Below are 112,054 nucleotides of genomic sequence, written 5' to 3'. Positions count from 1 at the left end.
CACCAACCTCACCATGGCGCTGACGTCGAAGAACATGCCGTACAAGAACGGCTTCGGGCCGTTCGCGCCCGAGGTGTACCGCGTGCCGGTGGCCTACGGCTACCGCTGGCCGACCGGCGCCGAGAACGCCGGCCCGGAGGCCGCCGCCCAGGCGATCGACCAGATCAGCAAGCAGGTCGGCGCGGACAACGTGGCCGCCATCATCATCGAGCCGGTGCTCGGCGAGGGCGGCTTCATCGAGCCCGCCAAGGGCTTCCTGCCCGCGATCCGCCAGTTCGCCGCCGACAACGGCATCGTCTTCGTCGCCGACGAGATCCAGTCCGGCTTCTGCCGCACCGGCCAGTGGTTCGCCTGCGAGGACGAGGGCATCGTCCCGGACCTCATCACGACGGCCAAGGGCATCGCCGGCGGTCTGCCGCTGGCCGCCGTCACCGGCCGCGCCGAGATCATGGACGCCGCGCACGCCGGCGGCCTGGGCGGCACCTACGGCGGCAACCCGGTCGCCTGCGCCGGCGCGCTCGGCTCGATCGAGACGATGAAGGAGCTGGACCTCAACGCCAAGGCGAAGAACATCGAGGCGATCATGAAGGCCCGCCTCGGTGCCATGGCGGAGAAGTTCGAGATCATCGGCGACGTCCGCGGCCGCGGCGCGATGATCGCCATCGAGCTGGTCAAGGACCGCGCCACCAAGGAGCCCCACCCGGAGGCGACCGGCGCGCTCGCCAAGGCCTGCCACGCCGAGGGTCTGCTGGTCCTGACCTGTGGCACCTACGGCAACGTCCTCCGCTTCCTGCCCCCGCTGGTGATCGGCGAGGACCTGCTGAACGAGGGCCTCGACATCATCGAGCAGGCCTTCTCCCGCATCTGAGCCGCCCGCTCGCGCGTCCCGCTCCCGTCGGGCGGGGCGCGCGCCGCGATTCCGCTCCGCAGGCGCGGGTCGCAGAGCGTGTGAAGAAGGTGTGCGAGGTGGATGACAGCGGGCTCCGCGCCCTGTCCTCCGCCCGGCCGCTGCCGTAGGTTCTACCCGGATGAGATACACCCCGCCCGCAGGGGACTGTGGGTGACACCAGGCCGCGGCCTCCCCAGCTTCGACCTGGTCGTGCCCTCGCGCACACCGCCGGAACCCCAGGGCTCCGGATCTCCACACCGATCGGACGGTCGCCCGCCCCAAACCCCCCGGGGCGCGCGGCGTTCCGGTCCGGTCGGCCGCCCCGGAACCACCCCCCCTGTTCCGGGGCGGCCGACCCCCTCCACGCCCCTCGCCGCCCGCGTGACGACTCCGCGGGACCGGGGGGGCGTTCGTGCCCGTGGCAGGCTGGGGGCCATGCCGATCCCCGCGCACCAGGACCGCGCCGAGCCCGCCGTACGGAGCGGGCGGACGCGGCCGGGCCTGCCCGCCCTCCTGCTCGGCCTGCCCGCCGCGCTCTTCGCCCTGATCACCTGGCAGGTCGTCGCCGACGGCCCGCTCGTCGGGGTGGACGAGGACGTCAGCCGTGCGCTGATCCGCCCGGACCGGCTCTCCGAGGTCCTGGCCGACCTGGGCAACGTCCAGGTCGCCGTCCCGGTCCTGGCCGCCGCCCTCGGGTACGTCGTCCTGCGCACCCGCGGCGACGGGCGGCGGTGGGCGGCGGTGGCCGCGGCGGCCCTGCTGATGGCCCTGGTCCCGGCGCTGATCGTGCCGCTCAAGGAACTCACCGACCGCCCGGGCACCCCGGCCGTCCCGCCCGGCACCGGCTACTACCCCTCGGGCCACACCGGCACGGCCGCCGTCGCCTACGGGTCGGCCGCCCTGCTGCTCCTCCCCCGGCTGGCCACCCCGCTCGCGCGCCGCGCCCTGGCCGGGGTCTGCGCCGTCCTGGTGCTCGGCGCGAGCTACGGCCTGGTCCGCCGCGGCTACCACTGGCCCCTGGACGTGGTGGCCAGCTGGTGCCTGTGCGCGGTGCTGCTGTCGTCGCTGTGGCTGTTCCTGAGGAGCGGGCCCGGCCCGGAACGCGACCGGGCACCCTCCTAGTCACCGCTCTCCGTCGCCAGCCCCGCGGCCGCCTCGTGCATCGCCAGCTCCAGCAGGGCGGGGTCCGTCAGCAGGCCCGTGCCGTCCGGCGGGACCAGCCAGCGCACCCCGCCCGGCGAGGCACGGCCCGGGTACGGCACGACGATCCAGGTGCCGGCGCCCGCCGTGCGGATGCCCGTGCCCAGCCAGCGGGCCGCCGTCCCCGGCGGCACGAAGAAGCCCATGCGCGCGTCGCCGAAGTCCACGAGCACGGGACCGGGCCGGTCCAGGATGCGGCTGAGCACGTCCAGCGTCGCGTACCCGAGGTCGCCGGGCAGGATCAGCACGTCCCAGGCGCTGCCGGCCGGGAGCAGTGCGACACCCAGCGGGTTGCGCTCCCACTCCCAGCGGCAGGCGTCGGGGTCCGGTGCCACGGACACGAGCCATTCGACCGCCGTCTTCGCCCCTGTCATCGAAGAAGTCCCCCTTCTCTCTCGTGCGCCTCGCGGACGAGACGGCACGTCACGAGGGAGAAGGGGGACTCCCGGGGGTCATTACGCGGGTTCCGGCACCTCGTTGGAGTGAACCGGCTCACACGCCTGTCAGCTGTCGAAGCCGAGCCCCAACCGGTCCATCGTCCGCAACCACAGGTTGCGCCGGCCGCCCTGCGCGTCCGCCCGCGCCAGGGACCACTTGGTGAGGGCGATGCCGGTCCAGGCGAACGGCTCGGGCGGGAACGGCAGCGGCTTCCTGCGGACCATCTCCAGCTCGGTCCGCTCGGTGCGCTGCCCGGCCAGCAGGTCCAGCATCACCTCGGCACCGAACCGGGTGGCGCCGACCCCGAGCCCGGTGTACCCGGCCGCGTAGGCCACCTTGCCCCGGTGGGCGGTGCCGAAGAACGCCGAGAAGCGGGAGCAGGTGTCGATCGCGCCACCCCAGGCGTGGGAGAAGCGCACCCCCTCCAGCTGCGGGAAGCAGGTGAAGAAGTGCCCGGCGAGCTTGGCGTAGGTCTCGGGCCGGTCGTCGTACTCGGCACGGACCCGGCCGCCGTAGGGGTAGATCGCGTCGTAGCCGCCCCACAGGACGCGGTTGTCGGCGGACAAACGGAAGTAGTGGAACTGGTTGGCGCTGTCGCCGAGGCCCTGGCGGTTCTTCCAGCCGATCGAGGCCAGCTGGTCGGCGGTCAGCGGCTCGGTCATCAGCGCGTAGTCGTAGACCGGGACGGTGTAGGAGCGGACCCGTCTGACCAGGTTCGGGAAGATGTTGGTGCCGAGGGCGACCCGGCGGGCGCGGACCCGGCCGTAGGGCGTGCGTACGGCCATGCCCGCGCCGAAGGGCTTGAGGTCGAGCGCGGGCGTGTTCTCGTACACGCGCACGCCCAGCTCCCGGCACGCCCGCTTCAGGCCCCAGGCGAGCTTGGCGGGGTTCAGCATGGCCACGCCCCGGCGGTCCCACAGTCCGGCCCGGAAGGTGGGTGAGTCCACCTGCTCCCGCACGGCGTCGGCGTCCAGGAACTCGACGCCCTCGGCCAGCCCGAGACGGGTCGTCTCCTCGTGCCACTCGCGCAGTTCCCGGGCCTGGTACGGCTCGGTGGCGACGTCGATCTCGCCGGTGCGCTCGAAGTCGCAGTCGATGCCGTGCCGGGCGACCGCGGCCTCGATGTCGTCGAGGTTGCGCTCGCCCAGCTGCTGGAGCCGGTGGATCTCGTCGGGCCAGCGGGTCAGGCCGTTGGGCAGCCCGTGGGTCAGGGATGCGGCGCAGAACCCGCCGTTGCGGCCGGAGGCGGCCCACCCCACCTCGCGGCCCTCCACCAGCACCACGTCGCGCTGCGGGTCGCGCTCCTTGGCGACCAGCGCGGTCCACAGTCCGCTGTACCCGCCGCCGACGACCAGCAGGTCGCAGGTCTCGGAGGTGGTGAGGGCGGGTTCGGGACGGGGCCGGCCGGGGTCGTCCAGCCAGTACGGGACCGGCTGGGCGTCGGACAGCGAGCGGGTGAACCGGTTCATGGCTCCAGCGGCCATGATGTCAACTCCCTACGGTTATGCCTTCTGCCTGTTGCGACGGTTTCCGACCACCATGGAGACCAGCACGAACAGGACGGCGACGACGAACATCGTCGTGCCGATGACATTGATCTGGACGGGCGTTCCGCGCTGGGCCGACCCCCACACGAACATGGGGAAGGTGACGGTCGAGCCGGCGTTGAAGTTCGTGATGATGAAGTCGTCGAAGGACAGGGCGAAGGCGAGCAGCGCGCCCGCCGCGATGCCGGGCGCCGCGATCGGCAGGGTGACCCGGACGAAGGTCTGGAACGGGCCGGCGTACAGGTCCCGCGCGGCCTCCTCCAGCTTCGGGTCCATCGACATCACCCGCGCCTTGACGGCCGTGACCACGAAGCTCAGGCAGAACATGATGTGCGCGATGAGGATCGTCCAGAAGCCCAGCTGGGCGCCCAGGTTGAGGAACAGGGTGAGCAGCGAGGCGGCCATGACGACCTCGGGCATCGCCATCGGCAGGAAGATCAGCGAGTTCACGGCCCCGCGGGCCCGGAAACGGTAGCGGACCAGGGCGAAGGCGATCAGGGTGCCCAGGAGGGTGGCCCCCAGCGTCGCCCAGAGGGCGATCTGCAGGCTCAGGGACAGCGAGCCGCACAGTCCGGAGACGCCGCACGGGTCCTTCCAGGCGTCCAGGGAGAACTGCTGCCACTCGTAGTTGAAGCGGCCCTTGGGCTTGTTGAAGGAGAAGACGGTGACGACGACGTTCGGCAGGAGCAGATAGCCGAGGGTCAGAAGTCCCGCGATGACGACGAGGTTTCTCTTGAGCCAGTTGACGAAGGGCATTTAGACCAGATCCTCCGTCCCGGACCTGCGGATGTAGAGGGTGACCATGAGGAGGATGGCCGCCATGAGGATGAAGGAGAGCGCGGCTGCCGTCGGGTAGTCGAGCACCCTGAGGAACTGCGTCTGGATGACGTTGCCGACCATGCGGGTGTCGGTCGAGCCGAGCAGGTCGGCGTTGACGTAGTCGCCGGCCGCCGGGATGAAGGTCAGCAGCGTGCCGGAGACGACGCCCGGCATCGACAGCGGGAAGGTGACCTTGCGGAAGGTCGTCCAGGGCCGGGCGTACAGGTCACCGGCCGCCTCGTGCAGCCGGCCGTCGATGCGCTCCAGCGAGGTGTACAGCGGCAGGATCATGAACGGCAGGAAGTTGTACGTCAGACCGCACACCACCGCCAGCGGCGTGGCCAGCACGCGGTCGCCCGCGGTCATGCCGAGCCAGGTGGTGACGTCCAGCACGTGCAGGGTGTTGAGCGCGCCGACGACCGGACCGCCGTCGGCGAGGATCGTCTTCCAGGCCAGGGTGCGGATCAGGAAGCTGGTGAAGAACGGCGCGATCACCAGGATCATGATCAGGTTCTTCCAGCGGCCCGCGCGGAAGGCGATCAGATAGGCCAGCGGGTAGCCGAGCAGCAGGCACAGGATCGTGGCCGTGCCCGCGTAGAGCACCGAGCGGACGAACTGCGGCCAGTACGCGGACAGCGCGTCCCAGTAGGTCGCGAAGTGCCAGGTGACCTTGTAGCCCTGCTCCAGGGAGCCCGTCTGCACGGACGTGGAGGCCTGGTAGATCATCGGCAGCGCGAAGAAGACGACCAGCCACAGGATGCCGGGCAGCAGCAGCCAGTAGGGCGTCCAGCGCCCCCGGCGCTTGCGCGGCTTCGAGGGGGGCGCCTCGGGTGCGAGCGGTGGCGGCGCCTCGGTGAGTGTGCTCATCAGACCGCCTCTTCCACTCCGGCCTCGGCGTCCTGGGCGGCGTCCAGGCCGAAGGTGTGCGCCGGGTTCCAGTGCAGGACGACCTCGGTGCCGGGCACCAGGCGGGGGTCGCGGTCGATGTTCTGGGCGTAGACCTCGAAGTCGGAGCAGACCGGGCTGTCGACGACGTACTGGGTCGAGACGCCGATGAAGCTGGAGTCGGCGATGCGGCCGGTGATGCGGTTGCGGCCCTCGGGGATCTCGCCGGCGTCGTCCGCGTGGGTGAGGGATATCTTCTCCGGTCGGACGCCGACCAGCACCTTGCCGCCGGTGCCCGCGGGCGCCGTACATCGGCTCTCGGGCAGCACGAGCTTGCCGCCGCCCGCCCGCAGCACGATCTCGTCCCCGCTCCTGGAGTCGACCTCGGCCTCGATGAAGTTGGAGGTGCCGAGGAAGTTGGCGACGAAGGTGGTGCGCGGGTTCTCGTACAGCTCGGCCGGGGAGCCGAGTTGCTCGACGCGGCCCCCGTTCATCACGGCGACGGTGTCGGCCATGGTCATGGCCTCCTCCTGGTCGTGCGTGACGTGGACGAAGGTGATGCCGACCTCGGTCTGGATGCGCTTGAGCTCCAGCTGCATCTGGCGGCGCAGTTTCAGGTCGAGGGCGCCCAGCGGCTCGTCGAGGAGCAGCACCTGCGGGTGGTTGATCAGCGCGCGGGCGACGGCGACGCGCTGCTGCTGGCCGCCGGAGAGCTGGTGCGGCTTCTTGCGGGCCTGCTCGCCGAGCTGCACCAGCTCCAGCATCTCGTCGACCTGCTTCTTCACCGACTTCAGGCCGCGGCGGCGCAGTCCGAAGGCCACGTTTTCGAAGATGTCCAGGTGCGGGAAGAGGGCGTAGGACTGGAAGACCGTGTTGACCGGGCGCTTGTAGGGGGGCAGCGAGGTGACGTCCTGGTCGCCGAGGTGGACCGTGCCGGCGGAGGGTTCCTCCAGGCCGGCGATCATGCGCAGGGTGGTGGTCTTGCCGCAGCCGGACGCGCCGAGCAGGGCGAAGAACGAGCCCTGGGGCACGGTCAGGTCGAGCGGGTGGACGGCCGTGAAGGAGCCGTAGTTCTTGGCGATGCCGGTGAGGCGGACGTCGCCGCTGGGGTCTTTCTTGTTCGTCATGGTGGTCACGCCCCCGTCAGCTTCGCGAACTTGGCTTCGAACTCGGTCTCTTCCTTCGCGCTCAGCGAGCGGAAGGCGCGGGACTTGGCGGCCATCGCCTTGTCGGGGAGGATCAGCGGGTTGTCGGCCGCGTCCTCGTCGATCTTGGCCAGTTCGGGCTTCACGCCGTCGACCGGGCACACGTAGTTGATGTACGCGGCGAGTTCGGCGGCCGGCTTCGGCTCGTAGTAGAAGTCGATGAGCCGTTCGGCGTTCGTCTTGTGGCGGGCCTTGTTGGGGATCAGCAGGTTGTCGGTGGACGTCATGTAGCCGCTGTCCGGGATGAGGAAGTCGATGTCGGGGCTGTCCGCCTTGAGCTGGACGACGTCCCCGGCCCAGGCGACGCAGGCGGCGAAGTCGCCGCTGGTCAGGTCCGAGGTGTAGTCGTTGCCGGTGAAGCGGCGGATCTGGCCCTTGTCGACGGCCTTCTGCAGCCGGGCGATGGCGGCGTCGTAGTCGTCGGCGGTGAAGTCGGCCGGGTCCTTGCCCATGTCGAGCAGGGTCATGCCGACGCTGTCGCGCATCTCCGACAGGAAGCCGACGCGCCCCTTGAGCTTGGGGTTGTCGAGCAGGTCGGAGATCGACGTCACCTCGACGCCGTCCAGGGCCTTCTTGTTGTATGCGATGACGGTCGAGATGCCCTGCCAGACGTACGAGTAGGCGCGGCCCGGGTCCCAGTCGGGGTTGCGGAACTGGGCGGACAGGTTGGCGTAGGCGTTCGGCAGGTTGCTCGCGTCGAGCTTCTGCACCCAGCCCAGGCGGATGAGGCGGGCGGCCAGCCAGTCGGTGAGGACGATCAGGTCGCGGCCGGTGTCCTGGCCCGCGGCGAGCTGCGGCTTGATCTTGCCGAAGAACTCGTTGTTGTCGTTGATGTCCTCGCTGTACTTGACCTTGATGCCGGTGCGCTCGGCGAACCGGTCCAGCGTCGGGTGGCGCTTGCCGCTGTCGTCGACGTCCATGTACTCGGTCCAGTTGGAGAAGTTCACCGTCTTCTCCTTGGCCGAGCGGTCCTCGGCGGGGACGCCGCCCTGCGACTGACCCGCCGCCGGGATCCCGCAGGCGCTCAGCGTTCCCAGTCCGCCGATCGCCAGCGCGCCGCCCGTGGAGGCGCGCAGCAGTGACCGCCGGGTGAGGGCGGCCCTGCCGTTGGTGAGACTGCGCCGCGCGGCGGCCACTTGGGCCGCGGACAGGCGGTCGGGCTCGTACTGCTCCATGCGCGTGGTGCCCTTTCGAGGGGTGGGCGGCCGTTGGTCGGGCGGCCTGAGTGTGCGGCTATCGGTCCCCGAAGACGGTGCGGTGCCAGTCCTTGGCGGCCACCGCGGTGTTGTCGAACATGACGTGCTTGATCTGGGTGTACTCCTCGAAGGAGTACGCGGACATGTCCTTGCCGTAGCCGGAGGACTTGTAGCCCCCGTGCGGCATCTCGCTGATGATCGGGATGTGGTCGTTGACCCACACGCAGCCCGCCTTGATCTCGCGTGTGGCCCGGTTGGCCCGGTACACGTCCCGGCTCCACGCGGAGGCGGCGAGTCCGTAGGGGGTGTCGTTGGCGAGGGCGAGGCCCTCGTCGTCGGTGTCGAAGGGCAGCACCACCAGGACCGGCCCGAAGATCTCCGACTGGACGACCTCGCTGTCCTGGGCGGCGTCCGCGATCAGGGTGGGCCGGTAGTAGGCGCCCTTGGCGAGCTCGCCCCCGGGGGCCTCGCCGCCGGTGACCACGCGCGCGTAGGCCCGGGCACGGTCGACGAAGCCCGCGACCCGGTCGCGCTGCACGTGCGAGATCAGGGGGCCGAGGTCGGTGCCGGCGGCGAAGGGGTCGCCGAGCCGGACCGTCTCCATGAGCGCCGCCGTCCGCTGCACGAAGGCGTCGTACAGCGGCCGCTGCACGTACGCGCGCGTGGCGGCCGTGCAGTCCTGCCCGGTGTTGATGAGGGAGCCGGCGACCGCGCCCTGGGCGGCGGCCTCCAGGTCGGCGTCGTCGAACACCACGAAGGGCGCCTTGCCGCCCAGCTCCAGGTGCAGGCGCTTGACGGTGGCGGTGGCGACCTCGGCGACGCGCTTGCCGACGGCGGTGGAACCGGTGAAGGAGGTCATCGCCACGTCGGGGTGGCCGACAAGGTGCTCACCGGCCTCCCTGCCGGTGCCGGTGACGATGTTGATCACACCGTCGGGGATCCCCGCGTCGGTGGCCGCCTGCGCGAAGAGCAGGGAGGTCAGCGGGGTGAGTTCGGCGGGCTTGAGCACGATCGTGTTGCCCGCGGCGATCGCCGGGAGGATCTTCCAGGCGGCCATCTGCAGGGGATAGTTCCACGGGGCGATCGACCCGACGACGCCGATGGGCTCGCGCCGGACGTAGGACGTGTGGTCCCCCGAGTACTCGCCGGCGGACTGCCCCTGCAGGTGCCGTGCGGCCCCGGCGAAGAAGGCCGTGTTGTCGACGGTGCCCGGGACGTCGAACTCGCGGGTGAGCTTCAGCGGCTTGCCGCACTGGAGCGACTCCGCGCGGGCGAAGTCCTCGGCCCGGTCGGCCAGGACCGCCGCGAAGCGGTGCAGCGCGTCGGACCGCTCGCCGGGGGTGGCTCCCGCCCAGCCCGGGAAGGCCGCCTTGGCGGCCGCCACCGCCCGGTCGACGTCGGCCGTCCCCGCCAGCTCGTAGGTGAGGACCTCCTCGCCCGACGCCGGGTCGACGACGGCGTGCGTGCGGCCGGAGGTGCCCGGGGTCAGGCGTCCGGCGATGAACTGCGCGCCCTGCGCGAAGCGCTCCTCGGCCGGAAATCGGTCCGGGGTGGCAGTGCCCGGATTGTGCATGTCGCTCTCCTCCGTGTCCCCGTGAGGGGGCCGGCGTGGCTCAGGCTCGATTTGAGTGCCGATCCTGACAGAGGGATGGCACGCCAACAAGTGATTCCGTTGTTGATTTTTGGTTACGCGACGGAATCTGTCGACCAGGTGTCGAGTCCGCCGGGAAAAGGCAGGACGCTGTGTCCGTGGTGCGTGCCAGACTCGCGTGCATGAAGCAGATCACGGGGGCGCTCGACACGCAGGAGGCGCTGATCAGGGCGCTCGACGCCGGGACCAGGGTGAAGTACCTGCTCTTCTGGGGACACCGTCCGCGTCCGGACGGCCGGCTCGGCCCGAGCTGCCTGAGCCAGTGGTGGCCGTCGCCGTTCACGGTGGACGGCGTGGAGTACGCGACGGCCGAGCACTGGACGATGGCCGCCAAGGCCCGCCTGTTCGGGGACGAGGAAGCCGAGCGCGCCGCGCTGGGCGCCGGGCACCCCGCCGAGGCGAAGAAGGCCGGGCGGCTGGTGCGGGGCTTCGACGAGGCCGTATGGGCGCGCGAGCGGTTCCGGATCGTCGTGGAGGGCAGCGTCCACAAGTTCGCGTCCCGTCCCGAGCTGCGGGGATTCCTGCTGGGCACGGGTGACCGGGTGCTGGTGGAGGCGAGCCCCGTGGACCGGGTGTGGGGCATCGGCCTGGCCGCGGACGTCGACGGGGCGCTGGATCCGCGGCGGTGGCGGGGGCCGAACCTCCTGGGTTTCGCGCTGATGCAGGCGCGCGAGCGGCTGCGCTCCGCCGGGGCATGAGTCAGGGGCCGGTCCGCGGACCGGCCCCCTCACACGGCGGGGGTGCCGCTCAGGCGGCGGCGCCGATCCCGCCCATGATGCTCGCGAAGAGCAGGAAGCCCAGCAGGGGCAGGATCACCGTGGCGATGATGCCGCAGACGAGGCCGGCGGTCGCCGCCCCCTTGTTGGTGGCCTCGCCGCGGGTGGCCTTCCCGCGGCCGATCGCGCCGAAGATGATCGCCAGGATGCCCAGGATCACGCCGAAGAACCACAGCAGGAAGGTCACGCTGCACACCACGCCGATGATGCCCAGCACCAGACCCGTGGTTCCCATGCCGTTGCTCGGCTGCACGGGCATCGCGTAGCCGGGCGCCTGCGGGTAGCCCACGGGCGGGGCCGCCGGGTAGCCGGGGCCGCCCTGCGGGTAGCCGTAGCCCGGGCCGGTCTGCTGCTGCGGGAAGCCGTAGCCGGGGGCCGGCTGCTGCGGGGGCCCGGACGGCGGGCCGAAGCCACCGGGGGCGGGATTGGCGTTGGACATGGACGATCTCCCCTCCGTTGTCAGACCAGGGAATCGTAGTGGCGAAGTCCCGCCCGGCGCGCGGAAGTTCAGCGCTGGAAGGGGGCGGTGGCCGCGGGCACCCCGGCGCCGTAGTAGGGGTCGTCGTACGACTCCTCGCTGTTGATCGCGGCCGTGATGCCGACGGCGATCAGCACGATCACGGCGATGCCGAGGATGATGCCGATGATGCCCATGATCAGCCCGGCCTGGGCCTGCCCGTGATTGGTGGCCAGGCCGGCCTCGGCGCGCTTGCGGCCCTTGATGCCGAAGACGATCGCGAGGATGCCGGTGACCAGGGAGACCACGCCGTACAGGCAGAACAGGGTGCAGGAGACGATGCCGAGCACCATCGCGGCGACGCCCATGCCGTTCTGCGGAGCCGGGGGCATGCCGGGCCAGCCGTACCCGGACTGGCCGTAGCCGGACTGGGTGTGGCCGGACTGGCCGTACGCCGACGGGTCGGGGTAGCCGTAGCCCCCGGTGGTGCCCGGGCCGGTGGGGGCGACGGGCGGCGGCGGGACCGCGCCCGTGCCGGAGGTGTCGTACCGGGGCGTGCCCGCGGGCGGGGTGAAGCCGGGCATCGAGGTGACCGTGGCCTGGTCGTGCACGGAGCCGGGCCCCTGGGCGGGCGGCTGCGCGGGCGGCTGGTTCTTGTCGAGGGACGGCTTGCTCTCCGGGGGCGCCCACGGGTCGTGGCCGCCGCCCCCGCCGGGCTGCGTCGGGTCCGTCATCTGTGCATCCCCCCTGGGTCGATCGTCCCGCCATGCTACGGGCCGCCCGGCGCGGGCCCCAGGGCGGGTGCGCAGCGGTCCGCCGCCGGGTCCGCGCACCCCTCGGGGGCGCGGCGCCACCGCCTAGGATGACGTCCGAGTCACCGATCAGCCGATCACCCGCGCCCGCCCGCGCCCCGCGCCGGCAGGGACGCCGTTCCGGGAGGAACCCTTGACCGAGCACCTCGTCGATCCCCAGGCCCCGCGCGACCTCACGGCCTTCGTCGCCGGACTGCCCAAGGCCGAACTGCACGTGCACCACGTCGGCTCCGCCTCCCCCCGGATCGTGTCCGAACTGGCCGCCCGGCACCCCGACTCGAAGGTCCCGACCGACCCCGGTGCCCTGGCCGAGTACTTCACCTTCACCGACTTCGCCCACTTCATCGAGGTGTACCTGTCGGTCGTCGACCTGATCCGCACCCCGGAGGACGTCCGGCTGCTGACCTACGAGGTGGCGCGGGACCTGGCCCGGCAGCAGGTGCGGTACGCGGAGCTGACCATCACCCCGTTCTCCTCCACGCGCCGCGGGATCGACGAACGGGCCTTCATGGAGGCGATCGAGGACGCCCGCAAGGCGGCCGAGGCGGAGTTCGGGACCGTGCTGCGCTGGTGCTTCGACATCCCCGGCGAGGCGGGGCCGGCGGCCGCCGAGGAGACGACCCGGCTGGCGACCGACGACCGGCTGCGCCCGGAGGGCCTGGTCTCCTTCGGCCTGGGCGGCCCCGAGATCGGCGTGCCACGACCGCAGTTCAAGCCCTACTTCGACCGGGCGATCGCGGCCGGTCTGCACTCGGTGCCGCACGCGGGCGAGACCACCGGCCCGGAGACGGTGTGGGACGCGCTGACACACCTGCGCGCCGAGCGCATCGGCCATGGCACGAGTGCGGCCCGGGACCCGGAGCTGCTCGCCCACCTCGCCGAGCACCGCATCCCGCTGGAGGTGTGCCCGACCTCGAACATCGCCACCCGCGCGGTCGCCGCCCTCGACGAGCACCCCGTGAAGGAGTTCGTGCGGGCGGGCGTCGTCGTCACGGTGAACTCCGACGACCCGCCCATGTTCGGCACCGACCTCGACAACGAGTACGCGGTCGCCGCCCGGCTCCTCGACCTCGACGAGCGGGGCCTGGCAGAGCTCGCGAAGAACGCCGTCGAGGCGTCCTTCCTGGACGCGGCGGGCAAGGCCCGCATCACCGGCGAGATCGACACCTACACCGCGCAGTGGCTCACCCGGTGACGCCCGCACCGCTCGCCGTCGCGCACCGGGGGGACCCCTACCGGGTCCGCGAGAACACCGTCGCCTCCCTGCGCTCCGCGCTGGACAGCGGCGCCGACGCGGTGGAGATCGACGTACGGCTGACCCGGGACGGTGTGCCGGTGCTGCTGCACGACGCGACGCTGCAGCGGCTGTGGGGGCACGAACGGCCGCTGCACGCGCTGTCCGCCGACGAGGTGCGCGGACTGACCGGGGGCGGGGTGCCGGACCTGGCCGAGGCACTGGCCGCCACCGGCGGGCACCGGGTGATGATCGACCTGCCCGGATCCCCCGATGTGCGGGCGGTGCGCCGGATCATGGACGTCGTGCGGGAGTCGAGGGCGGCGGACCGGGTCTACTACTGCGCGGGCGCCGACGCGATGCTCGCCGTCCGCGCGGCCGACCCGGCGGCCGAGATCGCCCTGACGTGGACGACCCTCGCCCCGCCGCGGCCGGTCCTGCTGGACGCGATCCGCCCGCGCTGGCTCAACTACCGGTTCCCGCTGGTGAACCGCCCGCTCGCGGAGCGCGTGCACGCCGGCGGCCACCTGCTGTCCGTCTGGACCCCCGACACCCGCCGCTCGATGCGGCGGCTGCTGGAGGCGGGCGTGGACTCGATCACGACGAACCGCGTCGACGCGCTGCGCGCCGTACGCGACGGCGCGGTGACGCCGGGAGCCGGGCGCTGACGACCGAGGCAGGGAGGGACGACCGCCGCCCGCCGCGTCCCCGTCGCCGGTAGGACGGCCGCCCTTCCCGCCTCGCCGCCGGCAGGACGGCCGTCCCGGCTCCCCGCCGCCGCGCGCTCAGGACGCCGGCAGCGGGGCCGGGCGCGGTGTCAGGGCCTCCAGCCGCTTGATCTTCCGGCGTACGACGTACAGCGGGATCACCCCGAACACCCCGAAGGACAGGTCGATCACCGACCACCACAGGGGGATGCCGCGGACCGGGCCGCAGATCAGGGCCGGCGGGACGATGCCCGCGCAGGCGATCATCCCGAACGCGACGACCCAGACGTTGCGCACCGGGTCGCGGTAGGGCCCGTAGAAGGCGACCGCGATCACCAGGTGCGCGAAGGCCGGCCAGTCCGTGCCGTAGAGGAGGAACGGGTACTCCGCGTCGGCCTGCTCCAGGCCGGCCCGCACCCGCGCGATCCAGTCCGCCAGGCCGGGCAGGTGCTCCCCGTCCCGTCGCGGACCCCGGACGCACGAGCGGCCCCGGACGGTGACGAACCGTCCGGGGCCGCTGCGGCCTGCCCGCCCGACCTACGCGTCGAGCGAGGTCATGACGTGCTTGACGCGCGTGTAGTCGTCGAAGCCGTACGCGGAGAGGTCCTTGCCGTAGCCGGACTTCTTGAAGCCGCCGTGCGGCATCTCGGCGACCAGCGGGATGTGGGTGTTGATCCACACGCAGCCGAAGTCGAGCTTCTTCGACATCCGCATGGCCCGGCCGTGGTCCTTGGTCCACACCGAGGAGGCGAGGGCGTACTCGACGCCGTTGGCCCACTCGACGGCCTGGTCCTCGTCCCGGAAGGACTGCACGGTGATGACCGGGCCGAAGACCTCGTTCTGCACGATCTCGTCGTCCTGCCGCAGACCCGAGACGACGGTCGGCGCGTAGAAGTAGCCCTTGTCCCCGACGCGCTTGCCGCCGGCCTCCACGCGCGCGTGCGCGGGGAGCCGGTCGATGAAGCCCTCGACCTGCTTGAGCTGGTTGGGGTTGTTGAGCGGGCCGAACAGCACGTCCTCATCGTCCGGCTGTCCGGTCTTCGTCTCGGACGCCGCTTTGGCCAGGGCGGAGACGAACTCGTCGTGGATGGACTCGTGGACGAGCACGCGCGTGGCGGCGGTGCAGTCCTGGCCGGCGTTGAAGAAGCCGGCGACGGAGATGTCCTCGACGGCCTTGGCGATGTCGGTGTCCTCGAAGACCACGACCGGGGCCTTGCCGCCCAGCTCCAGGTGGACGCGCTTGACGTCCTTGGCGGCGGACTCGGCGACCTGGATGCCGGCGCGCACGGAGCCGGTGATGGAGGCCATGGCCGGGACCGGGTGCTCGACCATCATGCGGCCGGTCTCGCGGTCGCCGCAGATGACGTTGAAGACGCCCTTGGGGACGATCGAGCCGATGATGTCGGCGATCAGGACCGTGGAGGCCGGGGTGGTGTCGGAGGGCTTCAGCACGACCGTGTTGCCCGCGGCGAGGGCCGGGGCGAACTTCCACACGGCCATCATCATCGGGTAGTTCCACGGCGCGACCTGCGCGCAGACACCGACCGGCTCGCGGCGCACGATGGAGGTGAGGCCCTCCATGTACTCACCGGCCGAGCGGCCCTCCAGCATCCGCGCCGCGCCCGCGAAGAAGCGGATCTGGTCGACCATCGGAGGGATCTCCTCGGAGCGGGTGAGCCCGACGGGCTTGCCCGTGTTCTCCACCTCGGCCGCGATCAGCTCCTCGGCGCGCTCCTCGAAGGCGTCCGCGATCTTCAGCAGGGCCTTCTGGCGCTCGGCGGGCGTGGTGTCGCGCCAGCCGGGGAAGGCCTCGGCGGCCGCCGCCATCGCGGCGTCCACGTCGGCCTGCCCGGACAGCGGAGCGGTCGCGTACGCCTCGCCCGTCGCGGGATTGACCACCTCGGTGGTCCGTCCGTCGGCGGCGTCCCGGAACTCACCGCCGATGTAGTTGCGCAGACGACGCAGCTCGGTGCTCACTGCCGGCCCTCCAGTTCGGATGTCCATTACTTGAGACACCACCCTAGTCGGCCGCCCCACGTTTTCAACACCCCCGCTCCCGTCGTTCGTGCGGAATCCGCAGGACTCGGGGACTCAAACAACGGATTTCATCGATCTAGGCTTGCGGAAGTGTCGATACCTCGTGCACAGTGACCCCGTGGCCAGTCGAAGCGCAGACCAGAAGGGGTCGCGGGAGCACCGCGAGCCCTCCCGCGAGTCCAGGAACGGCAGCTCGCCGCAGCTGGACGCCGTCTCCCTCGCCATCATCGAGCAGCTCCAGGAGGACGGCCGCCGGCCGTACGCCGCCATCGGCAAGGCCGTCGGCCTGTCGGAGGCGGCCGTGCGCCAGCGCGTCCAGAAGCTGCTCGACCAGGGCGTGATGCAGATCGTCGCCGTCACGGACCCGCTCACCGTGGGCTTCCGCAGGCAGGCGATGGTCGGCGTCAACGTCGAGGGCGACGTGGAGGCGGTCGCGGACGCGCTGTCGGCCATGTCCGAGTGCGAGTACGTGGTGATGACCGCCGGGTCCTTCGACCTGATGGTGGAGATCGTCTGCGAGGACGACGACCACCTGCTGGACGTCATCAACAAGCGCATCCGGGCGGTGCCAGGAGTGCGCTCCACCGAGAGCTTCGTCTACCTCAAGCTCAAGAAGCAGACCTACATGTGGGGAACCCGATAATCGTGAGGACCCGATAGCCGTGAGCAAGGACCTCTCCCAGACCGCGTACGACCACCTGTGGATGCACTTCACGCGCATGTCGTCGTACGAGAAGGCCCCCGTCCCCACCATCGTCCGGGGCGAGGGCACGTACATCTACGACGACCAGGGCAAGCGCTACCTGGACGGCCTCGCCGGGCTGTTCGTGGTGCAGGCCGGGCACGGCCGTGTGGAACTCGCCGAGACCGCCTTCAAGCAGGCACAGGAGCTCGCGTTCTTCCCGGTGTGGTCCTACGCCCACCCCAAGGCCGTCGAGCTGGCCGAGCGCCTCGCCCACCACGCCCCGGGCGACCTGAACAAGGTCTTCTTCACCACCGGCGGCGGCGAGGCCGTCGAGACCGCCTGGAAGCTGGCCAAGCAGTACTTCAAGCTGGTCGGCAAGCCCACCAAGCACAAGGTGATCTCCCGCGCGGTGGCCTACCACGGCACCCCGCAGGGCGCCCTGTCCATCACCGGCCTGCCGGGCCTGAAGGCCCCGTTCGAGCCGCTGGTGCCGGGCGCGCACAAGGTGCCGAACACCAACATCTACCGCGCCCCGATCTTCGGCGACGACCCGGAGGCCTTCGGCCGCTGGGCCGCCGACCAGATCGAGCAGCAGATCCTCTTCGAGGGCCCGGACACCGTCGCCGCGGTCTTCCTGGAGCCCGTGCAGAACGCCGGCGGCTGCTTCCCGCCCCCGCCCGGCTACTTCCGGCGCGTGCGCGAGATCTGCGACCAGTACGACGTGCTGCTCGTCTCCGACGAGGTCATCTGCGCCTTCGGCCGCCTCGGCACCTACTTCGCCTGCGACAAGTTCGACTACGTGCCGGACATGATCACCTGCGCCAAGGGCATGACCTCGGGCTACTCCCCGATCGGCGCCTGCATCATCTCCGACCGCCTGGCCGAGCCGTTCTACAAGGGCGACAACACCTTCCTGCACGGCTACACCTTCGGCGGCCACCCGGTCTCCGCGGCCGTGGGCCTGGCCAACCTCGACCTGTTCGAGCGCGAGAACCTCAACCAGCACGTCCTGGACAACGAGGGCAACTTCCGCTCGACCCTGGAGAAGCTCCACGACCTGCCGATCGTCGGCGACGTCCGCGGCAACGGCTTCTTCTACGGCATCGAGCTCGTCAAGGACAAGGCCACCAAGGAGTCCTTCGACGCGGACGAGACCGAGCGCGTCCTGTACGGCTTCCTGTCCAAGAAGCTGTACGAGAACGGCCTGTACTGCCGGGCCGACGACCGCGGCGACCCGGTCGTGCAGCTCGCGCCGCCGCTGATCTCGGACCAGTCGACGTTCGACGAGATCGAGCAGATCCTGCGGGCCACGCTCTCGGAGGCCTGGACCAAGCTCTGATCCGTCGCTCCGATCGTCTGCCTGGATGATCAACACCGGCCCCGGTGCCGCCCGTTCGAGTGAGAAACGGCGGCCCGGGGCCGCGTGCTGTCCGGCGCCGAGCCGCCTTCTGCCTAGCGTGCCCAGTGACCGATCGGCCCTGCCTTCGTTCCCCCGCACGGGGGATGGCACGGGAACTACGGATCTGAACCGAGGTGTACGCCCATGGAGGCCCCGCCGGACAACGACGTGCTCTGGGCACGCGCCCTGCACTTCCAGCACGACGACGGCTCGCCCGCGCTCTGCGGCGTCTCGCTCGGCGTCCGCGAGGGCGAGATCCTCGCCGTCGGCGGCCCGCGCGGCAGCGGCAAGACCACGCTGCTGCGCTGCCTGTCCGGCCTGGTGCCCGTCCGGCGCGGCGAGGTCTGGTTCAACAGCGTGCCCGTGCACACCATGGGCCCCCTCACCCGCGAGCGGCTGCGCCGCGACCGTTTCGGCTGGATCGACCCCTCCCCCGCCCTGGTGCCGGAGCTGAACGCGTGGGAGAACACCGCCCTGCCGCTGATGCTGCGCGGGGTCGGCCGGCGCCGGGCCAAGACCGCCGCCATGGAGTGGCTGGAGCGGCTGGACATCGGCCACGGCGCCCGCAAGCGCCCGCACCAGCTGGTGCACGCCGAGCGCCAGCGGGTCTGCATCGCCCGCGCCCTCGCTCCCGCCCCCTCGGTCCTGTTCGCCGACGAGCCCACGGCCCCCCTGCACCGCGCCGACCGCGCCCACGTGCTGCGCACCCTGACCACGGCGGCCCGCTCGCACCGCATCACCGTGGTGCTGGCCACCCACGACCCGGACACCGCGGCACTCGCCGACCGCACCGTCTCCCTGCTCGACGGGCGGCGCGTCCAGACCGTGCACCTGCCGCCCATGGGCGAGAGTGCCGAGCCGGGAGGCCGGGCGGCGTGCTCGCTCTCCGTCTGACCCGCAGCGCCCACCCGGCCGTCCAGCTGCGCCGCCTCCTGGTCGCGGCCGCCTCGGCAGGCACGGGCTTCCTCCTGCTCTGCGCCCTGGGCCACGCGCTGGCCCACCCCGGCGACACCGGCGACTCGGTGATGCGCCTGGCCTGGTGCGCGGCCCCGCTGGCATCGACGGTGTACTTCGCGGTGGCCGTGGCCCGCACCGACCCCGGCACCCGGCCGCGCACCGGCCTCTCCGCGATCGGCTTCGGCCCGCTGCGCCTGATGGCCGTCTCCACCGCGACGACGGCCCTGTCGTGCACGCTCGGCTCGATGGTGGCGCTGCTGGTCTTCCTGCACCTGCGGGGCGACCTGTCGGGCATGCCCTTCGACGGCGCCGCCGCCGCACCCCTCGGCGGGAACCGGCCGCTGCCGCTGCCGGGCACCCTCACCCTGCTGGCGCTCGTGCCCGTCGCGGCCTCCGTGTCGGTGGCCCTGGCGCTGCGGCCACGCGAGACGCCCTCGCCCGAGGGCTCCCGTACGGCCCCGGCCTACGGGCGGTTCGGGGCGTACCGCCGCACCGCCACGCGCGAGACGTTCGGCGCCTACGGCCGCTTCGGCCGGCAGATCGTCCGGCCCACGCGCCCGCCCGCGCCGGGCTCCGCCGCGGCGAGCGGCCCGCCGGCCGCCCGGTCGGGCGAGCCGGCCGGCGCGGCGGCCGCCGCGAGCAACGGCGGCGGCGCGGTGAGCGCGCTGGCCGATCCCCCGCGGCCGCCCGGCCTCGCGGTCCCGGCCGGCGACCCCGGCGCGCAGGCACCGGCCCCGGCCGCGCCCGCCGCCGACGCCGCCCCGGCCCTCGACGCGGTCCTGCCGGGCCGTCCCGTCGCCGCGCGCCCTGCCACCGCCGCCCCGTCCGGCCTGCCCTGGGGCATCACCGTCCTGGCCGCGGGCCTGGCCGTGGAGACCTATTCGAGCCGCACCGCCCCGGCACCGCCCGACCTCACCTTCTCCGGCGCCTCCCCGGGCGTCCTGGCCGGCTGGGTGCTGGCCGCCGTGGGGCTGGCCCTGGCCGGGCCGGGCCTGACCCACCTGTGCGGACGCCTGCTCCAGGCGGTCCGCCCCGGGGCCCTGCGGCTGCTGGCCGGACGGATCCTCATGGCGGAGGCCGGCCGCATCGGCCGCCCCCTCGGCGTGGTGTGCGCGGTCGCGGCGGGCCTGTGGGCCATGGCGCTGCTGCACGGCCCGGACGGCCTGTCGCCCGGGCCGCTGACCGTCCTCGGCGTGGCCCTGGTGACCGGCTGCACGCTGGCCACGCTCCTGACGGCCGCGATCGAGGCACGGCAGGACCGGGCGGAGACCACCGCGGCCCTGCAGCGGCTGGGCGCCCCCGCCTCGACCCTGCGCAGCGCCGCCGCACTGCGCGCCGGAGCCCTGCTCGCGCTGTTCGGCCCGCTCACCCTGACGGTCGCCGAGCTGGCGGCCCTCCCGCTCGCGCGCTGACCGCCCGAGGCGCGCGGGCGGACACCCCGCGGAGAACGCGGGGAACAGGTAAGAGAAAAATCTCCGTGCGGCGATGAGTTCCGCACCGGTCCCCGGTCTATCCAGGCGTAACGACACACCGACTCCGCGGGGAGAGACTTCGCATGTACCAGCAGATGATCTTCGTGAACCTGTGCACCGCCGACCTCGGCGCCTCCAGGAAGTTCTTCACCGAGCTCGGCTACGCGATCAACGAGCAGTTCAGCGACGACTCGACCGCCTCCGTCGTCATCAGCGACACCATCGTGGTGATGGTGCACACCAAGGAGAAGTACGCCCAGTTCACCAAGAAGGAGATCGCCGACGCGACGAGGACCAGCGAGGTGCTCATCGCGCTGAGCGCCGAGAGCCGCGAGAAGGTCGACGACCTGGTCGGCAAGGCGGTCGCGGCGGGCGGTTCGGTCTCCGGCGAGACCCAGGACCACGGCTTCATGTACGGCCGGGCCTTCGACGACCCGGACGGCCACACCTTCGAGGTCGTGTGGATGGACCCGGCGGCCGTCCAGGGCTGAACAGGGCTGTGCCAGCATGGGCAGGGTGCAGACGATGCCCGCCCATGCGGCCCACCACGACGACCGTGAGATAGAGACCCTCGAGGAGTTCGACGCGACCGTCTCGGCGCGCGGCACCCTCGCGGGATACCGCGTCCAGGCCGTGGACCTGACGGACCGTACGCGCGAACTGCTCGCCACGGACACGGCCGGGGCCGTCTTCCTCGGCTGCGCGATGCGCGAGGACGCCGCCGCAAAGGTCCGCGGGGACGGCGCCCTGGTCTTCCCGCCGGTCCCGGGTCTGCCCTTCGATCCGTACCGCGGTCTGCTGTACTCCCCCGAGGAGCTGTTCGCGTCCCTGGAGGACGGCTACGAGGCCACGCCCGACGCCCTCGCCTACGCCTGGTTCCAGCGGACCAAGGCCGACCGGGACATCTACGCCTCGACGCTGCGCGCCGTCCACGACGACTCCGTGTCGGACGCCCTCGACGAACTCCTCGCCGGCGCCCGGGTGGTGGGCGTGATGGGCGGCCACGCGATGGGCCGGGGCACCGAGCAGTACGCGGGCGCCGCCCGGCTCGGCCGGGAGCTGGCCCGGGCCGGATTCACGGTCGCCACCGGCGGCGGGCCCGGCGCCATGGAGGCGGCCAACCTCGGCGCGTACGCCGCCCCGTTCGACGACGGGATGCTCACCGAGTCGCTCGAACTGCTCGCCAGGACACCGCACTTCACCCCGTCGGTCACCCAGTGGGCGGCGGCCGCCTTCGAGGTCCGCTCCCGCCGCCCGCGCGGCGGCCGCTCCGTCGGCATCCCGACGTGGTTCTACGGCCACGAGCCGCCGAACGCGTTCGCCTCTCACATCGCCAAGTACTTCGCCAACGCCACCCGGGAGGACGGGCTGCTGGCCCGCTGCACCGCGGGCGTGGTGTTCCTGCCCGGCGCGGCCGGGACCCTGCAGGAGATCTTCGACAACGCGACGCCCAACTACTACGAGTCGCGCGGCGAACCGACGCCGATGGTGCTGGTCGACCGCGACCACTGGACGCGCAGGCTGCCGGCCTGGCAGCTGCTGCGGACGCTGGCCGCGGGGCGTTCGATGGAGGCGCGGATCGCCCTGGTCGACCGGATCGAGGAGGCCCCGGAGGCGTTGAAACGTCTGGGCGGTTAATAAGGAGGCAAAACCGATCCCCGCGCGGGGCATATGCGTTGACACTTCTTATGAGGCGCTTATAGACCTGGGAGCCTCCCGGTGGTGCTGATGCGCAGTCAGTACCGCACACCACCCCCCTCTTTACGCACCCTGTGAAGGACAAACGTGGCAGTTCTGTCCGTATCCCGCCGTACGTCCCCGCGCCGCGCACGCCGCTCCGTGCGCGTCCTCGGTGTCGCCGCTGCCTCCGCGGCGCTCGCGTTCGGCGCCGCCGGCAACGCGCTGGCCTGCGACATCAGCGAGTTCTCGGCCGAGGCGAAGTGCGACGGCGCCAAGGGCGTCATCACCGTCACCGACGTCGACCCCGCCGGCATCCCGGCCACGGTCACCGTGTACCTGCAGAACAACGGCGCCGACGCGAAGAAGGTCGGCGAGCAGGTGGTCAAGGGCTCCCGCAAGGGCACCACCATCACCTTCGCCGAGAAGTGGAAGCCGAACGCCGAGTACCGCATCCACGTGAAGGCAGACTCCTACGTCGACGAGGACATCAAGCCCAACCTCGTGACCCCGGCCACGGCCTGCAAGAAGGAGGAGGGCAAGCCCCCGGCGACGACGCCGGCCACGACGCCGGCCACGCCGAGCCCGTCGGCCCCGTCGGCCTCCCCCTCCGAGCCGGCCGAGGAGTCGCAGGCCCCCGCTCCGAGCCCGTCGGAGAGCGGGAGCACCGCGCCCGCGGGCAACGCGCCCGCCCCGGCCGGTGAGTCCCACCTCGCCGAGACCGGCGCCGACTCCCACACCGGCCTCATCGCCGGCATCGCGGCGGCCCTGGTCGTCGTGGGCGGCGGCGCGGTGTTCCTCGGCATGCGCCGCCGGGCCAAGAGCGACAGCTGACGCCCGCACACCGCTGCGACGTGGCCCGTCCCCGGCCGGGGGCGGGCCACGTCCCGTGTCAGCCGAAGGTCGCCCGCTCCAGCCAGAACTCCAGCAGCCCCCGGTCGCCGAGAACCTCCACCTCGGGGGTGTCGAGCGGCAGTCGGCGGTAGAAGGCCAGCAGCACGGAGGTGAGGGGTCCGCGCAGGGCGACCGTGGCCCTCGCGCGGCCGCGGCGCCAGCGGAAACCGTCCTCGGTGAGTTCGATCAGCCACTCGGCGTCGACCTCGGGTCCGGTGTCGGTGGCGTGCAGTTGGATGCTGCGGCCCGGGCCGCGCAGTCCGGCCACCGGGTCGTCCCGGTCCGTCCGCTGCGCGTACCGGACGATCTGCAGCCACTCGTCGATCGCGTCGGCGGCCACGTCCGGCGCGACCTCGTAGGGCAGTGCGGCGGCGAGGGCCGCGTCCGCGCGGTGCACGGTGATCTCGTGCGTCATGCGGCGGGCCCAGAACCCACTGGTGTGGACACCCGCCCAGCCCCAGACCGCGGCGGCGGGCCCGGCCTCGCGCAGGGTGGCGACGAGCCGTTCGCCGCTCCGAGCCAGCCAGGCGTCCAGCGCGGGGACGTCCCCGGCCGCCTCGGGCCCGGCGATGCCCGGCACCTCCTCCTCGGGGACCTCGTGATCGGCCCGGGTGCGCACCAGCAGCTCCGCCCAGCGCAGGGCGCCCCCGGTGTGCCGCACCAGGTCCTCGAGCGACCAGGCGGGGCAGGTCGGCACGGGGGCGGACAGGTCGGCGCCCGAGGTCACCACCGACCTCAGCAGGCCGACCTGGTGGGCGATCTCGTCGCAGCAGCGGTCGTGCGGGAGTGGCGTCATCCCCGGCACCCTAGGCGCCGGCGTTCAGTCCAGCACCACGATTTCCGCCGCGTCGAACTCCACGCCGACCCGCTCCCCCACCGCGGGCGCCGCCCGCAGCGCACAGGCCGCCTCCAGCCGCGGGGCGTCCTCGGGCTGGAGGTGGACGGCGACATGCGTGCCCCGGAAGGTGCGGGCGGTCACCGCGCAGGGCAGGCCCGAGCCGGCGGGCACCAGCCGCACACCGGCGGGCCGCACCAGCAGGGTCCGGGTGCCCTGCGGGGCGTCCTGCGGCACCGGCACCTTGCCCCACGGCGTGTCCGCGGCCTCCGTGCCCACGGTGGCCTCCACCACGTTCTCGAAGCCGAGGAACCGGGCCACGAACGCGTCGGCCGGCCGCTGCCACACATCGAGCGGCGTACCGGACTGGGCGATCCGGCCGTCCCGCATGACCACGACCCGGTCGGCCAAGGCGAAGGCCTCCCCCTGGTCGTGCGTCACGGCGAGCACGGTCGTGCCCAGCCGGCCGAACAGCTCCCTGAGTTCGACGACGAGCCGCTCGCGCAGCGACCGGTCGAGCTGCCCCAGCGGCTCGTCCAGCATCAGCAGCCGGGGGTTCGGCGCCAGCGCCCGGGCCAACGCGACCCGTTGCTGCTCCCCGCCGGACAGCGCGGCGACGGCCCGGCGGGCCGCGCCCGGCAGCCCCACCAGATCGAGCAACTCCCGTACGCGCTCGGCCTGCTGCGCCTTCGACACCCCGTGCATCCGGAGGCCGAACGCCACGTTCCCGCCGACGTCCCGCTGCGGGAACAGCTGGTGGTCCTGGAACATCAGCCCGACACCCCGCCGGTGCGCGGGCACACCCGCCTGGTCGCGCCCCTCCAGCAGGATCCGCCCGGCGTCCAGCGGCTGCAGGCCCGCGACCGCCCTCAGCAGCGTCGACTTGCCGCTGCCGCTGGGCCCGAGCACGCACACCACCTCGTGCTCGGCGACCTCCAGGCCCACCGCGTCCAGCACGGCCCGCCCGCCGAACCGGACCGTCGCCTCCTGCAGAGCCAGCAGCATCAGAACTCCCCGGTCCGGTCGGTGCGCAGCCTCTCCAGCACGAGCAGGGCCACGGCGCACACCACCATCAGAATCGTCGAAAGGGCCATCGCCTGGCCGTAGTTGAGGTCACCGGGCCGGCCCAGCAGGCGCGCCACCGCCACGGGCAGGGTCGGGTTGTCGGGCCGCGCGATGAACACCGTCGCCCCGAACTCCCCGAGGGAGACGGCGAAGGCGAACCCGGCCGCGATCAGCAGCGCCCGCCGCACCATCGGCAGGTCCACCTCCCGCCAGACCCGCCACGGCGAGGCCCCCAGCACCGAGGCCGCCTCCCGCAGCCGCACGTCCACCGCGCGCAGCACCGGCAGCATGGTGCGCACCACGAACGGCACCCCGACCAGCGCCTGCGCGAGCGGCACCAGGATCCACGAGGACCGCAGGTCCAGCGGCGGCTCGTCCAGGGAGATCAGGAACCCGAAGCCGACGGTCACCGCGGACACCCCGAGCGGCAGCATCAGCAGCGCGTCGAAACCGCGCACGAACCGCCCGGCGTCCCGGCGGGTGAGCGCGACGGCGGCCAGCGAACCGACCAGCACGGCGATGGCGGTGGCGGCGACGGCGTACGACAGGGAGTTGCCGACCGCCTCGATCGGCGGGACCAGGAACATGCCGCCGTCCTGGCGGGTCAGCGCCCGGTAGTAGCCGAACCCGGGGGCGTCCAGGGAGCGCTGCACCAGCACGGCCAGCGGCAGCACGATCAGCACGGCGACGGTGGCGAGCACCGCGCCCAGCAGCGACCACTGACCGGCGCCGCGCGGCCGGCGCGCGGTCACCGCCGCGTCCACGAGCCGCAGGGCCGTCTCCCGCCGCCGCACGGTCCAGGCGTGCAGGGCGAGGATCGCGCCCACCGCGGCGAACTGGATCAGGGTCAGCACGGCCGCCGTGGACAGGTCGAAGATCTCCGACGTCTGCCGGTAGATCTCCACCTCCAGGGTCGAGAAGGTGGGCCCGCCGAGGATCTGGACGACGCCGAAGGAGGTGAAGGTGAACAGGAAGACCATCAGCGCGGCAGCGGCCACGGCCGGGCCGAGGGCGGGCAGGGTCACCTTCCGCCAGGCCGCCGACGGAGAGGCGCCGAGCATCCGCGCGGCCTCCTCCTGCCGGGGATCGAGCTGTGCCCAGAGCCCGCCCACGGTCCGGACCACGACGGCGTAGTTGAAGAACACGTGGGCGAGCAGGATCGCCCACACGGTGGTGTCCAGCCGGACGCCCCACGCCTCGTCGAGCAGCCCGCCGCGCCCGGCCAGGGCCAGGAACGCCGTGCCGACGACGACCGTCGGCAGCACGAACGGGACGGTGACCACCGCCCGCAGCACCTGCTTGCCCGGGAAGTCGAAGCGCGCGAAGACGTACGCGCCGGGGAGCGCGATCAGCAGCGTCAGCGCCGTGGAGACCAGCGCCTGCCAGGTGGTGAACCACAGCACGTGCCGCACGTCGGACTGCCCCAGCACCTCCCCGATCCGCCCGGGGTGCCAGGCCCCGTCGGCCCGCAGACCGCGCGCGACGATCGCGGCGACGGGGTAGGCGAAGAAGACCGCGAAGAACGCGACGGGCACGGCCAGCAGACCGAACCGCGCCGCCGCGCCCCGCCTGCGGGCGGCTACTTCAGTACGAGCGAGGTCCACGACTTGACCCACTGGTCGCGGTGCTCGGCGATCTTCGCCGGGTCCATGGTCTGCGGGTCCTTCGCCTGCGGCCCGAACTTCGCGAACTCCGGCGGCACCTGGGCGTCCTCGCGCACCGGGTAGACGAACATGTTCAGCGGCATGTCCTCCTGGAACCGCTTGCCCACGAGGAAGTCGAGGAGCGCCTTGCCGCCCTCGGTGTTCCGGGCGTTGCTGAGCAGTCCCGCGTACTCGACCTGCCGGAAGCAGGTGCCCTCGGCGACGCCGGTGGGGGCGGTGTCCGGCCTGGGGTCGGCGAAGACGACCTCGGCGGGCGGGGAGGAGGCGTAGGAGACGACGAGCGGCCGGTCGCCCTTGGCCTTCTTCCCGCCGGCCGAACCGGAGAACTCCTCGTTGTAGGCCTGCTCCCAGCCGTCGACGACCTTGACGCCGTTGGCCTTGAGCTTCTTCCAGTAGCTCTCCCAGCCCTGGTCGCCGTACTTCGCCGCGGTGCCGAGCAGGAAGCCGAGACCGGGCGAGGACGAGGAGGCGTTCTCGGTGACCAGCAGGTCCTTGTACCGGGGGTCCGTCAGGTCGTCGAGGGTCCGCGGCGGCTGGAGCTTGCGGTCGGCGAAGTACTTCTTGTCGTAGTTGACGCACACGTCACCGGTGTCGACGGGTGTCACCCGGTGCTTGTCCTGGTCGGCGCGGTACTCGGCCTTGACGCGGTCCGAGCCCTTCGGCTCGTACGGCTGGAACAGGCCGTTGTCGAGGGCGCGGGAGAGCAGGGTGTTGTCGACGCCGAAGAAGACGTCGCCCTGCGGGTTGTCCTTGGTGAGGATCGCCTTGTTGACGGCCTGCCCGGCGTCGCCGTCCTCCAGGACCCTGACCTTGTAGCCCGACTCCTTCTCGAAGGCCGCGACGACCTCCTTGGAGGCGGCCCACGAGTCGTGGCTGACGAGCGTGACGGTCTTGGAGTCGCCCGACCCCTGACCGGCGTCGGACGACCCGCACGCCGCGAGCGTGCCGGCCAGGCTCAGCCCGACGACCGCGGCCGTCAGGCGCTGTGCGTTGATGCTCACTGGATTCCTCCTGGAGTGACCAGGAGAAGACGCGGCCCTGCCCGGGACTTCCGTGGTCCCGGGCAGGGCGCAACAGCTCGAGTGGTGACCGATCTCCCTACCCAGAATGACCTGGGCCAGGTTCGGAGGGTCTGCGGCCGTGCCGCACTCTCAGCGCTGTGGCGCTCCCCTGTCGGAATATGCAGATGTGGATACGGCGATCAGACTACCGTTCGGTGGCCGCGAGCTGACCACACGCCCCGTCGATCTCCTGACCACGGGTGTCCCGGATCGTCACCGGCACACCGTGGGCGGCGATGGCCTCCACGAACGCCTTCTCGTCCTCGGGCCGGGAGGCCGTCCACTTGGAGCCGGGCGTCGGGTTCAGCGGGATCAGGTTGACGTGCACCGGCTTGCCCCTGAGGAGCCGGCCGAGCCGGTCACCGCGCCAGGCCTGGTCGTTGATGTCGCGGATCAGCGCGTACTCGATGGACAGCCGCCGACCGGACTTGGCGCTGTACTCGAACCCGGCGTCCAGCACCTCGCGCACCTTCCACCGGGTGTTGACCGGCACGAGGGTGTCGCGCAGTTCGTCGTCGGGGGCGTGCAGGGAGATCGCCAGCCGGCACTTGAAGCCCTCGTCGGCGAAGCGGTGGATGGCCGGGACGAGACCGACGGTGGAGACGGTGATGCCGCGCTGCGACAGCCCGAGCCCGTCCGGCTCGGGGTCGGTGAGGCGGCGGACGGCCCCGACGACCCGGTTGTAGTTCGCGAGCGGCTCGCCCATGCCCATGAAGACGATGTTGCTGAGGCGCGCGGGTCCGCCGGGGACCTCGCCGTCGCGCAGGGCCCGCATGCCGTCGACGATCTGGTGCACGATCTCGGCGGTGGAGAGGTTCCGGTCGAGACCGGCCTGCCCGGTGGCGCAGAACGGGCAGTTCATGCCGCACCCGGCCTGCGAGCTGATGCACATGGTCACCCGGTCCGGGTAGCGCATCAGCACGGACTCGACGAGCGTCCCGTCGAACAGCCGCCACAGGGTCTTGCGGGTGGTGCCCTGGTCGGTGGACAGGTGCCGCACGACCGTCATCAGCTCGGGCAGCAGGGCCTCCTGCAGCCGCGTGCGGCTGCCGGCGGGGATGTCGGTCCACTGCTCCGGGTCGTGCGCGTACCGCGCGAAGTAGTGCTGCGAGAGCTGCTTGGCGCGAAACGGCTTCTCCCCGACCGCGGCGACGGCCTCCTTGCGCTCGGCAGGAGTGAGATCGGCAAGATGCCGCGGCGGCTTCTTGGCTCCGCGGGGGGCGACGAAAGTGAGTTCTCCGGGTGCAGGCATAACCCATCCAGTGTGGCAGATCATCGCCGGGAGCCCAGGCCGGAGCGGGGTGGGGGTGGTCACCTGTGGGTGCCGACTGTCGGCGTTGGTCGGCCTCGGACGGCCCAGGGACGGCCCAGGGGGCACGGTTTCGTCAACACGACGAAATAGCTCCACGCCCCTGAGCGGTGATCACAACGAATCAGCCCCCATGAGTGCTGTCTGATAGCTCTGCGCGACGTTGTCACACGGTTGGACACTCAGCGTTGCTACCTACTGCAGCGACCAAAGCTGCGCGGGGGACGCAGTTGACGTCTGGCTCCAGCGGGCAATTACGGATCCATCAGCTGCCATCAGGAATTAGCGCTAGGCGCTCTTCCTTCTCCCACGAGCGGAGCACGGCATACATTTGCGTTGTAGCGAAACACTGCGAGTCGAAACTAAGGCGGAGCATCTTTTCGATAACTTCCCTGCCGTGCGTTGTTGAACGTCGACGAATGGCAGCATCAAAGTCGAGCAGTGAAGTCAGATCGTGCCCACAGGAGATTTCTGTATCCGGTGACTCAGCGCTCGCTAGAGCAATTGAAAGTAGCGTATTTGAATCGAGGTCTCTATCCGCTATCAACTCCTCTACACATGATTCAAGGTTGAACGTCCCATCTCTTTCAATGAACTCGCCAGCATTGAGTGACTTGAAGCCGATCTTTCCTCCATTTTGGACACTCCAGAGGCGCAACTTCCCTATGAGCGACGAGTGCCCGAGGAGTCTCTCCCTAGTTCGCTGTATTTCCCTGTCATCCGCCTCGCGTTCATACAGCTCTGCATAGAAATGACCGAAAGCTGGCGATGCGCAGATCATGACCTCAGTGTCATGATGATCGACTGGGAACACGTTCTTCGTTACTGGACTCCCCAGAAGGCGATCAAAGTCCGCATCGCAGATCCCTAGCACTCCGGTGATTCCGCGGCTCGTCACCAGTCCCATAGCCGCGAGCAGATGAGACTTGCCCTTACAGTGAATAACTCTCGCTTGCGGCGAGGGGATGAAAAGTCTTCGAAAGAGGCGAGTATCCGTCGCTCCTTCCACCAGAACGATGGGTCCTGTCATTCCAGAACGGAGCATGCCAACTTCATTAGCGATGCGCACCGGATTACTCTGATGCTGCTGCAGAGCCATCTACTCACCGTCACTAAGCTCGACCGTCAGATCCCAGCGATCATTGATGATCGAAGGGCTATGAGTGGCGACCAAGAACTTGAGTCTGGCTAGCTCTGCAATTTTTAGCAGATCCGGGATGAAGTCATTCTGCCAGGACACATGCAGGGAAAGTTCTGGCTCGTCAATAAGCACCAGCGTTCCAACCTGCTCCCTAAAGAGGAGGCCATAAGTCAGGACGAGCTCTTGTTGCTCACCCGAGCTTAGCGACTCAAGGCTAAGCGGGTGCCCCTGGGTTGAGACGACGCGAAACCCCTGCTCGCGGTCCACGAAAAGGCGCTTGCGGCGAAACTTTGCGTTAATTACCTGCAGGAAGAGCTCGATCTTCTCTGCAATCTCGTCAAGCTGAGACAGCTTGTTCCGAACATCCGCCAGGTACAGGTTCAATACGCGCAGCTCTCCATCATCCAACTCCCTCTGCGGCAACTGTAGTTCTGCATCTCGATCCAGAAGGCCGGATTCTACGTATCGAATCCGCCTATCTGCCTCCTCATTGTAGCGCTTTCTAATCGAATCTTCCCCAGGAGTCTCAATATGGATAGCCGGGTCGAGCAGTCGCGCAGGGAAGGTACTATCAAGCTTCTGCGAGTAATTACTATACTCCGCCAGACTTTGTTGAATACGCATTGACAGGTCTCGCGCAAAAGTGCGTACCGTGGGAGTTGTTTGTGCCTCTCGAGGCTGCCGGAACCTCCCAGGCTTATCGTTAGCTCCGCTCGTCAGGCGCTCAGTGCGGATGAAGAATACAGGGAAATGTGCTGTCAGTGAACGCAACCATTCGGGGATCTTTGCGCGTGACGGCGTGCCAGCATACTGGCTAAGTCGATCGCCGTATCGATCAACTACCCCCATCAGGTCTAGCGCTTCCCCAGCTGTCATGTCGAACCATTCATTGGCTCCCGTTCGATTCAGCTCGGGAATGATGTCTTCGACGAGGTCTCTCGGAATTCCGAGGTCGGCCGCAGTATGCCCCAAGGTCCAAGGCGGATGGACCACACGATCGTCATCCCCGAGCAAGCGGAAGTCCAGAGATGCCTTTGCCTCTACTCCCCCACTTCTTCGCGAAACAACCAGCGTTTGGCCATTCGAAAACTTCGCATGCAGCCTAGAGAAGTGGACCGAGCGTAGCAGTGTAAATCTTCGATTCGAGAGAGAGTCGATTATCTTCAACACTGTCGTCTTGCCCACTCCGTTCGCACCATGAAGGAGAGTCAATCCGTCAATCGTGTTGAACTGAATAACATGCGTAAATTCATCGAAGAGGTCTTCGATGCGCAGCTCGTACAGGTCCATACACCGAGGGTAGCCGTTGAGGACCATGGCCAGGGCGATTTCGCCTCAGGTCAGCCCTGGCGCTTCAGCCGGTTGGCAGCGGACGTCAGCAGCTTCAACACTGCCGTGGGTTGAGTCTGCCGAACGTCCAGGTCGGCGGAGCGGCTTTGGGCTGGAGCTGCTTTGGGGCGAGTGATCATGGCCCCGTAAGCTTCCGGCGCGTCGGGCAGTCTGTGGACCTGCCCGCTAAAGCACGACGTTGGGGCCATGATCTTAGAGGCTCGCCCTAAAGTGGCTGCCTAAAGCCGTGGAGCCGACCGCCCCAGCCACAGAGGTTTTCTCCCCCACGAGGTGCCCGCAGTCGCCGAGCGCGCCGCCGGGCGCGGCCAGCCGGGGCGCAGACAGGAGGCAGGCCGCGCCGCAGAGGCGGCGCGCGCCCGCGCCGTGCGCGGGCCTTGATGAAGTAGGGAAAGTTGTACCGCACCCATGATCGAGTCGCTCGATCGTGGCCTGTCGGCTCCCCGCTCGTCTCGGCTACCGTTCCTTGCATGCCTTCTGCACTGGACACGCCTCAGGGAGCGGCCGAACTCGCCGAGTCTCTGCTTCCCCAGCTCGGCAATCGTTGGCTTCACACTCAGGCTGTGGCCGATCGGGCGCGTGAGGCTTCCGCGGCTGTGTCCGAGACTGACCGGGATCTCCTCGTCGCCGCAGCATGGCTGCATGACATCGGATACGCCCCCGAGCTGCGCGAGACCGGGTTCCATCCCCTCGACGGTGCCCGTCACCTGGAAGCACTGGGTGCGCCGGCGCGTCTCGTGCGGCTGGTCGCTCACCACTCCGGGGCCGTGTACGAAGCTGAGCAGCGCGGCCTGTCGGCAGAGCTGGCCGTCTACGAGCGGGAGGACTCCCCCGTCCTCGACGCACTGATCTTCGCCGATATGACGACCGGCCCCGCCGGACAGTCCTTCCCCTTCGACACGCGCATCGACGAAATCCTCGTCCGCTACGAGCCTGGCAGTGAGGTGCACAACGCGATCAGCAAGGCGCGTCCATACCTCCAGGCCGCCGTCGAGCGAACCCTCGACCGAATGGCCGCTCAGCCGATGTAGGGCTCGGCCCGGTCGGTCAACCCATGCTCGATCCGCATGCGCATCGACGGGTGGATGTTCAGCTCGTCCAGCCTGCTCGGATCGACGAACGCCACTTCCTTGCTCTCGCTGCTCGTCCGCAGCTGGCCGCCGACGATGCGGGCATGGAAGCAGATCGAGAACTGCTGGCGGACCTCACCGTCGTCGTACGCCATGACGTGCCCGGGGTTCGTGTAGATCCCGACCAGGCCGGTCACCTCGACGTCGAAGCCGGTCTCTTCCCTGGTCTCGCGTACAGCCGCGTCGGGTGCTGACTCACCCAGGTCGATGCCGCCTCCGGGTAGGGCCCACAGATCGTTGTCGGTCTTGTGAATCAGCAGGACCTCACCGGCCTCGTTGCGGGCCACGGCGGTCACGGAGGGGACGAGGCTGTTCGCCTTCGGGGCGTTCGGATCGTTGAAGTAGTCGACGCGTGCCATGCGTTCAGCGTCGCACGTCGGAAGCCGATTATGCCTTCCGGCCCTGGTCCCACGCGTAGTCGAAGCTCCGCATGTAGTGCCGGAACGTCCGAGCTCCCGGCAGGTACTTGAAGTGCATCACCGGGTTCTGCCCGGCGGGAGCTCCGAGCACGTGGAGGTTCACCAGCACGTCGTCATCGAACCGGTAGATCGAGTTGTAGAGGATCGTGTCGTGGAGCCGGATCTCTACGCCGGGTGTCGACATGGCGGGCTGCAAGTACCGGCGAGTTATCCGCGCTCGCGCCGCCAGGTCGTCACCGATCCCCTCCTCCTCGCCACGCTGGCGCACGGCCGCGGAGTCCGGGTCGCCCAGCAGGATGCGGACCTGGGCGCCGGCCTTCGCCTTCTCGGCCAACTGGTCCGGCAGGTCCGGGTGACTGTCGAAGAGGAACAACCCCGCGTACACCAGGATGTCGACCTGGTCCGTCGCCTTCTCGATCAGGGAGGACCATAGCGGGGCAGGCACGGCACCACGGTGCGGGTAGTACGTGATCAGCTCCGACGCGCTCGCCTTCTCGGCCTGCTTCTCGACTGACGGCCACACGTAGACCTCGTCGACCCCGAGGAAGCTCGCGGCCTTCCAGCGGTGCCCCCGGTGCGGAGTCCGGTTGGTGGTGATCCAGCGCTCGACGCTCTTGGGATCGACTCCGACGTGTTCGGCGACGGACTGGATCGTCTCGCCCTTCGCCGAAATTGCAGCCCGCAGACGCTCGTTCGCCATGGTGTTCCCTCCTAGGGACCCGTAGGGACGTTTTGACGGTAGCTCAGACGTCCCTAAACGTCCATACGGGCCGTGATGCGTCCACCCCCTCTCGCGGTCTCCTGATCTCACCGACGGGACGTCGGCCAAGCACCCACCACAGCAGGAGACAAGACGATGCGTCAGATTTCCGTGGACACCTCCGCCGCGACCGTGATGGTCGCCAAGACCCCGCAGCCCAAGGTCAAGGACCGCCGTACCGGTGAGATCGCCATGGACGTCGAGTCCGGCGCGAAGCTGATGACGGTCGACGTGATGCTCGCGGCCAACGACGAGGGGGAGATCCTCTCCATCACCGTCCCCGAGCCGGGCATCTCCGGTGAGCTGACCATGGGCACGCCGGTCGCGCTCACGGGTCTGATCGCCCGGCCGTGGGAGAACGACTTCAACGGTCAGAAGCGGCACGGCATCGCCTTCCGCGCGGTCGCCGTCACCTCGCTGGCCGCCGCTGCCGCGAACTCGAAGGCGGCCTGACAATGACCGCCTTCACGGTCGCTCTGGTGCTGGTCGTCGCCGCTGCGGGTCTCCTGCGGTGGCGGCGCCCCGCCTGGTACTGGATGACCTTCGGCGTCACCCTCGCCTCGCTGCGGGTCCTGGTCCGCTACGCCTCCGTCATGGACGCCTGTGGCTTGACGGTCCCGTCCCCGCGCTGGCGCCTGGCTCTGGCCCGGGTCACTAACCGGCCCGTGCCGGACTCCCGCCCGCCGCGCATCCTGCGCTTCCGGCCGACCCGTACCGGCCTGGTCCTGCGCCTGGGACTGCGCCCCGGTCAGGACGCCTTCGACGTGGCCGCCGCCTCGGACCGGCTGCGCCACTCCTTCTCCATGTACGGGGTCACCTCGCGTGAGGTGCGCTCGGGTGTCGTGGAAGTGAGGATGACCGGCTATGACGTCCTTAAGCGTGTGCAGATGCCCGCCAAGGTCGACGCCCGCCCCATGAGGGTTCCGGTCGCCCTGCGCGAGGACGGCTCGGTGCACTACCGCGACTACCGTGCCGTTCCGCACGCCCTCACCCTCGGAGCCACGGAGTCGGGCAAGTCCGTCTACCAGCGCAACCTGGTCGCCGGGCTCGCCCCGATGGACGTCGCGCTGGTCGGCATCGACTGCAAACAGGGGGTGGAGCTGTTCCCGCTGGCCCGTCGGTTCTCCGCCCTCGCTGACAACCCCGACACCGCCGCCGACCTCCTCGACGCGCTCGTGTCCCGCATGGAAGGCGTCTACCAGCTCATCCGGGCTGAGCAGCGCATCACCTCCGCCGTGCCCGACGCCGAGATAGCCGCCGACATCTGGGACCTGCCCGACGACATCCGTCCCGTCCCGGTCGTGGTCCTGGTCGACGAGGTCGCCGAACTCGCCCTGTTCGCCAGCAAGGACGAGGAAAAGCGGCGCGACCGCATCATCACGGCACTGGTCCGCCTCGCCCAGCTCGGCCGTGCGGCCGGCATCTACCTGGAGATCTGCGGGCAGCGCTTCGGCTCCGAACTCGGCAAGGGCATCACCATGCTCCGCGCCCAGCTCACCGGCCGCACCGCCCACCGCGTCAACGACGAGACCAGCGCCAACATGGCCTTCGGCGACATCTCCCCGGACGCCGTCTTGGCCGCCATCCAGATCCCCGCAGAGACACGCGGGCTGGCAATCGCCGGGGACTCCACCGGTGGCTGGCACCGCATCCGCGCCCCGCACACCTCCCTGCGACAGACCGTCAACACCTGCAACCGGCACGCCGACCGCACCCCGGACTTGCCCCAACTGGCCGCCTTCCGCCCCGAGCTGACCGTCCCCGCTGAGACCCCGGTGCCGCTGTCCAAGACAGCTCCCGCCACGGCCTGACACGACCTCTTCCCGGTCGGCGCGACCGCCTTCGCGCCAAGTCCCCACCCCGTCATGCCTGATCACAGAAAGAGCCCTCGATGTTCTGCGAGCACTGCGGCGACCTCGACGGCGCCGAGACCGGCATCGACCACGACGAACGCGACTGTCCCTGGTACGAGGACGCGCCCGCCGATGACACCCCGGAGGACTGACCCGTCATGTGCCCCGACTGCGAGGACTTCGCCCGCACGGTCCTGCTCCTGGGCCAGCTCGCCCTCTACGCCGACACGACCGGCGCTGACCTCGAATTCGTGGACGCCGTCAACCCTTCCCTGGCCGCCTCACTCCCCGAACCGCCGACCGGGGAGGTGTCCTGATGGCCGCCCGTCACAGCTTGCGCGTCGACGCCGTCCTGGTCCAGGCCGTCATCGCCGGAGCTCTGTCCTTCGCCCACCTGCACGACCTGGCCGCCGCTGCCGGACAGGACGGTTGGAAGGCCTGGGCCTACCCGGTCAGCGTCGACCTGCTCCTGGTCGCCGCCTGGCGACGACTCCGCAGTGAGGGCCCGTCCCGGCTGGCCTGGTGCTGGTTCCTCATCGCCCTGTTCGCCTCGCTCGGCGCCAACGTCGCCACCGCCGGATTCCTGGACCTGGCCGACCCACCTGCCCTGCTCCGCCTCGGCATCGCCGGATGGCCCGCGCTCGCCTTCCTCGGCGGAACCCTCCTCGCACACTCCGGCGACCACCGGATCCCGGATGCCTCGGCACCCGCCGCGGCCCCGGAACCCGATCTCGCCGACGACCGCGAACCGGCCCCCGAACCCATGCCGGACCCGGAGCCCGCCCCGGCCCCGTTGGAGGAGCCGCCGGCGCTTCCGCCCGCCGACCCTCCGCCCGCGGTTCCCGCCGTCCTCATCGACCACGCCCGCAAGGTCGCCGCCGACTACCGCGACCGCACCGGCGCCCCGATCGACACCGACACCCTGCGCGCCCGACTCGGCGTCCCGCCCCACCTCGCCGACGCCATCGCCGCCCAGCTCGCCTGACCCGGAAGGAGAACCATCCGCCATGCCAGCCCGCGACTACTTCCACTCCGTGATGCGGATCGGCCCCGTGCAGATCGGCACCCACCGCGACCGCCACGGCCAGACCAAGTACGCCGCCGTCTGCACCGCCGACCGCTGCGGTTGGTCCGCCGACTACTCCAGCCAGAGTGCCGCCCAGCTCGCCGCCCGCACCCATCGCTGCCGCGTCCGCTAGGAGACACCGCCGTGCAGGTCCCCCTCTGGTTCGCCCTCGCCGTCGTCGGCTACCTCGGCGTCAAGTTCCTCCGCCCGCCCTGGTGGCTCGTCGCCGTCCTCCTCCTCGGCGGATACCTCCTCGCCGACAGCGTCCTGGCCCCCGCCATCGACACCGCCCTAAGCAAGTAGCCCCGAAGGGAGAACCGCCATGCTCCGCCCGAAGATCCCCACCATGCCCAGCCCGACCGGACTCATCACCCCGCCCACCGTCGTCGATCCCACCACCGTGGTCCAGCACCACCCGACGCCCGCCGCTGCGCCGACCGCGTCGACCCGCCCGACGATCCAGCTCACCCCCGGTACAGCTCTCGCTCTGGTGGGTGCTGGTGCGGCCGTGGTCCTGGTCGTCGGCGCCGTCCTGGTCTCGATGCTCCTGGCCGTCGCCGTCACCGGCGCGTCCGTCGCCGTCTGCGCCGTGGTGATCCGCTCGCTCATCTCCTCGCAGCACCGCCGCTGAACGGTCCCAGGGGCGACGCACAAGCCGCCAAGCACGCCGCCGCTCCTGGGACCGGGTTCCGTCAGCCAACCGCCATCGCCAAGGAGCAACGCCATGGACCTGCACATAGCCGCGAGCATCGTGCCGTTACTGGGCTGGGCCGTGCACGGCGGCATCCTCACCCGCCGTCTCGCCTGCGCCCGCCGCGACCCGCTCACCGGCCTGCACACCCGCGCCGGATGGACCGCCCGGGCGGAGCACCTCATCCGCCGGCACCCGAACGCGGCCGTGCTCCTGGTCGACCTCGACCACTTCAAGACCCTGAACGACACCCACGGCCACGCCGCCGGGGACGCCGCCCTCGTCGCCACCGCCGACCGGCTGCGCGCCTGGTGCGGACACAACGGCACCGCCGGCCGCCTGGGCGGGGACGAATTCGTCGCCGTGATCCGGGACCTGGCCGCCGCCGACCTCGACACGCTCACGACAGCGCTGCACCGGCCGCTGCCCTATGACGGGACGTCCCTCCCGCTGGCCGCCTCAGTCGGCCTCTGCCCTGTGGCGGAGCTGCCGGTGCCCCTCCTGACGGACGCCCTCGCCGCTGCCGACGCCGCCATGTACGCGGCCAAGGGCCGCATCCGCCGGGGCTCCCACACCACTCGCTGAGAGGCCGCCGGGTGGCGCACAAGCCGCCAAGCACGCCGCCACCCGGGGCCGTTCCTTCCAACCGCAATCGAAAGGAACCACCATCATGGCCCACCACAGCTCGCCCCCGCCGAGGATCTGCCCGGCCTGCGACGGCTTCGCCTCCGTCGCCGTCACCCTCGGCGGCCGCGACCACCGTGGCCACCTGCGCACCATCACCGCCCACTGCCCGGCCTGCGACGGCCTCGGCGTCACCCGCACCCGCACCCGCCCCGACCGGGAGGGCGCCCGTGCCTGAGCAGCTGCTCGACCGTGCCACCCTCGGCGACCTGCTGAGGGTGGCTTCGGCCTCTGACTACCACCGCTGGCACGAGCAGATCCGCCGCACCGGCGGCTGTGCCGACCCCATCCACCTGACCGGCTGGGTCCTGCACAAGGACAAGACGACCGGCGAGACCCTGCACCACTACTCCACCGAGGGCGAACCGGGCGGACGGCTCCGCCTCGCCTGCGGCAACCGCCGAGCCTCCCGCTGCCCCTCCTGCGCCTGGACGTACGCGGGCGACACCTACCACCTCATACGCGCCGGGCTCGCCGGGGACGACCGCCGCGACATCCCTGCCACCATCCGCGACCATCCCCGCGTCTTCGCCACCCTCACCGCACCCTCGTTCGGCCGCGTGCACAACCGCCCGGACCGAGGCGTCTGCCGATGCGGCACCCGCCACACCCCCGAAGATCCCGCCCTCGGCACGGCCCTCGACCCGGAGACGTACGACTACGCAGGCACGGTGCTGTTCAACAACCACGCCGGACAGCTCTGGCAACGCTTCACGAATCGGCTCCGCCGGGAAGTCGCCGCCCGCGCCGGCCTCTCTCAGCGCGAGTTGAAGACATCGGCCCGGCTGTCGTACGGCAAGGTCGCAGAGTTCCAGAAGCGGGTGCGCTGCACTTCCACGCCGTGATCCGCCTCGACGGACCGGACGGCCCTGGCTCCCCGCCACCGACCTGGGCCACGGTCGATCTCCTCTCCGACGCGATCCGGGCCGCTGCCGCGCACTCCTACACTTCGGTCTCCGTCCCGGCCGTCGCCGACCAACCGGCCCGGACCTTCCGCTGGGGCCGACAGCTCGACGTCCGACCGATCAGGGCCTTCGGGGACGGCTCCGACATCACGGAACAGGCCGTCGCCTCCTACGTCGCCAAGTACGCCACCAAGGCCGCCGAGAACACGGGCACCCTCGACCGCCGCATCGGTGAACTGTCCGAACTCGACCGCCACGGCGTCCCGGACCACACCCGACGCCTCATCGAGGCGTGCAAGTTACTCGACCCGCTGTACCCGGACCGGCGCCTGTGGGCCTGGGCTCACATGCTCGGCTTCCGCGGCCACTTCTCCTCGAAGTCCCGCCGCTACTCCACCACCCTCGGCGCCCTCCGCCAGGCCCGCGCCGAATACCGCGCCGCCCAGGAGCACGCCGCTCTCGGACTCGACGACCAGGAGCCGGACACCGTCCTGGTCCTGGCCGACTGGCAGTACGCGGGTCACGGCCACACCCCCGGCGAATCCGTCCTCGCCGCCACCATCGCCCGCGGCCTCCAACTCAACCGCCAAACCGCCCGTGAAGCCCTGCAAGACCTGGCTCTGGAAGGAGTCGCCGCATGACCGTCCGCACCCTTCCTGAGCGGTACCTGACCCCGGCCGACGTCGCCGAGCTGCTCGGTGTTCCGGTCGAGACGCTGTATCAGTGGCGGCGGAAGCGCACAGGCCCTCGGCCTTCCGGGTCGGCCGGCATCTTCGCTACGACCCCGCACGGCTTCGCCAGTGGGTCGACGGTCTGACCGAGGTGGCCGCCTGATGGCTGGGCACGTGCAGGATCGCTGGTACAAGACCGAGGCAGGCCCGGACGGCAAGCCGGTGAAGGTGAAGACGGACCGCTACGGCAGGCTCCGCTACCGGGCCCGGTACGTCGGGCCGGACGGCACCGAGAAGAGCCGGTCCTTCCCCGACCGCCAGAAGCGCCGGGCGGAAGAGTGGCTGGCCGAGACGGCCGCCGACATGACCCGTGGCCACTACGTCGACCCCAAGGCCGCCCGCATCACCTTCCAGCAGTACGCGGAACGCTGGATCGCCGGCCAGACCACCGACCTGAACACCCGCATCGGAGTGGAAACCCGTCTCCGCCTGCACGCCTTCCCCCGCATCGGGGCGCGTCCGCTCGGGTCCTTCCGCCCGGTCCACATCCGCGAGTTCGTGCGCGACCTGGAGAACGACTCGATAGGCGGCACCTACGCCCGCAACATCTACGCCAACGTCCGTGCGGTGCTGTCGGCCGCCGTGGACGACGGCCACCTCGCCCGGAACCCATGCTCGGCGGCATCTGTCCGCCCACCGGCCGTCTCGACCGCCCGGGTCGTGCCGTGGCTCCCCTCTCAAGTGCTCGCGGTCCGCGACGCCCTACCCGAGCGCTACCGAGCCATGGTCGACGTGGGCAGCGGCTGTGGCCTCCGACAGGGCGAGATCATCGGCCTGGCCGAAGACACCTTGCAGCTCGACAGCGACACCCTGCGGGTCACCACTCAGGTCAAGCTGATCCGGGGCGTCGCGGTCTTCGCTCCGCCCAAGGGCAACAAGGAGCGTGACGTGCCGCTGCCGTCCTCGGTCGCCTCGGCCCTGCGCCGGCACATGGATCGCTACCCGCCCGTGGCCATCAAACTGCCGTGGGGCAGGCCGGACGGCCCGCTCATCGAACGGCGCCTGATCTTCACCAACACGGCCGACGGCATCGTCTGGCGAAGCAACTTCAACATCCAGGAGTGGAAGCCCGCCCTCGCGGCCGCCGGCCTCATCCCGACGCCCGAGCCCGGGAAGCCGTACGCCTCCGCCCGGCAGCACGGTATGCACGCCCTGCGCCACTTCTACGCCTCGGTCCTCCTGGACGCGGGCGAGAGCATCAAGGCCGTGAGCGAATACCTGGGGCACTCCGACCCGGCGATGACCCTCCGGGTGTACGCCCACTTGATGCCCAGCAGCAGCGAGCGAGCCCGCCGGGCCCTGGACGACGTCTTCGGCACGGCGCAGCCCTGAAGGCCCACCAGGCACAAGACGGCCCCCTACCGGCGACAACATCGCTGGTAGGGGGCTTCCTCAAGCCGATGGCCATCAGGTCTCCGGCTGCGTCTGAGTCACTGTCCCGCACCGACAGAGCCAGGAAGCGTCCCATTCAACCTTGACAAAGTCCAAAATGGACATCACGATGTCCCTACTGTCCGCGCGGCCGAGACGATGGGACCCCATGACCACTTACGCCTTCTGGAACAACAAGGGAGGCACCGGCAAGACCAGCCTGTGCTTTCAGACGCTCTCCCTATACGCACATAGGAACCCCCACGAGCGCATTCTCGTGCTCGACGTCTGTCCGCAGGCGAACCTCTCTGAGCTGCTGTACGGGGGGCTCGCCTTCCGTGGCAGCGAGATCCTTCTTGCGCGACAGGGGGAGCCGCGACGTCGCACGATCGGCGGATACTTCGAGTTGCGACTCTCCTCCCCGTACGCCCCGCCGACCATCGTGGCCGCCGACTACATCTCGAAGCCCGGTCAGTACAACCACGCAATCCCAGACAACATCGATCTGATCGCCGGCGACCCGCTGCTGGAGATGCAGGCGACCGCCATGTCGGCACTGGCGAACACGTCGATCCCGACCACCAATTCGTGGCTGCGCATCATCGACTGGATTCGCGATCTGCTCGAAGCGGTGTCTGGCGAGTACGACACGGTGTTCATCGACACCAACCCCTCGTTCTCGATGTACACGCAGGTGGCGCTTTCCGCTGCCGACAGGCTGATCTTGCCCGTAATGGCGGACGATTCGTCGCGTCGTGCCATCCAGAACGCATTCTCGCTGGTCTACGGCCTCAAGCTTCCCTCGGACATCTACACGCAGTACGCCTTCGCCACACGCCTCCGTGACGCGGGACGAGATCTTCCGGAGGTGCACGTCATCGCCAAGAACCGGCTCACCCAGTACATGGGGGCCGCTTCCGCCTACGCTGCGGTGCTGCACTCGATCGATCGGGACGTCGAAGCGCTCATGGCGTCGACCCCCGACATGTTCACCTTCGACAAGATCAAGGATGGCATCGTCGAAATCCGCGACTTCCAGACCGCCGGCGTGGTCGCGCAGGCACGCGGATGCCCCCTCTATGCACAGAAGCCCGGCAAACTGGACATCATGGGGCATCGCGTCCAAGTAAAGGCGGATTACCTGGAGAACTGCGTCATCGACGCCCAGAAGCTTGTCGCGGCACTTTAAGGGCAGGCGACACCCGCTCCTATACCCAGGGCGCTCTGGCGCACGGCCCAGAGACGGCCCATCGGGCATAAGACAGCCCCCTACTGGCGACAACATCGCTGGTAGGGGGCTTCTTCGTGCCCGAAGCACATCAGTTCTCCGGGTGCAGGCATAACTCTCCCAGTGTCGCAGATCGATTCGCGTTACCGGGCCGGAGCGGGGTGGGGGGCGGTTACCCGGGGATCCGGGCGGGGCGAAGCCCGTCCTCCGGGGGAAGGCTTCTGGGAGCATGCGACTACTGCTGTCCGGTTGCGCAGAGGAGGGAGGGACCGTGTCGACGTCCTCCAAGGCCTTGGCCGTGTCCACGTCGTCCAGCCTGGTCGCGGTCACCGCGGTCACCGTGTCCCACGGTCCGCAGGCGGTGGTGTGGGTGATGTGGGCCTGCTGGGCCGCCCTCGCCGTCGTCACGGTGGCCATCGTCGCCGGTGAGCGCCGGCAAGGGGCCTGACCCGCGCCACTGGGGACGCTGTGCGCCTCAGGGGAAGCCCGCACTGACCACTCACCGCCGTACTCACAGACCACAGGCACGTGCCCGCACCGCCACGACGTGACCGCCACGACGACAGCGGGCCCCCGCCCTGCCGGACGGGAGCCCACAGTGTCGGTACGGCCGCGACTCAGCCGGAGCCGACGAAGAGCACCAGCAGCAGCCACACCACCGGAGCGGTGGGCAGCAGCGAGTCGAGCCGGTCCATGATGCCGCCGTGACCGGGCAGCAGCGTTCCCATGTCCTTGATGCCGAGGTCCCGCTTGATCATGGACTCGCCGAGGTCGCCCAGGGTGGCGCTGACCGCGACGGCGAGGCCGAGCACCAGGCCCTGCCACCACGCCCCGTCGTCGATGAGGAACTGCATGCACAGCGCGCCCGCGACCATGGCGAAGGACATCGCGCCGAGCAGGCCCTCGCGGGTCTTGCCCGGGCTGATGCGCGGGGCGAGCTTGTGCCGGCCGAACCGCCAGCCGACGGCGTAGGCACCGGTGTCGCTGACGACGGTGAGCAGCAGGAAGGTGAGGACCCGCTGCGGTCCGTCGTCCGCGGTGAGCATCATCGTCACGAACGTCGCCAGGAACGGCACGTAGAACGCCGCGAAGACGCCTGCGGTGACGTCCCTGAGGTAGTTCTCCGGCGGTTCCGTCATACGCCAGACCAGGACCGCCAGGGCGGTGAGCGCCATGGCGACCCAGGCGCCCTCGGCGCCCCGGACGTACCCGGCGACGACCATCGCGGCCCCGCCGAGCGCGAGCGGCACGAGCGGTGCCCGGATGCCCTTGCGCTCGTCGAGCCGCTTGGTCAGCTCCCACAGGCCCACCACGACGGCGACGGCGACGACGCCGACGAAGACGGCCTTCACGATGAACAGCGACGCGACGATGACCGCGCCGAGACCGACCCCGACCCCTATCGCGGCACTCAGGTCGCGACCCGCGCTCTTCTTCGGCGGCTTGGGGGCCGGCTGCGAGGCGTCGGGCATGGGCTCCGGGTGGGTCTCGTCGCGGACCGGGGGGCCGCTCGGCCGAGCGATCCCCCGGTCGTCGTCCTGGTTTCCGCCGGATTCGGTCACGCCGGGAACGATGGGCATGGGGCGAGTCTGAGGCGCTTCATACGCATCGTATGCGGGACCCGCCGGAGCGGCTCCCGGGGCGTGTCCGTGGCCGGGTGCGTGGACGTACCCGTGACCGGGGCCGTGCACGGGCCCGTGGCCCTGCCCTTGGTCGGTGGGCCCCCAGTACCCGGCCTGTGGCGGCGCCCCCCAGGAAGAGTCGTTCATCAGACCTCGAGCAGCTCCGCTTCCTTGTGCTTCAGGAGCTCGTCCACCTGCGCGACGTACTTCGCGGTGGTGTCGTCGAGCTCCTTCTCCGCACGGCGGCCCTCGTCCTCGCCGACCTCGCCGTCCTTGATCAGCTTGTCGATGGCTTCCTTCGCCTTGCGGCGCACGGAGCGGATCGAGATCTTCGCGTCCTCGCCCTTGCCCTTGGCGACCTTGATGTACTCGCGGCGGCGCTCCTCGGTCAGCTCGGGGAACACCACCCGGATGATGTTGCCGTCGTTGCTCGGGTTGACGCCGAGGTCCGAGTCGCGGATCGCCTGCTCGATGTTGCGCAGCGCGCTCTTGTCGAACGGGGTCACCACGGCCATGCGCGGCTCCGGCACCGAGAACGAGGCCAGCTGGTTGATCGGGGTCGGCGCGCCGTAGTAGTCGGCCACGATCTTGTTGAACATCGCCGGGTGCGCACGGCCGGTGCGGATCGCGGCGAAGTCCTCCTTGGCGACCACGACGGCCTTCTCCATCTTCTCCTCGGCCTCGAGGAGGGTCTCTTCGATCACCACTTGCTCCTGCGTGTGAGTAGGCCCGGCTGCGATTCCTCAGGGGCGGCGGCCGGCTGCGTCGCGTCTTCTTCTGCACGGTTCCCGACCGGCGGGACATTGTCCATCCCCCGGCCCGGCTCCGTCCCGTCCGTCCCCCGGACGGGGTTGTTCTCGGGGACCTCAGTCCCGGCTGCCGGCGTCCCCCACCAGCGTGCCGATCTTCTCACCCTTGACGGCCCGCGCGATGTTGCCCTCCGCGAGCAGCTCGAAGACCACGATCGGGAGCTTGTTGTCGCGGCACAGCGTCACGGCCGTGGCGTCGGCGACCTTCAGGTCGCGGGTGATGACCTCGCCGTAGCCGAGGTGGTCGAACTTCACGGCGTCCGGGTTGGTCTTGGGGTCGGAGTCGTAGACCCCGTCCACGCCGTTCTTGCCCATCAGCAGGGCCTCGGCGTCGATCTCCAGCGCGCGCTGGGCGGCGGTGGTGTCGGTGGAGAAGTACGGCATGCCCATACCGGCGCCGAAGATGACCACGCGGCCCTTCTCCAGGTGGCGCACGGCGCGCAGCGGGATGTAGGGCTCGGCGACCTGGCCCATGGTGATGGCGGTCTGCACGCGGCAGTCCACGCCGACCTTCTCCAGGAAGTCCTGCAGGGCGAGGCAGTTCATGACCGTGCCGAGCATGCCCATGTAGTCGGAGCGGGCCCGGTCCATGCCACGCTGCTGGAGTTCGGCGCCGCGGAAGAAGTTGCCGCCGCCGATGACGACGGCGATCTGCGCCCCGTCGCGCACGACGGCCGCGATCTCGCGGGCGATCTTGTGCACCACGTCGGGGTCGACGCCCAGGCCGCCGCCTCCGGAGAAGGCCTCTCCGGACAGCTTCAGCAGGAACCGGCCGGGTACTTTGCCGTCGTCGCTCTTCTGGGCCTTGGTCGTCATGGGGGATCCCGCCTCTTTCACGTGGTGCACATGCGAAGAAGGCCATTGCCGGTGGGGCGTGATTCGCATCCCATACGGCAATGGCCTCCTCGTCAGATCTGCTGTCGTCCGCCACTCATGTGACGGCGTACACGGACGACTGCTCCGACCCTATCGGGGCCGGGCGCCGATCGCGGTACGGACTCAGATGCCGACCTTGATGCGCGTGAAGCGCTTCAGGGTGACACCGGCCTCGTCCAGGATCTTCTGGACGGACTTCTTGTTGTCGAGCGCGTAGGGCTGGCCGAGCAGCGTCGCGTCCTTGAAGAAGCCGTTGAGACGGCCCTCGACGATCTTCGGCAGCGCGGCCTCGGGCTTGCCCTCGGCGCGGGTGGTCTCCTCGGCGACGCGGCGCTCGGACTCGACGACCTCGGCCGGGACGTCCTCCTTGGAGAGGTACTTCGGCGCGAAGGCGGCGATGTGCTGGGCGACGCCCTTGGCGATCTCCGCGTTCGGCTTGTCCAGCTCGACGAGGACACCGATCTGCGGGGGCAGGTCGGGCATCGTGCGGTGCATGTACGCGGTGACGTAGCCGTCGGCGTACTGCGCGAAGCGGTCCAGGACGATCTTCTCGCCCAGGTTGGCGTTGGCCTCGTCGACGAACGCCTGGACGGTCTTGCCGGACTCGATCTCGGAGGCGAGCAGGGCCTCGAGGTCGGCCGGGGAGGTCTTGGCGACGTGCTCGGCGATGGTCTTGGCCACGGCCTGGAACTTCTCGCCCTTGGCGACGAAGTCCGTCTCGCACTTCAGCTCGACGAGGACACCGGAGGAGTTGTCGTCGGCGATGATCGAGACGACGGCACCGTTCTCGGCGGAGCGGCCCTCGCGCTTGGCGACGCCCTTCTGGCCCTTGATGCGGAGCGCCTCGACGGCCTTCTCGACGTTGCCCTCGGCCTCGTCCAGCGCCTTCTTGCAGTCCATCATGCCGGCGCCCGTGAGCTCACGGAGCTTCTTGACGTCGGCGGCGGTGTAGTTCGCCATGAGTCTGTGAATCTCTCTCGAAGTCTGGAAGATCGAAGATCTGCGGATGCGCTCCATGGAGCAGGAACGCGCTGTCCTTCCGCTGACCTACGGGTGAACGGCGGGAGCGGACTTCACCGCGCCGGTGGGCGCTGGTTGCCGTGCCGCTCCCGCCGTCACCCCGGACTGACGGGTCAGGCCTGCTCGGCCTCGGCCGGCTTGTCGCCCTCGGCCGGCTTCTCGGCCTCGGCGGCCGGAGCAGCCTCGTCGGCCGGAGCAGCCTCGTCGGCCGGAGCGGCCTCGTCGGCCTTCTTCTCGCCCTCGAGCAGGTCGCGCTCCCACTCGGCGAGCGGCTCGCCCGCGGCCTTCTCGCCCTTGCCCTCGGTGGCGACACCGCTGCGGGCGATGAGGCCCTCGGCGACGGCGTCGGCGATGACGCGGGTGAGCAGGGTGACGGAGCGGATCGCGTCGTCGTTGCCCGGGATCTTGTAGTCGACCTCGTCGGGGTCGCAGTTGGTGTCGAGGATCGCGACGACCGGGATGTTCAGCTTCCGGGCCTCACCGACCGCGATGTGCTCCTTCTTGGTGTCCACGATCCAGACGGCGCTGGGCACCTTCTGCATCTCGCGGATACCGCCGAGGGTCTTCTCCAGCTTGGCCTTCTCACGCGAGAGCACGAGAAGCTCCTTCTTGGTCAGACCGGACGCGGCGACGTCCTCGAAGTCGATCTGCTCGAGCTCCTTGAGGCGCTGCAGACGCTTGTAGACGGTCGAGAAGTTGGTGAGCATGCCGCCCAGCCAGCGCTGGTTGACGTAGGGCATGCCGACGCGGGTGGCCTGCTCGGCGATGGCCTCCTGCGCCTGCTTCTTCGTGCCGACGAACATGACCGTGCCGCCGTGGGCGACGGTCTCCTTGACGAACTCGTAGGCGCGGTCGATGTACGACAGCGACTGGAGCAGGTCGATGATGTAGATGCCGTTGCGCTCGGTGAAGATGAAGCGCTTCATCTTCGGGTTCCAACGGCGGGTCTGGTGACCGAAGTGGACGCCGCTCTCCAGCAGCTCCCGCATCGTGACGACGGCCATGGCCGTATCTCCTCGAATTTCTCGGTTGTGCCGCGGGGGCCGGACGGCTCCCGCGCCTGACGCCCGCTGCGCGCCGTGCCACGAGGGACCGAGGGGCGCAGATACGGACCGTCTCCGGCCGTCGTATCGGGGCGTGCGAAGTCGACCCGGTGACCCGGATCGCCACCAGAAGTGTACGGGACCCGGGAGGCCCCGGGTGACGCCGATGTCCACAAGCGGGCGGCGGTCCACAGGTCCGGGCGGCGACGGGGGCGTTCCGCCACGATTTTCCGCATGCGAGCGAAACGATGTGTGCGCGTGATCACGCGCCTGGTCCTTCTGGTGGTCCTGACAGCGACGGCCCTGCTGGCCCCGCCGCCGCCCCTGTTCGCGGCGGGCGGCCCGGCCGCGGACCCCGCGGCGCCCGAGCCGGACCGCACGGAACCGGCCGCGGACCCCTCGGTCCCCGCCCTCGGCCGGGTGTGGCCCGTGGGCTCGCGGCCACCGGTCCTGCGCGGCTGGGAACCGCCGGCGACGGTGTACGCGGCCGGCCACCGGGGCGTGGACCTGACGGCACCACCGGGCGCGCCGGTACGGGCGGTGGCCGCGGGGACGGTGTCCTTCGCGGGGAGAGTCGCCGGGAAGGGCGTCGTCGCGGTGGAGCTGACCGGTACGGGCGATCCGCCGCTGCGTACGACCTACGAGCCGGTGACGGCGTCGGTGGAGAAGGGCGACGCAGTGACCGCCGGCCAGGTGATCGGCACGGTGGCGGCGACCGGCTCGCACTGCACGGCCGGCTGTGTCCACTGGGGCCTGCGCCGGGGCGAGACCTACCTGGACCCGCTGTCCCTGCTCCCGCCCTGGCTGCTGCACCGGGGGCCGTCCCGGCTGCTGCCGGTGCCGGACTCGTGAGCGTCACAGGCCACGCCCCCTGCGCTGCCGCTCACGCCATCCGGTGCCGCCGCGGCGGTCCGGACGGGAGACCGGCCCTCGCGGGGCTCAGCCCCGCACACCCCGCAGGGCCATCGACACCGCCGCGTCCGTGATCGCCTCGGGCTCCTCGGCCGCCCCCAGCTCGATCCGCCGTACGGCCGCGTCCACGACCCCCTGGACCAGCATCGCCGCGAGCCGCGGCTGGGCGTGCCCCAGCTCGCCCAGTGCCTCGACGATCATCGCGACCAGTCCGCCGTGCGCCGCGCGGATCTTCTCCCGGGCCCCGGCGTCCAGCTCGCTCGCCGAGATCGCCACCACGGCCCGGTGCCGCCGGTCGCCGACGAGCAGGAGCTGGTGGCGCACGTACGCCTCGACCTTGCCCTCCGGCGTCCCCGCCCGCCCCATCGCCGCCGCCACCTCGGCCGCCCAGACCGGGAAGTCGACCTCGCACAACTCCTCGACGACGGCGGCCCGTGACCGGAAGTACTCGTAGACGCTCGACCGCGCGAGTCCCGTCCGCTCGGCGAGGGCCGGGAAGGTCAGCGCCTCCGTACCGCCCTCCGACAACAAGGAACGAGCCGCGTCCAGCAGGGCGGCTCGCTGCATCGACCGGTGCTCGGCCACGGAGGCCGCTCGAATCCTTGGCACGTCAACCACTCTACGGACGCGTCCCGCCCGACGGGAGTGCCTTCGGCCGAGCCGACGGCATGTGCCCGGGTCAGCGGCCGAAGCTCGCCAGTTTCGCTCGCAGCTGGAGCACCGACTTGGTGTGGATCTGGCTGACCCGGCTCTCGGTCACGCCCAGCACGTTGCCGATCTCCGCGAGGGTGAGGCCCTCGTAGTAGTACAGCGTGACCACGGTCTTCTCCCGGTCGGGCAGCGTGTTGATCGCCCGCGCCAGGAACCTGCGCAGCTCCCGGTCCTCGGCGACCTCGACCGGATCGTCGGCGGCGGTGTCCTCCAGCGTGTCCAGCATGCTCAGCCCGTCGCCGCCCTCGCCGCCGATGTGCAGCAGCTCGTCCAGCGCCACCACGTTGGCCAGGGACAACTGGCTGAACACCGCGTGGAGGTCCTCGACGGCGATGCCCATCTCGCCGGCCACCTCGCCCTCCGTCGGCGTCCGCCGCAGCCGCGCCTCGAGGGTGGCGTAGGCGCGCTCCACGTTGCGCGCCTTCTGCCGCACCGAGCGCGGGATCCAGTCCAGGGCGCGCAGCTCGTCGATCATGGCCCCGCGGATCCGGGTGATCGCGTACGTCTCGAACTTGATCTCCCGGTCTAGGTCGAACTTCTCGATCGCGTCGATCAGCCCGAACACTCCCGACGAGACGAAGTCCGCCTGCTCCACGTTGGACGGCAGTCCGACGCTGACCCGGCCCGCGACGTACTTCACCAGCGGCGAGTAGTGCAGGATCAGCTGCTCGCGCAACCGCTCATCCCCCGTCGCCTTGTAGGACCGCCACAACTCGTCGAGCGTCGAGGGAGCGGGCGGCCGCGCGCTGCCACCGTCACGGGCGGCTGGGGGGATCGCCGCCCGGTCGGACCCGGAGGTGTGCTGGGGCATTCGTCGCCTTGTGCCGTTCTGCTGCGCAGGGGTGCTGCTGAGGTGGGCTGTCTGTCTGCTGTCGAGTTGCTCTGTCCGTGTCGGGATCCTCGTGAGCGTAGCGTGACTGCGGAGTCGCGGTGAGCGAGTGACGGGGGCGCGAGCACGCGCAGATACGTTCCTCGGGGCGCCCGCGAGCGCCCTCGCATCCGGTCGGTGTGACAACCCGAGAAGCCCAACTGGGCGCATTTCCAAGGGCTCTGAGGGTTCCCCCGGACGGCCGAACCCCGGACGTCAGCCCGGCCGCCGCCCGTCCCGGACCGACATCACCGCCTGGCGTGTCAACTTCCAGCCGTCGCCGTGTCGTTCGACGTAACCGAGTGCTCGGAGTTCGTACAGTCTCGCGATCGCGTCGTCCGGCGCGGTCTGGGCGCGGCGCGCGACGTCGTCCGGCCCGGCGGCCCCCCGGGCCGGGAGGGCTGCGAGCACCTGCCGGGTGGCCGGTTCCAGTAGGTCCCGGGGCAGTACGGGGCCCCGGCGTTCGGGTGCGAGCTGCCCGATGTCGCCGACCAGTTCGACGACGTCGGCGGCGTCGGTGACCAGGACCGCCTCGTCGCGCAGCAGTGCGTGGACCCCGGCGGACAGTGCGCTGGTGGCCGGGCCCGGGACACCCATGGTGTGCCGGCCGAGGCGCCGCGCCGCTCTCGCGGTGGCGAGGGAGCCGCTGCGGTGGGCGGCCTCGACGACCACGGTGCCGCGGGTCAGCGCCGCGATCACCCTGTTGCGCAGGATGAACCGGCTGGGCGTCGGGTGCTCGCCGGGAGGCAACTCGCCGATCACCAGGCCCTGCTCGGCGATCCTGCCGATCAGCCGGGTGTGTCCGCGGGGGTAGGGCCGGTCGACTCCGCTGGCCAGGACGGCGACGGTGGCGCCCCCGGCGCCGAGCGCGCCCCGGTGGGCGGCTCCGTCGATGCCGTAGGCGCCGCCGGACACCACGACCCAGCCCTGCTCCGCGAGGCCGGCGGCGAGGGTGGCGGCCATGTGGGCCCCGTACTCGGTGCAGGCGCGGGCGCCGACGACCGCCACCGACTTAAGTGCCCAGATGCGCAGGCCGGCCGGTCCGCGCACCCACAGCCCGAGGGGCCGGGCGTCACCGAGGTCGTCGAGCTGTCCCGGCCATTCGGCGTCCCCGGGGCACACGAACCGCACGCCGGCCTCCCGGGCGGCATCCAGGTCCCGTCGCGGCCGGGCCACCGCGGCCCGGGCGACCATCCCGGCCCACCGCTTCGCGCTCGCCCCGGGCAGTGCCGGCCCGCCGTCCGCCAGCCGCCGCGTCACCTCCGCGGCCCCGAGTTCCCGCACCCATCGGCCTGCGGCCTCGTCGCCGGGTTCGATGACGCGGGTGAGATGGACGCGGTGGACGAGCTCGTCGTCCCGTTCGTGGGTGCCGGTGTCGGTGTCGGTCACGTCATCGCCCCGATGGCCATGGGCACGCCGCGCGGCACACCCGTGCGCAACTGGAGGGCAAGGGCGACGTCCGTCGCGTCGGGGCGGTCGTGTCCGACGAGGTCGGCGACCGTCCAGGCGACCCGGAGCACCCGGTCGAGGCCCCGGGCGGTCAGGATGCCCCGTTCGAGGATGCGCTCGGCCTCGTCCATCGCGCCGGGGACGGCGCACCAGCGGCTGCGCAGCTCACGGCCGGGAATCTCGCTGTTGCTGCCCCAAGGGGTGCCGGCGAAACGCTCCGCCGCTCGCTCCCGGGCCTCCCGTACCCGGTCGGCGACCGTGGCCGTGGACTCGCCATGGGCGCCGCGCGCGGTCAGCTCGGTCCGGGTCACGCGGTCGACCTCGACCCGCAGGTCCACGCGGTCGAGCAGCGGACCGGAGAGCCTGGCCTGGTAGCGGCGGATCGCCGAGGGAGGGCACTCGCACAGAGTGTCGCGCAGCGAGAACCGCCCGCACGGGCACGGGTTGGCCGCGAGCACCATCAGGAATCTCGCCGGGAAGCGCACCACGCCTGCGCTGCGCGCGATTACTACGTGCCCGGCCTCCAGCGGCTGGCGCAGCGCGTCGAGGGCCTGGCTGCTGAACTCCGGCGTCTCGTCGAGGAACAACACACCGCGATGCGACAGGGAGACCGCGCCGGGCCGGGCGATCCCCGGGCCGCCGCCGACCAGCGCCTGCATCGTGGCCGAATGGTGCGGGGCGCAGTAGGGGGCAACGTCGATCAGCGGCTTGCCCGGAGGCAGCAGGCCTGCCACCGAGTGGACCGCCGTGACCTCCAGGGACTCCTGCCGACCGAGCCTGGGCAGAAGGGTCGGCAGCCGCTCGGCGAGCATCGTCTTGCCGGCGCCGGGGGGCCCTTCCAGGAACAGGTGGTGTCCTCCTGCCGCGGCCACCTCCACCGCTGTGCGCGCCGAGGTCTGGCCGACGACGTCCGCCAGGTCGTGGCCGTGATCGTGCTGGGCCGCTCCCGCACTGTGCATGCCGGTGGCCGCGCCCGTGCCCGGCACGCGCAGGCCGGCCAGGAGCGGGTCCGGGCGGCCCGGCTCGTCCTGCTCCTCGTCAGGCACGGGCTCATCGGCGAGCACCGCGATCAGCTGCCGCAGGCTCCGCACCCCCAGCACCGACACCCCGGGCACCAGCGATGCCTCCGGTACCGCGCATTCCGGGACCACCACCTGCTCGTAGCCCGCGTCCGCCGCCGCCAGGACCGCCGGGAGGACTCCGCGGACCGGCCGGACCCGGCCGTCCAGCCCGAGCTCCCCGATCATCACGATGTCGGCGAGGACCCGGGGGTCGATGCGCTCCGCCGCGCCGAGGACCGCCGCCGCGACGGCCAGGTCGAAACCGCTGCCGGACTTGGGGACGGAAGCCGGGCTCAGGCCCACCGTGAGCTTCTTCTGCGGCCAGGCCGCTCCGGAGTTGACCACGGCCGCGCGGACCCGGTCCCGGCTCTCCGTGAGGCTCTTGTCGGGCAGTCCCACGAGCGTGAAGGCCGCGACCCCCGGCTCCAGGTCCGCCTGGACATCGACGACCACGCCCTCGACGCCCACCAGCGCCACCGAACACGTACGGGCGAATGCCATTCAGGCCACCCCCCGCACGTGCTCCACCACGGCGGCACCGCGTGCCGGCAGGAGCACTCCGACCAGGTCGATGCGGACTCCGCCGGGCGGGGCCCCTCCGTGGGACTGGATCCAGCGCTCGGCGAGATCGCGCAGCCGCTCCGCCTTCTGCGGGGTCACGGCCGCCATCGGGTGCTCGAAGGGCCCCTCCCTGCGGGTCTTCACCTCGCAGACGACCAGGACGTCCCCGTCCCTGGCCACGATGTCGATCTCGCCGCTGCGGCCCGAGCGCCAGTTGCGCTCCAGGACCGTCAGCCCCGTCTCGGCCAGCCGCCGGGCCGCCAGGGACTCTCCGTACCTGCCCATCGCACTGCGTGCGTTCATGTCGGCACCACCTCCGGCGCCAACGATCACGCAGCCGCACCCAAGAAGTGGATCTTGGTGGACGGCTCAGCCGTTGTGGACAACGTCGTCACCCACTCGGGTGACCAAGCGGCGGTCAGCCGCTGGGCAGCTCCAGGTCGCTCTTGTTCAGCTCCTCGATGTTCACGTCCTTGAACGTGAGAACACGGACCTGCTTGACGAAGCGCGCCGGCCGGTACATGTCCCACACCCAGGCGTCCGCCATGGACACCTCGAAGAACACCTCACCCTGGACCGAGTGCACCTGCATCTCGTAGTCGTTGGTGAGGTAGAAGCGCCGTTCGGTCTCGATCACGTATTTGAACAGACCGACGACATCGCGGTACTCCCGGTAGAGCTTCAGCTCCATCTCGGTCTCGTACTTCTCGAGGTCCTCGGCGCTCATGGCATGTTCCCCTTCAGCCGTGCGATCCCCCCATTGTGCGCCAGTCCCGTGAGCCCCTAGACGATTTCCGGGTCGAGGATCACAGGCCTGGCCGGGGGACCCTCGTCGAGCAGCGTGCGCAGCAGCCCGGCGAGTCTGGTCGGATACACCGTCTCATGTGCCCGGGTCAGTTCCGGACACGTCCACCAGCGCGCTCCGGCGACACTGCGCCGTTCCAGCTCGGTCAGCCCGGCGGCGGCGACCGCCGTACGGTCCGTGCGGGCCAGGAAGTACCACTCGTCCTGGTCCCAGCGGCGCCCCGCGAACGGGAACGAGCAGTGCCGCTGCCACAGCACCGGTCCGAGGTCGACGTCGGTGATGCCGGTCTCCTCGGCGAGTTCCCGCAGAGCGGCCTGTTCACGGGTCTCGTCGCCCTCGACCCCTCCGCCGGGCGTGAACCACCAGTCGTCGGCGGGATCGTCCGGCTCGTGCCCGTGCAGCAGCAGGATGCGGTCCTGCGGGTCGAGGAGCACGACCCGGGCCACCTTGCGCAGCCCGCCCTGGTAGGTGTCCTGGCCCGTGCCCACGGTCTCAGCCGGCACGGGCGGGCTCCGCGTCCGTACGCCGGGCCCCGCCCGTGCGCTTGGCGACGGGCCCGTACGCGCCGCCGCCGAGGACGAGCACGGCGCCGACGACCACCAGGAGGCCGATCGTGCGCAGGGGGCCGGGCGAGGAGAGGGAGCCGAGCGGCTCGAATCCGGTGGGGCGCTTCAGCATGCCGTCCATGGGCCAGACGACGGCGTCCACGCGGGCCTCGACGGTGGAGCGGGCCACCGTGCCGCCGGCTGCGTCGGTCAGGTGGGCGGTGGAGTCCATGGAGCTGCCGCGCTCGTCCCCGAGCAGGAAGAGTCGGCCCTTCGGGACGGTCACCGTGGGGAAGCCGGTGATCTCCGCCGGGGTTCCGTCCGGCAGGTACGGTTCGTCGATCTCCTTGCCGTTGACCTTGAGCTTGCCGTCCTGGCAGCAGGAGACCGTGTCGCCGCCGACGGCGACCACGCGCTTGACCATGGGCGCGTCGCCCCAGTTCGTGTCCCTGAAGACGACGACGTCGCCGCGGCGCACGTCGCCGCCGTCGACGCGCTGCGCCAGGATGCGGTCGCCCGCGTCGATCGTCGGGGTCATGGAGCTGGTGGGCACGGTGTACGGCAGGTAGACCACCGCTCCCCAGGCGAAACCTCCCAGGAACAGCACCAGGCCCAGCGCGACGGCCAGCCCGGACAACCGCTGTCCGGTCCGGCTGCCCACCGGGCCCGTTCCTGAGCCGCCGCCGCGCGGGGCCGTGTGCGTCATGCTCTCGCCACCCATGGGTCCGCACCCTACCCGGGGGTACGGTTCCTGGTCAGCCCATGCCCGGCATCGCCTTCACCGACCGAGCCGTGCCGCTTCACCGGCCGCACCACGCCGCCGCGCCCGGCCTCGGAGGCTTCCGGGCGCCGGCCTCGCACGCCACGGCGTCCTCGGATCAGAAGGATCCGTGCTCCGGCGTCACCGCTTCCGGCGGCGCCACCACACCACCGGCAGCACGCCGGCCACCGCCAGGCCCTGCGGCGCGACCGTCCAGCTCGCGGCGGCCGCCTGGGCGGCCAGACCGCTCTGGTCGAAGGCGTCCGGCACGGGCAGCGTGTCCCAGCGGTCGACCGGCCAGGCGATGACGACGGCGCGGCCCACGACGTCCTTCACGGGGACCATGCCGTTGTGCTTGTCGGCCTGCTGGTAGCGGGAGTCCCGCGAGTTCTGCCGGTGGTCGCCCATGACCCAGATGAAGCCCTCGGGGACCTTCACCTTGAACTGGCCGCCCTGGTCGTCCTGGCTGCACGGCGTGTTGCCGGCGTAGACGTAGGACACCTCGTCCAGCGCCTTGCCGTTGACCTTCAGGGGGCCGGTGCCGTTGCACTCGACCGTGTCGCCGCCGACGCCGATGACGCGCTTGATGAGGTCCTTCTCCTCCGAGGACGGCATGAGGCCGATCCAGCTGAGGAACGTCTGGAGCGCGTTCGGGTCGGCGAGGGGCTCGCCCGCCAGCCAGTTGTCCGGGTCGTGGAAGACGACGACCTCGCCGCGCTCGGGCTCGGAGCCGAACCACGGGGTGAGCTTGTCGACCAGGACGCGGTCGCCCTGCTGGAGGGTGTTCTGCATCGAGTCGGAGGGGATGGAGAACGCCTGCACCAGGAAGGTCTTGATCAGCAGCGCCAGGACCAGCGCGATGCCGACCAGGATCGGCAGCTCCTTCCAGAAGGAGCGCGGCTTCTTCGGTGCCCGCGGCGTCCCGCCCGGCCCGTGGTCATCGGCTGTCGTGTACTCGCCCGTCACCCTGTCGTCCTCGGCTGCTGCCCCGGAGTCATTCCCGGAGGTCACGGCGCTGTCCGCCGCCGGGACGGCGGATTGCGCGGGGCGTCCGCGGTGCTCCTCGCCGTCGTGTCCGGACCGTGCGCCGACCGCCACATCCCCCACGCCAACTCCTCACTCTGTGCCGCTGCCCGCGCCAGATTCGGCGCAGGCCCACCACTCCCATAACGAGCGGGAGTTCCGCAGGAGTCGGGAGCTGGATCGTTCCGTTCGCATCGTAAGGGGCAACCCTATGCGACGGTTCGGGAGCGGCGGTCGACCCGGTGGCCGAGTCGGACACGGAGGCATAGGTGTTCGGTTCGTCCAGCGTGGTCCAGTGCCCGAAGGGCCAGGCGATCACCATGGCCCGGCCGACGACCTCGTCCTCGGACACCGTGCCGCCGTAGTCGGTGTTCTGGTGGGCGCGGGAGTCCGCGGAGTTGTTGCGGTGGTCGCCCATCACCCACAGCCGCCCCTGGGGGACGGTGATGTCGAACGGCGTGTCGGACGGGGCGGCTCCGGGGTACAGGTAGTCCTCGTTCAGGGGGATGCCGTTGACGGTCACGCGTCCCTGGGCGTCGCAGCACGTGACGCGGTCGCCGCCGACGCCGACGACCCTCTTGATGAGGTCCTTCTCGTTCTCGGACGGCAGCAGGCCGATGAAGGTGAGCCCTTCCTTGACCTGCTTGACGACGACGGGGTCCTCCTTCTTGGGGGCCGTCTGCTCATCCTGGAGCCAGCCGCCGGGGTCCTTGAAGACCACGACGTCCCCGCGCGCGGGCTTGGAGCCGAACCACGGGGTGAGCTTGTCGACCAGGACGCGGTCGCCGATCTGGATCGTCTGCTCCATGGAGCCGGACGGGATGACGAACGCCTGGACGAGGAAGGTCTTCAGGACGAGGGCGATGAGGACGGCGACGCCGACGAGGAGGGGTATCTCCTTGACGGCACTGCGCCTGCGGCGCCGCTTGACCTTGCGCTGGAGCCGGCGCCGCTCGGCGCGCGTGCGGCCGCTGGAGGGCGCGGAGGTACGCCGGGCGCCGGTGGGCAGCAGGTTCTCCGCGGGGCTGACCGGGACGCCGCGCGGTTTGCCGCGGTTACCCATGGGCGCCCGCCCTTCCGGCGTCGGGCACGCGTGCGTAGGCGCCGGGGCGGTCGAGCCCGGTGGCGTGGCCGAAGGGCCAGACGATCCAGTCGGCGCGCCCGATGACGTCACCGACCGGGATCATGCCGCCGCCGGGCGAGCCGAGGTGGTCGCGGGAGTCGCTGGAGCGGCTGCGGTGGTCGCCGAGGAGGAACAGCCTGCCCCGGGGCACGACGACGTCGAAGCGCACGGCGGAGGGGCTGTCGCCGGGGTACAGGAAACCCGACTCGTCGACCGGCCGGCCGTTCACCTGGATCCTCCCCTCCTCGTCGCAGCAGACCACGCGGTCCCCGCCCACACCGACAACGCGCTTGACGTAGTCGGCGTGCCCGAAGTACCCGGTGCCGTCGAACACGACGATGTCTCCCCGCTGCGGCTCGGCACCGAAACGGTACGCCAACTTGTTTACGAGAACGCGGTCGCCGATCCTCAATCCCGGCTCCATGGAACCGCTGGGAATCTGGAAGGGGCGCAGCACGAACGTGCTGACCAGCAGCGTGAACAGCAGGCAGAGCAGCAGGGTGAGGGTGATACGGCCGCCGGGGAACCAGGAGCCGGGCCTCGTCAGCAACGCGAAACGCGACCGTTCCTCCGGCCCTGCGGAGTCCGAGGCCGGCTGCCCGGCGTCGGAAGGGCGGGAGGAGCGGTCGCGCTCCGTGTGCTGTGCTTCGGTGTCCATCGGAGCCAGATGCTATCCGGCTCCGGGGCGGACTCCGGAGAGCGCTCAGTTCTCGCGCTTCTCCTTGATCTTGGCGGCCTTGCCGCGCAGCTCGCGCAGGTAGTACAGCTTGGCGCGGCGGACGTCACCCTTGGTGACGAGCTCGATCTTCTCCACGATCGGGGTGTGCACCGGGAAGGTGCGCTCGACGCCGACGGAGAAGGAGACCTTGCGGACCGTGAAGGTCTCGCGCACGCCGGAGCCCTGGCGGCGGATCACGACGCCCTTGAACTGCTGCACACGGGAGCGGTTGCCCTCGATGACGCGGACGTGCACGTTGACCGTGTCGCCCGGGCGGAAGGCGGGGACGTCGGTGCGCAGCGCCGCGGAGTCGACGGTGTCGAGCAGGTGAGACATTTCGTCTGCTTTCCTCGCTGATGCCACAGGTCATCAACGGAAACTAGGTGTTTCGGAATCGGGGCCGTGCCGGTCGGACGGGCGTCGTCTCCCCCTGTGGCAGGGGCGCGCGCCGGACCTGGGCACAACAGCTGGCTATTCTTCCACGCCGTCGGTCCTGCGCCAAAATCGGCCGTACGGCTCCCCCGCCGGGTCCGGTGCCCAGCCGAGGATCGAGAGCATCTCGCGGTCCTTCTTGTCGAAGGCCTTCGGGTCGCAGCGCTCGATCAGGTCGGGCCGGTGGGCGGTGGTGCGCTTGAGGGCTTCGTCACGCCGCCAGCGGGCGATCCTGCCGTGGTGGCCGCTGAGCAGCACGTCGGGGATGTCCCGGCCGCGCCACTCGGGCGGCTTGGTGTAGACGGGGCCTTCCAGGAGGTTGGCCATCGCGCCGGGCGCGAAGGAGTCGTCGCGGTGGGACTCGGCGTTGCCGAGGACGCCCGGCAGCAGCCGCGCCACGGCCTCGGTGACGACCAGGACGGCCGCCTCTCCCCCGGCCAGGACGTAGTCGCCGATGGAGACCTCGTACACCGGCATGCGGGTCGCGTACTCGTCGACGACCCGGCGGTCGATGCCCTCGTAGCGCGCCGGGGTGAAGATCAGCCACGGGCGCTCGGAGAGGTGGACGGCGAGTTCCTGGGTGAACGGGCGGCCGCTGGGGGTGGGCACGACGAGGACGGGCTCGCGGGAGCCGGCCTCGTAGCCGTCGGCGAGGACGGAGTCCAGGGCGTCGCCCCAGGGCCCGGTCTTCATGACCATGCCGGGACCGCCGCCGTAGGGCGTGTCGTCGACGGTGTTGTGCCGGTCGTAGGTCCACTCGCGCAGGTCGTGGACGTGGACGTCGAGCTGTCCACGCGCGCGTGCCTTGCCCACGAGGGAGACGTTCAGCGGTTCCAGGTACTCGGGGAAGATCGTGACGACGTCGAGGCGCATCAGGACTCGTCCCGGCTGGAGGCCACCTCGGCGCGGTCGTCGATCAGGCCCGGGGGCGGGGTGATGACGGCCTTCTGCTCCTCGAGGTCGATCTCGGTGACGATCTCCTCGACGAAGGGGATCATCACCTCGCTGCCGTCGGGGCGCTCGACGATGAACAGGTCCTGCGTGGGCAGGTGGGAGATCTCCGTGATGCGGCCGACCTCCGTGCCGTCCGCGGTGACCACGTCGAGGTCGATGAGCTGGTGGTCGTAGTACTCGTCCTCGCCCTCGGGAAGTTCCTCGGGGTCGACCTCCGCGATGAGGAGGGTGTTGCGCAGGGCCTCGGCCGCGGTGCGGTCGGCGACGCCCTCGAAGCGCAGGAGGAGGCGGCCGCTGTGGACGCGGCCCGTCTCGATGGTGAGGGGTCCCGCGGAGGCGGGGTCGGTGGCGAGCACGGCGCCGGGGCCGAGCCTCAGCTCGGGTTCGTCGGTCCGCACCTCGACGGTGACCTCGCCCTTGATGCCATGGGCACGGCCGATCCGTGCGACTACCAGCTGCACGTTGTCCATTCTCCTGTCATACGACTGCGGGCCGGGGACGGCCCAGTGGCCCTCCCCGGCCCGAGCCGGTGCTGCTGCGGAAGCGTCAGCGGACGTGGTCCACGTCGACGAGGTCGACGCGGACACCGCGACCGCCGATGGCGCCCACGACGGTGCGCAGGGCGCGAGCGGTACGGCCGTTGCGGCCGATCACCTTGCCGAGGTCGTCCGGGTGGACCCGGACCTCGAGCACTCGCCCGCGGCGCAGGTTGCGCGAGGCGACCTGCACATCGTCGGGGTTGTCGACGATGCCCTTCACGAGGTGCTCGAGAGCCTCCTCGAGCATGCTCAGGCCTCGGTCGAAGCGGAGTCGGCGGCCGCCTCGTCCTTCTTCTCAGCCTTCTTCTTCTGGGTGATCGCCTCACCCTTGCCCTCGTCGTCACCGCCGAGAGCCTCGAACGACGGGCGCGCGGCCTTCTCGGGCTGCGTCAGGAGCGGGGCCGGAGCCGGCTCGCCCTTGAACTTCTGCCAGTCGCCGGTCTTCTTGAGGATGGCGAGCACGGGCTCGGTCGGCTGCGCGCCGACACCCAGCCAGTACGCGACACGGTCCGCGTCGACCTCGATGACCGACGGGTTGTACGTCGGGTGGTACTTGCCGATCTCCTCGATCGCACGGCCGTCACGACGGGTACGGGAGTCGGCGACGACGATGCGGTAGTGAGGCGAACGGATCTTGCCCAGACGCTTCAGCTTGATCTTGACTGCCACGGGAGTGGAATCTCCTGGATTTGACGTGGTTGGGCACGGCGAGACGCCGCGTGGGGTTGCGGTACCCGAGTGCCCGATGGACGCGTCAGCCGGAGGAGAGAGGGGTCCTGTGCGGCTGTCGAGTACAGCTAGCCATTGTGCCACACGCGGCGGGCCGCTCCGGGCCGGGGGCGAGGGGCCGGTGCGCGGGCACGCCGGAGCGGCACCCGGCGTGGAGGTGAGACACGTCGGGTGCCGGCCACTCCCCGGCTTCGGTCCTACCGGCAGCCACGAGATGCCGGTGGGAGACGTCAGCCGGCCACCGCTCCCACGACGTCGGGGATGCGGAACGGCTTGCCGCAGCCGCCGCAGACGATGGGCGCCTGGGCGAGGACCGAGGGGACGACCCGGACGTTGCGGCCGCAGTCGCAGACCGCCTTGACGCGGACGCCGCCGCCGGACGAGCCGTGCCGCGCGGCCGGGCCCCGGAAGGTGCGGGAGGTGTCGGAGGAGGTGGCCGCCGTGTGCGCCTTCAGGGCGCGCTGGAGGCGCTCCATGGTCGGGCGGTAGCGGCGCTTGGCCTCGGGGGTGAGCGTGACCAGCGAGAAGCCGCTGCTGGGATGCGGTTCCTCGGGGTGGTCCAGGCCCATCTCCTCGGCGATCGCGAGGAATCTGCGGTTGTGGTAGCGGCCCGCACGGGAGGTGTCGCGTACGCCGCGGGCTGCGGCGATGCCATGGACTGCTTCATGGAGCAGTCGCTCGAAGGAGAGCTCGTGACCGCACGCGGACGACGACTCCCCGATCAGGGACTCTGGCGCGGCAAGGTCGGGCAGCTCGGGGTGGTACCGCTGAATGTCGGCCCACGCCTGTGCCAGCTCTGCGGCGAGAACAGGTGGTGTCTGTGTCGTGCTCACGTAATGACAACGAGCCGGGGTGCCCCAGTGTTCCGATTCCGGGGCATCCCAAATATTTTGCACGTACCCGTCAGTTTGCTCTGATGCGTCCCGACGAGGGCGGGTGCGCCGATGTGCGGAGAAGCCTCGCAGCTCACCACAAGCCGGGGCGTACTTCCCGCTACGCACCGGCGCGTAGGGCATCTGCGCACGCCGGTGCGGTGGGGGTCCGCGGGGGCGCAAGAGGCGTTCCGGCCGCCTTGCACCGCGCCGGGGAAGCGCGTGTGTGCATCAGTAAGCGCGTGCGACCACCGCGACGTTACCGGGCGCGTCCTCGTCGTCCGGCACCGACCCGTCCTCGGCGACCAGACAGCGTACGGTCACCGCGTGATCGGCCAGCTCGGCCTCGCCCTCCTCGCCGAGCACCGACCACGGGATGCGGGCCCAGCCGCCGACGGTGGCGGCCTCGACAGCCTCCCCGATCGTGGAGACCTCGGCCGTGCGCGCCTCGCGGCGCTCGCGGGACTGCTTGAGCAGCAGCGCCTGGTCCTCCTCCAGGATCGCCGGCAGCAGCTCCGGCAGGGCGTCCAGGGGCACTGCCTCCTTGCCTCCCCCGGTCGCGAAGGTGCCCCCGGGGATGCGGCGGGCCAGCATCGCGGTGCCGTTCTCCAGGTCGCGCGGCCCGATCTCGATGCGGACGGGCACGCCCTTCAGCTCCCAGTCGACGGCGCGGCGGCCGAAGGGGGTGTCGGTGCGGTCGTCGACGTGTACCCGGACGCCGGCCTCCCCGAGCCGGTCGCCGAGCTCGCGGACCTTGGCCAGAACCGGTTCGTCGCCCCTGACCGCGAGCACGACGGCCTGGATCCGCGCCAGCCGCGGCGGGACACGCAGTCCGTCGTCGTCGCCGTGCATCATCACCAGGGCGCCGATCATGCGGGTGGTGGAGCCCCAGGAGGTCTGCCAGACCAGTTCCCGCCTGCCCTCCCGGGACAGGTACCGCGTGTCGAAGGCCTTGGCGAAGTTCTGGCCCAGTTCGTGGCTGGTCGCCATCTGCAGGGCCTTGCCGTCGCCCATCATCCCCTCCAGCGTGAGGGTGTTGACGGCGCCCGCGAAGCGTTCCCTGACGGTCTTGCGGCCGGCGACCACGTCCATCGCGAGGACGTTCAGCATGAAGTCCTCGTACACCCGGCGGTGGATGTGCGCGGCGAAGTCGCGCGCCTCCTCGTACGTGGCGTGCGCGGTGTGGCCCTCCTGCCAGAGGAACTCGCTGGTCCGCAGGAACAGCCGGGGCCGCAGCTCCCAGCGCACCACGTTCGCCCACTGGTTGATGAGCAGCGGCAGGTCCCGGTAGCTCTGCACCCACCTGGAGAAGTAGTCGTTGACGATCATCTCGGAGGTGGGGCGGACCACCGCGGGCTCTTCGAGCTCCTTGCCGCCGCCGTGCGTGACGACCGCGAGTTCGGGCGCGAAGCCCTCGACGTGGTCGGCCTCCCTGGCGAGGTAGGACTGCGGGATCAGCAGCGGGAAGTACGCGTTCTGGGTTCCGGTCGCCTTGATGCGGGCGTCCATCTCCGCCTGCATCCGCTCCCACAGCCCGTAGCCGTACGGCCGGATGACCATGGTGCCGCGCACCGGCCCGTTCTCGGCGAGCTCCGCCTTGGTGATCACGTCCTGGTACCAGCGCGGGAAGTCGACCGCCCGGGGCGTGAGAACGGGTGCCTTGGCCATGGCGCGATGGTACGGGCCCGGGTTGCCGGAATGTGAAATCTCGCCACAGGCACATGACATCTCACAACCCCTGCCGCATCCCACTGGACGACGGGTCGAGGGGGGAGTTTCCTGGCATACGGGGGGAGTGCGAGCGCACTGTCACGGGGGCCAAGGAATCGGGCAAGAGGAAACTCTCTGCGGATTGGGGCGCTTACTTATGACACCTACGCTCGTGCGGCAGCACCTGCCTCACGCGGGGGCCGCACCCCGCGTGGACCGGAGTGCACGCGCGCGTGACTGGTCCGAGATCCAGGAGCGGATGCTGGTGCCGCTCTACGAGGCCGTCTACGAGCGACTGGACGTGGGTCCTGCCACGCGGCTGCTCGGCCTCGGCTGCGGTTCCGGACTCGCCCTGCTGATGGCCGCCGCCCGGGGAGCGGCGGTCACCGGTGTCGACGCATCCCCCGAAAGAATGGCCCTCGCCCGGGAGCGGCTGCTCCCCGAGGCCTCGGGCACACACGCGCGTACGGACACCCGGCTGGTCGACGGGTCGGCCCGGGACGCCGCCCGGCCCGGCGCCGCGGGCTACACCCTGGTGACGGCCTTCGAGCCGATCGGGTGCCTCGCAGGCGACGCGGAGGGTCTGAGCGGTGAGCTGGCGGAGGCGGCGCCGCTCGCCGAGCGGGGCGCCGCGGTGGTGCTGGCGGGCTGGGGCCCGCCGGAGCGCTGCGCGACGGCGTCGGTGATGCGGGTGGCGACGAAGCTGGCGGAGCCGGAGCGCGCCCCGGGCAGCTGGCGTCCGGCCTCGCGCGACGACCTGGAGGACGTCGCCCGGCGGGCCGGGCTGAAGCCGGACGGCTCGGGGCGGGTGGCCTGCCCCTTCGGCTACGCCGACGTGGACAGCGCGGTGCGCGGGCTGAAGTCGACGGGGCTGTTCGACGCGGCGATGACGGCGACGGACCAGGTGCAGGTGGACAAGGAGCTGTCCGAGGCGCTGCACCCGCACCAGCGGCAGGACGGCACGGTCTGGATGCCGAACGTGTTCCGCTACCTGATCGCCCGGACACCCTGACGCGCGTCCGGGAGTCCGGGCGTCCGGGGAGTCCGCGCCTTCGGGCATCCGGGCATCCGGGGAGTCCGGGTCTCCGGGCCCCCGGGCGGACAGCCGAGAGGGCGCCCCTTCGGGTGAAGGGGCGCCCTCGGCGTCGTCGGACGGACGGGCCGTCAGCCCATGAACTTCTTGAACTCGTCGGGGAGTTCGAAGTCCTTGCCGCCCTGCTGGGGCAGGCCGAACGCGCCGCCGCCCTCGGCCGCGGCCGCGCGGCGGGCCGCGGCCTCCTGCTCCTGCTGCTTGCGCTTCATCGGGTTGCCGGAGCGCTGCTTGCCCTTGGCCTGCTTCTGCTTCTTCTTCGCCCGGCCGGGACCGCCACCCATGCCCGGCATCCCGGGCATCCCCGGCATGCCGCCGCCCTGGGCCATGCGGGACATCATCTTGCGGGCCTCGAAGAACCGCTCCACCAGGTTCTTCACCGCGCTGACCTCGACACCGGAACCCCGGGCGATACGGGCGCGGCGCGAGCCGTTGATGATCGTCGGGTCCTGGCGCTCGCCCGGGGTCATCGACTTGATGATGGCCGCCGTGCGGTCGACGTCCCGCTCGTCGAGGTTCTGGATCTGCTCCTTCATCTGGCCCATGCCGGGCAGCATGCCGAGCAGCTTGGAGATGGAGCCCATCTTGCGGACCTGCTCCATCTGGGCCAGGAAGTCGTCCAGGGTGAAGTCCTGGCCCTTCTTGGACGCCAGCTTGGAGGCCATCTTCTCGGCCTCTTCCTGGCTGAACGTCTTCTCCGCCTGCTCGATCAGGGTGAGCAGGTCACCCATGTCGAGGATGCGGGAGGCCATCCGGTCCGGGTGGAAGGCGTCGAAGTCGTCGAGCTTCTCGCCGTTGGAGGCGAACATGATCGGCTTGCCGGTGATCTGCCGGATCGACAGGGCGGCACCACCGCGGGCGTCGCCGTCGAGCTTGGAGAGCACCACGCCGTCGAAGCCGACGCCGTCGCGGAAGGCCTCGGCGGTGTTGACCGCGTCCTGGCCGATCATCGCGTCGACGACGAAGAGGATCTCGTCCGGGGAGACGGCGTCGCGGATGTCCGCGGCCTGCTGCATCATCTCCTGGTCGATGCCGAGCCGGCCGGCGGTGTCCACGATCACGATGTCGTGGACCTTGGACTTGGCGAAGTCGATGGAGTCCTTGGCGACCTTGACCGGGTCACCCACGCCGTTGCCCGGCTCCGGGGCGTAGACGGCGACGCCGGCGCGCTCGGCGACCACGCTGAGCTGGTTCACGGCGTTGGGGCGCTGGAGGTCGCAGGCGACGAGCAGCGGCGAGTGGCCCTGCTCCTTCAGCCAGCGGCCGAGCTTGCCCGCCAGGGTGGTCTTACCGGCACCCTGCAGACCCGCCAGCATGATCACGGTGGGCGGCTGCTTGGCGAAGCGCAGCCGCCGGGTCTCGCCGCCGAGGATGGTGACCAGTTCCTCGTTGACGATCTTGAGGACCTGCTGGGCCGGGTTCAGCGCCCGGGAGACCTCGGCGCCGAGCGCGCGCTCCTTGACGTTCTTGATGAACGTCCGGACGACCGGAAGCGCCACGTCCGCCTCGAGCAGCGCGATGCGGATCTCGCGCGCCGTGGCGTCGATGTCCGCCTCGGAGAGCCGTCCCTTGCCGCGCAGGTTCTTGAAGGTCGCTGAGAGGCGATCGGAAAGAGTATCGAACACGGCGCTCGCGGTCCTCGGGGTCGGAGACAGACGGGGGAATCGCCCTCCAGGGTATCCCGGCGTGACAAGTCGCCGGGTCGCCCTCACCCCCGCAGTGTCTCCTCCAGCTTCCGCGCCACCGCGGCGGCCTCGTCACCGGGCAGGGGCGTGCCCTGCGGGCCGGTGACGTAGAAGGCGTCGACGGCGTTGGCGCCGAGGGTCGACACGTGGGCGCTGCGCACCCGGACGCCCGCGTCCTCCAGGGCGCGCCCGATGCGGAACAGCAGGCCGGGGGCGTCCTGGGAGCGGACCTCGATCACGGTGGCCAGCCGGGAGGCGGCGGGGTGGACCGACACCCTCGGCGGCGGCGCGACCACGCCCCGGCGGCGGGGGTAGGCGGCGTCCCGTTCGGCGAGGCGGGCGGCGATGTCCAGCGAACCGTCCAGGGCCCGGACCAGGTCCGCGCGCAGCCGGGCGGCCTGCGGCAGGGACCCGTACTCGGCGGCCACCCGCCACTCCAGCAGCAGCACGGAGCCGTCGACGCCGTCCGGCAGGGTCAGCGAGCGCAGCTCGGCGGTGCGCACGGTCAGCCGGTGCACGGCGAGGACACCGGCCACCGCGGGCAGCACCCCGGGCTGGTCGGGGACGGCGATGAGCAGTTCGACGCCGAGCGGCTCGGGGTCGCCGGAGGGTTCCTGCCCGGCGGGCGGCTCGGTCTGGGCGCGCAGGGCCAGCACGGGGCCGCCGGTGGCGGCCGCCTCCAGGGCGAGGCGTTCCTGCTCGGTGGTCGGCGCGGCCTCCTCGGGGTCGGCCGGCGCGTCCCCGGAGAGGACCGCCGACACGCGTTTGACCAGGTCGGCGACGAGGGAGCCGCGCCAGGACGACCAGGCGGCCGGGCCGGTCGCGAGGGCGTCGGCCTCGGTCAGCGCGTGCAGCAGCTCCAGGGTCCCCTGGGAGCCGACGGCGGCGGCGACCGCGCGCACGGTGGCCGGGTCGTCCAGGTCGCGCCGGGTGGCCGTGTCCACGAGCAGCAGGTGGTGGCGTACCAGGGTGGCGACGACCGTCACGTCGTGGTGGTCGAAGCCGATGCGGGCGGTGACGTCCTTGGCGATGATCTCGCCGGCCACCGAGTGGTCGCCGGGCCAGCCCTTGCCGATGTCGTGCAGCAGCGCGGCGACCAGCAGCAGGTCGGGGCGGCTGACCCGGCGGGTGAACTCCGACGCGCGCACCGCGGTCTCGATGAGGTGCCGGTCGACCGTCCACAGGTGCACGGCGTTGCGCTGCGGGCGGCAGCGGACCCGCTCCCAGTCGGGCAGCAGCCGGGTGACCAGCCCTTCCGCCTCCAGCGCCTCCCAGACCTCGACGGTGGGGCGGCCGGAGCCGAGCAGGGTGACGAGCTGTTCGCGGGCCTCGGCGGGCCAGGGGTTGGGCAGCGGGCGGACGGTGGCCGCGAGGCGCCGCACCGCGTGCAGGGACAGCGGGAGGCCGGCCTGGGCGGCGGCGGCCGCGGCGCGCAGCGGCAGGACGGGGTCGCGCTCGGGACGGGCGGCGCGGGCCAGCACCACCTCGCCCTCCTGCTCGACCACGCCTTCGGCCAGCGGGGAGCGTTCGGTGCCGGGCTTGCCTCCGCCGAGCATGGCGCGCAGCCGGGGCCGCACGGCACGCGAGCGCAGCACGCGCCCCACCTCGCGCCAGGTGACGTCGCTCGCGTACGAGACGAGCCGGGCCGCCTCGTAGACCTGGCGCAGCAGGGTGTCGGCGTCGAGCAGTCCGAGTCCGGCGGCCACCTGGTCCTGCTCCTGGAGGGCGAGCCGGTCGGTGGCCCGCCCGGTGGCCAGGTGCAGGGCGTCGCGGACGTCGAGGAGGCGGCGCCGGGCGTCGGCGAGGCCCTCGCGCGGGGCGTCGGCGAGCCAGGAGGCGGCGACGGCCCGCAGGGCGGTGGCGTCGCGCAGCCCGCCGCGGGCCTCCTTCAGGTCGGGCTCCAGCAGGTACTGCAACTCGCCCTGCCGTGCGGCGCGCTCGGCGCACAGTTCCTGCAGTTCGGGCAGGCGCTTGGGGGCCTGGTTGCGCCAGTCGGCGAGGACGGCGGTGCGCAGGCTCGCGGTGAGGCCGAGGTCGCCGGCGAGGTGCCGGGCGTCCAGCAGGCCGAGGTGCACCTTCAGGTCGTCGGCGGCGGTCCTGCGGGCCTCGGCCGGGGTGCGCACCGAGTGGTCGAGGTCCAGGCCCAGGTCCCAGACGGGGTACCAGAGCCGGTCGGCGAGGGCGGCGACGGCCCCGGTGTCGCTGCCGTCGTGCAGCAGGAGCAGGTCGAGGTCGCTGCGCGGGGACAGTTCGCCGCGTCCGTAGCCGCCGACGGCGATCAGGGAGGCCCCGCGCAGTCCTTCGGCGCCCGCGGCGAACAGGTCCGCGAGCCAGCGGTCCGTCAGCTCCGCCAGGGCGGCACGGCGCGGCGGCCCGGGCCGCGCCTCCTCGGTGAGGAGGCGCAGCCGGGCCGCCGCGTAGCCGCCGGGTCCCGAGTCCTCTGCTTCTTTCCGCACGTCCGTACCCGTCACCCGGCGACTCCTGTTCGTGTGCCTGTCTGGAAGGCCGTCAGAGCGCGTCGGGACCGCGCTCGCCGGTCCGGACCCGTACGGCCGTGTCGACCGGGAGGGACCAGACCTTGCCGTCACCGATCTTGCCGGTGCGGGCGGCCTTCACCACGACCTCGATGAGCTGTTCGGCGTCCTCGTCCTCGACCAGGACCTCGATGCGGATCTTGGGGACGAGGTCGACGGTGTACTCGGCGCCCCGGTAGACCTCGGTGTGGCCCCGCTGGCGGCCGTAGCCGCTGGCTTCGGTGACCGTCAGGCCGTGCACTCCGAAGGCCTGCAGGGCCTCCTTGATCTCGTCGAGCCGGTGCGGCTTGACGACTGCGGTGATGAGCTTCATGCGTCCACCTTCTTGCTCGCGGCTGCGGCGACGGGGGCCGTGACGGCCGTCTTGGCGGCGCCGCCACCGGCACCGCTGAAGTCGTATGCGGTCTCGGCGTGCTCGGCCTGGTCGATGCCGGTGATCTCGTCGTCCTCCGGCACCCGCATGCCGATGGTCTTGTCGAGGACGAAGGCCAGGATCGCGGAGACGACCAGAGAGTAGGCCAGCACCGCGAAGACACCGGCGCACTGCTTCCAGAACTGGGCCAGGCCGCCGCCGTAGAAGAGGCCCTCGACGGTGGACTGGCCCTTGCCGCTGGCGAAGAGGCCGATCAGCAGGGAGCCCACGATGCCGCCGACCAGGTGGACGCCGACGACGTCGAGGGAGTCGTCGTAGCCGAACTTGTACTTCAGGCCGACGGCCATGGCGCACAGCACACCGGCGATGGCGCCGACCGCGATCGCGCCGAGCGGGGTGACCGCGCCGCCGGCGGGGGTGATGGCGACCAGGCCGGCGACCGCGCCGGAGGCGGCGCCCAGCGTGGTGAACGCGCCGTGGCGGATCTTCTCGTAGGCGAGCCAGGCGAGCATGGCCGCGGCGGTGGCGACCTGCGTGTTGACGAACATCAGCGCGCCCACGCCGTCGTCGTTGCCGAGCCAGGAGCCGGCGTTGAAGCCGAACCAGCCGAACCACAGCAGACCGGCGCCGAGCATGACCAGGGGCAGGCTGTGCGGGCGCATCGGGTCCTTCTTGAAGCCGATGCGCTTGCCGATGACCAGGATGACGCCGAGTGCCGCGGCACCCGCGTTGATGTGCACGGCGGTACCGCCGGCGAAGTCGATGACGCCCAGCTCGAAGGCCCACCCGCCGGCGCCCCACACCCAGTGCGCGACCGGGAAGTAGACGACCGTGGCCCACAGGGTGATGAACAGCGCCCAGGCGCTGAACTTCACGCGGTCCGCGAGGGCACCGCTGATCAGGGCCGGGGTGATGATCGCGAACATCAGCTGGAAGACCAGGAAGACGAACACCGGGATGGTGTAGCCGTCCCACAGCTCGGTCAGGCCGATGTCGCTCAGGCCCACCCAGTCGGAGTTCCAGCCGATGAGGCTGCCGGAGTCGGTGCCGAACGCCATGGAGAAGCCGTACAGCACCCACAGGACGGTGACGATCCCGAGGCTGATGAAGCTCATCATCAGCATGTTCAGGGTGCTCTTGACGCGGACCATGCCTCCGTAGAAGAAGGCCAGGCCCGGGGTCATGAGCATCACCAGGGCGGAACAGATGAGCATGAACCCTGTGTTCGCGGCAGAGAGCTTGGGCGCCTCTGCGGCAAGGGTGATGGCTGGTGCCATCGGCGTCTCCTCGTCTTGGTACGGCCCCGTGCGGGCGAAGCCTCGAGCGGATTGAGGGGTGGGCCGGTTATGCGCCACGAGATTGGCGCAGCGCGGTTTCGGTGGAGGCCCCTCGTTGTTTCGCCGCCGTGACGAAGGCGCGTGGCGTGTTACGCGTCGGTGAACTTCCGGACCCGGGATGCGCCGGTCGCCGCCGGGGCGCATCCTGCGGTTTGCACGGTCCCGGGAGACACGGGCCGGCCGCGGCCGGCCTTCCGATGACCTGGCATGGGGGAGCCGAGTCGGGCAGTTCGGGAGGGCCGGCCGCGGCCGGGGTCTGGGGGTCGGGCGGCTGGTCAGACCGCTTCGGCGGTCTCGGGCAGTTCGGCGGCGAGCCGCTCGGTGAGGTCGACGACTTCTCCGAGGTCACCGAAGTCGCGTGCGGCCGTGTCGACCGTCTTGCGGATCCGGGTGTTGACCCGCTCGGAGCGCACCTTCTTGGCGACCTGCATCGCCTGGGAGGCGAGGACCGTGCTCTGCTCGGGCTCGCGCCGGAGCAGGTGCACCGTGGCCATGCCGATCAGGTTCAGCGCGTAGGACCGCTGGTGCTCGCCGTCCTCGGCGAACAGCTCCACGGCCCGCTTCATCAGGGGTTCGGCCAGCGAGGCGTAGGCGGGGCTGCGGCCGGCGACGTAGGCGAGGTCGCGGTAGGAGTGGGAGTTCTCGCCGTACAGCTCGGCCTCGGAGAAGAAGCGGATCCAGTCCGGGTCCGGCTCGTCCCACTCGTCGGCGTCGGCGAAGGTGTCCTCGGCCATCCGGACGGCCCGTTTGCACTTGCCGGGCTGGCCCATGTTGGCGTAGGCGCGGGCCTCCATCGCATACAGCATCGACTGGGTGCGCGGGCTGGCGCAGTCGCGGCTGCCGTACTGCGCGAGGTGGATCAGCTCCAGGGCGTCGTCGGGCCGTCCCAGGTGGATCATCTGCCGGCTCATGCTGGACAGCACGTAGGACCCGAGGGGCCGGTCGCCGGCCTCCTTGGCGGCGTGCAGCGCGAGCACGAAGTACTTCTGGGCGGTGGGCTGGAGCCCGATGTCGTACGACATCCATCCGGCCAGCTCGGCGAGTTCGGCCGCGACCTTGAACAACCGGCGGGTGGTGTCCTCCGGTTGGGGCTCCTGGAGCAGGTCGGTCACCTCGTGCAGCTGGCCGACGACGGCCTTGCGGCGCAGGCCGCCGCCGCACTGGGCGTCCCACTGGCGGAACATCACCGTCGTGGACTCCAGCAGGTCCAGCTCGGGCCTGGAGAGCCGGCCGCGGGCGCGCCCGGGTCCGGACGCCGGGCCGGGCTCGGAGCGCGGGGCCGCCGGCGAGGGGACGAGCCAGCGCTGCATGGGCTCGATGAGGGCCGGGCCCGCGGACAGGGCCAGCGAGCTCCCGAGGAAGCCGCGCCGCGCCAGCATCAGGTCGCTGCGCGAGAACTCGCTGAGCTGTGCCACGGTCTGCGGGCCCGTCCACGGCAGGTCGACGCCGGTCGCGGAGGGCGACTGGCGCGCGGTGCGCAGTCCCAGGTCCTCGACGGAGACGACGACGCCGAAGCGCTCCGAGAACAGCTCGGACAGGATCTTGGGGATGGGCTCGCGGGGGTTCTCGCCGTCGAGCCAGCGGCGCACGCGGGAGGTGTCCGTGGAGATGTGGTTGGCGCCCAACTGCCGTGCTCTGCGGTTGACCTGGCGGGCCAGCTCGCCCTTGGACCAGCCGCTGCGCACGAACCAGGAGGCGAGCAGCTCGTTCGGGCGCTTCTCAGTGTGCGTCGCGCTCGCAGCGTTCGTCCCGCCTCCGCCGTTGCCGCTCACTGGAACGCCCCCACTCCCTGGACCACTTGCCGCCGAGTGCGCCAAGCCCTAACAGCATGCCGGTTCGTACGGCCCTCCGTCCGGCCCTTGCCACCCTTCGAACGGAACGACGACTTGCCACCGGCATACCCACACGTGCATGTGCCCCCAGGGCTCGTGCACACAAAGTAGTCCTACGATCACCCGTCCAGCCACGGCTCACACGGAAACGCCACCATTCGCCACCCCATCGAATGAACTCCCGTACGGCCCCGCACGATTCACTTGACACAGCACGACCAGGAGCGGGTGCAGCGACGCACGCGAGGGCGCGCGTCGCCGGGCACACCACCCCGGTCGCTTCCGGGCGCCGAGTGGAACGGGCGGCACCGGGAAGCCGGAGACAGAGAGTCACGCGTCGCGTCCGCTGCGTAACCACCGCTGCGTCGCACCCGTTGGAGGGGGCATGGGCTTCACGATCGGCATCAGCCGGGGCATGCGCGACATCCGGACCGGCTCGCGCCGCCGCAGCCGCACCTCGGACGGCACCGCCGTCGCCGAGTACACCGGCCTGTGGGGCTGGGACGTGGTGCCCGGCGCCCGGGCGTCGGCGGGTGCCTGCTCCTGCGGCCGCCGCGACTGTCCGGCTCCCGGTGCGCACCCGCTGCACTTCGCGCCCGTCCTCCCGGCCGGGGCGACGCTGGACGAGGTGAGCGAGGTCTGGGGCGAGTTCCCCGGCGCGTCGGTGATGCTGCCGGTGGGCCGGGCGTTCGACGTCATCGAGGTGGCCGAGCCCGCCGGCTGCCGTGCGCTGGCCCGGCTGGAGCGCATGGGCCTGCCCGTCGGCCCGGTGGCGGCCACGCCCGACGGCCGTGCCCACTTCTTCGTCGCGCCGGGTGCCGCCGCGGACCTGCCCGGTCTGCTCTACCGCATGGGCTGGGACGACCCGGCCGCCCTCGATCTGCGCGGCCTGGGCCCCGGCACGCACATCACGGCCCCGCCGTCCGACCGCGGCGGCCTCGGCCCGGTCCGCTGGCTCCGCTCCCCCGCCCTGGACTCGGCCTCGCGCCCGCCCGAGGCCCGGCTGGTGCTCGGCACCCTGGCGTACGTGGCACACCGGTCACGGGCCTGACGGCGGCCCGGACACGAGCGAAGCGCCCGTCCCCGACTGCACCTCGGGGGCGGGCGCTTCTCGCGCACACACGGATTCTCGCGGGCGGTTCCTCGGTGAGGGCCGAGGTCACTCCCCGATAAGGGCGTCAACGAACGCCTCCGGCTCGAACGGCGCGAGGTCGTCCGCGCCCTCGCCGAGCCCGATGAGCTTGACCGGGACGCCCAGCTCGCGCTGGACCGCGACCACGATGCCGCCCTTGGCCGTGCCGTCCAGCTTGGTGAGCACGATGCCGGTGATGTCCACGACCTCGGAGAAGACCCGGGCCTGGACGAGGCCGTTCTGGCCGGTGGTGGCGTCCAGGACCAGCAGCACCTCGTCGACCGGGGCCTGCTTCTCCACGACGCGCTTGACCTTGCCCAGCTCGTCCATCAGACCGGTCTTGGTGTGCAGACGCCCGGCGGTGTCGATGAGCACGACGTTCGCGCCCATCTCCTTGCCCTCCTTCACCGCGTCGAAGGCCACGGAGGCGGGGTCGCCGCCCTCCGGTCCGCGCACGGTGTAGGCGCCGACGCGCTCGCCCCAGGTCTGGAGCTGGTCGGCGGCGGCGGCCCGGAAGGTGTCGGCCGCGCCGAGGACGACGCTCTGGCCGTCGGCGACCAGGACGCGGGCGAGCTTGCCGGTGGTGGTGGTCTTGCCGGTGCCGTTGACGCCGACGACCATCACGATCCCCGGCTTGCGGTCCTCCGGCTCGGTCTTCAGGGCGCGGTCCATGTCGCGGCCGACCAGGGTGACCAGTTCCTCGCGCAACAGGGTGCGCAGCTCCTCGGGGGTGCGGGTGCCGAGCACCCTGACCCGTTCCCGCAGGCGCTCGACGAGTTCCTGGGTGGGCTGCACGCCGACGTCGGCGGTGATGAGGGTGTCCTCGATCTCCTCCCAGGTGTCCTCGTCGAGGTGCTCGCGGGACAGCAGGGTGAGCAGGCCCTTGCCCAGGGCGTTCTGCGAACGGGAGAGCCGGGTCCGCAGCCGGACCAGACGGCCAGCGGTGGGTTCCGGGATCTCGATCTCGGGGGCGGGCGGCTCCTCGATGACGACCGGAGCCGAGCCGTCCGGAAGATCCACCTCCTCTATCGTGCGCCGCGGTTCCTCCCGCGGCGTCTCGGCCTCGTCGCCGACGTGCGGCTCGGCCGGTGGGGCGGTGATGTCGGGCGCCGCGGGCGGGGGCGGCGGCAGCTGCTTCTTGCGCCGGCTGCCGACGATGAGCCCGCTGAGCGCGCCGAGCACGACCACGGCGATGACTACAGCAAGGATGACGATGTCCATAACGCGTCCAGTATCAGTCATGGGCCCCCCGGTCACCCTGCTCGCACCGCCCCGGAGAGCCGGGGCCGCCGGATCTCCACACCCCCGGAGGTCTCACGCACCGTCAGGCGTCGTCCCCGGGCACCCGCCGTCGGGGCAGGCGGCGGTCCGGCGCGGTGATCCACCGGGGCCGTGCGCCGGCCGCTCGACGCGTCTGCGCGCGAACCGGACGGACGGCTGCGGATGCTCGGCGTCCCCGGAGGCACGACGGCTCAGGCGGGTCCGGGTCCGGCGGACCGTGGTGCCCGAGCCGGAGGGTGCGTGCGGCGGGCACCTCCTGCCTGCCGATGCCGGCCGCAGGGGACCCGGAGGCCGAGGGCGGCGGCGTCCGGTGGGACGGCAGACCGCCGCCCCGGGCAGTGGCCGAACCGGGGCGGCGGCGGGTCACGGGGAGAGGGGCAGCGGGGACTTGGCCCTTCCCCCCGAGCGGGCGGGACGGGCTCAGCCCATCTCCTCCAGGGACTTGCCCTTGGTCTCCTTGACGAACTTCAGCACGAACGGGATCGAGAGCGCGGCGAAGGCCGTATAGATCACGTACGTCGCGGAGAGGTTCCAGTCGGCCAGCGACGGGAAGCTCGCGGTGATGGCCCAGTTGGCGATCCACTGCGCGGCGGCGGCCACACCCAGGGCGGCGGCGCGGAGCCGGTTGGGGAACATCTCACCGAGCATCACCCAGACGACCACACCCCACGACAGGGCGAAGAAGAGGACGAAGATGTGCGCGGCGATCAGGGCGATCCAGCCCTGCGCGGCCGGCAGCTTGCCGTCGACGAGGTGGTAGGAGAACGCCCAGGCCTCCAGCGCCAGGCCGACGACCATGCCGACCGAGCCGATGATCGCCAGCGGGCGTCGGCCGATGCGGTCGACGAAGATCATCGCGATGACGGTGCCGACGATGTTGATGATCGACGTGGTGAAGGAGTAGAAGAACGAGTCCGTCGGGTCGACGCCGACCGACTGCCACAGCGTCGAGGAGTAGTAGAACGCGACGTTGATGCCGACGAACTGCTGGAAGACCGACAGGCCGATGCCGATCCAGACGATCGGCTTGAAGAAGAAGCTGCCCCCGAGCAGGTCCTTGAAGCTGGAGCGGTGCTCGCTCTTCATGGCGCCCTCGATCTGGGCGACGCGGGCGTCGAGGTCGACGTCCTTGCCCTCGACCTCGGCGAGGATCTCCCGGGCGCGCTCGTGCTTGCCGACGGAGATCAAAAAGCGCGGGGACTCGGGGATCGCGAAGGAGAGCAGACCGTACAGGACGGCCGGGACGACCATGACGCCCAGCATGACCTGCCAGGCCTCCAGGCCCATCAGCTTGCCGCGCTGGTCGCCGTCGGCGGCGTTGAGCAGACCCCAGTTGACCAGCTGCGACACGGCGATGCCGATGACGATCGCGGCCTGCTGGAAGGAGCCGAGCCGGCCGCGGTAGGCGGGCGGGGCGACCTCGGCGATGTAGGCCGGGCCGATCACGGAGGCCATGCCGATGGCGAAGCCGCCGACGACCCGCCAGAAGGCGAGATCCCACAGCGCGAACGGCAGCGCGGAGCCGACGGCGCTGATGGTGAACAGGACCGCGGCGATCTGCATGCACCGGATGCGGCCGATGCGGTCGGCTATGCGGCCGGCGGTCGCGGCGCCGATGGCGCAGCCGATGAGGGCGATGGCGATGACCTGGGCGAGGGCCGCGGAGCCGACGTCGTAGCGGTCACGGATGGCCTCGACGGCGCCGTTGATCACGGAGCTGTCGTAGCCGAACAGGAAACCGCCCATCGCGGCCGCCGCCGCGATGAAGATGACGTGCCCGAGATGATCGGGATGAGCCGTTCCGGCTCCTGACTTGGGTGCCTGCGCTGTGCTGGTCACGTGTACTCCTCGGGCCACCGGCAACGTCGCCGGAGGGGGGTCAGCCCTTCGAGGTGCCACCTGAAGGTACCTGAAGGTAAAAGGAACGTTGCCGAGACTATGCCTTCAAGTTTCGAAGTCAATAGGGGGCAGCTGTGATCCAGTCGCAGCAGTGTGAGGGTGACGTGTTCAAGAAATGAAGGCACGCAGAGGCGCAGGTGAGAAAGGTGTAACCCACACGCGTCTAGCGGAGGCGCTGGGAGATGACCTTCGACACACCGTCGCCCTGCATCGAGACGCCGTAGAGCGCGTCGGCGACCTCCATCGTGCGCTTCTGGTGCGTGATCACGATCAGCTGCGAGGCTTCCTGGAGCTCCTGCATGATCCGGATGAGCCGCTGGAGGTTGGTGTCGTCGAGAGCGGCCTCGACCTCGTCCATGACGTAGAACGGGCTGGGCCGCGCCTTGAAGATCGACACAAGCATCGCCACGGCGGTCAGCGACCGCTCCCCGCCCGAGAGCAGCGACAGCCGCTTGACCTTCTTGCCCGGCGGCCGGGCCTCGACGTCCACGCCCGTGGTGAGCATGTTGTCGGGGTCGGTCAGCACCAGACGCCCCTCGCCCCCGGGGAACAGCCGGCTGAAGACGCCCTCGAACTCCCGGGCGGTGTCCCGGTAGGCCTCGGTGAAGACCTGCTCGACGCGCTCGTCGACCTCCTTCACCACCTGCAGCAGGTCGGCCCGCGTCTTCTTCAGGTCCTCGAGCTGCTCGCTGAGGAACTGGTGGCGTTCCTCCAGGGCCGCGAACTCCTCCAGGGCCAGCGGGTTGACCTTGCCGAGCTGCTGGTAGGCGCGCTCGGCGGCCTTGAGCCGCTTCTCCTGCTCGGCCCGGACGAAGGGCCGGGGCCGGTTGCGCGGGTGCTCCGGATCCTCCGGCAGCTCCTCGCCCTCGGCGGGGGGCGAGGGCGGCACGAGCTGACGCGGACCGTACTCCGCCACCAGCCCGGCCGGTTCGACACCCAGCTCCTCCAGTGCCCTGGTCTCCAGCTGCTCGATCCGCAGCCGCTTCTCGGCACCGAGTACCTCGCCGCGGTGGACCGAATCCGTCAACTTGTCGAGTTCCGCCTTGAGATCGCGCCCCTCGGTGCGGGCGCGGGCCAGTTCCTGCTCGCGCTGGGCCTTGGCGGCCTCCGCGGCTGCGCGCTCCGCCTCGGCGCGGGCCAGGGACACCTCGACGTGTGCGAGCAACTGCCGGGCACCGGATCCGACGGCCTCGGCGACGGCCGCCTCGTGCCGCAGCCGGGCCCGCCGCTGCTCGGCACGCGCGCGTGCCTCGCGCTCCGCCCGGGCGGCCCGGTCCAGCGCGTCGGCCCGCCCGGCCAGCCCTTTGACCCGTTCCTCGTGCGTACGGGCCTGGAGCCGGGCCTCCATCTCGGTCTGGCGGGCGTTGGCGCCGTCGGCAGCGAGCCGGTCGCGCACGGAGGTGTCCGGCTCCTCCTCCATCGGCATCTCCTCGGCGACGGCGAGCCGCTCGGCGAGCTCCTCGGCCTCCTCCAGCGCCCGGTCGAGGGCGTCCTGCGCCCGGGCCGCGGCGGCGGTGGCGCGCTCGGCCTCGCCGGTGGCGCCGCGCGCCTGGCCCGCGAGCCGCCCGAGCTGCTGGGCGACGGCGGACTTCTCCCGGTCGGCGGCCCGGCGCCGCTCCCCCAGTTCCTCGACCACCGCGGCGGCGTCCCCGCGTCGGCCGACGGCCGCGCGCTGGGCCTCGGCGAGTTCCTCGCAGCGGACGGCGAGCTCTTCCAGCTCGGCCGCCGCCTCGTCGACGGAGGCCTGTACTTCGAGGAGGCTGGGGGCGCCGGCGGAGCCGCCGTGGGCGACGTGGGTGCCGAGGAGGTCGCCTTCGGCGGTGACGGCGGTGAGGTGGGGGTGGCCGTACACGAGGTCTTCCGCGTCCTCGAGGGTGCCGACGACGACGATGCCGTCCAGCAGCCGGCGGACGGCCGGCATCAGGTCGGAAGGGCCGCGGACCAGGTCGGCGGCGTAGGTGAGGCGTGCGTCCGCGGGTGCGTCGTGGCTCGTCGCGCGGTTCCCACCGTCCTGCGGCGGGACCTCTCCCGCCAGCAGCAGGGTGGCCCTGCCCCCGTCCTGTTTGCGGAGGAGTCTGATGGCGTCCGCCGCGGAGGCCGGGGTGGTGACGGCGATCGCGTCGGCTGCCGCGCCGAAGGCCGCCGCGACGGCCACCTCGTGGCCCGGGGTCACCGTCAGCAGCCCGGCCGCCGGGCCCAGCAGGCCGGAGAGGCGGTCCTTGGCCGCGAGCAGTGTGCCGGTGCCGTCCTTGCGGCGCAGGCCGAGGGCGAGTGCCTCGTGGCGGGCCTGGGTGGCGGCGCGCCGGCGTTCGGCCGCGGTGAGTTCCTCGCGGGCCGCCGTGAGGGCGGCCTCGGCGTCGGTGAGCCGCTGCCTGGCGGCCTCGTGCTGCCCGGCGAGTTCGGCGTCGTCGGCGTCGAGGCCGTCGACCTCGGCCTGCAGGGCCTCGTACTCCTCCTGGGCGGTGACGGCACGTTCCTGCGCCTCGTCGCGGGCCGCGGCCAGGCGTTCGATCTCGGCCTGGGCGGAGGCCGCGCGGGAGCGGGCGGCGTTGACCTGGCCGCTGAGCCGGGCCAGCCCCTCGCGGCGGTCGGCGATGGCCCGGGCCAGGTCCTTGAGGCGCCGTTCCTCCTGCGCCAGGGCGCGCTCCAGTTCGGCGCGGTGGGCGACCGTGTCCTCCAGGGCCCGCTCGGCCGCCTCCAGGGCGGCTTCCAGTTCGGCCTCCTGCTCGCGGATGCGGGCGGCCTCGCGCTCCATGTCCTCGGGGTCGCGGCCGCGTCGCTCCTCGGGGGGAGCGGAGGTGGCGCTCTTCACGCGGGCGTCAGCCAGTGAGATCGTGCCGCGCACGCGTTCGGCGAGCTGGGAGAGCTCGTACCAGGTGTGCTGGGCGCGCTGCAGGCGCGGGGAGAGCCGGCGCACCTCGTCCTCCAGCAGCGCCTCGCGCTGCAGGGCCTTGCGCAGCTCCTGCTCGGCGGCTTCCTTGCGCTCCTTCAGCGCGGCCTCGTCGGCGATCTCGGCGTCGAGGGCCTCCCGCAGCCGTACGAGGTCGTCGGCGAGGAGACGCAGACGGGCGTCGCGCAGGTCCGCCTGGATGACGGCCGCCCTCCGGGCCACCGCGGCCTGGCGGCCCAGCGGCTTGAGCTGGCGGCGCAGCTCGCCGGTGAGGTCCTGCACGCGCGCGAGGTTGGCCTGCATCGCGTCCAGTTTCCGCAGCGCCTTCTCCTTGCGCTTGCGGTGCTTGAGGACGCCGGCGGCCTCCTCGATGAAGGCGCGGCGGCCCATGGGGTCGGCGTGCAGGACGGAGTCGAGCTGGCCCTGGCCGACGATGACGTGCATCTCACGGCCGATGCCGGAGTCGGAGAGCAGTTCCTGGATGTCGAGGAGACGGCAGGTGTCGCCGTTGATCTGGTACTCGCTGCCGCCGTTGCGGAACATGATCCGCGTGATGGTGACCTCGGCGTACTCGATGGGCAGGGCCCCGTCGGAGTTGTCGATGGTCAGGGACACCTCGGCGCGGCCCAGGGGCGGGCGGCCGGTGGTCCCGGCGAAGATGACGTCCTCCATCTTGCCGCCGCGCAGCGACTTGGCACCCTGCTCGCCCATGACCCAGCTGAGCGCGTCGACGACGTTGGACTTGCCCGAGCCGTTCGGTCCGACGACGCACGTGATCCCGGGCTCGAACCGGAGGGTGGTCGCGGAGGCGAACGATTTGAACCCGCGGAGGGTCAGGGCCTTGAGGTGCACGCCGCCGGACTCTACCGCCCGGTTTCGTCTCACTCCACGAACCCGCGGTTTCACCGTTGAACACGCAGGGCAGACCAGACGTTGAAGACAGTGAAGGACGACGGGGGAAAGAAAGAAGGGACGCCGGTGGCGTCCCTTGCACTTCTGACAACGTGGCGGTTGTGACGGGCGGCCCAACCACTGCTGTGCCGATGTGGAGCGGTGCAGTGATCAGGTGAGCGCAGGCTCCGCCTGGTGTGCGTCAACGCTCTCCATGATCCTGTCGTGAGAAGCGGCAGCCGTCAGCGCCTCGTTCTCCGCCTGGATCCGTCCGAGCTCGGATTCCAGGTCCTGGACGCGCTGCTGGAGCCGTCGCATCTCGGCGAGGAGTCGAGGGTCGGAGCCGCCGACGTAACCGAGAAGCGCCTTTGCCATGATGGATGGTCCTCCACAATGAGTGACCGACCGATGCGGTGTGGGTCGTGAGGGATTCGCACCCGCAGTCTTGGCAGGGCCTGGAGTTGTGCTGCCGTTCAGCCATGCCAAACAGCTAAGGTGCGCGGGGTGCTTTCAGCGTCTCACCAAAAAGTTTGACGGTCAACACGATCACGCCCCGTATTGGGGGGCGACCCGGGCGCACACGGCCTTCGACGGCGGCGCGGCGGCTTCAGCGGGGCCCGGGGGCGTGGCGATCATCCTTGCCGCCGGAGCCTCCCCGCGCAAGGGGTTCTCGGCAACCACCAGCGAGTTTCCGTTTCCGGCGGCGGCCTGGCGCCGCATCCCGCGCCCCCTCGGGCACCGCCGGGGCGACCCGGTCAGCGGATGGCGAAGCCCTCGTAGCCGCCGCGCGGTGTGTCCCAGATCTCGGTGACACCGTCCACGCGCCCGGGCGTGTCGTCGCCCTGGAGCCAGGCGAGCAGCCCCTCGCAGCCCTCGCGGGAGCCCTCGGCGACCACCTGGACGCGTCCGTCGCCCAAATTGAGAGCAAAGCCACTCAGGCCGCCGATCTCCAGGGCCTTGGCCCGCGTGAACCAGCGGAAACCCACACCTTGGACGCGTCCCCGCACCCAGGCGACCAGTCGCACATCCTCGCTCATGGGTGCAACCTAACCGCCCGAACTCGCTCCGGGCACTTCCTCCCCACGCGCCATGCGGTACCGTCCCCCCTCAACGCATCTCATATGAAACTCACACGATCGAGTGAGTTTCGTGTTGATCTCGAGGACGAGTCGACCGCCAGGACGAGGAAGGCCAGGACATGGGACGCCACCGACGCTCCGCCGACGGCCGCGCCGCCGAGGGCCGCGCCACGGGGTTCACCCACGACGGCTTCGCAGCGGGCCACGACCCGCTGTACTCCACCACGGACGACGCTCCGACCATGGGCATCGCGCCCTACCTGAACCCGGAGGCGTACGCCGGCACCTACGCCAGCACCGAGGCCTACCTGTTCGGGGCGGAGGGGCCCGAGGCGGACGACCGCTTCGTGGAGACGACCGCTTTCGCCGGTGACGGCTTCCGGGGCGACGGCTTCGGCGGTGACGGCTTCGGCAGCGACAGCTTCGGCAGCGACGGTTTCACGCCCGACGGCGGTGCCCGTCGCGCGGGTGCGCACCGTCGCCGCAAGAAGGCCGCCCGCCCGGTGCGCAGCGGCTTGCTGGGCGTCTCCGCCGCCGTCGCGCTCGGCACGGTGGCGGTCGCCACGGGTGCGGTGCCCGGCCTGGAGAACTACCAGCTGGGCGGCAACAGCGGCGCCGACAAGGTGCAGGCCGGTGACACGCCGACCAACACGCCGGCCGAGCAGGGCGGCACGTCCGGCAGCGCCGACAGCCGTGAGAGCGCCCCGGCCAGCCGGGACGCCCAGCGCACGGTGTCCCCCTCGCCGTCCGCCTCGAAGTCCTCGGCGGCGCCGAGCGAGACGCCCGAGAAGGCGGAGAAGACGCGGGACGAGAAGCCGGAGAAGAAGAAGCCCGCGGCCACGCCCAGCAAGAAGCCGGCCGACACCCCTTCCCGTACGGCCACGAGCGCGCCGAAGAAGCCCGGTGCCTCCGCGTCGCTGTCCGGGGAGTCCTCGGCCGCGGCCCAGGTGCTCGCCCTGGTGAACGAGGAGCGGGCCAAGGTGGGCTGCAGCCCGGTCGCCGCGAACAGCGCGCTGGCGGGTCTGGCCCAGAACTACAGCGAGGACATGGCGAAGCGGGGCTTCTTCGACCACACCGACCCCGACGGCCGCACGCCGTGGGACCGGGCGGAGAAGGCCGGCATCTCCAACCTCGGCGGCGAGAACATAGCCCGCGGCCAGGCCGATGCCGCGGCCGTGATGGACGCGTGGATGAACAGCCCCGGCCACCGCGCGAACATCCTGAACTGCGACTTCAAGACCCTGGGCGTAGGAGTCGAACTCGGCTCGGGCGGCCCTTGGTGGACGCAGAACTTCGGGTACTGAGCCAGGAGCGGGTCACTGGCCTGACCCCCGGGGGCCGTCCGTAGGACGGCCCCCTCTGCACGCACCGGCCGCGCGCCGCCCCCAGGGAACCGACCAGCGGTGGCAGAGGAGCCGGGCCGATAAGTACAGGGCGGGGGCTGGCCGCGGTAGCCGCTCGGCCGCCGGCGCGGTCGCACCTCGATCGCCGGTGCGGTCGACGGTCAGAGCCGGTGCGATTGGCGGGCAAGAACGGTGCGGTCGGCGGTCATACCCGGTGCCGTCCGCCGTCGGATCCGGCACGGTCGGCAGTCAGCGGGCCCAGCCCCGCTCCCCCGCTCCCCCGCTCCCCGTCACCGGGCGCCGCTCACGCCGCGGCCTGGCCCCGGAGGAACACCCGTGCCGTTTCCGTCACCCGGCGGCCCAGGTGTTCCGCCGTGGCGATGTCGGCCTTGTGGACGGCCTCCGGGCCCTCGTCCGCGTTGGTCTGGGCGGCCGCGCCCGCGAAGACTCCGAGGCGGTTCAGGTCGTTCTCCGAGCCGGTCCTGCTGTTCCAGCCGGGCAGCAGGCCGAGGCTGACCCAGTGCATGCCGAGCTGCGCGGCAAGGATCTGGAAGAACTGCAGGGTGTGCAGCTTGTCCCCGCTCTTGGAGGCCGAGTTGGTGAAGCCGGCGGCCAGCTTGCCGTTCCAGGCCTGCGTGGCCCAGCGCGTGGAGGTGGCCTCCGCGAAGACGTGGAAGGCACCGGAGGCCGTACCCATGTAGGTCGGCGAGCCGAAGACGATGGCGTCGGAGCTGTCCAGCACCGCCCACTGCTCGTGGGTGATCTCGTCGACCTTGATCAGGTGCACTTCGGCGCCGGCCTCCAGGGCACCGGCCCGGACGGCCTCGGCGATGACAGAGGTGTGGCCGAATCCGGAGTGGTAGGCCACGGAGATGACAGGGGTGGTCACGTGAGGCTCCTCGATGTGCAGGTAGCTGGCGATTACCAAAGGAAAGCACTAACTTTTGGTTAGTGCAACCTGTCGGATAGCGCTGCACTGACGTAGGCTGACCGCATGACCACCACCCAGGAGCCCACGGAAGGGCTGGACGGCCTCCCGTACAACGTGTTCGCCAAGGCCTGCCCCTCGCGCGGCACCCTGGAGCACGTCACGGGTCGCTGGGGCGGACTCACGCTCGGCGCCCTGTACGAGGGCTCACTGCGCTTCAACGAGCTGCGCCGCCGCGTCGACGGCGTCAGCGAGAAGATGCTGTCCCAGACGCTCCACGCGCTGGAGCGGGACGGCCTGGTGCACCGCGAGGCGCAGCCGACCAACCCGCCGCGCGTGGACTACGAGCTGACGCCCCTGGGGCGCGGGGTCGCCGAGCGCCTCCTGGCCCTCATCCACTTCGTGGAGGGGCAGATGGACGACGTGCTGGAGGCCCGCCGGCGTTACGACGAGACGCGCGGCACCGGCTGACACTTCGGGCAGAAGTAGCTCGACCGGTTCATCCACGGCCGCCGCCGCATGGCCGTCCCGCAGCGCCGGCACGGCAGACCCTCGCGGCCGTACGCGTCGAGGGACCGGTCGAAGTAGCCCGATTCGCCGTTGACGTTGACGTACAGGCTGTCGAAGCTGGTGCCGCCCACGGCGAGGGCCGCGTTCATCACGTCCCGTACGTGGGTGAGCAGCTGCAGCGTGCGCGGGCGGGTCAGGGTGGCGGTCGGTCGCTCGTAGTGGAGACGGGAGCGCCACAGGGCCTCGTCCGCGTAGATGTTGCCGACTCCGCTGATCAGCGACTGGTCGAGCAGGGCCCGCTTGATCGTGGTCCGCTTGCGGCGCAGCGCCTGGTGGAACGCCTCGTCGTCGAAGAGCGGGTCGAGCGGGTCGCGGGCGATGTGCGCGATGACGTCGGGCAGCCCGTCCGGCGTGGTCTCGTGCAGCGACAGGCCGCCGAAGGTGCGCTGGTCGACGAAGCGCAGTTCGGTGTCCGCGGTGTCGGTGAAGCGGACCCGGATGCGCAGGTGCTTCTCGTCGGGGGCGGTACGCGGCTGGACCAGCAGCTGGCCGCTCATGCCGAGGTGCGCCAGGATCGACTGGTCGGTGTCCTCCAGGGGCAGCCACAGGTACTTGCCGCGGCGGCTCGGGACGCCGATGCGGTGGCCCGCCAGGCGGTGCGCGAAGTCCTCGGCGCCCGCGAGATGCCGGCGCACCGCGCGCGGGTGCAGCACCTGGGCGTCGGCGACGGTGCGGTGGGCGACCCACCGCTCGAGTCCGCGTCGTACGACCTCAACCTCGGGCAACTCGGGCATGGGACTCCCCCGTCACGAACGTGCGGACGATCCGAGCGCCCGCCCCGGCCGGGGCGGGCGCTCGGATGCGCTGTGCTGTGGCCGGACATCCCCTCCGGGGCGGCCGGTGCGGTGCGTCAGGCGTCGACGCCGCTGCCGTCGACGGCAGCGTGGGCGGCCTGGGCCGCCGCCGTCTGCGTCGCCTCGGCGTCCCTGGCCGCCTTGGCGCGCTCGTCCGCCGCGGCCCGGATGGACCGCCACGCGGACTCGGCGGCCTGCTGCTCCGCTTCCTTCTTGCTGCGGCCGGTGCCGGTGCCGTACGAGACGCCTCCGACGCGGGCGGCAGCAGTGAAGGTCTTCTCGTGGTCGGGGCCGGTCTCCGTGACCAGGTACTCGGGAACGCCGAGCCCCTCGGTCGCGGTGAGCTCCTGGAGACTGGTCTTCCAGTCCAGGCCGGCTCCGAGGTTCGAGGACTTCTCGATCAGGGGGTCGAACAGGCGGTGCACCAGCTCCGCCGCCGAGTCCAGGCCCTGGTCGAGGTAGACCGCGCCGATCACCGCTTCCAGGGTGTCGGCCAGGATGGACGCCTTGTCCCGCCCGCCCGTGCCCTCTTCACCGCGGCCGAGCCGGATGAAGGAGCCCAGGTCGAGCCCGCGGCCCACCTCGGCGAGCGCACGCGAGTTCACCACCGCGGCCCGCAGCTTGGCCAGCTGGCCTTCGGGCAAATCCGGGTGGGTGCGGTACAGCGTGTCCGTGACCACGAGGCCGAGGACGGAGTCCCCGAGGAACTCCAGGCGCTCGTTGGTCGGCAGACCGCCGTTCTCGTATGCGTACGACCGGTGGGTCAGTGCGCGCACCAGAAGGGCGGACTCGACCTGGTAGCCGAGCCGCCCTTCCAGAAGCGTGTGGGACGAGGCCTGATGGTCCGCCGGAGCACTCCCGCTCACACGGGAAGACTTGTTCTTAGGCGTGGACACAGTGCCTCTCACCAGCCGCTCAGACCTCGAGGACCTGGCGCTTGTTGTAGGTGCCGCAAGACGGGCACGCGATGTGCTGCAGCTTGGGCTCGTGGCAGCGCTCGCACGCAACCAGGGTGGGGACCGCAGCCTTCCACTGCGACCGGCGGTGGCGCGTGTTGCTGCGCGACATCTTCCGCTTCGGAACAGCCACGGCTACTTCTCCTGCTTCTCGTCGGCGCGTGCTGACTGAGGCGCGCCGCCGCTCATCTCGTCCTTCTCGCCGTCCGACATGGTGTCGGCGAGTCCCTTCAGTGCCGCCCAACGGATGTCGACGGCGTCATGGTGGTGGTCCGGGTCGTCCGCCAGCCGTGCGCCGCACTCGGCACACAGACCAGGGCAGTCTTCCTGGCACACCGGCTGCATCGGCAGTGCGAGCACCACCGCATCACGCAGCACGGGCTCGAGGTCGAACAAGCCGTCCTCGAGGAAGAGCCTGTCCTCGTCGTCCTCGGCGTCGTCGCCCGGTTCCGCGATCACGCGGCCCCGGTCGTCGGCGTCAGGGTACGAGAACATCTCCTGGAAGTCCGCTTCGAGCTCCAGCTCGAGCGGCTCCAGACACCTTACGCACTCCCCTGCGGCCGTGGCACGGGCGGTGCCTGTGACGAGCACCCCTTCCATGACCGACTCCATACGGAGCTCGAGCTCCACCGGGGCGCCCTCGGGCACTCCGATGACTCCCTGGATACCGAAGTCCCTGGGAGCGTCGACCGTGCGGGTCAGGCGCTGCAGCGCACCAGGCCGCCGACCCAGCTCGTGCGTGTCGAACACGAGGGGGTTGCGGTGGTCGAGGCGGGCGTTCAGGGCCATTCCTGCTTTCGGTTCGCTGAGCTCTTGGGGGGACGCCGCCCTCGGTGTTCTTCGGGCAGCGTGGATCGCGGACGTACGCGCGACCGAAGAGCCAGGATACTGGACCTTTCGCTGTCGGCCCAATCCGGTGCTCAGCCCTGCCCGCGCCCCTGCTCGTAGGCCCGCAGCTGTTCGGCGCTGATCATGCTGGTGTCGAAGAGGCTGGTCTCGTCCAGGGCGTACCCCTGGGCCTGCTGCGCCTGGTGGACCTGCTGCTGGGCGTGCTGCGCCTGCTGCTGGGCCTGGTGCGGGTCGTAGGCCGCCTGCTGGGGGTCGTAGCCCTGGTACGCGTACGGGTCGGCCTGCGCGTAGCCGTACGGGTCCGGCTGGCCGGCGTAGGGCTGCTGCGCGTAGTCGCCGTAGGGGTCGGGCTGCTGCCCGTAGCCGTAGGCCGGCTGGGGCTGCGCGTACTCCTCCGGCCGGGCGGCCGGACGCTCGGCCGGGGGCTCGGCGGCGAGGGCGGCCAGGTCGGCGAGGTAGTCGGCGTCGCTGGAGTGCTGGACGGTGCCGGCGTCGTCGGCGAGGGCGCCGAGGTCGTCGGTGGCGATCCGGCCGTGCAGCTTCTGCCGGCCCCGGCCGACGGCCTCCAGGGTCTTGGCGAGGACCGCCTCGAAGGCGCCGAGCTTGGCGTCGACGTACTCGTCGGCGGTACGGCGCTGGGTGTCCGGGTCGTGGCTGCGCTCGGGGGCGTCCTCGTCCTCGTAGCCCTGCTCGTCGGTGCCGGGGCCGGTGCCGAGGAGCTTCTCGCGGCCGCGGCCGACGGAGCCGAGGGTCTTGGTGAGGACGACCTCGAAGTTGGCGAGCTTGGAGTCGACGTACTCGTCGGCCTCGGCGCGGACCTCCTCGGCCTCCTGGCGGGCCTCGGCGAGGATCCGGTCGGCCTCGGCCTGCGAGCGGCGGGCGATCTCGGTGCCGGAGATCAGCGAACCGCGCTCGGCGTGCGCGCCGTCGATGATCCGCTGGGCCTCCTGGCGGGCCTGCTCGACCATCTGCTCGCGGTCGCCGATCAGCTCCCGGGCCTCGGCGAGGGAGTCGGGCAGCGCCGCGCGCAGCTCCTCCAGCATCGCGAGCAGTTCGGCGCGGTTGACCACGCACGAGGCCGACATGGGCATGGACCGGGCGCCGGAGACCGCGGCGACGATCTCGTCGAGCTTCTTCTGCACGTCCACCGTGTGCTCGCCACTCTCTACAGATGCGTTGGAGACGGACGGGACGACTGTACGGCCACGGGGCCGCGGGGAACACCGGGTGAGGGTCCGTCAGCCCGCCGCCGGGACGCCGGGGACGCGGTCAGTCCTTGCGCAGGCGCGCGGTGAGCACCTCGAGGACCTCCGCGGGCACCAGGTGGGAGACGTCGCCGCCCCAGGTCGCGACCTCCTTGACCAGGGAGGACGACAGGAAGCTGTAGGTGGGGTTGGTGGGGATGAAGAGGGTCTCCACCCCGGACAGGCCGTTGTTCATCTGGGCCATCTGCAGCTCGTAGTCGAAGTCGCTCACCGCGCGCAGGCCCTTGACGATGGCGGGGATCTCGCGCTGCTTGCAGAAGTCGACGAGCAGGCCGTGGAAGGCCTCCACGCGGACGTTGCCGTACTCGGCGGTGACCCGGCGGATCAGGTCGATCCGCTCCTCGATCTCGAAAAGGCCCTTCTTGGACTGGTTGATCATCACCGCGACGTAGACCTCGTCGTACAGCCTGGAGGCGCGCGAGATGATGTCGAGGTGTCCGTTGGTGATCGGGTCGAACGACCCGGGACAGACGGCGCGGCGCACTTGTGATCCCTCGCTCTCCGGTCCGGTCATCGTGCGTCTTCGCACGTAGAGGCGGCGCGACCGTACCAAAACGTTCCCTCGCCGTAGCGACGGGCCCGCAGAGGTTCGAAGCCCTCGGGCCACCGGAACTCCCCGCCTCGGGTGCTGCGCTCCACGGTGACGAGGGCTTCCTCGGCGAGCCAGCCCTCCGAGCGGAGTGTGAGGAGGATCTCCCGAAGATCGTCGTCGGTGACGGCGTAGGGCGGGTCGAGGAACACCAGGTCGTAGGGGTCGGCGGGGGGCGCGGTGCGGATGATCTGTTCCGCTTTGCCCGCTCTCACCTCGGCGCCCGGGAGACCGAGGTTCTTCACGTTCTCGCGGACGGTGCGGGCCGCCCGTGCGTCGGCCTCGACGAGCAGGGTGTGCCCCGCGCCCCGGGAGAGGGCCTCCAGGCCGACGGCTCCGGACCCGGCGTAGAGGTCGAGGACCCTCTCGCCGTCCAGGGGGCCGCCGAGGAGGGACTGCCAGGTGGAGAAGAGACCTTCGCGTGCGCGGTCGGAGGTGGGGCGGGTTCCGGTGCCTGGGGGTACGGCCAGGCGACGTCCGCCGGCCGTGCCGGCGATCACGCGGGTCATCTGCGGTCCTTGCTCGTGAACGGCTTTCGGTACCAGTGTGGCCGGTCGGGCCCGCGCGGCGGTAGCCGCCCGCGGCTCACGCCCGGGGCTGGTGCCGGTGTTCGGGCCCTGTCGTCTCATCCCTTCTCCAGGTACTGCTCCCTCTCCTCGTCCAGGAGGGCGTCCAGGGCCGTGCGCAGCGCCGGGAGGCGGGTCAGCTCGGGGTCCTGGGCCACGACGGCCGTCGCCTCCCGTCTGGCCTCCGCGATGATCTCCTCGTCCTCGATGACCGCGAGCATCCGCAGACTGGTGCGGGCGCCGGACTGGGCCTGGCCGAGGACGTCGCCCTCGCGGCGCTGTTCGAGGTCGATGCGGGACAGCTCGAAGCCGTCCAGGGTGGAGGCGACCGCGGCCAGGCGCTGGCGGGCCGGGCTCGCCTCCGGCATCTCGGTGACCAGCAGGCACAGGCCCGGGGCCGAGCCGCGGCCCACGCGGCCGCGCAGCTGGTGGAGCTGGGAGACGCCGAAGCGGTCGGCGTCCATGATCACCATGGCGGTGGCGTTGGGGACGTTGACGCCGACCTCGATGACGGTTGTGGCGACCAGCACGTCGGTCTCGCCGGCGGCGAAACGGCGCATGACGGCGTCCTTGTCGTCCGGGTGCATACGGCCGTGCAGGACCTCGACACCGAGCCCTTGGAGCGGGCCTTTGGCCAGCTGGTCCGCCACGTCGAGCACGGCGAGCGGGGGGCGTTTGTCCGCCGCGTCCTCGGGGGCCTGCTGCGCCTTCTTCCGGCCGGCCTTGCCCGGGGTGTCCTCCTCGTCGCCGATGCGGGGGCAGACGACGTACGCCTGGTGGCCGTTGCCCACTTCCTCGCGGACCCGTTCCCAGGCGCGGGCGAGGAAGTGCGGCTTGTCGGCGGCCGGGACGACATGGCTGGCGATCGGCGAACGGCCGGCGGGGAGCTGGTCCAGGACGGAGGTCTCCAGGTCGCCGAAGACCGTCATCGCGACCGTGCGCGGGATGGGCGTGGCGGTCATGACCAGCAGGTGAGGGGGCTGCTTGCCCTTGCCGCGCAGGGCGTCGCGCTGCTCGACGCCGAAGCGGTGCTGCTCGTCGACGACGACCAGGCCCAGGTCGTGGAACTGCACCTTGTCCTCGATCAGGGCGTGCGTGCCGATGACGATGCCGGCCTCGCCGGTGGTGAGGTCGAGCAGGGCGTGGCGACGGGCGGCGGCGCCCATCGAACCGGTCAGCAGCACGACCTTGGTGCCCTGCTCGGACCCGCCGAGCATGCCGCCCTCGGCCAGCTCGCCCATCATCTCCACGATGGACCGGTGGTGCTGCTGGGCGAGGACTTCGGTGGGCGCGAGCATGGCAGCCTGCCCTCCCGCGTCGACGACGGCGAGCATGGCCCGCAGGGCCACCATCGTCTTGCCGCTGCCCACCTCGCCCTGGAGCAGCCGGTGCATCGGGTGCTCCGTGGCCAGGTCGTCGAAGATCTCCCGGGAGACGCGCTGCTGGCCCTCGGTGAGGGTGAAGGGGAGGCGGGCGTCGAAGGCGGTGAGGAGGCCGTCCGGGGCGGGCTTGCGGGGAACGGCGGGGAGTTGGGCGTCCGCGTGGCGGCGGCGGGCGAGGGCGACCTGGAGGACGAACGCCTCGTCCCACTTGAGGCGGGAGCGGGCGTCCTCGATGTCGGCCTTGGTGTGCGGGCGGTGGATCTTCAGCAGGGCCTCGGGCAGGGGAACCAGCCCGCGGCCCTCGCGCAGGGCGTCCGGAAGCGGGTCGACGGCCTGCTGGGCGGTGGGCAGGACGGTCTGGACCGCCTTGCCGATCTTCCAGGACTCCAGCTTCGCGGTGGCCGGGTAGATCGGGATGAGGGCACCCGCCCAGGACTCGACGGAGGCGCTGGGCTCGTCGGGGTCGCCGCGCAGCAACTCGTAGGCGGGGTGGGCCAGTTGCAGGCGGCGGTTGAAGACGGACACCTTGCCGGCGAACATCGCCCGGGTGCCCGGCAGGAGCTCCTTGTGGGGTTTGTGAACGCCCGCGCCGAAGAAGACCAGTTGGAGCCGGCCGCTGCCGTCCGTGATCGTGACCTCCAGGCGCTGGCCCTTGCCGCGCGGGGCCTTGGCGGAGGCGAAGGTGTGCAGCCGGGCGTCGGCGACCTGGGCGACCACCGTGACGTGCTCGTCCATGGGCAGGTCGGCGAGGTGGGTGAGCTGCCCGCGCTCCTCGTAGCGGCGCGGGTAGTGGTGGAGCAGGTCTCCGACGGTGTGCAGGCCGAGGTGCTCGGCCATCACCTTCGCGGTGGCGGGGCCGAGCACCGACTTCAGCGGTTGGCGCAGGGGTTCTTCCAGTGCGGGCACGAGATCCATTGCACACCACGTCACTGACATCGGCCCGCAGGGCCCCGGGCACCGCTGTCGTAAAGTTCCGGGAAACCGCTGCTCAGGCGGTGGGCACGGGCTCTAGGATGACGCGCCTCCGGCTCCTTCCGACCATCCAGGCTCCGGCCGGCCCGGCCCCGATCACCCCGCCCCCCGGAACCGGCTGCCCGAACGGGCGCTCGCCGGCCCGCCGGGGGCGCCCACCCACCCTGAGGACGCACACGCATGAGCGGGATCGCGGACATCGACGCCCTGCGCCGGGCCCTGGCGGACAACGCGGGGCGGCCGGAGGGGCCGGGCCGCACCGCCCGCGCGGAGGAGCTGGTGGCTGCGGCCGAGGCGCTCGGTGAGCCGCTCGCCGTGATCGAGGCGCTCGGGCACCTGGTGAGGGTCTGCAACCACAGCGGCGACAGGGGCCGGATGCTCGCCCCGTTCACGCGCCTGCTGCGCATGTGGGACGAACGGCCCGGGGACTTCGACGCGGACGAGGCGCACGCGCTGCACCGGGCGTTCACGTGGGTTCCCGTCGGCATGCTCGACCGGCCGGACGTGCCGCTCGCCGCGGTCGAGGAGTGCCTCGGTGAGATGGAGCGACGCCACCGGATCGCCGGGTACTCCGAGCGGGCCGTGCGGGGCACCGAGCACCGGGTGGCGGCGCAGGTCGGGGATCCGGAGCGGGCCGGGCGGGCGTACGCCGCGTGGCTGGCCGCCGACCCGGACGGCATGGCCGACTGCCCGGCGTGCGAGCTGCACACGCAGGGCTGGTGGCAGGCGGAGCGGGGCCGCGACGCGGAGGCGCTCCGGCTGTGGCGGCCGGTGCTGGAGGGCGCGTACGCCTGCGCCCACGAGCCCCACACGGTCCTGGCGTCGTCCCTGCTGCCGCTCCTGCGGCTGGGCCGCCTGGACGAGGCGGGGGCGGCTCACCTGCGGGGCTTCCGGCTCGTCCGGGGGATGGAGAGCATGCGGGGCGCCTGTGCGTCGCACGTGGAGTTCTGCGCGCTGACCGGCAACGAGGCGCGCGGGCTGGAGCTGCTCGCCGAGCGGCCGGCGTACTTCACGGACGACGGGAACCCGCGCAGCAGGCTGGAGTTCCTGAGCGCGGTGGCCCTGCTCATGGGCCGTCTGGTCCGGCTCGGGTGCGGCGGGCTGGAGGCGCCGGGACCGGCCGGCCGGGAGTGGACCGCGCGCGAACTGGCCGCACACGCGCGTGCGGACGCCCTCGCCCTGGCCGCGCGCTTCGACGCGCGCAACGGCACGGCGTACGTGGGTGAGCGGACCCGGGCCCGCATGGAGCGGCAGCCGTTCGCGGACCGGCTGCCGCTGGGAGTGCGCCCGGCCCGGCCTCTTCCCGCCCCCGCTCCCCCGGCGGCGCCCGGTCCCGCACCGGCCGGCGGGCCGGACCTGCCCGCCCTGCTGGCCGAGGCGCGGCGGCTGTCGGACACCCTGCGGCCGAACGCCGTGGAGGCCTGGGCCGCCGTCGCGGATGCGGCCGACGCCCTGGGCGCCGAGCTGGACGCGCGCGACCGGGCCGAGATCGCCGAACACGCGGCGACGGCCCTCGGCGCGGACGGTGTCGAACTGTTCGAGCAGGCCGCCGCGTTGTACGCGGCGGCGGGCGATCCGGGAGAGGCCCTGGCCGCACGCGCGCGTGCGGCGTACGTACGGGCCCTGGCGGGGGACGTCGCCGCGGCGTCCGCCGCCGTGGCCGGTCCGTACGAGGAGGTCCTGGCGCTCTACGCCGCGGACGGAACGGGCCTGCGGCAGACGGCGTCGGTGCTGATGGGCCGGGCCCGGGTGCTGATGCGCGCGGTGCACGAGGCGGCGGAGCCCGGGGCCGGGGCGGTGCGGGCCGGGGCGGAGGCCGCGGTCCGTGAGGTGCTGGCGCTCGTCGACGGGCGGGACGGCGGGGACGTGCGGCTGGCGGCCCGGGCCGCGGAGGCGCGGGCCATGCTCGGTGAGCTGGCGGAAATGTCCGGGGACCTGCGGGCGTCGGCCGAGCTGTTCGCACAGGGCGCGGCGGCGTTCGTCGCGGCGGGACTGCCCTGGTTCGCGGTGGAGTACGAGGCCCGGCTCGCCACCCTGGCGCACCGGCTCGGCGACGCGACGGGGACCGAGCGTGCGCTGCGGGCGGCCCTGGAGCACGGCGGAGCCGAGCTGGAGCCGCCCGGCCGGGCCCGGCTGCACCTCCAGCTCGCCGAGGTGACCGGGGTCCGGGGCGACGCCGCGGAGGCCGCGGCGCATGCCCTGGAGGCCGCGCACTGGGCCGACGAGGCCGGGGAGAGCGCGACGCTGGGTGCCTGGGCGCGCCAGCAGCTCGGCGGTCTGCTGCTGGCGCAGGGCCGGTGGGCCGAGGCGGCGGAGGTGCTGGAGTGCGCGCTGCCCGACCTGGACGCCGGGACGCACGGCGAGGAGGTGGTCGTGCAGACGCTGTGGTGGCTCGGCGACTGCCTGGGCGAGCTGGGTGAGCACCGCGCGGCCGCCGAACGGCGCCTGCGGGCCGCCGAGATCGCCCGCGCCTGGCCGGAGCAGCACGACCACGCGACCCTGGCCCACCTGGCCGGGGAGTCGTTCGGGAAGGCGGGCCTGACCGCCGAGGCGGATCGCGCCTACGCGCGCGCGGGCGACCTCTGGCGCGGGCTGGGCGACACCCCGGGCCTGGTCCGTGCCTTGCGCGCCCGCGCCTGGCTGGCGGCGGACGCGGACGCGGGTGAGGGGCCGGACCGGGCGCGGGAGCTCATGGCGAGCGCGGTCCGGGAGTGCGCGACGGCGCTCGAAGCAGCCGGAGACGCGGAGACCCGACGGCTGCTCACCGCCGAACTCGGCGACACGCACCGCCAGTTCGGCGACCTGCTGGCCGGATCGGCCACCTGCGGCGAGACGTCCGACCTCGAAGACAGCCCGGGGCGTGCGGCCTTGGAGGAGGCCCTCGCCCGACTCAGGCTCGCGGTGCGGGCCTTCACCTCCCTCGGCGAGGACGCCCTGCACGACCGCACCGGCGCCGAACTCGCGGCCGGACGGCTGGAGGCCGGGCTGGGCCGCACCGCCGAGGCGCGGGCACGCGCGCGCGGGGTGCTCGCCGCGTACGACGGGTACGACACCTACGGCGGCTGCGGCGACGGGGACGGCCTGGACGGGTCCGAGAGCGAGCGGGAGACGGTGGCGGACCGGCGGGCGGAGGCCGAGCGGCTGCTCCACCTCGTGGCGGACCGGCCGGCCTGACCCGTGACGGCTGCCGGTCCCCTACTCCACGCCGATGAGGAGCAGGGCCCCCTGCCGTCCGCCCCGGTACACGACGGTGTCGACGGCGAGGTGGCCCTCGCGGACCCGGGCCTCCAGGTGCCGGCCAACGGAGTCGGGGACGTCCTCGCCCAGCACCAGGGTGACCATCTCGCCCCCGGCGGCGAGCATCCGCTCCAGGACGGTCTCGGCGGTCGTCGTGAGGTCCGGGCCGATCACGGCCACGTCCCCGTCGATCAGGCCGAGGACGTCCCCGGCCTGGCAGATGCCGGCCATGGTCCACGACTCGTGCTCGGCGACGGTGACCTCGGCGTAGCGGGTGGCGCCGGCGGCCGAGGTCATCGACACGACGTCCTCGTCGAAGCGCCGCTCCGGCTCGTGCACCGCGAGTGCGGCGATGCCCTGGACCGCCGACCGGGTCGGGATGAGGGCCACGCGGACACCCTCCGTGCGGACCTGCTCGGCGGCCGCCGCCGCGGTGTGGCGCAGCTCGGCGTCGTTGGGCAGCAGCACCACCTCGCGCGCGTGGGCCCGCCGTACGGCCTGGACCAGCTCTCCGCTGGCCGGCGGCTCCCCGGGCCGGGCGAGCACGGTCGTCGCCCCGGCGTCGGCGTAGAGCCCGGCCAGGCCCTCGCCGGGCACCACGGCCACGACGGCCCGCTGGGCGCGCTCGCGGGGCGGGCGCTCGGCGCCGGTGGTGTGCACGTCACCGGCACCGAAGTGGGTGATGCGGATGCGGTACGGCCGCCCGGCCTCGATGCCGGCCTCCACGGCGGCGCCCGGGTCGTCGACGTGGACGTGGACGTTCCACAGACCGTCGCCCCCGACCACCACGAGTGAGTCCCCGAGACCGTCGAGCCGCGCCCGCAGGCGGGCGACCGCCGCGTCCCCGGCCTCCAGGAGGTAGATCACCTCGAAGGCGGGTCCGTCCTGGCCGGCCTCGTCCACGCCGCCGGAGCCCTCGCCCGGCTCGGCGCAGACCGGAACGGCGTCCGGCAGCGACTCCGCGCGCGCGGGCGTCTCCACGCGCGCGTGCGAAGCGTCCCCGCCGCCCGGCGCGTCCGGCTCCCCCGTCCCGCGGTGATCGGCACCGGCCGTGAGGCCCGGCACACCGGATCCCTCCGGCCCGGTGGCGGAAGCCGCCCGCGGACCCTCCGGGACCGGCCGGACCACCACGCGCGCGTGCTCCCCGGCGGTGCCCGGCGCCTCCGGGGCCCGCAGGGCCTCCGCAGCGCGCAGCGCCTCGGCGGCCCGCACCCTCCCGGCGGCCTCCACCGCCCCGGCGGCCCTTCGCCCGGAGTCCCGGGCTTCCGGGACGCGCCCCGCGTGCCCGGCCGGTCCGCGCGGCCGTTCCCCGGTGAAGGTCTCCACCAGCGCCCCGAGGACCGCGACCAGCCCGCGCCCGCCGGCGTCGACCACCCCGGCGCGTTCCAGGACGGGCAGCCGGGAGGGGGTCTCGGCGAGAGCCGTGCGGGCTCCCGCGTAGGCCGCACGGGCCACCGTCCCGCAGTCGCCCCCGGCGGACTCCGCGGACGCGGCGGCGGCCGAGGCGACGGTCAGCACGGTGCCCTCGACGGGGTGGGCGACGGCCTCACGGGCGGAGTCGGCCGCGTGCCGCAGGGCGAGGCGCAGATCGTGGCCGCCCGCCTGCGCGCTCTCGCAGCCGGCCAGCACCTGGGCCATGCCGCGCAGCAGCTGGGCGAGGATCGTGCCGGAGTTCCCGCGGGCCCCGATGAGTGCCCCGTGCGCCATCGCCCGGACGGCGTCGGCCAGGGTCGGGCCGTCGACGCCGCTTCCGGCGGGCCGGGCCGGGCCTGCCGCGTGCCCCGCGAAGACCGCCTCCACGGCGCCGGCGGCGGATTCCACGGTGAGGTACAGATTCGTGCCGGTGTCCCCGTCCGCCACCGGGTAGACGTTGATCGCGTCGATCTCCTCGCGCGCCCGTCCCAGGGTCTCCAGCGCGAGGCCGCACCAGGTGCGCACCGCGAGAGCATCGAAGAATGTCTGCGGCACCTGCGCCACTGCGCCTCCCTGAGCTGCTGGACGTGGCTGGCAGCGTAGACCCCGGGGGCACCGTCCGCCGGAGGAGGGCCGGGGCGGGCCCCTGAGCTGCCATGGTAGTTTCGCTCTACGGGTGCAGCCGTTGTATGCTGCTCCGGTTGCCCGATCCGATCGGGCCTTCCCCCTGGCAGCGCCACTCAGATCCAGCCGGCTCCCGAGCCCAAGGATCTCGATCCCGGCATGCCGGGATCAACCGTAAGTGCATCTGAAGTCTTTGGAGTGACCCGTGGCTGCCAACTGCGACGTCTGCGGCAAGGGGCCGGGCTTCGGCAACAACATCTCGCACTCGCACCGCCGTACGTCCCGTCGCTGGAACCCGAACATCCAGCGTGTGCGTACCGTGGTGGGCGGGACGCCGAAGCGCGTGAACGCTTGCACCTCGTGCATCAAGGCCGGCAAGGTCTCGCGCTGACGCTCAGCTAGCGCGCGGCCACTGCTGGTTCGCTGCAGAGCCGGTCCACCTCCGGGTGGGCCGGCTTTTTGCCATGCCCGGACGCTCAGGGACGCCCCTCGCGTGCGGGCCGGAGCTCAGGAGCCGGGCCGGAACCGCCAGCCGTGGTCCACCGGCCCGATGCCGGCGCCGAGCGCGAACCCGGCCGCGATCGCCCCGGTGACGTACCGCTTGGCCGCGGCCACCGCCTCGGGGACGGAGTCGCCCTTGGCGAGCTGCGCGGCGATCGCCGAGGCGAGGGTGCAGCCGGTGCCGTGGGTGTGGCGGTTGTCATGCCTCGGCGCCCGCAGCCAGTGCTCCTCGGACCCGTCCGTGAGCAGGTCCACGGCGTCCCCGGACAGATGGCCGCCCTTGATCACCACCCAGCGCGGGCCGTGGTCCAGCACGGCCCGCGCCGCCTGCCGCAGCTGCGCCTCCGACTCGACGCGCACACCGGTCAGCTGCGCCACCTCGTCGAGGTTCGGGGTCGCCACCGTCGCGACCGGCAGCAGCTTCGTGCGCACCGAGTCCAGCGCGGACGCGGCGAGCAGGGAGTCGCCGTGCTTGGAGACGCCCACCGGGTCGACGACCGCCGGGGCGTCCGTCCCCGCGAGCAACTCGGCGACCGCCTCGACCAGTTCCGCCGAGGCGAGCATGCCGGTCTTGACCGCCCGTACGCCGATGTCGTCGACGACGCTGCGGTACTGGGCCCGGACCGCCTCCACCGGCAGCTCCCAAGCGCCCTGCACGCCGAGGGAGTTCTGCGCGGTCACGGCCGTGATCACGCTCATGCCGTGCACACCGAGCGCCAGCATGGTCTTGAGGTCGGCCTGGACGCCCGCGCCTCCGCCGGAGTCGGAGCCCGCCACCGTGAGGACGTGGGGGATCATGAGTCCAGGTCCCCGAAGTGGTCCCAGCCGCCCTTGCTGGTCCACGGCGCCCCGTCGACCGTCACCTGGGGCAGCGCCGAGGGGTTGAGGACCTCGCCGATGACCTTCCAGCGCGCGGGCAGCTTCACGTCGGGCGGGAAGGTCGCCACGATGGCGTGGTCCTCTCCCCCGGTCAGCACCCACTGCATCGGGTCGACGCCGACGGCCTGCCCGATGTCGTTCATCTGCGACGGGATGTCGATGGCCTGGGAGCGGATGTCGATGCGGACCTTGCTGGCCTCGGCGATGTGCCCGAGGTCGGCGATCAGCCCGTCGCTCACGTCGCACATGGCGGTCGCCCCGAGCCCGGCGGCGGCCGGACCCGCGTGGTAGGGGGGTTCCGGGCGCCGGTGGGCCTCCACGAACGCCCGGGGCGAGCGGAAGCCGCGGGAGAGCACCGCGTACCCGGCCGCCGACCAGCCCAGCCAGCCGGTCACCGCGACGAGGTCGCCGGGCTGGGCGCCCGCCCGCGTCACCGGTTCCTGGTTGCGCAGGTCGCCGAGCGCCGTGATCGACACCATGATCGAGTCGCCGCGCACGACGTCGCCGCCGACCACGGCGGCACCCGCGACCTGGCATTCGTCGCGCAGGCCGTCCATCAGCTCGCTCGGCCAGGTCACCGGCAGCTCGGCCGGAACCACCAGGCCCAGCAGCAGCGCGGTCGGCACGGCGCCCATGGCGGCGATGTCGGCGAGGTTCTGCGCGGCCGCCTTGCGGCCCACGTCGTAGGCCGTCGACCAGTCGCGGCGGAAGTGCCGGCCCTCCAGCAGGATGTCCGTGCTGGCCACGACCCTGCGGTCGGGCGCGGCCACCACGGCGGCGTCGTCGCCGGGGCCGACCCGGACGGCCGGCGTGGTGGTCAGACGGGAGGTGAGCTCCCTGATGAGCCCGAACTCACCGAGCTCACCAACAGTGCCCTTCATCGCGCTTGCTCCCCTTCTGTCCCTGTCCGTTCCCGGTCGCGGGGCGTCCCGGTCCTCGCTACCGTCGAGGTGACCGTCAAGTTGTGCCGGACACCGGCCCCGGCGCGCAAGACCCGGGTCCCGCGGGTCTCCCCGCGGCGAGCGGCGACGCGATACCGTGGCGTTCCTTTTCCCCACATGATCCTCGTGGCCGCCCTGGAGGTTCCGTGGTACAGGCGTACATCCTGATCCAGACGGAGGTCGGCAAGGCGTCGACCGTCGCCGAGACGATCGCCAAGATCCCTGGGGTCATCCAGGCCGAGGACGTGACGGGACCGTACGACGTCATCGTGCGGGCGCAGGCCGACACCGTCGACGACCTGGGCCGCATGGTGGTCGCCAAGGTCCAGCAGGTGGACGGCATCACCCGTACCCTGACCTGCCCGGTCGTCCATCTGTAGCCCCCGTCTACCCTGGGCCGGTGAACTCCTTCCGTCACCGGCACCGTCATGTTCGCCGCCTGTCCCGCCTGCCCGCTGTCGCGCTGTTGATCACTGCGGCGGGCTGCTCCTCAGCAGACGACAGCGCGTCGGCGGCGGTTCCCAGTCCGCACGCGAAGGCCGCGGAACTGTGCCGGAACCTGGACAAGGTACTGCCCGCGGAGGTGGACGGTGAGCGCCGCGGGGACCCCGAGCCCGCGTCGGCGCTGACGGCGGCCTGGGGCAGCCCGGCGATCATACTGCGCTGCGGTGTGCCGCAGCCGCCGAAGATGGTCGATCCGAAGGTCGCCGAGGGGCGGGACTCCGACGCGGTCGCCGGCGGGGTGAACGGCGTCGACTGGCTCATGGAACGGCAGGGCGGCGGCCACCGGTTCACCACCGCCAACCGCGAGGCGTACGTCGAGGTCCAGGTCCCGGAGGGGGTCGACAGCTCCGCCGCCCTGATCGACCTGGCCCCGGCCGTGAAGAAGGCGATCCCCAAGGGGATCGCCTCCTGAAGATCGTGCGGCCGGGCGCGAGCCCGGCCCGCCTGTTCAGCGCAGGCCGGTCGGGCGGCGCAGGGCCGCCTGCACCAGCCGGTCGATCAGCTCGGGGTAGCTCACCCCGCTCGCCTGCCACATCTGCGGATACATCGAGATGGGCGTGAAGCCGGGCATGGTGTTGATCTCGTTGATCACGAACTCGCCGTCCTCGGTGAGGAAGAAGTCCGCGCGGACCAGCCCCTCGCAGGACGCCGCCTCGAAGGCGTCGACGGCCAGGCGCTGCACCTCGGCCGTCTCCTCCGGCGTCAGCGGCGCCGGCACGATGCCGGGCGTGGAGTCGATGTACTTGGCCTCGAAGTCGTAGTACGCCTGCGCCTGGGGCGGGGGGATCTCCGCGGGCAGGGAGGCGCGGGGGCCGTCCTCGAACTCCAGGACGCCGCACTCGATCTCGCGGCCGCGCAGAGCCGCCTCCACCAGGATCTTGGGGTCGTGGCGCTGCGCCTCGTCGATCGCCTCGTCCAGGCCGGAGAGGTCCTCGACCTTGGTGATGCCGATGGAGGAACCCGCGCGCGAGGGCTTCACGAACAGCGGCCAGCCGTGCTCGCCGGCGAAGTCCACGATCTTCTTGCGGGCCGCCGCCCGGTCGCGGTCCCACTCGCGCGGCCGGATCACCACGTACGGGCCGACCTTGAGCCCGAAGGAGGTGAACACCCGCTTCATGTACTCCTTGTCCTGGCCGACGGCCGAGGCGAGCACGCCCGACCCCACGTACGGGACACCGGACAGCTCCAGCAGCCCCTGCAGGGTGCCGTCCTCGCCGTAGGGGCCGTGCAGCACCGGGAAGACCACGTCGACCTCACCGAGCGCCTTGGGCACCGACCCCGGCTCGCTGTAGACGACTTCGCGGCTGGCGGGGTCGACCGGCAGGATCACCGCGCCCTCGTCGGACTCGGCGATGGCGTCCACGCTCGGGGGCCGCCGGTCCACGATGGCCATCCGCTCCGGTTCGTCCGCCGTGAGCGCCCAACGGCCGTCCTGGGTGATGCCGATCGGCAGGACGTCGTACTTGGTCCGGTCGATGGCCTTCAGGACGGCGCCGGCGGTGACCACGGAGATCCCGTGCTCGGAACTGCGCCCGCCGAACACGACGGCCACACGCGGCTTGCGAGGCGGCTGCTCGGGGCTCTGGGGGAGGTTCTCGGTGCTCATATCGCGATGAGAGTACCCGGTGGTAGGGCCCGGAGACAGCGCCGCGGGGGCCGCGTCGCTCAGCGTCGTTCGGGCTTCGCGCTGCGCGACATCAGCTCCTTGAGAGCGACGACGGGAGGCTTGCCTTCGTGCACGATGCCGACGACCGTCTCCGTGATCGGCATGTCGACGCCGTGCCTGCGGGCCAGATCCAGCACGGACTCGCAGGACTTGACGCCCTCGGCGGTCTGCTTGGTGACCGCGATGGTCTCCTGCAGGGTCATGCCCTTGCCGAGGTTGGTGCCGAAGGTGTGGTTGCGCGACAGCGGCGAGGAGCAGGTGGCCACCAGGTCGCCCAGGCCCGCCAGCCCCGAGAAGGTCAGCGGGTCCGCGCCGAGGGCCATGCCGAGCCGGGTGGTCTCGGCGAGGCCGCGGGTGATGAGGGAGCCCTTGGCGTTGTCGCCGAGCCCCATGCCGTCCGCGATGCCGACGGCGAGACCGATGACGTTCTTCACGGCCCCGCCCAGTTCGCACCCCACCACGTCCGTGTTGGTGTACGGGCGGAAGTAGGGGGTGTGGCAGGCGGCCTGGAGCCGCCGGGCGACGGCCTCGTCGGTGCAGGCGACCACGGCGGCGGCGGGCATCCGCGCGGCGATCTCCCGGGCCAGGTTCGGGCCCGTGACGACGGCGATCCGGTCCTGGCCGACCTTGGCCACGTCGTCGATGACCTCGCTCATCCGCATCGCGGAGCCGAGTTCGACGCCCTTCATCAGCGACACCAGCACGGTGTCCGGGGCGAGCAGCGGCGTCCACTCGGCGAGGTTGCCGCGCAGGGTCTGGGAGGGCACCGACAGGACCGTGAAGTCCGCGCCGGCCGCGGCCTCGGCGGGATCGGTGGTGGCGCGGATGCCGTCGGGCAGCTCGACGCCCGGGAAGTAGTCGGGGTTGGTCCGGGTGGAGTTGATCGCCTCCACGAGTTCCGGGCGGCGTCCCCACAGGGTGACCTCGCACCCGGCGTCGGCGAGCACCATGCCGAAGGCGGTGCCCCACGAACCGGCGCTCAGGACGGCCGCCTTGACCGGCTTGACCGGCTTGCTCACGTGCCCAGCCCTTCTTCCTGCGTCGACTGCGAGGTCTGCGACGGTGGTGCGGAGGGCACCGTGCGTTCGGGCTGCTGCCCGCCCCGTCCCGCCTGCGCCTGTGTGCGGCGGCGCTGCTCGATCCGCTCCCGGCGCGGGTCGTAGGGCGTCTCGGGTGCCTTCTCGCCGCGGATCTGCTCCAGCTGGGCGGTGACGGCGGCCATGATGACCTCGGTCGCCTCCTTCAGCAGGTCCGCGGTCATCTCCCGGTCGTAGAACCGGGACAGGTCCACCGGCGGCCCGGCGAGCACGCGGTGCGTCTTGCGCGGCAGCAGGTGCGGCTTCTTCGCGTACGGCGGCAGCAGTTCGTTGCAGCCCCACTGGGCCACCGGGATCACGGGGCACTTGGTCTGCAGGGCGACGCGGGCGGCCCCGGTCTTGGCGGTCATGGGCCAGCCGTCCGGGTCGCGGGTGAGGGTGCCCTCGGGGTAGAAGGCGACGCATTCCCCGCGGTTCACGGCGTCGATCGCGGCCCGGAAGGCGCTGAGCGCGTCCGTGCTCTCCCGGTAGACGGGGATCTGGCCGGTGCCGCGCATCGCGGCGCCCACGAATCCCTTCTTGAAAAGACCGCTCTTGGCGAGGAATCGCGGAACGCGTCCGGTGTTGTACTGGAAATGCGCGTAAGCGAAGGGATCGATGTGTGAATTGTGGTTCACCGCGGTGATAAATCCGCCCTCGGCCGGAATGTTCTCCATTCCGCGCCAGTCCCGCTTGAGCAGTACCACCAGCGGCGGTTTGCAGATCACCGCAGCGAAGCGGTACCAGAAGCCGATTCTGCGGCGGGACACGCGGACACCTTCCTTCAGGGCCTGAAGCGGGGGCCTCGGGGGGCCGCACAAGTGTCGCCCCAGGCCGCCGGTCTGTCGAGAACACCGTACGCCCCGGCACGCCGCGCACCTCAGGCCCCGGGTGACAATGAGCGCGACAAGAGGAGGACGGACCCCCGTGCAGTGGACCCTGGTCGTACCCCTGAAACCCTTGGCGCGGGCCAAGAGCAGGCTCGCGGACACCGCGGACGACGGGCTGCGGCCGGGACTGGCGCTCGCCTTCGCCCAGGACACCGTGGCGGCGGCGCTGGCCTGCCCGGCGGTAGGGGATGTGGCGGTCGTCACGGACGACGGCCGGGCGGGCCGCGAGCTGGCTGCCCTGGGCGCCTCGATCGTCCCCGACGAACCGGCGAGCGGTCTCAACGCCGCCCTGGCCCACGGGACGGCCGTCGTCCGCTCGGGCCGCCCGGCGGCCCGGGTGGCGGCGCTCAACGCCGATCTGCCGGCCCTGCGCCCCGGCGAATTGTCCCGGGTGCTGGACGCCGCCGGGGAATTCCCGCGCGCATTTCTCGCGGACGCCGCCGCAATCGGCACGACCCTGCTGGCCGCCGCCCCGGGCCGGGAATTGCGCCCCGCGTTCGGTGCCGGTTCGCGCGCCCGGCACCGGGCGTCCGGGGCCGTGGAACTGGCCCTGGCCGGCGTCGACTCGGTCCGCCAGGACGTGGACACCGGGGACGACCTGCGCACCGCGCTGGCCCTGGGGGTCGGCCCTCATACGGCCGCGGCCGCCGCGCGGTTGCTGATACCCGGGCAGTAGGCTGCCGCCATGCAGGCGACCGCGTACACGTACGACCCCGAGAGCCGCAGCGGGCAGGTGCTCCTGGACGACGGCACCCCGGTGCCCTTCGACGCGGCGGCGTTCGACGCGGGCGGGCTGCTGCTGCTGCGTCCGGGCCAGCGGGTCCGCATCGAGGCCGAGGGCGCCGGGAAGGACCTCAGGATCACTCTGGTGACCCTGCAGACCCTCTGATCACACGCCGCAACGCGCCGCGGGCCGGACTCCCCAGGGGAGTCCGGCCCGGCGTGTGAGTACCCGGCGCCCTTACTTCTTGCGGGCGGTGGTCTTCTTCGCGGTGGTCTTGCGCGCGGTCGACTTCTTGGCCGGCGCCTTCTTGGCGGTGGCCTTCTTCGTGGCCGGTGCCGTCTTGGCGGTGGTCTTCTTCGCGGCGGTGGTCTTGGCGGTGGCCGTCGTCTTCTTGGCGGGCGCCTTCTTCGCCGTGGTCTTCTTCGCGGCGGCCGTCTTGGACGTGGCGGCCGTCTTCTTGGCGGCCGTCTTGCGCGCCGTGGTGGTCTTCGCCGCTCCCGCCGTCTTCTTCGCCGCGGCCTTCTTGCCCGCGGACTTGGCGATGGTGGGGGGCGGGCCGGAGAGGCTGCCCTTGGGGGCCTTCTTGACGGCGATGTCACCCTTCGGGAGCTTCTTGGAGCCGCTGACCAGGTCCTTGAAGCCCTGGCCCGCGCGGAAGCGGGGAACGGAGGTCTTCTTGACCCGAACCCGCTCGCCCGTCTGGGGGTTACGGGCGTAGCGGGCCGGACGGTCGACCTTCTCGAAGGAACCGAAGCCGGTGACCGAGACCCGGTCACCCGCGACCACCGCGCGGACGATGGCGTCCAGTACATGGTCGACAGCATCGGCGGCCTGCTGGCGGCCGCCCATCTTGTCGGCAATCGCTTCTACGAGCTGCGCCTTGTTCACGTCTTCCCCTTCGGAGACATCGCCAGAACGAAAGTGTTCAAGCTTTTTCGCACGTTAGGCAGATATATACCGCAAATCAAACACGAAACGGGCTTATCACCCTTGTGCCGCAACGAGCTCGACGGTGCCGTCGGTTCAGCGTTCCTCGACGGGGAGACGTCCCTCGTCGAGATCCGCGGTGAACCGCTCCAGCCGCCTTGCCGCGTCGGCGAGATCGTGCTTGGCCGCGGCCGTAATGACCAGCAGCTTCCGGGTCAGCGCCATCCGTACGCCCTCCGGGACTTGCAGTGCGCGCACCCTTGCATGCGCTTCTTTGAGTTGGTCCGCGACCGCCGCATAGAGCTCGAGTTGGCCGTCGTGTTCCATGCACAGATTGTGCCATCTGGGGCGAGTTGTCGCCTGCGCAGGGCACAACTGCGGCCCGGGACGGCCTTCCGGGCACCTGTGGAAGTCACGGCTGTAACTCCCGGCTACCCCGGCAACCACCTGCATAACGTGGGAAGTTGCCCTCGCTCCGGGGGGTGGGCAGGGCCGTTCGGGTGCAGAAACGCCCGTACCCCCGATCGGGCCGATCGGGGGTACGGGCGGGGTGTTGCGGTGGCCGAAAGTCGCCTTGCTCGGGCGCCGTGGGCCGTGCTGTGGATCAGACGGGCAGCGTCCGCGGCTTGAACGACGGGCGCTTCGCCTCGTAGGCGGCGATGTCCGCCTCGTTCTGCAGGGTGATCGAGATGTCGTCGAGGCCGTTCAGCAGCCGCCAGCGGGAGTTCTCGTCCAGCTCGAACGGGGCCGTGACACCCTCGGCGCGCACCTCGCGGCTCTCCAGGTCGACGGTGATCTCCGTCTGCGGGTCCTTCTCGACGAGCTCCCACAGCGCGTCCACGGTCTGCTGCTCCAGCACTACCGTGAGCAGGCCGTTCTTCAGCGAGTTGCCGCGGAAGATGTCGGCGAAGCGGGAGGAGATCACGGCCTTGAAGCCGTAGTTCTGCAGTGCCCAGACGGCGTGCTCGCGGGAGGAGCCGGTGCCGAAGTCGGGTCCGGCGACCAGGACGGTCGCCCCCTGCCGCTCGGGACGGTTGAGGACGAACTCGGGGTCCTTGCGCCAGGCCTCGAACAGCCCGTCCTCGAACCCGTCGCGCGTGACCTTCTTGAGCCAGTGGGCGGGGATGATCTGGTCGGTGTCGACGTTGCTGCGGCGCAGCGGGACGGCCCGGCCGGTGTGGGTGGTGAATGCTTCCATGACTGATCAGACTCCAGCGGGCGTGGGGGCGTCGGCGTCGGACAGGTCGGCCGGGGAGGCCAGGTGGCCCAGGACGGCGGTCGCCGCCGCCACCTGCGGCGACACCAGGTGCGTACGGCCGCCCTTGCCCTGCCGTCCCTCGAAGTTGCGGTTGGAGGTGGAGGCGGAGCGCTCGCCCGGAGCCAGCTGGTCCGGGTTCATGCCCAGGCACATCGAGCAGCCCGCGTGCCGCCACTCGGCGCCGGCCTCCTTGAAGACGACGTCCAGGCCCTCGGAGACGGCCTGCAGTCCGACCCGCGCGGAGCCCGGGACGACCAGCATCCGTACCCCGTCGGCGACTTTGCGGCCCTGGAGCAGCTCGGCGGCGGCGCGCAGGTCCTCGATGCGGCCGTTGGTGCAGGAGCCTACGAAGACGGTGTCGACCTTGATGGAGCGCAGCGGCTGCCCGGCCTCCAACCCCATGTACTCCAGGGCCTTTTCGGCGGCGTGGCGCTCCGATGCGTCTTCGTACGAAGCGGGATCGGGGACCGACGCCGAAAGCGGCGCGCCCTGCCCGGGGTTGGTGCCCCAGGTGACGAACGGGGACAGCTCGGCGGCCTCGATGACGACCTCGGCGTCGAACTCGGCGTCCTCGTCCGTCCTCAGCGTCTTCCAGTAGGCGACGGCCGCGTCCCAGTCCTCGCCCACGGGGGCGTGCGGACGGCCCTGGAGGTAGGCGAACGTGGTCTCGTCCGGGGCGATCATGCCCGCGCGGGCGCCGGCCTCGATCGACATGTTGCAGATGGTCATGCGGGCCTCCATCGAGAGCTTCTCGATGGCCTCGCCGCGGTACTCCAGGACGTAGCCCTGGCCGCCGCCCGTGCCGATCTTCGCGATGATCGCCAGGATCAGGTCCTTGGCGGTGACGCCGTCCGGCAGTTCGCCGTCGACCGTGATCGCCATGGTCTTCGGGCGGGTCATCGGCAGCGTCTGGGTGGCCAGCACGTGCTCGACCTGCGAGGTGCCGATGCCGAACGCCAGCGCGCCGAAGGCGCCGTGGGTGGAGGTGTGGGAGTCGCCGCAGACGACGGTGGTGCCCGGCTGGGTCAGGCCCAGCTGCGGGCCCACGACGTGCACCACGCCCTGCTCGACGTCGCCCAGCGGGTGCAGGCGGACGCCGAACTCGGCGGCGTTCTTGCGCAGCGTCTCCAGCTGCACCCGGGAGACCGGGTCGGCGATCGGCTTGTCGATGTCGAGGGTGGGGGTGTTGTGGTCCTCGGTGGCGATGGTGAGGTCGAGGCGGCGCACGGGGCGGCCGCTCTTGCGGAGGCCGTCGAAGGCCTGCGGGCTGGTCACCTCGTGCAGCAGGTGCAGATCGATGAAGAGAAGGTCGGGCTCGCCCTCCGCGCGCCGGACGACGTGGTCGTCCCAGACTTTCTCCGCGAGTGTCCTACCCATCGCTGTTCCCTCCGGCCGGCGACGGTCCGCCGACCCAACTAGAGATCTTGAGGAGGCGGCGCCCGGTCCCCGACCCGGGCACGCACCACCAGGCCCTTACGTCACGGGCCCGTTGTGACTTCGTGATTCCAGGGTGGCGGTTTCGGAAGAAAATTGAACTTGCGTTTCACAGAGTGAGACGGGAGTATCGTTGCATGGACAACAGTAGCGGCGTCGGCGTTCTGGACAAGGCGGCCCTCGTCCTGAGCGCTCTGGAGTCCGGTCCGGCCACCCTCGCGGGCCTGGTCGGTGCCACCGGACTGGCACGACCCACGGCCCACCGCCTGGCCGTGGCGCTGGAACACCACCGCATGGTGGCGCGGGACATGCAGGGCCGTTTCATTCTCGGCCCTCGGCTGGCCGAGCTGGCCGCGGCAGCGGGTGAGGACCGTCTCCTCGCGACCGCCGGCCCGGTGCTCACGCATCTGCGGGACGTGACGGGCGAGAGCGCGCAGCTCTACCGACGCCAGGGCGACATGCGCATCTGCGTCGCCGCGGCGGAGCGGCTGTCCGGACTGCGGGACACGGTCCCGGTCGGTTCGACGCTCACGATGAAGGCCGGCTCCTCGGCGCAGATCCTGCTGGCCTGGGAGGAGCCGGAGCGGCTGCACCGCGGTCTGCAGGGCGCCCGCTTCACGGCGACGGCCCTGTCGGGCGTACGGCGGCGCGGCTGGGCCCAGTCGATCGGCGAGCGGGAGCCGGGCGTCGCGTCCGTGTCCGCGCCGGTGCGGGGCCCGTCGAACCGGGTGGTGGCGGCGGTGTCCGTCTCCGGGCCCATCGAGCGGCTGACGCGGCACCCGGGGCGGATGCACGCGCAGGCCGTGATCGATGCGGCCGGGCGCCTGTCCGAGGCGCTGCGGCGCGGCTGAGTGATTTGGGGAAGGCCGGCCTCGACGCCGCGGCCGGTCCTCCCCGCCAGGCTTGGCAGCGGGAAGTGTCGTGCCGGGGGCCGCGGGGCCCTCGGCGCTTGATCGCGCAGTTCCCCGCGGCCCTCGGGGCGCACACGAAAAGGCCCTCCACCGAAGTGGAGGGCCTTTCGCCGTGTACCCCCGACCGGATTCGAACCGGCGCTACCGCCTTGAGAGGGCGGCGTGCTAGGCCGCTACACAACGGGGGCCTGGACACTGCGTTTCCGCAGGCCCGAGCTGGTCTACCTGGACTCGAACCAAGACTAACTGAACCAGAATCAGTCGTGCTGCCAATTACACCATAGACCAATGTGGTTTAGACCAGTCAGTACCCCCGACCGGATTCGAACCGGCGCTACCGCCTTGAGAGGGCGGCGTGCTAGGCCGCTACACAACGGGGGCCCTAGCAGTCCCGGGCGATCATCGATCTGCCGATCTCCGGAACCAGTACCCCCGACCGGATTCGAACCGGCGCTACTGCCTTGAGAGGGCAGCGTGCTAGGCCGCTACACAACGGGGGCTTTGCAGATGAGCTCTGCGAGCTGGCCTACCTGGACTCGAACCAAGACTAACTGAACCAGAATCAGTCGTGCTGCCAATTACACCATAGGCCACTGGAACGCAAGCCCCTGGGGGGTTCGTGTTCTAGCTGTGCGCCTGGGGTTCCGGCCTTCCGGCCCGCTCCCCGGCGGCGCAGGAAGAACATTACCCGAAGGTGGACGGGGCTCCAAAACGAGTATCCGCACCCAGCACAGACGGCAGTTCGGCCAGGGACGCGATGCGGTGCGGCCCGGCGGGCGGGTCGATCGTGGCGTACCGGCCGCCGCGGTCGATCCACACCGACAGCAGCCCGGCGTCGGCGGCCCCCCGGCCGTCGATCTCCGGGTGGTCCCCGACGTAGGCGACCTCGTGCGGCGGCAGGGCCAGGGCCTCGCAGGCGGCGAGGAACGCGCCGGCCTCGGGCTTGGAGACGCCCAGCTCGGCCGCGCACAGGATGCTCTCGAAGCGGTCGTGGACGCCGAGCGCGCGCAGCTTGCGGTCCTGGACGTGCAGGCTGGAGTTGGAGAGCACCGCGTGCCGGTGGGTGGCGGACAGGGCGTCGAGGACGGGCAGGACGTCCGGGAAGAGGGACCAGGCCGCCTCGTAGTGGGTGATGTAGCGCTGGAACCAGGCGTCGGCCTCCTCGTCGGTGAGCTGCCGGTCCAGGAACACCCGCACGCGGTCGCGGCGCTGGGCCTCGAAGGTGGCCTCGCCGGCGGCGAAGCGGGCCCACTGCCGGTCGGTGATGTCCCGCCACTGCTCCAGGGCCTGCTCGGCGGTGCCGTAGTCGTCGAGCAGGCCCTCGGCCAGGAGGTGGGCGCGCATGCCGATGCGGTCGGCGCTGGTGTAGTCGAAGAGGGTGTCGTCGACGTCCCACACCACGGCTCGGATGCTCATGCTCCGACCGTACCCACCCCGGTGCGCCTTCAGCCCAGGGTCATGGTGCCGGTGAGGGTGAGGTCCGGGCCCCGGCCGTCGCGGGGGTGCGCGGTGAGCTTCCAGGTGTGGGTGCCGCTCCGGGCCGCGCCGCCGGTGTCGGTGGTGCCGTCCCAGGCGGGGCGCACGGCGGCGGCGGTGGAGGCGCCGGTCAGTGTGCGCACGGCCGTGCCGAAGGCGTCGGTGAGGGTGAGAGTCCAGGTGGAGGGCTTGTTGAGCTGCCACACCGGTGCCCACGGGTACGCCTTGCCGATCACGGACGGCGAGTACACCTGGGCCTCCATCTGCGCCAGGGGCGAGGCCGGCACCCCGCTCGGGAAGAGCGACACCTCGCCGTGGGTGGCGTCGAGACGGGCGACGTGGCCGCCGAAGCGGTCGACGGCCCAGCGGCCGTTGCTGCCGCCGGTGTTCCGGTCCGTGGCGGGCAGCTCGGCCAGGGTGCGGGTGGTGGCGGTGCCGGTGTGGAAGTCGGTGAGCAGCAGCTCGTGGGTGGTGCGGTTCTCGCGGAGCAGGAAGCCGTCGGCGAGGCGGGCGGGCCCGAGGTCGGCCGGGACCGTGATCCTGCGGCCGGTGGCGCGGTCGAGGACGCCGGCGGTGCCGCCGCAGGTCCAGTAGAGCCAGGTGTTGACGGCCTGGAGGTCCGTCGGGGTGCAGGGGGCGCCGGTGGTGACGGTGGTGGACGTGCCGGTCTTGAGGTTGCGGCCGGTGGCGGTGCCCGGGGTGCTGCCCGGGGTCCACAGCGTCTGGCCCCAGATCGCGGCGGCGGTGCGGTCCCGGGTGAGGACGGTGGTGCCGCTCGTGGCACCGCGCGGGAAGTCGAGGACGCGCTGCTTGCCCGAGCCGCCGTTGTACAGCACGTAGCGGCCGGTGCTGCCGGCGATGCGGCCGCCGGAGTCGCCGTCCGTGGGCGCGCTCAGCGCTGTGGTGGTGTCGAGGCCGACGGTGACGACCGACTCCTGTCCGTTCGCGTCGGTGTGCAGGTGGCCGACGCGGCCGTCGCCCAGGGCCTCCAGCTGGGGGCAGGCGGCGTCGCCGCCGAGGCACGTGGGGGCGACCATCGCCGGACTGCGGGGGGTCTGGGGGCCGGTGGGCCGGCCGGTGGCGTCGAGGGAGAAGCCGCTGTAGCGGAGGGAGGCGCCCGGGGTGGCGCCGTGCAGGAGCAACTCGCCGGCGGCGACGGCAAGTCCCTCGACGGCCGTCGCGGCGGCGGGGACCCGGGCGGCCTTCGTGGTGGTGAGTCTGCCGTTGCCGTCGAGGCGGATGCGGTGGATGTTCCAGTCGAGGCTGGAGGGACCCGCGGTGGCCAGGGCGCCGCCGTCCGGCGTCGGACCGATCCCGCCGAACGACGAGGTCAGCACGGTGTCCGTGGCTCCGGTGGCGAGGGAGCGGGCGGTCAGAGCCGCCTCGGTGCCGCCCAGGACGAAGGCCGGGTTGCCGAGCAGGAGCTGGTCGCCCACGACCGCTTCGAGCTGCTCACCGGTCCGGGTGAGGGCGGTGGGCTGGGTGCCGGGCTCGGAGTCCACCCGGATCGCCTTCCAGTCGGCGACGAGCCAGCGGTCGTTGAAGGCGAGCTGCGGGGTGGCCTCGTCGCCGGTGACATAGGTGCGGAAGGTGCCGTCGGCGAGGTCGACCAGGCCCACGGAGGTCCTGCCGTCCAGTGCGTAGACGATCGCCACGCGGGTGACCGAGCCGCCGGTGCGGTAGACGACGGGCCGGGCACCCGCGGGGAAGCCGGTGACGGGGGTGTCGGCGGTGACCGTGCCGTCGGCCGCGCGCAGGACGTGCAGCGCTCCGGTGGAGTCCAGCGTCAGCACGCTCCAGCCGACGGCGACCCGGTAGGCCTGGTCGGCGGGGAGGGTGACGGTGGCGGTCACCCCGGTGGAGCGGTGCTTCTGCACGACCTTCTGCCCGTCGCGGGTGGTCATGACGTCGGTGCCGCTCGCCAGGTCGTCGGGGCCGGCATGGGCGGGCGGGACCGCGTCGGGGTGGTCCACCGTGGTGACCGAGGCGGTACCCGGCCGGTACTGGAAGCCGGACG

Annotated in this window: 110 protein-coding genes, 5 tRNA genes, 3 pseudogenes and 1 riboswitch (2 of these 119 cut by a window edge); of the genes and pseudogenes, 39 read left to right on the top strand and 79 right to left on the bottom strand. The window is 71.5% G+C overall.

The features are described 5' to 3' along the window. Both gabT and ACFYWG_RS20790 read left to right on the top strand, forming a co-directional pair. Positions 1-868 carry the 3' portion of a 4-aminobutyrate--2-oxoglutarate transaminase gene (gabT, locus tag ACFYWG_RS20795; protein ID WP_376334626.1) on the top strand. Its footprint begins 467 nt before the window's first position, so the window shows 868 of its 1,335 coding nt (coding positions 468-1,335); its start codon lies beyond the left edge, outside the window; the stop codon is at positions 866-868. 456 nt (positions 869-1,324) lie between these two features. Next, on the top strand, positions 1,325-2,011 hold the full coding sequence (locus ACFYWG_RS20790; protein ID WP_389202675.1) for a phosphatase PAP2 family protein: 687 nt from the start codon (positions 1,325-1,327) through the stop codon (positions 2,009-2,011). Here ACFYWG_RS20790 and ACFYWG_RS20785 read toward each other — a convergent pair. From ACFYWG_RS20785 to ACFYWG_RS20755, 7 genes are all read right to left on the bottom strand, one after another. Next, entirely contained in the window at positions 2,008-2,463 is a 456-nt protein-coding gene (locus tag ACFYWG_RS20785) for a hypothetical protein (protein WP_376334630.1), read from the bottom strand. The genes ACFYWG_RS20790 and ACFYWG_RS20785 overlap by 4 nt on opposite strands. A 129-nt stretch (positions 2,464-2,592) precedes the next feature. Beyond that, positions 2,593-4,011, bottom strand: coding sequence for an NAD(P)/FAD-dependent oxidoreductase (locus tag ACFYWG_RS20780; RefSeq protein WP_383510106.1), 1,419 nt, complete (start codon positions 4,009-4,011; stop codon positions 2,593-2,595). Positions 4,012-4,029: 18 nt separating this feature from the next. Continuing rightward, entirely contained in the window at positions 4,030-4,830 is an 801-nt protein-coding gene (locus ACFYWG_RS20775) for an ABC transporter permease (RefSeq protein ID WP_376334634.1), read from the bottom strand. After that, positions 4,831-5,760: an ABC transporter permease gene (locus tag ACFYWG_RS20770; protein ID WP_376334636.1), complete on the bottom strand. Its 930-nt coding sequence runs from the start codon at positions 5,758-5,760 to the stop codon at positions 4,831-4,833. It lies immediately after the preceding gene. Then, on the bottom strand, positions 5,760-6,905 hold the full coding sequence (locus tag ACFYWG_RS20765) for an ABC transporter ATP-binding protein (RefSeq protein WP_383510110.1): 1,146 nt from the start codon (positions 6,903-6,905) through the stop codon (positions 5,760-5,762). The genes ACFYWG_RS20770 and ACFYWG_RS20765 overlap by 1 nt, the downstream gene beginning before the upstream one ends. 5 nt (positions 6,906-6,910) lie before the next feature. Continuing rightward, positions 6,911-8,158, bottom strand: coding sequence for a spermidine/putrescine ABC transporter substrate-binding protein (locus ACFYWG_RS20760; RefSeq protein ID WP_383510113.1), 1,248 nt, complete (start codon positions 8,156-8,158; stop codon positions 6,911-6,913). 58 nt (positions 8,159-8,216) lie between these two features. Beyond that, positions 8,217-9,752 (bottom strand): gamma-aminobutyraldehyde dehydrogenase, encoded by a 1,536-nt coding sequence (locus ACFYWG_RS20755; protein WP_389202669.1) that lies wholly within the window; start codon positions 9,750-9,752, stop codon positions 8,217-8,219. A gap of 200 nt (positions 9,753-9,952) precedes the next feature. Between ACFYWG_RS20755 and ACFYWG_RS20750 the strand changes: the two genes are divergently transcribed. Next, positions 9,953-10,528: an NADAR family protein gene (locus ACFYWG_RS20750; RefSeq protein WP_389202667.1), complete on the top strand. Its 576-nt coding sequence runs from the start codon at positions 9,953-9,955 to the stop codon at positions 10,526-10,528. A gap of 49 nt (positions 10,529-10,577) precedes the next feature. On the opposite strand, the gene ACFYWG_RS20745 is transcribed toward ACFYWG_RS20750, so the two are convergent. Together ACFYWG_RS20745 and ACFYWG_RS20740 are read right to left on the bottom strand one after the other, a co-directional pair. Beyond that, positions 10,578-11,045 carry a DUF4190 domain-containing protein gene (locus ACFYWG_RS20745; RefSeq protein WP_376334644.1) on the bottom strand — a complete coding sequence of 156 codons (468 nt, stop codon included), beginning with the start codon at positions 11,043-11,045 and terminating at the stop codon, positions 10,578-10,580. A 68-nt stretch (positions 11,046-11,113) separates the two neighbouring features. Then, positions 11,114-11,797: a DUF4190 domain-containing protein gene (locus ACFYWG_RS20740; protein ID WP_389202665.1), complete on the bottom strand. Its 684-nt coding sequence runs from the start codon at positions 11,795-11,797 to the stop codon at positions 11,114-11,116. Positions 11,798-11,951: 154 nt separating this feature from the next. Between ACFYWG_RS20740 and ACFYWG_RS20735 the strand changes: the two genes are divergently transcribed. Both ACFYWG_RS20735 and ACFYWG_RS20730 read left to right on the top strand, forming a co-directional pair. After that, positions 11,952-13,070 carry an adenosine deaminase gene (locus ACFYWG_RS20735; protein ID WP_385420826.1) on the top strand — a complete coding sequence of 373 codons (1,119 nt, stop codon included), beginning with the start codon at positions 11,952-11,954 and terminating at the stop codon, positions 13,068-13,070. After that, entirely contained in the window at positions 13,067-13,777 is a 711-nt protein-coding gene (locus ACFYWG_RS20730; RefSeq protein WP_383510126.1) for a glycerophosphodiester phosphodiesterase, read from the top strand. The genes ACFYWG_RS20735 and ACFYWG_RS20730 overlap by 4 nt, the downstream gene beginning before the upstream one ends. A gap of 117 nt (positions 13,778-13,894) precedes the next feature. Here ACFYWG_RS20730 and ACFYWG_RS20725 read toward each other — a convergent pair. Together ACFYWG_RS20725 and ACFYWG_RS20720 are read right to left on the bottom strand one after the other, a co-directional pair. Beyond that, positions 13,895-14,269 (bottom strand): annotated as a pseudogene (locus tag ACFYWG_RS20725) (hypothetical protein); the annotation flags it as partial. Between the two features lie 84 nt (positions 14,270-14,353). Next, complete coding sequence (locus ACFYWG_RS20720; protein WP_376334651.1) at positions 14,354-15,793, bottom strand: gamma-aminobutyraldehyde dehydrogenase; 1,440 nt, start codon at positions 15,791-15,793, stop codon at positions 14,354-14,356. Positions 15,794-15,956: 163 nt separating this feature from the next. Between ACFYWG_RS20720 and ACFYWG_RS20715 the strand changes: the two genes are divergently transcribed. The 7 genes from ACFYWG_RS20715 (at position 15,957) to ACFYWG_RS20685 (ending at position 22,877) form a co-directional block, all read left to right on the top strand. Then, positions 15,957-16,496 carry an Lrp/AsnC family transcriptional regulator gene (locus ACFYWG_RS20715; RefSeq protein ID WP_333937219.1) on the top strand — a complete coding sequence of 180 codons (540 nt, stop codon included), beginning with the start codon at positions 15,957-15,959 and terminating at the stop codon, positions 16,494-16,496. 19 nt (positions 16,497-16,515) lie between these two features. Continuing rightward, positions 16,516-17,877, top strand: coding sequence for an aspartate aminotransferase family protein (locus ACFYWG_RS20710; RefSeq protein ID WP_376334653.1), 1,362 nt, complete (start codon positions 16,516-16,518; stop codon positions 17,875-17,877). A gap of 204 nt (positions 17,878-18,081) precedes the next feature. Then, entirely contained in the window at positions 18,082-18,831 is a 750-nt protein-coding gene (locus ACFYWG_RS20705; RefSeq protein WP_389202661.1) for an ABC transporter ATP-binding protein, read from the top strand. After that, positions 18,813-20,306 carry a hypothetical protein gene (locus tag ACFYWG_RS20700; protein WP_389202659.1) on the top strand — a complete coding sequence of 498 codons (1,494 nt, stop codon included), beginning with the start codon at positions 18,813-18,815 and terminating at the stop codon, positions 20,304-20,306. Before ACFYWG_RS20705 ends, ACFYWG_RS20700 begins: the two co-directional genes overlap by 19 nt. Positions 20,307-20,449: 143 nt before the next feature. Continuing rightward, positions 20,450-20,857, top strand: a complete 408-nt coding sequence (locus ACFYWG_RS20695) for a VOC family protein (protein WP_376332099.1) — start codon at positions 20,450-20,452, stop codon at positions 20,855-20,857. A gap of 25 nt (positions 20,858-20,882) precedes the next feature. After that, positions 20,883-22,004: an LOG family protein gene (locus tag ACFYWG_RS20690; protein WP_389202657.1), complete on the top strand. Its 1,122-nt coding sequence runs from the start codon at positions 20,883-20,885 to the stop codon at positions 22,002-22,004. Positions 22,005-22,160: 156 nt separating this feature from the next. Continuing rightward, positions 22,161-22,877, top strand: coding sequence for an LAETG motif-containing sortase-dependent surface protein (locus ACFYWG_RS20685; protein ID WP_389202795.1), 717 nt, complete (start codon positions 22,161-22,163; stop codon positions 22,875-22,877). A gap of 58 nt (positions 22,878-22,935) precedes the next feature. On the opposite strand, the gene ACFYWG_RS20680 is transcribed toward ACFYWG_RS20685, so the two are convergent. The 7 genes from ACFYWG_RS20680 to ACFYWG_RS20650 all read right to left on the bottom strand — a co-directional run bounded on the left by ACFYWG_RS20680 (position 22,936) and on the right by ACFYWG_RS20650 (position 31,302). Continuing rightward, positions 22,936-23,733, bottom strand: coding sequence for a maleylpyruvate isomerase family mycothiol-dependent enzyme (locus ACFYWG_RS20680; RefSeq protein ID WP_389202655.1), 798 nt, complete (start codon positions 23,731-23,733; stop codon positions 22,936-22,938). A 24-nt stretch (positions 23,734-23,757) separates the two neighbouring features. Next, a complete protein-coding gene (locus tag ACFYWG_RS20675) occupies positions 23,758-24,777 on the bottom strand; it encodes an ABC transporter ATP-binding protein (RefSeq protein ID WP_389202652.1) in 1,020 nt (339 codons plus the stop codon). Further along, positions 24,777-26,441, bottom strand: coding sequence for an ABC transporter permease (locus ACFYWG_RS20670; RefSeq protein WP_389202650.1), 1,665 nt, complete (start codon positions 26,439-26,441; stop codon positions 24,777-24,779). Before ACFYWG_RS20670 ends, ACFYWG_RS20675 begins: the two co-directional genes overlap by 1 nt. Further along, positions 26,417-27,502, bottom strand: a complete 1,086-nt coding sequence (locus ACFYWG_RS20665; RefSeq protein ID WP_383506195.1) for a thiamine ABC transporter substrate binding subunit — start codon at positions 27,500-27,502, stop codon at positions 26,417-26,419. Before ACFYWG_RS20665 ends, ACFYWG_RS20670 begins: the two co-directional genes overlap by 25 nt. Before the next feature lie 76 nt (positions 27,503-27,578). Then, positions 27,579-27,683: riboswitch (TPP riboswitch) on the bottom strand. 24 nt (positions 27,684-27,707) lie between these two features. After that, the gene (rlmN, locus tag ACFYWG_RS20660; RefSeq protein ID WP_376332089.1) at positions 27,708-28,814 is read right to left on the bottom strand and encodes a 23S rRNA (adenine(2503)-C(2))-methyltransferase RlmN; all 1,107 of its coding nucleotides are present in this window, start codon (positions 28,812-28,814) and stop codon (positions 27,708-27,710) included. 322 nt (positions 28,815-29,136) lie between these two features. Further along, the gene (locus tag ACFYWG_RS20655) at positions 29,137-29,970 is read right to left on the bottom strand and encodes a DUF4435 domain-containing protein (RefSeq protein ID WP_389202647.1); all 834 of its coding nucleotides are present in this window, start codon (positions 29,968-29,970) and stop codon (positions 29,137-29,139) included. Continuing rightward, positions 29,971-31,302, bottom strand: coding sequence for an AAA family ATPase (locus tag ACFYWG_RS20650; protein WP_389202645.1), 1,332 nt, complete (start codon positions 31,300-31,302; stop codon positions 29,971-29,973). A gap of 527 nt (positions 31,303-31,829) precedes the next feature. On the opposite strand from ACFYWG_RS20650, the gene ACFYWG_RS20645 reads away from it, so the two are divergent. Continuing rightward, the gene (locus ACFYWG_RS20645; RefSeq protein ID WP_389202643.1) at positions 31,830-32,390 is read left to right on the top strand and encodes an HD domain-containing protein; all 561 of its coding nucleotides are present in this window, start codon (positions 31,830-31,832) and stop codon (positions 32,388-32,390) included. On the opposite strand, the gene ACFYWG_RS20640 is transcribed toward ACFYWG_RS20645, so the two are convergent. Both ACFYWG_RS20640 and ACFYWG_RS20635 read right to left on the bottom strand, forming a co-directional pair. Continuing rightward, a complete protein-coding gene (locus ACFYWG_RS20640) occupies positions 32,378-32,848 on the bottom strand; it encodes an NUDIX hydrolase (RefSeq protein WP_389202641.1) in 471 nt (156 codons plus the stop codon). The genes ACFYWG_RS20645 and ACFYWG_RS20640 overlap by 13 nt on opposite strands. 28 nt (positions 32,849-32,876) lie before the next feature. Further along, positions 32,877-33,608, bottom strand: a complete 732-nt coding sequence (locus tag ACFYWG_RS20635) for an XRE family transcriptional regulator (RefSeq protein ID WP_389202639.1) — start codon at positions 33,606-33,608, stop codon at positions 32,877-32,879. A gap of 156 nt (positions 33,609-33,764) precedes the next feature. Here ACFYWG_RS20635 and ACFYWG_RS20630 point away from each other — a divergent pair, with 156 nt between their 5' ends. The 14 genes and pseudogenes from ACFYWG_RS20630 to ACFYWG_RS20565 all read left to right on the top strand — a co-directional run bounded on the left by ACFYWG_RS20630 (position 33,765) and on the right by ACFYWG_RS20565 (position 42,645). Continuing rightward, on the top strand, positions 33,765-34,121 hold the full coding sequence (locus ACFYWG_RS20630) for a hypothetical protein (RefSeq protein ID WP_389202637.1): 357 nt from the start codon (positions 33,765-33,767) through the stop codon (positions 34,119-34,121). 2 nt (positions 34,122-34,123) lie between these two features. Further along, positions 34,124-35,479, top strand: a complete 1,356-nt coding sequence (locus ACFYWG_RS20625) for an FtsK/SpoIIIE domain-containing protein (RefSeq protein ID WP_389202635.1) — start codon at positions 34,124-34,126, stop codon at positions 35,477-35,479. 200 nt (positions 35,480-35,679) lie between these two features. Then, complete coding sequence (locus tag ACFYWG_RS20620; protein ID WP_389202633.1) at positions 35,680-35,838, top strand: hypothetical protein; 159 nt, start codon at positions 35,680-35,682, stop codon at positions 35,836-35,838. Next, a complete protein-coding gene (locus tag ACFYWG_RS20615; protein WP_389202631.1) occupies positions 35,838-36,506 on the top strand; it encodes a DUF2637 domain-containing protein in 669 nt (222 codons plus the stop codon). Before ACFYWG_RS20620 ends, ACFYWG_RS20615 begins: the two co-directional genes overlap by 1 nt. 22 nt (positions 36,507-36,528) lie before the next feature. Continuing rightward, positions 36,529-36,720, top strand: a complete 192-nt coding sequence (locus ACFYWG_RS20610; protein ID WP_389202629.1) for a mobile element transfer protein — start codon at positions 36,529-36,531, stop codon at positions 36,718-36,720. An 11-nt stretch (positions 36,721-36,731) separates the two neighbouring features. Further along, positions 36,732-36,890, top strand: coding sequence for a hypothetical protein (locus ACFYWG_RS20605; RefSeq protein WP_184564812.1), 159 nt, complete (start codon positions 36,732-36,734; stop codon positions 36,888-36,890). A 19-nt stretch (positions 36,891-36,909) separates the two neighbouring features. After that, positions 36,910-37,218, top strand: coding sequence for a SpdD-like protein (locus ACFYWG_RS20600; protein WP_389202627.1), 309 nt, complete (start codon positions 36,910-36,912; stop codon positions 37,216-37,218). Between the two features lie 93 nt (positions 37,219-37,311). Beyond that, the gene (locus ACFYWG_RS20595; RefSeq protein ID WP_389202625.1) at positions 37,312-37,863 is read left to right on the top strand and encodes a GGDEF domain-containing protein; all 552 of its coding nucleotides are present in this window, start codon (positions 37,312-37,314) and stop codon (positions 37,861-37,863) included. Positions 37,864-37,948: 85 nt separating this feature from the next. Then, on the top strand, positions 37,949-38,140 hold the full coding sequence (locus tag ACFYWG_RS20590; protein ID WP_389202623.1) for a hypothetical protein: 192 nt from the start codon (positions 37,949-37,951) through the stop codon (positions 38,138-38,140). Further along, positions 38,133-39,508, top strand: a pseudogene (repSA, locus tag ACFYWG_RS20585) (replication initiator protein RepSA). Before ACFYWG_RS20590 ends, repSA begins: the two are co-directional and overlap by 8 nt. Further along, positions 39,505-39,701: pseudogene (locus ACFYWG_RS20580) on the top strand (helix-turn-helix transcriptional regulator). The pseudogenes repSA and ACFYWG_RS20580 overlap by 4 nt, the downstream one beginning before the upstream one ends. Next, positions 39,701-40,930, top strand: coding sequence for a tyrosine-type recombinase/integrase (locus tag ACFYWG_RS20575; RefSeq protein ID WP_389202621.1), 1,230 nt, complete (start codon positions 39,701-39,703; stop codon positions 40,928-40,930). Before ACFYWG_RS20580 ends, ACFYWG_RS20575 begins: the two are co-directional and overlap by 1 nt. A gap of 208 nt (positions 40,931-41,138) precedes the next feature. After that, a complete protein-coding gene (locus ACFYWG_RS20570) occupies positions 41,139-42,158 on the top strand; it encodes a ParA family protein (protein WP_389202619.1) in 1,020 nt (339 codons plus the stop codon). Positions 42,159-42,468: 310 nt separating this feature from the next. Further along, the gene (locus ACFYWG_RS20565) at positions 42,469-42,645 is read left to right on the top strand and encodes a hypothetical protein (protein ID WP_376332088.1); all 177 of its coding nucleotides are present in this window, start codon (positions 42,469-42,471) and stop codon (positions 42,643-42,645) included. Between the two features lie 169 nt (positions 42,646-42,814). On the opposite strand, the gene ACFYWG_RS20560 is transcribed toward ACFYWG_RS20565, so the two are convergent. The 5 genes from ACFYWG_RS20560 to rpsB form a co-directional block, all read right to left on the bottom strand. Then, positions 42,815-43,966, bottom strand: coding sequence for a phosphatidate cytidylyltransferase (locus tag ACFYWG_RS20560; protein WP_376332086.1), 1,152 nt, complete (start codon positions 43,964-43,966; stop codon positions 42,815-42,817). After that, positions 43,966-44,523, bottom strand: coding sequence for a ribosome recycling factor (gene frr / locus ACFYWG_RS20555; protein WP_006136598.1), 558 nt, complete (start codon positions 44,521-44,523; stop codon positions 43,966-43,968). The genes ACFYWG_RS20560 and frr overlap by 1 nt, the downstream gene beginning before the upstream one ends. Before the next feature lie 162 nt (positions 44,524-44,685). Next, complete coding sequence (gene pyrH, locus ACFYWG_RS20550; protein WP_376332084.1) at positions 44,686-45,444, bottom strand: UMP kinase; 759 nt, start codon at positions 45,442-45,444, stop codon at positions 44,686-44,688. Between the two features lie 183 nt (positions 45,445-45,627). Continuing rightward, on the bottom strand, positions 45,628-46,464 hold the full coding sequence (gene tsf / locus ACFYWG_RS20545) for a translation elongation factor Ts (protein WP_376332082.1): 837 nt from the start codon (positions 46,462-46,464) through the stop codon (positions 45,628-45,630). Between the two features lie 173 nt (positions 46,465-46,637). Next, positions 46,638-47,528 carry a 30S ribosomal protein S2 gene (gene rpsB / locus ACFYWG_RS20540; RefSeq protein WP_389202615.1) on the bottom strand — a complete coding sequence of 297 codons (891 nt, stop codon included), beginning with the start codon at positions 47,526-47,528 and terminating at the stop codon, positions 46,638-46,640. Between the two features lie 273 nt (positions 47,529-47,801). Here rpsB and ACFYWG_RS20535 point away from each other — a divergent pair, with 273 nt between their 5' ends. Then, complete coding sequence (locus ACFYWG_RS20535) at positions 47,802-48,419, top strand: murein hydrolase activator EnvC family protein (RefSeq protein ID WP_385415937.1); 618 nt, start codon at positions 47,802-47,804, stop codon at positions 48,417-48,419. 87 nt (positions 48,420-48,506) lie between these two features. On the opposite strand, the gene ACFYWG_RS20530 is transcribed toward ACFYWG_RS20535, so the two are convergent. The 18 genes from ACFYWG_RS20530 to proS form a co-directional block, all read right to left on the bottom strand. Further along, positions 48,507-49,064: a TetR/AcrR family transcriptional regulator gene (locus ACFYWG_RS20530; RefSeq protein WP_389202792.1), complete on the bottom strand. Its 558-nt coding sequence runs from the start codon at positions 49,062-49,064 to the stop codon at positions 48,507-48,509. 94 nt (positions 49,065-49,158) lie between these two features. Further along, entirely contained in the window at positions 49,159-50,001 is an 843-nt protein-coding gene (whiG, locus tag ACFYWG_RS20525; RefSeq protein ID WP_383506181.1) for an RNA polymerase sigma factor WhiG, read from the bottom strand. A gap of 273 nt (positions 50,002-50,274) precedes the next feature. Next, positions 50,275-51,447 carry a DNA-processing protein DprA gene (dprA, locus tag ACFYWG_RS20520; RefSeq protein WP_389202612.1) on the bottom strand — a complete coding sequence of 391 codons (1,173 nt, stop codon included), beginning with the start codon at positions 51,445-51,447 and terminating at the stop codon, positions 50,275-50,277. Then, the gene (locus ACFYWG_RS20515) at positions 51,444-53,069 is read right to left on the bottom strand and encodes a YifB family Mg chelatase-like AAA ATPase (protein ID WP_389202610.1); all 1,626 of its coding nucleotides are present in this window, start codon (positions 53,067-53,069) and stop codon (positions 51,444-51,446) included. Before ACFYWG_RS20515 ends, dprA begins: the two co-directional genes overlap by 4 nt. After that, the gene (locus ACFYWG_RS20510; protein ID WP_383506172.1) at positions 53,070-53,432 is read right to left on the bottom strand and encodes a YraN family protein; all 363 of its coding nucleotides are present in this window, start codon (positions 53,430-53,432) and stop codon (positions 53,070-53,072) included. Positions 53,433-53,547: 115 nt separating this feature from the next. Further along, complete coding sequence (locus ACFYWG_RS20505) at positions 53,548-53,856, bottom strand: DUF2469 domain-containing protein (RefSeq protein WP_003993268.1); 309 nt, start codon at positions 53,854-53,856, stop codon at positions 53,548-53,550. 56 nt (positions 53,857-53,912) lie between these two features. After that, complete coding sequence (locus ACFYWG_RS20500; protein WP_376332069.1) at positions 53,913-54,437, bottom strand: NUDIX hydrolase; 525 nt, start codon at positions 54,435-54,437, stop codon at positions 53,913-53,915. After that, positions 54,427-55,200, bottom strand: a complete 774-nt coding sequence (lepB, locus tag ACFYWG_RS20495; protein ID WP_385416083.1) for a signal peptidase I — start codon at positions 55,198-55,200, stop codon at positions 54,427-54,429. The genes ACFYWG_RS20500 and lepB (ACFYWG_RS20495) overlap by 11 nt, the downstream gene beginning before the upstream one ends. 180 nt (positions 55,201-55,380) lie before the next feature. Next, positions 55,381-56,346 carry a signal peptidase I gene (lepB, locus tag ACFYWG_RS20490; RefSeq protein WP_376332066.1) on the bottom strand — a complete coding sequence of 322 codons (966 nt, stop codon included), beginning with the start codon at positions 56,344-56,346 and terminating at the stop codon, positions 55,381-55,383. After that, positions 56,234-57,325 (bottom strand): signal peptidase I, encoded by a 1,092-nt coding sequence (gene lepB, locus ACFYWG_RS20485; RefSeq protein ID WP_376332064.1) that lies wholly within the window; start codon positions 57,323-57,325, stop codon positions 56,234-56,236. The genes lepB (ACFYWG_RS20490) and lepB (ACFYWG_RS20485) overlap by 113 nt, the downstream gene beginning before the upstream one ends. Continuing rightward, positions 57,318-58,043, bottom strand: a complete 726-nt coding sequence (lepB, locus tag ACFYWG_RS20480; protein WP_376332062.1) for a signal peptidase I — start codon at positions 58,041-58,043, stop codon at positions 57,318-57,320. The genes lepB (ACFYWG_RS20485) and lepB (ACFYWG_RS20480) overlap by 8 nt, the downstream gene beginning before the upstream one ends. A gap of 45 nt (positions 58,044-58,088) precedes the next feature. Next, positions 58,089-58,439, bottom strand: a complete 351-nt coding sequence (gene rplS, locus ACFYWG_RS20475; RefSeq protein ID WP_376332060.1) for a 50S ribosomal protein L19 — start codon at positions 58,437-58,439, stop codon at positions 58,089-58,091. Positions 58,440-58,574: 135 nt separating this feature from the next. Next, positions 58,575-59,408, bottom strand: a complete 834-nt coding sequence (gene trmD / locus ACFYWG_RS20470; protein ID WP_385416088.1) for a tRNA (guanosine(37)-N1)-methyltransferase TrmD — start codon at positions 59,406-59,408, stop codon at positions 58,575-58,577. Continuing rightward, positions 59,408-59,950 (bottom strand): ribosome maturation factor RimM, encoded by a 543-nt coding sequence (gene rimM / locus ACFYWG_RS20465; protein WP_376332057.1) that lies wholly within the window; start codon positions 59,948-59,950, stop codon positions 59,408-59,410. The genes trmD and rimM overlap by 1 nt, the downstream gene beginning before the upstream one ends. An 85-nt stretch (positions 59,951-60,035) precedes the next feature. Then, a complete protein-coding gene (locus ACFYWG_RS20460) occupies positions 60,036-60,275 on the bottom strand; it encodes an RNA-binding protein (RefSeq protein ID WP_003973401.1) in 240 nt (79 codons plus the stop codon). 2 nt (positions 60,276-60,277) lie between these two features. Further along, positions 60,278-60,697: a 30S ribosomal protein S16 gene (gene rpsP / locus ACFYWG_RS20455; RefSeq protein WP_333937175.1), complete on the bottom strand. Its 420-nt coding sequence runs from the start codon at positions 60,695-60,697 to the stop codon at positions 60,278-60,280. 290 nt (positions 60,698-60,987) lie between these two features. After that, entirely contained in the window at positions 60,988-61,590 is a 603-nt protein-coding gene (locus ACFYWG_RS20450) for a hypothetical protein (RefSeq protein WP_333937174.1), read from the bottom strand. A gap of 270 nt (positions 61,591-61,860) precedes the next feature. Further along, entirely contained in the window at positions 61,861-63,297 is a 1,437-nt protein-coding gene (gene proS / locus ACFYWG_RS20445; protein ID WP_389202604.1) for a proline--tRNA ligase, read from the bottom strand. A gap of 199 nt (positions 63,298-63,496) precedes the next feature. Here proS and ACFYWG_RS20440 point away from each other — a divergent pair, with 199 nt between their 5' ends. After that, positions 63,497-64,351, top strand: a complete 855-nt coding sequence (locus ACFYWG_RS20440; RefSeq protein ID WP_383506150.1) for a methyltransferase domain-containing protein — start codon at positions 63,497-63,499, stop codon at positions 64,349-64,351. Between the two features lie 152 nt (positions 64,352-64,503). Here ACFYWG_RS20440 and ffh read toward each other — a convergent pair whose 3' ends face one another. From ffh to ACFYWG_RS20415, 5 genes are all read right to left on the bottom strand, one after another. Beyond that, a complete protein-coding gene (ffh, locus tag ACFYWG_RS20435; protein ID WP_376332052.1) occupies positions 64,504-66,054 on the bottom strand; it encodes a signal recognition particle protein in 1,551 nt (516 codons plus the stop codon). Positions 66,055-66,137: 83 nt separating this feature from the next. Next, positions 66,138-68,585 (bottom strand): [protein-PII] uridylyltransferase, encoded by a 2,448-nt coding sequence (locus ACFYWG_RS20430; protein ID WP_389202600.1) that lies wholly within the window; start codon positions 68,583-68,585, stop codon positions 66,138-66,140. Between the two features lie 37 nt (positions 68,586-68,622). After that, on the bottom strand, positions 68,623-68,961 hold the full coding sequence (locus ACFYWG_RS20425) for a P-II family nitrogen regulator (RefSeq protein ID WP_333937169.1): 339 nt from the start codon (positions 68,959-68,961) through the stop codon (positions 68,623-68,625). Continuing rightward, on the bottom strand, positions 68,958-70,298 hold the full coding sequence (locus ACFYWG_RS20420) for an ammonium transporter (protein WP_376332049.1): 1,341 nt from the start codon (positions 70,296-70,298) through the stop codon (positions 68,958-68,960). Before ACFYWG_RS20420 ends, ACFYWG_RS20425 begins: the two co-directional genes overlap by 4 nt. A gap of 335 nt (positions 70,299-70,633) precedes the next feature. Beyond that, entirely contained in the window at positions 70,634-72,130 is a 1,497-nt protein-coding gene (locus ACFYWG_RS20415; RefSeq protein ID WP_389202597.1) for a hypothetical protein, read from the bottom strand. A gap of 445 nt (positions 72,131-72,575) precedes the next feature. On the opposite strand from ACFYWG_RS20415, the gene ACFYWG_RS20410 reads away from it, so the two are divergent. Beyond that, positions 72,576-73,241: a bifunctional DNA primase/polymerase gene (locus ACFYWG_RS20410; RefSeq protein ID WP_376332047.1), complete on the top strand. Its 666-nt coding sequence runs from the start codon at positions 72,576-72,578 to the stop codon at positions 73,239-73,241. Positions 73,242-73,349: 108 nt separating this feature from the next. Here the strand turns inward: ACFYWG_RS20410 and ftsY are convergent, their stop codons facing one another. The 5 genes from ftsY to ACFYWG_RS20385 form a co-directional block, all read right to left on the bottom strand. Continuing rightward, complete coding sequence (gene ftsY, locus ACFYWG_RS20405; protein WP_383508063.1) at positions 73,350-74,543, bottom strand: signal recognition particle-docking protein FtsY; 1,194 nt, start codon at positions 74,541-74,543, stop codon at positions 73,350-73,352. Between the two features lie 480 nt (positions 74,544-75,023). Further along, positions 75,024-76,442 carry a sugar porter family MFS transporter gene (locus ACFYWG_RS20400; protein ID WP_376332044.1) on the bottom strand — a complete coding sequence of 473 codons (1,419 nt, stop codon included), beginning with the start codon at positions 76,440-76,442 and terminating at the stop codon, positions 75,024-75,026. A gap of 223 nt (positions 76,443-76,665) precedes the next feature. Beyond that, complete coding sequence (gene smc, locus ACFYWG_RS20395) at positions 76,666-80,244, bottom strand: chromosome segregation protein SMC (protein ID WP_389202594.1); 3,579 nt, start codon at positions 80,242-80,244, stop codon at positions 76,666-76,668. 210 nt (positions 80,245-80,454) lie between these two features. Then, a complete protein-coding gene (locus ACFYWG_RS20390; protein ID WP_030852030.1) occupies positions 80,455-80,658 on the bottom strand; it encodes a hypothetical protein in 204 nt (67 codons plus the stop codon). 380 nt (positions 80,659-81,038) lie between these two features. Beyond that, positions 81,039-81,320, bottom strand: a complete 282-nt coding sequence (locus ACFYWG_RS20385) for an acylphosphatase (RefSeq protein ID WP_376332041.1) — start codon at positions 81,318-81,320, stop codon at positions 81,039-81,041. Between the two features lie 161 nt (positions 81,321-81,481). Between ACFYWG_RS20385 and ACFYWG_RS20380 the strand changes: the two genes are divergently transcribed. Beyond that, a complete protein-coding gene (locus tag ACFYWG_RS20380) occupies positions 81,482-82,666 on the top strand; it encodes a CAP domain-containing protein (protein WP_389202591.1) in 1,185 nt (394 codons plus the stop codon). A gap of 343 nt (positions 82,667-83,009) precedes the next feature. On the opposite strand, the gene ACFYWG_RS20375 is transcribed toward ACFYWG_RS20380, so the two are convergent. Next, the gene (locus ACFYWG_RS20375) at positions 83,010-83,594 is read right to left on the bottom strand and encodes a flavodoxin family protein (RefSeq protein ID WP_389202589.1); all 585 of its coding nucleotides are present in this window, start codon (positions 83,592-83,594) and stop codon (positions 83,010-83,012) included. 105 nt (positions 83,595-83,699) lie between these two features. Here ACFYWG_RS20375 and ACFYWG_RS20370 point away from each other — a divergent pair, with 105 nt between their 5' ends. Beyond that, complete coding sequence (locus tag ACFYWG_RS20370) at positions 83,700-84,104, top strand: winged helix-turn-helix transcriptional regulator (protein WP_383508077.1); 405 nt, start codon at positions 83,700-83,702, stop codon at positions 84,102-84,104. Here ACFYWG_RS20370 and mutM read toward each other — a convergent pair. From mutM to recG, 8 genes are all read right to left on the bottom strand, one after another. Next, a complete protein-coding gene (gene mutM, locus ACFYWG_RS20365) occupies positions 84,077-84,937 on the bottom strand; it encodes a bifunctional DNA-formamidopyrimidine glycosylase/DNA-(apurinic or apyrimidinic site) lyase (RefSeq protein WP_383508079.1) in 861 nt (286 codons plus the stop codon). The two genes, ACFYWG_RS20370 and mutM, sit on opposite strands and share 28 nt — an antisense overlap. 116 nt (positions 84,938-85,053) lie before the next feature. Then, a complete protein-coding gene (gene rnc / locus ACFYWG_RS20360; RefSeq protein WP_383508082.1) occupies positions 85,054-85,905 on the bottom strand; it encodes a ribonuclease III in 852 nt (283 codons plus the stop codon). 7 nt (positions 85,906-85,912) lie between these two features. Next, complete coding sequence (gene rpmF, locus ACFYWG_RS20355; protein ID WP_007493396.1) at positions 85,913-86,086, bottom strand: 50S ribosomal protein L32; 174 nt, start codon at positions 86,084-86,086, stop codon at positions 85,913-85,915. A gap of 2 nt (positions 86,087-86,088) precedes the next feature. Then, positions 86,089-86,742, bottom strand: coding sequence for a DUF177 domain-containing protein (locus tag ACFYWG_RS20350; protein ID WP_376332030.1), 654 nt, complete (start codon positions 86,740-86,742; stop codon positions 86,089-86,091). Between the two features lie 131 nt (positions 86,743-86,873). Continuing rightward, the gene (locus ACFYWG_RS20345; RefSeq protein WP_389202585.1) at positions 86,874-87,950 is read right to left on the bottom strand and encodes a cell division initiation protein; all 1,077 of its coding nucleotides are present in this window, start codon (positions 87,948-87,950) and stop codon (positions 86,874-86,876) included. Between the two features lie 121 nt (positions 87,951-88,071). Beyond that, positions 88,072-88,551 (bottom strand): pantetheine-phosphate adenylyltransferase, encoded by a 480-nt coding sequence (coaD, locus tag ACFYWG_RS20340; RefSeq protein ID WP_383508100.1) that lies wholly within the window; start codon positions 88,549-88,551, stop codon positions 88,072-88,074. 26 nt (positions 88,552-88,577) lie between these two features. Then, the gene (gene rsmD, locus ACFYWG_RS20335; protein ID WP_376332026.1) at positions 88,578-89,165 is read right to left on the bottom strand and encodes a 16S rRNA (guanine(966)-N(2))-methyltransferase RsmD; all 588 of its coding nucleotides are present in this window, start codon (positions 89,163-89,165) and stop codon (positions 88,578-88,580) included. A 116-nt stretch (positions 89,166-89,281) separates the two neighbouring features. After that, entirely contained in the window at positions 89,282-91,519 is a 2,238-nt protein-coding gene (gene recG, locus ACFYWG_RS20330) for an ATP-dependent DNA helicase RecG (protein WP_376332025.1), read from the bottom strand. 237 nt (positions 91,520-91,756) lie between these two features. Here recG and ACFYWG_RS20325 point away from each other — a divergent pair, with 237 nt between their 5' ends. Further along, positions 91,757-94,750, top strand: coding sequence for a tetratricopeptide repeat protein (locus ACFYWG_RS20325; protein ID WP_389202582.1), 2,994 nt, complete (start codon positions 91,757-91,759; stop codon positions 94,748-94,750). A gap of 21 nt (positions 94,751-94,771) precedes the next feature. Here the strand turns inward: ACFYWG_RS20325 and ACFYWG_RS20320 are convergent, their stop codons facing one another. Next, positions 94,772-96,790: a DAK2 domain-containing protein gene (locus ACFYWG_RS20320; protein WP_389202580.1), complete on the bottom strand. Its 2,019-nt coding sequence runs from the start codon at positions 96,788-96,790 to the stop codon at positions 94,772-94,774. A 265-nt stretch (positions 96,791-97,055) separates the two neighbouring features. Between ACFYWG_RS20320 and rpmB the strand changes: the two genes are divergently transcribed. Beyond that, positions 97,056-97,241, top strand: a complete 186-nt coding sequence (rpmB, locus tag ACFYWG_RS20315) for a 50S ribosomal protein L28 (RefSeq protein WP_003993230.1) — start codon at positions 97,056-97,058, stop codon at positions 97,239-97,241. Between the two features lie 116 nt (positions 97,242-97,357). Here the strand turns inward: rpmB and thiD are convergent, their stop codons facing one another. Both thiD and ACFYWG_RS20305 read right to left on the bottom strand, forming a co-directional pair. Further along, the gene (thiD, locus tag ACFYWG_RS20310; protein WP_383686252.1) at positions 97,358-98,149 is read right to left on the bottom strand and encodes a bifunctional hydroxymethylpyrimidine kinase/phosphomethylpyrimidine kinase; all 792 of its coding nucleotides are present in this window, start codon (positions 98,147-98,149) and stop codon (positions 97,358-97,360) included. After that, positions 98,146-99,111, bottom strand: coding sequence for a thiamine-phosphate kinase (locus ACFYWG_RS20305; RefSeq protein ID WP_376332017.1), 966 nt, complete (start codon positions 99,109-99,111; stop codon positions 98,146-98,148). Before ACFYWG_RS20305 ends, thiD begins: the two co-directional genes overlap by 4 nt. Before the next feature lie 206 nt (positions 99,112-99,317). On the opposite strand from ACFYWG_RS20305, the gene ACFYWG_RS20300 reads away from it, so the two are divergent. Together ACFYWG_RS20300 and ACFYWG_RS20295 are read left to right on the top strand one after the other, a co-directional pair. Next, the gene (locus ACFYWG_RS20300; RefSeq protein WP_158990895.1) at positions 99,318-99,551 is read left to right on the top strand and encodes an Lrp/AsnC family transcriptional regulator; all 234 of its coding nucleotides are present in this window, start codon (positions 99,318-99,320) and stop codon (positions 99,549-99,551) included. A 20-nt stretch (positions 99,552-99,571) separates the two neighbouring features. After that, positions 99,572-100,087 carry a DUF3515 domain-containing protein gene (locus ACFYWG_RS20295; RefSeq protein ID WP_383510354.1) on the top strand — a complete coding sequence of 172 codons (516 nt, stop codon included), beginning with the start codon at positions 99,572-99,574 and terminating at the stop codon, positions 100,085-100,087. Between the two features lie 36 nt (positions 100,088-100,123). On the opposite strand, the gene ACFYWG_RS20290 is transcribed toward ACFYWG_RS20295, so the two are convergent. Genes ACFYWG_RS20290 through ACFYWG_RS20280 form a run of 3 tightly spaced genes read right to left on the bottom strand, consistent with a single transcriptional unit; the run spans position 100,124 to position 103,187 of the window. Continuing rightward, positions 100,124-101,281, bottom strand: coding sequence for a D-alanine--D-alanine ligase family protein (locus ACFYWG_RS20290; protein ID WP_389202576.1), 1,158 nt, complete (start codon positions 101,279-101,281; stop codon positions 100,124-100,126). A 59-nt stretch (positions 101,282-101,340) separates the two neighbouring features. Beyond that, positions 101,341-102,360, bottom strand: coding sequence for an NAD(P)H-dependent glycerol-3-phosphate dehydrogenase (locus tag ACFYWG_RS20285; protein WP_376332012.1), 1,020 nt, complete (start codon positions 102,358-102,360; stop codon positions 101,341-101,343). Then, positions 102,357-103,187 carry a lysophospholipid acyltransferase family protein gene (locus ACFYWG_RS20280; protein WP_385416146.1) on the bottom strand — a complete coding sequence of 277 codons (831 nt, stop codon included), beginning with the start codon at positions 103,185-103,187 and terminating at the stop codon, positions 102,357-102,359. The genes ACFYWG_RS20285 and ACFYWG_RS20280 overlap by 4 nt, the downstream gene beginning before the upstream one ends. A 157-nt stretch (positions 103,188-103,344) precedes the next feature. Here ACFYWG_RS20280 and cofC point away from each other — a divergent pair, with 157 nt between their 5' ends. After that, on the top strand, positions 103,345-103,983 hold the full coding sequence (cofC, locus tag ACFYWG_RS20275) for a 2-phospho-L-lactate guanylyltransferase (protein ID WP_376332009.1): 639 nt from the start codon (positions 103,345-103,347) through the stop codon (positions 103,981-103,983). 9 nt (positions 103,984-103,992) lie between these two features. Then, on the top strand, positions 103,993-104,196 hold the full coding sequence (locus ACFYWG_RS20270; protein ID WP_369193543.1) for a hypothetical protein: 204 nt from the start codon (positions 103,993-103,995) through the stop codon (positions 104,194-104,196). A gap of 72 nt (positions 104,197-104,268) precedes the next feature. Here ACFYWG_RS20270 and ACFYWG_RS20265 read toward each other — a convergent pair whose 3' ends face one another. The 4 genes from ACFYWG_RS20265 to leuC all read right to left on the bottom strand — a co-directional run bounded on the left by ACFYWG_RS20265 (position 104,269) and on the right by leuC (position 107,593). After that, positions 104,269-104,919 carry an HU family DNA-binding protein gene (locus ACFYWG_RS20265; protein WP_376332008.1) on the bottom strand — a complete coding sequence of 217 codons (651 nt, stop codon included), beginning with the start codon at positions 104,917-104,919 and terminating at the stop codon, positions 104,269-104,271. Between the two features lie 135 nt (positions 104,920-105,054). Beyond that, on the bottom strand, positions 105,055-105,285 hold the full coding sequence (locus ACFYWG_RS20260; RefSeq protein ID WP_333933759.1) for a hypothetical protein: 231 nt from the start codon (positions 105,283-105,285) through the stop codon (positions 105,055-105,057). 277 nt (positions 105,286-105,562) lie between these two features. Further along, positions 105,563-106,156 (bottom strand): 3-isopropylmalate dehydratase small subunit, encoded by a 594-nt coding sequence (gene leuD, locus ACFYWG_RS20255; RefSeq protein WP_376332006.1) that lies wholly within the window; start codon positions 106,154-106,156, stop codon positions 105,563-105,565. 6 nt (positions 106,157-106,162) lie between these two features. Further along, positions 106,163-107,593, bottom strand: a complete 1,431-nt coding sequence (gene leuC / locus ACFYWG_RS20250; protein ID WP_376332005.1) for a 3-isopropylmalate dehydratase large subunit — start codon at positions 107,591-107,593, stop codon at positions 106,163-106,165. 194 nt (positions 107,594-107,787) lie between these two features. Between leuC and ndgR the strand changes: the two genes are divergently transcribed. Beyond that, the gene (gene ndgR, locus ACFYWG_RS20245; RefSeq protein WP_094055732.1) at positions 107,788-108,501 is read left to right on the top strand and encodes an IclR family transcriptional regulator NdgR; all 714 of its coding nucleotides are present in this window, start codon (positions 107,788-107,790) and stop codon (positions 108,499-108,501) included. A 175-nt stretch (positions 108,502-108,676) separates the two neighbouring features. On the opposite strand, the gene ACFYWG_RS20240 is transcribed toward ndgR, so the two are convergent. From ACFYWG_RS20240 to ACFYWG_RS20210, 7 genes are all read right to left on the bottom strand, one after another. Next, positions 108,677-108,749: transfer RNA gene (locus ACFYWG_RS20240), tRNA-Glu, on the bottom strand. Positions 108,750-108,777: 28 nt separating this feature from the next. Continuing rightward, positions 108,778-108,849, bottom strand: a tRNA-Gln gene (locus tag ACFYWG_RS20235). Between the two features lie 20 nt (positions 108,850-108,869). After that, positions 108,870-108,942 (bottom strand) — tRNA-Glu (locus tag ACFYWG_RS20230). Between the two features lie 46 nt (positions 108,943-108,988). Beyond that, positions 108,989-109,061, bottom strand: a tRNA-Glu gene (locus tag ACFYWG_RS20225). A gap of 21 nt (positions 109,062-109,082) precedes the next feature. Then, positions 109,083-109,154, bottom strand: a tRNA-Gln gene (locus tag ACFYWG_RS20220). 91 nt (positions 109,155-109,245) lie between these two features. Continuing rightward, positions 109,246-109,977, bottom strand: a complete 732-nt coding sequence (locus tag ACFYWG_RS20215; RefSeq protein ID WP_383510341.1) for an HAD family hydrolase — start codon at positions 109,975-109,977, stop codon at positions 109,246-109,248. Positions 109,978-110,006: 29 nt separating this feature from the next. After that, on the bottom strand, positions 110,007-112,054 hold the 3' portion of the coding sequence (locus tag ACFYWG_RS20210; RefSeq protein ID WP_389202570.1) for a FlgD immunoglobulin-like domain containing protein. Its footprint extends 169 nt past the window's final position; only the last 2,048 of its 2,217 coding nucleotides appear in the window; its start codon lies off the right edge, out of view; its stop codon occupies positions 110,007-110,009.

Source organism: Streptomyces sp. NPDC003456, from assembly GCF_042878735.1.
GTDB lineage: Bacteria > Actinomycetota > Actinomycetes > Streptomycetales > Streptomycetaceae > Streptomyces.
Note: the sequence above shows the minus strand (reverse complement) of the source record. Positions and strands in the feature narration are given on the sequence as shown.

Coding starts and splice junctions, on each gene's coding strand:
- ACFYWG_RS20790 (WP_389202675.1), top strand. CDS start 1,325: ATGCCGATCCCCGCGCACCAGGACCGCGCCGAGCCCGCCGTACGGAGC.
- ACFYWG_RS20785 (WP_376334630.1), bottom strand. CDS start 2,463: ATGACAGGGGCGAAGACGGCGGTCGAATGGCTCGTGTCCGTGGCACCG.
- ACFYWG_RS20780 (WP_383510106.1), bottom strand. CDS start 4,011: ATGGCCGCTGGAGCCATGAACCGGTTCACCCGCTCGCTGTCCGACGCC.
- ACFYWG_RS20775 (WP_376334634.1), bottom strand. CDS start 4,830: ATGCCCTTCGTCAACTGGCTCAAGAGAAACCTCGTCGTCATCGCGGGA.
- ACFYWG_RS20770 (WP_376334636.1), bottom strand. CDS start 5,760: ATGAGCACACTCACCGAGGCGCCGCCACCGCTCGCACCCGAGGCGCCC.
- ACFYWG_RS20765 (WP_383510110.1), bottom strand. CDS start 6,905: ATGACGAACAAGAAAGACCCCAGCGGCGACGTCCGCCTCACCGGCATC.
- ACFYWG_RS20760 (WP_383510113.1), bottom strand. CDS start 8,158: ATGGAGCAGTACGAGCCCGACCGCCTGTCCGCGGCCCAAGTGGCCGCC.
- ACFYWG_RS20755 (WP_389202669.1), bottom strand. CDS start 9,752: ATGCACAATCCGGGCACTGCCACCCCGGACCGATTTCCGGCCGAGGAG.
- ACFYWG_RS20750 (WP_389202667.1), top strand. CDS start 9,953: ATGAAGCAGATCACGGGGGCGCTCGACACGCAGGAGGCGCTGATCAGG.
- ACFYWG_RS20745 (WP_376334644.1), bottom strand. CDS start 11,045: ATGTCCAACGCCAATCCCGCCCCCGGTGGCTTCGGCCCGCCGTCCGGG.
- ACFYWG_RS20740 (WP_389202665.1), bottom strand. CDS start 11,797: ATGACGGACCCGACGCAGCCCGGCGGGGGCGGCGGCCACGACCCGTGG.
- ACFYWG_RS20705 (WP_389202661.1), top strand. CDS start 18,082: ATGGAGGCCCCGCCGGACAACGACGTGCTCTGGGCACGCGCCCTGCAC.
- ACFYWG_RS20695 (WP_376332099.1), top strand. CDS start 20,450: ATGTACCAGCAGATGATCTTCGTGAACCTGTGCACCGCCGACCTCGGC.
- ACFYWG_RS20680 (WP_389202655.1), bottom strand. CDS start 23,733: ATGACGCCACTCCCGCACGACCGCTGCTGCGACGAGATCGCCCACCAG.
- ACFYWG_RS20675 (WP_389202652.1), bottom strand. CDS start 24,777: ATGCTGCTGGCTCTGCAGGAGGCGACGGTCCGGTTCGGCGGGCGGGCC.
- rlmN (WP_376332089.1), bottom strand. CDS start 28,814: ATGCCTGCACCCGGAGAACTCACTTTCGTCGCCCCCCGCGGAGCCAAG.
- ACFYWG_RS20655 (WP_389202647.1), bottom strand. CDS start 29,970: ATGGCTCTGCAGCAGCATCAGAGTAATCCGGTGCGCATCGCTAATGAA.
- ACFYWG_RS20650 (WP_389202645.1), bottom strand. CDS start 31,302: ATGGACCTGTACGAGCTGCGCATCGAAGACCTCTTCGATGAATTTACG.
- ACFYWG_RS20645 (WP_389202643.1), top strand. CDS start 31,830: ATGCCTTCTGCACTGGACACGCCTCAGGGAGCGGCCGAACTCGCCGAG.
- ACFYWG_RS20640 (WP_389202641.1), bottom strand. CDS start 32,848: ATGGCACGCGTCGACTACTTCAACGATCCGAACGCCCCGAAGGCGAAC.
- ACFYWG_RS20635 (WP_389202639.1), bottom strand. CDS start 33,608: ATGGCGAACGAGCGTCTGCGGGCTGCAATTTCGGCGAAGGGCGAGACG.
- ACFYWG_RS20630 (WP_389202637.1), top strand. CDS start 33,765: ATGCGTCAGATTTCCGTGGACACCTCCGCCGCGACCGTGATGGTCGCC.
- ACFYWG_RS20625 (WP_389202635.1), top strand. CDS start 34,124: ATGACCGCCTTCACGGTCGCTCTGGTGCTGGTCGTCGCCGCTGCGGGT.
- ACFYWG_RS20620 (WP_389202633.1), top strand. CDS start 35,680: ATGTGCCCCGACTGCGAGGACTTCGCCCGCACGGTCCTGCTCCTGGGC.
- ACFYWG_RS20615 (WP_389202631.1), top strand. CDS start 35,838: ATGGCCGCCCGTCACAGCTTGCGCGTCGACGCCGTCCTGGTCCAGGCC.
- ACFYWG_RS20610 (WP_389202629.1), top strand. CDS start 36,529: ATGCCAGCCCGCGACTACTTCCACTCCGTGATGCGGATCGGCCCCGTG.
- ACFYWG_RS20600 (WP_389202627.1), top strand. CDS start 36,910: ATGCTCCGCCCGAAGATCCCCACCATGCCCAGCCCGACCGGACTCATC.
- ACFYWG_RS20595 (WP_389202625.1), top strand. CDS start 37,312: ATGGACCTGCACATAGCCGCGAGCATCGTGCCGTTACTGGGCTGGGCC.
- ACFYWG_RS20590 (WP_389202623.1), top strand. CDS start 37,949: ATGGCCCACCACAGCTCGCCCCCGCCGAGGATCTGCCCGGCCTGCGAC.
- ACFYWG_RS20575 (WP_389202621.1), top strand. CDS start 39,701: ATGGCTGGGCACGTGCAGGATCGCTGGTACAAGACCGAGGCAGGCCCG.
- ACFYWG_RS20570 (WP_389202619.1), top strand. CDS start 41,139: ATGACCACTTACGCCTTCTGGAACAACAAGGGAGGCACCGGCAAGACC.
- ACFYWG_RS20560 (WP_376332086.1), bottom strand. CDS start 43,966: ATGAACGACTCTTCCTGGGGGGCGCCGCCACAGGCCGGGTACTGGGGG.
- pyrH (WP_376332084.1), bottom strand. CDS start 45,444: ATGACGACCAAGGCCCAGAAGAGCGACGACGGCAAAGTACCCGGCCGG.
- tsf (WP_376332082.1), bottom strand. CDS start 46,464: ATGGCGAACTACACCGCCGCCGACGTCAAGAAGCTCCGTGAGCTCACG.
- rpsB (WP_389202615.1), bottom strand. CDS start 47,528: ATGGCCGTCGTCACGATGCGGGAGCTGCTGGAGAGCGGCGTCCACTTC.
- ACFYWG_RS20535 (WP_385415937.1), top strand. CDS start 47,802: ATGCGAGCGAAACGATGTGTGCGCGTGATCACGCGCCTGGTCCTTCTG.
- whiG (WP_383506181.1), bottom strand. CDS start 50,001: ATGCCCCAGCACACCTCCGGGTCCGACCGGGCGGCGATCCCCCCAGCC.
- ACFYWG_RS20515 (WP_389202610.1), bottom strand. CDS start 53,069: ATGGCATTCGCCCGTACGTGTTCGGTGGCGCTGGTGGGCGTCGAGGGC.
- ACFYWG_RS20510 (WP_383506172.1), bottom strand. CDS start 53,432: ATGAACGCACGCAGTGCGATGGGCAGGTACGGAGAGTCCCTGGCGGCC.
- ACFYWG_RS20505 (WP_003993268.1), bottom strand. CDS start 53,856: ATGAGCGCCGAGGACCTCGAGAAGTACGAGACCGAGATGGAGCTGAAG.
- lepB (WP_385416083.1), bottom strand. CDS start 55,200: ATGGGTGGCGAGAGCATGACGCACACGGCCCCGCGCGGCGGCGGCTCA.
- lepB (WP_376332064.1), bottom strand. CDS start 57,325: ATGGGTAACCGCGGCAAACCGCGCGGCGTCCCGGTCAGCCCCGCGGAG.
- lepB (WP_376332062.1), bottom strand. CDS start 58,043: ATGGACACCGAAGCACAGCACACGGAGCGCGACCGCTCCTCCCGCCCT.
- rplS (WP_376332060.1), bottom strand. CDS start 58,439: ATGTCTCACCTGCTCGACACCGTCGACTCCGCGGCGCTGCGCACCGAC.
- trmD (WP_385416088.1), bottom strand. CDS start 59,408: ATGCGCCTCGACGTCGTCACGATCTTCCCCGAGTACCTGGAACCGCTG.
- ACFYWG_RS20460 (WP_003973401.1), bottom strand. CDS start 60,275: ATGCTCGAGGAGGCTCTCGAGCACCTCGTGAAGGGCATCGTCGACAAC.
- proS (WP_389202604.1), bottom strand. CDS start 63,297: ATGGCCAAGGCACCCGTTCTCACGCCCCGGGCGGTCGACTTCCCGCGC.
- ACFYWG_RS20440 (WP_383506150.1), top strand. CDS start 63,497: ATGACACCTACGCTCGTGCGGCAGCACCTGCCTCACGCGGGGGCCGCA.
- ACFYWG_RS20425 (WP_333937169.1), bottom strand. CDS start 68,961: ATGAAGCTCATCACCGCAGTCGTCAAGCCGCACCGGCTCGACGAGATC.
- ACFYWG_RS20420 (WP_376332049.1), bottom strand. CDS start 70,298: ATGGCACCAGCCATCACCCTTGCCGCAGAGGCGCCCAAGCTCTCTGCC.
- ACFYWG_RS20410 (WP_376332047.1), top strand. CDS start 72,576: ATGGGCTTCACGATCGGCATCAGCCGGGGCATGCGCGACATCCGGACC.
- ftsY (WP_383508063.1), bottom strand. CDS start 74,543: ATGGACATCGTCATCCTTGCTGTAGTCATCGCCGTGGTCGTGCTCGGC.
- ACFYWG_RS20390 (WP_030852030.1), bottom strand. CDS start 80,658: ATGGCAAAGGCGCTTCTCGGTTACGTCGGCGGCTCCGACCCTCGACTC.
- ACFYWG_RS20385 (WP_376332041.1), bottom strand. CDS start 81,320: ATGAGCGAGGATGTGCGACTGGTCGCCTGGGTGCGGGGACGCGTCCAA.
- ACFYWG_RS20380 (WP_389202591.1), top strand. CDS start 81,482: ATGGGACGCCACCGACGCTCCGCCGACGGCCGCGCCGCCGAGGGCCGC.
- ACFYWG_RS20370 (WP_383508077.1), top strand. CDS start 83,700: ATGACCACCACCCAGGAGCCCACGGAAGGGCTGGACGGCCTCCCGTAC.
- mutM (WP_383508079.1), bottom strand. CDS start 84,937: ATGCCCGAGTTGCCCGAGGTTGAGGTCGTACGACGCGGACTCGAGCGG.
- ACFYWG_RS20350 (WP_376332030.1), bottom strand. CDS start 86,742: ATGGCCCTGAACGCCCGCCTCGACCACCGCAACCCCCTCGTGTTCGAC.
- rsmD (WP_376332026.1), bottom strand. CDS start 89,165: ATGACCCGCGTGATCGCCGGCACGGCCGGCGGACGTCGCCTGGCCGTA.
- recG (WP_376332025.1), bottom strand. CDS start 91,519: ATGGATCTCGTGCCCGCACTGGAAGAACCCCTGCGCCAACCGCTGAAG.
- ACFYWG_RS20325 (WP_389202582.1), top strand. CDS start 91,757: ATGAGCGGGATCGCGGACATCGACGCCCTGCGCCGGGCCCTGGCGGAC.
- thiD (WP_383686252.1), bottom strand. CDS start 98,149: ATGATCCCCCACGTCCTCACGGTGGCGGGCTCCGACTCCGGCGGAGGC.
- ACFYWG_RS20305 (WP_376332017.1), bottom strand. CDS start 99,111: ATGAAGGGCACTGTTGGTGAGCTCGGTGAGTTCGGGCTCATCAGGGAG.
- ACFYWG_RS20290 (WP_389202576.1), bottom strand. CDS start 101,281: ATGAGCACCGAGAACCTCCCCCAGAGCCCCGAGCAGCCGCCTCGCAAG.
- ACFYWG_RS20270 (WP_369193543.1), top strand. CDS start 103,993: ATGCAGGCGACCGCGTACACGTACGACCCCGAGAGCCGCAGCGGGCAG.
- ACFYWG_RS20260 (WP_333933759.1), bottom strand. CDS start 105,285: ATGGAACACGACGGCCAACTCGAGCTCTATGCGGCGGTCGCGGACCAA.
- leuD (WP_376332006.1), bottom strand. CDS start 106,156: ATGGAAGCATTCACCACCCACACCGGCCGGGCCGTCCCGCTGCGCCGC.
- leuC (WP_376332005.1), bottom strand. CDS start 107,593: ATGGGTAGGACACTCGCGGAGAAAGTCTGGGACGACCACGTCGTCCGG.
- ndgR (WP_094055732.1), top strand. CDS start 107,788: ATGGACAACAGTAGCGGCGTCGGCGTTCTGGACAAGGCGGCCCTCGTC.
- ACFYWG_RS20215 (WP_383510341.1), bottom strand. CDS start 109,977: ATGAGCATCCGAGCCGTGGTGTGGGACGTCGACGACACCCTCTTCGAC.